101 protein-coding genes and 2 pseudogenes (2 of these 103 only partly in view) are annotated in these 113,589 nt (G+C 64.8%); 53 read left to right on the plus strand and 50 right to left on the minus strand.

All coding sequences use genetic code 11. From position 1 onward, the window contains the following. Positions 1 to 829, plus strand: partial view of a GNAT family N-acetyltransferase gene (locus ACFQO4_RS09975; protein WP_500260767.1) — the 3' portion only. 416 nt of this gene lie to the left of the window's left edge; only the last 829 of its 1,245 coding nucleotides appear in the window; its start codon lies off the left edge, out of view; its stop codon occupies positions 827 to 829. Between the two features lie 34 nt (positions 830 to 863). On the opposite strand, the gene pheT is transcribed toward ACFQO4_RS09975, so the two are convergent. The 5 genes from pheT to ACFQO4_RS10000 all read right to left on the minus strand — a co-directional run bounded on the left by pheT (position 864) and on the right by ACFQO4_RS10000 (position 6,679). Further along, positions 864 to 2,630, minus strand: coding sequence for a phenylalanine--tRNA ligase subunit beta (pheT, locus tag ACFQO4_RS09980; protein WP_500260768.1), 1,767 nt, complete (start codon positions 2,628 to 2,630; stop codon positions 864 to 866). Further along, positions 2,630 to 4,177, minus strand: coding sequence for a phenylalanine--tRNA ligase subunit alpha (gene pheS, locus ACFQO4_RS09985; protein WP_500260769.1), 1,548 nt, complete (start codon positions 4,175 to 4,177; stop codon positions 2,630 to 2,632). Before pheS ends, pheT begins: the two co-directional genes overlap by 1 nt. Before the next feature lie 258 nt (positions 4,178 to 4,435). Beyond that, the gene (locus ACFQO4_RS09990) at positions 4,436 to 5,908 is read right to left on the minus strand and encodes a ribonuclease FAU-1 family protein (protein ID WP_500260770.1); all 1,473 of its coding nucleotides are present in this window, start codon (positions 5,906 to 5,908) and stop codon (positions 4,436 to 4,438) included. After that, positions 5,905 to 6,282 (minus strand): DUF7532 family protein, encoded by a 378-nt coding sequence (locus tag ACFQO4_RS09995; protein ID WP_500260771.1) that lies wholly within the window; start codon positions 6,280 to 6,282, stop codon positions 5,905 to 5,907. Before ACFQO4_RS09995 ends, ACFQO4_RS09990 begins: the two co-directional genes overlap by 4 nt. Before the next feature lie 151 nt (positions 6,283 to 6,433). After that, entirely contained in the window at positions 6,434 to 6,679 is a 246-nt protein-coding gene (locus tag ACFQO4_RS10000; RefSeq protein WP_500260772.1) for a hypothetical protein, read from the minus strand. A gap of 120 nt (positions 6,680 to 6,799) precedes the next feature. On the opposite strand from ACFQO4_RS10000, the gene ACFQO4_RS10005 reads away from it, so the two are divergent. Continuing rightward, positions 6,800 to 7,810, plus strand: coding sequence for a PrsW family intramembrane metalloprotease (locus ACFQO4_RS10005; RefSeq protein ID WP_500260773.1), 1,011 nt, complete (start codon positions 6,800 to 6,802; stop codon positions 7,808 to 7,810). A 24-nt stretch (positions 7,811 to 7,834) separates the two neighbouring features. Here the strand turns inward: ACFQO4_RS10005 and ACFQO4_RS10010 are convergent, their stop codons facing one another. After that, the gene (locus tag ACFQO4_RS10010) at positions 7,835 to 8,461 is read right to left on the minus strand and encodes a riboflavin synthase (protein ID WP_500260774.1); all 627 of its coding nucleotides are present in this window, start codon (positions 8,459 to 8,461) and stop codon (positions 7,835 to 7,837) included. A gap of 119 nt (positions 8,462 to 8,580) precedes the next feature. On the opposite strand from ACFQO4_RS10010, the gene ACFQO4_RS10015 reads away from it, so the two are divergent. After that, entirely contained in the window at positions 8,581 to 8,823 is a 243-nt protein-coding gene (locus ACFQO4_RS10015) for a DUF7533 family protein (protein ID WP_500260775.1), read from the plus strand. Positions 8,824 to 8,911: 88 nt separating this feature from the next. Here the strand turns inward: ACFQO4_RS10015 and dnaG are convergent, their stop codons facing one another. Continuing rightward, positions 8,912 to 10,279, minus strand: a complete 1,368-nt coding sequence (gene dnaG, locus ACFQO4_RS10020) for a DNA primase DnaG (protein WP_500260776.1) — start codon at positions 10,277 to 10,279, stop codon at positions 8,912 to 8,914. Positions 10,280 to 10,481: 202 nt separating this feature from the next. Here dnaG and ACFQO4_RS10025 point away from each other — a divergent pair, with 202 nt between their 5' ends. After that, positions 10,482 to 11,417 (plus strand): class I SAM-dependent methyltransferase, encoded by a 936-nt coding sequence (locus ACFQO4_RS10025; protein ID WP_500260777.1) that lies wholly within the window; start codon positions 10,482 to 10,484, stop codon positions 11,415 to 11,417. 56 nt (positions 11,418 to 11,473) lie between these two features. On the opposite strand, the gene ddfA is transcribed toward ACFQO4_RS10025, so the two are convergent. After that, positions 11,474 to 11,815, minus strand: a complete 342-nt coding sequence (ddfA, locus tag ACFQO4_RS10030; RefSeq protein WP_500260778.1) for a DdfA family disk-determining factor — start codon at positions 11,813 to 11,815, stop codon at positions 11,474 to 11,476. A 266-nt stretch (positions 11,816 to 12,081) separates the two neighbouring features. Here ddfA and ACFQO4_RS10035 point away from each other — a divergent pair, with 266 nt between their 5' ends. Continuing rightward, positions 12,082 to 12,255 carry a hypothetical protein gene (locus ACFQO4_RS10035; RefSeq protein WP_500260779.1) on the plus strand — a complete coding sequence of 58 codons (174 nt, stop codon included), beginning with the start codon at positions 12,082 to 12,084 and terminating at the stop codon, positions 12,253 to 12,255. Positions 12,256 to 12,284: 29 nt separating this feature from the next. Here ACFQO4_RS10035 and glmM read toward each other — a convergent pair whose 3' ends face one another. From glmM to ACFQO4_RS10050, 3 genes are all read right to left on the minus strand, one after another. Then, positions 12,285 to 13,601, minus strand: a complete 1,317-nt coding sequence (glmM, locus tag ACFQO4_RS10040) for a phosphoglucosamine mutase (RefSeq protein ID WP_500260780.1) — start codon at positions 13,599 to 13,601, stop codon at positions 12,285 to 12,287. 154 nt (positions 13,602 to 13,755) lie between these two features. After that, complete coding sequence (locus ACFQO4_RS10045; protein WP_500260781.1) at positions 13,756 to 14,730, minus strand: hypothetical protein; 975 nt, start codon at positions 14,728 to 14,730, stop codon at positions 13,756 to 13,758. 241 nt (positions 14,731 to 14,971) lie between these two features. Further along, the gene (locus ACFQO4_RS10050) at positions 14,972 to 15,712 is read right to left on the minus strand and encodes an SDR family NAD(P)-dependent oxidoreductase (protein ID WP_500260782.1); all 741 of its coding nucleotides are present in this window, start codon (positions 15,710 to 15,712) and stop codon (positions 14,972 to 14,974) included. 115 nt (positions 15,713 to 15,827) lie between these two features. Here ACFQO4_RS10050 and ACFQO4_RS10055 point away from each other — a divergent pair, with 115 nt between their 5' ends. The 3 genes from ACFQO4_RS10055 (at position 15,828) to ACFQO4_RS10065 (ending at position 20,655) form a co-directional block, all read left to right on the plus strand. Beyond that, on the plus strand, positions 15,828 to 16,283 hold the full coding sequence (locus ACFQO4_RS10055; RefSeq protein ID WP_500260783.1) for a universal stress protein: 456 nt from the start codon (positions 15,828 to 15,830) through the stop codon (positions 16,281 to 16,283). A gap of 152 nt (positions 16,284 to 16,435) precedes the next feature. Further along, the gene (locus tag ACFQO4_RS10060; protein WP_500260784.1) at positions 16,436 to 18,451 is read left to right on the plus strand and encodes an AMP-dependent synthetase/ligase; all 2,016 of its coding nucleotides are present in this window, start codon (positions 16,436 to 16,438) and stop codon (positions 18,449 to 18,451) included. 233 nt (positions 18,452 to 18,684) lie between these two features. After that, a complete protein-coding gene (locus ACFQO4_RS10065; protein WP_500260785.1) occupies positions 18,685 to 20,655 on the plus strand; it encodes an AMP-dependent synthetase/ligase in 1,971 nt (656 codons plus the stop codon). A gap of 12 nt (positions 20,656 to 20,667) precedes the next feature. Here the strand turns inward: ACFQO4_RS10065 and ACFQO4_RS10070 are convergent, their stop codons facing one another. Beyond that, positions 20,668 to 20,946: a hypothetical protein gene (locus tag ACFQO4_RS10070; RefSeq protein ID WP_500260786.1), complete on the minus strand. Its 279-nt coding sequence runs from the start codon at positions 20,944 to 20,946 to the stop codon at positions 20,668 to 20,670. Between the two features lie 137 nt (positions 20,947 to 21,083). Continuing rightward, on the minus strand, positions 21,084 to 21,290 hold the full coding sequence (locus ACFQO4_RS10075; RefSeq protein WP_500260787.1) for a hypothetical protein: 207 nt from the start codon (positions 21,288 to 21,290) through the stop codon (positions 21,084 to 21,086). 6 nt (positions 21,291 to 21,296) lie between these two features. Here ACFQO4_RS10075 and ACFQO4_RS10080 point away from each other — a divergent pair, with 6 nt between their 5' ends. After that, positions 21,297 to 23,156 (plus strand): asparagine synthase-related protein, encoded by a 1,860-nt coding sequence (locus tag ACFQO4_RS10080; protein ID WP_500260788.1) that lies wholly within the window; start codon positions 21,297 to 21,299, stop codon positions 23,154 to 23,156. A gap of 26 nt (positions 23,157 to 23,182) precedes the next feature. Here the strand turns inward: ACFQO4_RS10080 and ACFQO4_RS10085 are convergent, their stop codons facing one another. From ACFQO4_RS10085 to ACFQO4_RS10095, 3 genes are all read right to left on the minus strand, one after another. After that, positions 23,183 to 24,211 (minus strand): A24 family peptidase C-terminal domain-containing protein, encoded by a 1,029-nt coding sequence (locus ACFQO4_RS10085; protein WP_500260789.1) that lies wholly within the window; start codon positions 24,209 to 24,211, stop codon positions 23,183 to 23,185. A gap of 72 nt (positions 24,212 to 24,283) precedes the next feature. After that, positions 24,284 to 24,949 carry an LUD domain-containing protein gene (locus ACFQO4_RS10090; protein ID WP_500260790.1) on the minus strand — a complete coding sequence of 222 codons (666 nt, stop codon included), beginning with the start codon at positions 24,947 to 24,949 and terminating at the stop codon, positions 24,284 to 24,286. 101 nt (positions 24,950 to 25,050) lie between these two features. Continuing rightward, positions 25,051 to 25,281, minus strand: a complete 231-nt coding sequence (locus ACFQO4_RS10095; protein WP_500260791.1) for a hypothetical protein — start codon at positions 25,279 to 25,281, stop codon at positions 25,051 to 25,053. Positions 25,282 to 25,506: 225 nt separating this feature from the next. On the opposite strand from ACFQO4_RS10095, the gene ACFQO4_RS10100 reads away from it, so the two are divergent. Next, positions 25,507 to 26,601, plus strand: a complete 1,095-nt coding sequence (locus ACFQO4_RS10100; RefSeq protein ID WP_500260792.1) for an SDR family oxidoreductase — start codon at positions 25,507 to 25,509, stop codon at positions 26,599 to 26,601. Between the two features lie 118 nt (positions 26,602 to 26,719). Here the strand turns inward: ACFQO4_RS10100 and fer are convergent, their stop codons facing one another. Then, positions 26,720 to 27,109: a ferredoxin Fer gene (fer, locus tag ACFQO4_RS10105; RefSeq protein ID WP_312910167.1), complete on the minus strand. Its 390-nt coding sequence runs from the start codon at positions 27,107 to 27,109 to the stop codon at positions 26,720 to 26,722. Positions 27,110 to 27,202: 93 nt separating this feature from the next. Then, on the minus strand, positions 27,203 to 28,384 hold the full coding sequence (locus tag ACFQO4_RS10110) for an inorganic phosphate transporter (RefSeq protein ID WP_254158476.1): 1,182 nt from the start codon (positions 28,382 to 28,384) through the stop codon (positions 27,203 to 27,205). A 190-nt stretch (positions 28,385 to 28,574) separates the two neighbouring features. Here ACFQO4_RS10110 and hisA point away from each other — a divergent pair, with 190 nt between their 5' ends. Continuing rightward, positions 28,575 to 29,324 carry a 1-(5-phosphoribosyl)-5-[(5-phosphoribosylamino)methylideneamino]imidazole-4-carboxamide isomerase gene (gene hisA, locus ACFQO4_RS10115; RefSeq protein ID WP_500260793.1) on the plus strand — a complete coding sequence of 250 codons (750 nt, stop codon included), beginning with the start codon at positions 28,575 to 28,577 and terminating at the stop codon, positions 29,322 to 29,324. Between the two features lie 210 nt (positions 29,325 to 29,534). On the opposite strand, the gene ACFQO4_RS10120 is transcribed toward hisA, so the two are convergent. Next, positions 29,535 to 29,804 carry a DUF8028 family protein gene (locus tag ACFQO4_RS10120; protein WP_500260794.1) on the minus strand — a complete coding sequence of 90 codons (270 nt, stop codon included), beginning with the start codon at positions 29,802 to 29,804 and terminating at the stop codon, positions 29,535 to 29,537. A gap of 269 nt (positions 29,805 to 30,073) precedes the next feature. Between ACFQO4_RS10120 and hisB the strand changes: the two genes are divergently transcribed. After that, positions 30,074 to 30,661 (plus strand): imidazoleglycerol-phosphate dehydratase HisB, encoded by a 588-nt coding sequence (gene hisB / locus ACFQO4_RS10125; RefSeq protein ID WP_500260795.1) that lies wholly within the window; start codon positions 30,074 to 30,076, stop codon positions 30,659 to 30,661. A gap of 21 nt (positions 30,662 to 30,682) precedes the next feature. On the opposite strand, the gene ACFQO4_RS10130 is transcribed toward hisB, so the two are convergent. After that, the gene (locus ACFQO4_RS10130) at positions 30,683 to 31,312 is read right to left on the minus strand and encodes a DUF8528 domain-containing protein (protein ID WP_500260796.1); all 630 of its coding nucleotides are present in this window, start codon (positions 31,310 to 31,312) and stop codon (positions 30,683 to 30,685) included. 294 nt (positions 31,313 to 31,606) lie between these two features. Next, positions 31,607 to 32,767 (minus strand): HD domain-containing protein, encoded by a 1,161-nt coding sequence (locus tag ACFQO4_RS10135; protein ID WP_500260797.1) that lies wholly within the window; start codon positions 32,765 to 32,767, stop codon positions 31,607 to 31,609. A 148-nt stretch (positions 32,768 to 32,915) separates the two neighbouring features. Here ACFQO4_RS10135 and ACFQO4_RS10140 point away from each other — a divergent pair, with 148 nt between their 5' ends. The 3 genes and pseudogenes from ACFQO4_RS10140 (at position 32,916) to ACFQO4_RS10150 (ending at position 36,120) form a co-directional block, all read left to right on the plus strand. Beyond that, positions 32,916 to 33,776, plus strand: coding sequence for an alpha/beta fold hydrolase (locus ACFQO4_RS10140; RefSeq protein WP_500260798.1), 861 nt, complete (start codon positions 32,916 to 32,918; stop codon positions 33,774 to 33,776). 319 nt (positions 33,777 to 34,095) lie between these two features. Continuing rightward, on the plus strand, positions 34,096 to 34,830 hold the full coding sequence (locus tag ACFQO4_RS10145; RefSeq protein WP_500260799.1) for a type 1 glutamine amidotransferase: 735 nt from the start codon (positions 34,096 to 34,098) through the stop codon (positions 34,828 to 34,830). An 89-nt stretch (positions 34,831 to 34,919) separates the two neighbouring features. Further along, positions 34,920 to 36,120, plus strand: a pseudogene (locus tag ACFQO4_RS10150) (multicopper oxidase domain-containing protein). A gap of 30 nt (positions 36,121 to 36,150) precedes the next feature. On the opposite strand, the gene ACFQO4_RS10155 reads toward ACFQO4_RS10150, so the two are convergent. Next, the gene (locus ACFQO4_RS10155) at positions 36,151 to 38,298 is read right to left on the minus strand and encodes a heterodisulfide reductase-related iron-sulfur binding cluster (protein WP_500260800.1); all 2,148 of its coding nucleotides are present in this window, start codon (positions 38,296 to 38,298) and stop codon (positions 36,151 to 36,153) included. A 177-nt stretch (positions 38,299 to 38,475) separates the two neighbouring features. Between ACFQO4_RS10155 and ACFQO4_RS10160 the strand changes: the two genes are divergently transcribed. Together ACFQO4_RS10160 and ACFQO4_RS10165 are read left to right on the plus strand one after the other, a co-directional pair. Beyond that, positions 38,476 to 39,066, plus strand: coding sequence for a conditioned medium-induced protein 4 (locus ACFQO4_RS10160; protein ID WP_500260801.1), 591 nt, complete (start codon positions 38,476 to 38,478; stop codon positions 39,064 to 39,066). Between the two features lie 137 nt (positions 39,067 to 39,203). Further along, entirely contained in the window at positions 39,204 to 39,950 is a 747-nt protein-coding gene (locus tag ACFQO4_RS10165; protein ID WP_500260802.1) for a hypothetical protein, read from the plus strand. Between the two features lie 30 nt (positions 39,951 to 39,980). On the opposite strand, the gene ACFQO4_RS10170 is transcribed toward ACFQO4_RS10165, so the two are convergent. From ACFQO4_RS10170 to ACFQO4_RS10180, 3 genes are all read right to left on the minus strand, one after another. Then, positions 39,981 to 40,565: an L-threonylcarbamoyladenylate synthase gene (locus ACFQO4_RS10170; protein ID WP_500260803.1), complete on the minus strand. Its 585-nt coding sequence runs from the start codon at positions 40,563 to 40,565 to the stop codon at positions 39,981 to 39,983. A gap of 93 nt (positions 40,566 to 40,658) precedes the next feature. After that, a complete protein-coding gene (locus ACFQO4_RS10175; protein ID WP_500260804.1) occupies positions 40,659 to 42,209 on the minus strand; it encodes an FAD-dependent oxidoreductase in 1,551 nt (516 codons plus the stop codon). A gap of 76 nt (positions 42,210 to 42,285) precedes the next feature. After that, entirely contained in the window at positions 42,286 to 43,158 is an 873-nt protein-coding gene (locus ACFQO4_RS10180; protein WP_500260805.1) for a TIGR01548 family HAD-type hydrolase, read from the minus strand. Between the two features lie 167 nt (positions 43,159 to 43,325). On the opposite strand from ACFQO4_RS10180, the gene ACFQO4_RS10185 reads away from it, so the two are divergent. Next, the gene (locus ACFQO4_RS10185; RefSeq protein ID WP_500260806.1) at positions 43,326 to 45,719 is read left to right on the plus strand and encodes an ATP-dependent DNA helicase; all 2,394 of its coding nucleotides are present in this window, start codon (positions 43,326 to 43,328) and stop codon (positions 45,717 to 45,719) included. Beyond that, a complete protein-coding gene (gene cgi121, locus ACFQO4_RS10190; RefSeq protein WP_500260807.1) occupies positions 45,719 to 46,270 on the plus strand; it encodes a KEOPS complex subunit Cgi121 in 552 nt (183 codons plus the stop codon). Before ACFQO4_RS10185 ends, cgi121 begins: the two co-directional genes overlap by 1 nt. A gap of 44 nt (positions 46,271 to 46,314) precedes the next feature. Here the strand turns inward: cgi121 and ACFQO4_RS10195 are convergent, their stop codons facing one another. Further along, a complete protein-coding gene (locus ACFQO4_RS10195) occupies positions 46,315 to 47,628 on the minus strand; it encodes a DUF92 domain-containing protein (RefSeq protein ID WP_500260808.1) in 1,314 nt (437 codons plus the stop codon). Between the two features lie 259 nt (positions 47,629 to 47,887). On the opposite strand from ACFQO4_RS10195, the gene ACFQO4_RS10200 reads away from it, so the two are divergent. The 6 genes from ACFQO4_RS10200 to ACFQO4_RS10225 all read left to right on the plus strand — a co-directional run bounded on the left by ACFQO4_RS10200 (position 47,888) and on the right by ACFQO4_RS10225 (position 55,367). Then, a complete protein-coding gene (locus ACFQO4_RS10200) occupies positions 47,888 to 48,493 on the plus strand; it encodes an undecaprenyl diphosphate synthase family protein (RefSeq protein ID WP_500260809.1) in 606 nt (201 codons plus the stop codon). Between the two features lie 525 nt (positions 48,494 to 49,018). Next, entirely contained in the window at positions 49,019 to 50,347 is a 1,329-nt protein-coding gene (locus ACFQO4_RS10205; protein WP_500260810.1) for a helix-turn-helix transcriptional regulator, read from the plus strand. A gap of 178 nt (positions 50,348 to 50,525) precedes the next feature. Continuing rightward, the gene (locus ACFQO4_RS10210) at positions 50,526 to 51,113 is read left to right on the plus strand and encodes a response regulator transcription factor (protein ID WP_500260811.1); all 588 of its coding nucleotides are present in this window, start codon (positions 50,526 to 50,528) and stop codon (positions 51,111 to 51,113) included. Between the two features lie 112 nt (positions 51,114 to 51,225). Then, the gene (locus tag ACFQO4_RS10215; RefSeq protein WP_500260812.1) at positions 51,226 to 52,716 is read left to right on the plus strand and encodes an ATPase domain-containing protein; all 1,491 of its coding nucleotides are present in this window, start codon (positions 51,226 to 51,228) and stop codon (positions 52,714 to 52,716) included. A gap of 26 nt (positions 52,717 to 52,742) precedes the next feature. Then, on the plus strand, positions 52,743 to 54,146 hold the full coding sequence (locus ACFQO4_RS10220) for an ATP-binding protein (RefSeq protein WP_500260813.1): 1,404 nt from the start codon (positions 52,743 to 52,745) through the stop codon (positions 54,144 to 54,146). A gap of 576 nt (positions 54,147 to 54,722) precedes the next feature. After that, entirely contained in the window at positions 54,723 to 55,367 is a 645-nt protein-coding gene (locus ACFQO4_RS10225) for a DUF7344 domain-containing protein (protein ID WP_500260814.1), read from the plus strand. Between the two features lie 119 nt (positions 55,368 to 55,486). Here the strand turns inward: ACFQO4_RS10225 and uppS are convergent, their stop codons facing one another. After that, positions 55,487 to 56,452 (minus strand): polyprenyl diphosphate synthase, encoded by a 966-nt coding sequence (gene uppS, locus ACFQO4_RS10230; RefSeq protein ID WP_500260815.1) that lies wholly within the window; start codon positions 56,450 to 56,452, stop codon positions 55,487 to 55,489. 171 nt (positions 56,453 to 56,623) lie between these two features. Here uppS and ACFQO4_RS10235 point away from each other — a divergent pair, with 171 nt between their 5' ends. From ACFQO4_RS10235 to ACFQO4_RS10270, 8 genes are all read left to right on the plus strand, one after another. After that, positions 56,624 to 57,025, plus strand: coding sequence for a DUF5778 family protein (locus ACFQO4_RS10235; protein ID WP_500260816.1), 402 nt, complete (start codon positions 56,624 to 56,626; stop codon positions 57,023 to 57,025). 223 nt (positions 57,026 to 57,248) lie between these two features. Beyond that, on the plus strand, positions 57,249 to 58,367 hold the full coding sequence (ahbB, locus tag ACFQO4_RS10240) for a siroheme decarboxylase subunit beta (protein WP_500260817.1): 1,119 nt from the start codon (positions 57,249 to 57,251) through the stop codon (positions 58,365 to 58,367). Between the two features lie 19 nt (positions 58,368 to 58,386). Beyond that, positions 58,387 to 59,040, plus strand: coding sequence for a precorrin-2 dehydrogenase/sirohydrochlorin ferrochelatase family protein (locus ACFQO4_RS10245; protein ID WP_500260818.1), 654 nt, complete (start codon positions 58,387 to 58,389; stop codon positions 59,038 to 59,040). After that, a complete protein-coding gene (gene hemA / locus ACFQO4_RS10250) occupies positions 59,037 to 60,377 on the plus strand; it encodes a glutamyl-tRNA reductase (RefSeq protein WP_500260819.1) in 1,341 nt (446 codons plus the stop codon). Before ACFQO4_RS10245 ends, hemA begins: the two co-directional genes overlap by 4 nt. Before the next feature lie 49 nt (positions 60,378 to 60,426). Further along, on the plus strand, positions 60,427 to 60,708 hold the full coding sequence (locus tag ACFQO4_RS10255) for a 4a-hydroxytetrahydrobiopterin dehydratase (RefSeq protein ID WP_500260820.1): 282 nt from the start codon (positions 60,427 to 60,429) through the stop codon (positions 60,706 to 60,708). 25 nt (positions 60,709 to 60,733) lie between these two features. Further along, positions 60,734 to 61,150, plus strand: a complete 417-nt coding sequence (gene lwrS, locus ACFQO4_RS10260) for an LWR-salt protein (protein ID WP_500260821.1) — start codon at positions 60,734 to 60,736, stop codon at positions 61,148 to 61,150. A 192-nt stretch (positions 61,151 to 61,342) separates the two neighbouring features. Continuing rightward, entirely contained in the window at positions 61,343 to 62,629 is a 1,287-nt protein-coding gene (locus ACFQO4_RS10265) for a M48 family metallopeptidase (RefSeq protein WP_500260822.1), read from the plus strand. Between the two features lie 57 nt (positions 62,630 to 62,686). After that, positions 62,687 to 63,214, plus strand: a complete 528-nt coding sequence (locus tag ACFQO4_RS10270) for a PadR family transcriptional regulator (RefSeq protein ID WP_500260823.1) — start codon at positions 62,687 to 62,689, stop codon at positions 63,212 to 63,214. 31 nt (positions 63,215 to 63,245) lie between these two features. Here ACFQO4_RS10270 and ACFQO4_RS10275 read toward each other — a convergent pair whose 3' ends face one another. The 3 genes from ACFQO4_RS10275 to purH form a co-directional block, all read right to left on the minus strand. Beyond that, positions 63,246 to 64,949, minus strand: a complete 1,704-nt coding sequence (locus ACFQO4_RS10275; RefSeq protein ID WP_500260824.1) for a histidine kinase N-terminal 7TM domain-containing protein — start codon at positions 64,947 to 64,949, stop codon at positions 63,246 to 63,248. A gap of 379 nt (positions 64,950 to 65,328) precedes the next feature. Beyond that, the gene (locus ACFQO4_RS10280) at positions 65,329 to 66,465 is read right to left on the minus strand and encodes a sensor histidine kinase (RefSeq protein WP_500260825.1); all 1,137 of its coding nucleotides are present in this window, start codon (positions 66,463 to 66,465) and stop codon (positions 65,329 to 65,331) included. A 475-nt stretch (positions 66,466 to 66,940) separates the two neighbouring features. Next, complete coding sequence (purH, locus tag ACFQO4_RS10285) at positions 66,941 to 68,566, minus strand: bifunctional phosphoribosylaminoimidazolecarboxamide formyltransferase/IMP cyclohydrolase (protein ID WP_500260826.1); 1,626 nt, start codon at positions 68,564 to 68,566, stop codon at positions 66,941 to 66,943. A gap of 167 nt (positions 68,567 to 68,733) precedes the next feature. On the opposite strand from purH, the gene purB reads away from it, so the two are divergent. Further along, the gene (gene purB / locus ACFQO4_RS10290; protein WP_500260827.1) at positions 68,734 to 70,122 is read left to right on the plus strand and encodes an adenylosuccinate lyase; all 1,389 of its coding nucleotides are present in this window, start codon (positions 68,734 to 68,736) and stop codon (positions 70,120 to 70,122) included. Between the two features lie 474 nt (positions 70,123 to 70,596). On the opposite strand, the gene ACFQO4_RS10295 is transcribed toward purB, so the two are convergent. The 8 genes from ACFQO4_RS10295 to ACFQO4_RS10330 form a co-directional block, all read right to left on the minus strand. Continuing rightward, a complete protein-coding gene (locus ACFQO4_RS10295; protein ID WP_500260828.1) occupies positions 70,597 to 70,863 on the minus strand; it encodes a hypothetical protein in 267 nt (88 codons plus the stop codon). Positions 70,864 to 70,956: 93 nt separating this feature from the next. Next, complete coding sequence (locus ACFQO4_RS10300; protein WP_500260829.1) at positions 70,957 to 73,209, minus strand: NADP-dependent malic enzyme; 2,253 nt, start codon at positions 73,207 to 73,209, stop codon at positions 70,957 to 70,959. 190 nt (positions 73,210 to 73,399) lie between these two features. Beyond that, positions 73,400 to 74,830 (minus strand): aldehyde dehydrogenase family protein, encoded by a 1,431-nt coding sequence (locus tag ACFQO4_RS10305; protein ID WP_500260830.1) that lies wholly within the window; start codon positions 74,828 to 74,830, stop codon positions 73,400 to 73,402. A 224-nt stretch (positions 74,831 to 75,054) separates the two neighbouring features. After that, positions 75,055 to 76,143, minus strand: coding sequence for an alpha/beta hydrolase family protein (locus tag ACFQO4_RS10310; protein ID WP_500260831.1), 1,089 nt, complete (start codon positions 76,141 to 76,143; stop codon positions 75,055 to 75,057). A gap of 60 nt (positions 76,144 to 76,203) precedes the next feature. Beyond that, positions 76,204 to 77,508: an MFS transporter gene (locus ACFQO4_RS10315; RefSeq protein ID WP_500260832.1), complete on the minus strand. Its 1,305-nt coding sequence runs from the start codon at positions 77,506 to 77,508 to the stop codon at positions 76,204 to 76,206. Between the two features lie 96 nt (positions 77,509 to 77,604). Beyond that, on the minus strand, positions 77,605 to 79,317 hold the full coding sequence (locus ACFQO4_RS10320; protein ID WP_500260833.1) for an ABC transporter substrate-binding protein: 1,713 nt from the start codon (positions 79,315 to 79,317) through the stop codon (positions 77,605 to 77,607). Between the two features lie 109 nt (positions 79,318 to 79,426). Continuing rightward, positions 79,427 to 80,338: an ABC transporter permease gene (locus ACFQO4_RS10325; protein WP_500260834.1), complete on the minus strand. Its 912-nt coding sequence runs from the start codon at positions 80,336 to 80,338 to the stop codon at positions 79,427 to 79,429. 14 nt (positions 80,339 to 80,352) lie between these two features. Further along, positions 80,353 to 81,366 carry an ABC transporter permease gene (locus ACFQO4_RS10330; protein WP_500260835.1) on the minus strand — a complete coding sequence of 338 codons (1,014 nt, stop codon included), beginning with the start codon at positions 81,364 to 81,366 and terminating at the stop codon, positions 80,353 to 80,355. A gap of 330 nt (positions 81,367 to 81,696) precedes the next feature. On the opposite strand from ACFQO4_RS10330, the gene ACFQO4_RS10335 reads away from it, so the two are divergent. The 3 genes from ACFQO4_RS10335 to ACFQO4_RS10345 all read left to right on the plus strand — a co-directional run bounded on the left by ACFQO4_RS10335 (position 81,697) and on the right by ACFQO4_RS10345 (position 84,871). Then, positions 81,697 to 82,989, plus strand: a complete 1,293-nt coding sequence (locus ACFQO4_RS10335; RefSeq protein ID WP_500260836.1) for an ABC transporter ATP-binding protein — start codon at positions 81,697 to 81,699, stop codon at positions 82,987 to 82,989. After that, complete coding sequence (locus ACFQO4_RS10340; protein WP_500260837.1) at positions 82,979 to 84,340, plus strand: ABC transporter ATP-binding protein; 1,362 nt, start codon at positions 82,979 to 82,981, stop codon at positions 84,338 to 84,340. The genes ACFQO4_RS10335 and ACFQO4_RS10340 overlap by 11 nt, the downstream gene beginning before the upstream one ends. A gap of 75 nt (positions 84,341 to 84,415) precedes the next feature. Then, entirely contained in the window at positions 84,416 to 84,871 is a 456-nt protein-coding gene (locus ACFQO4_RS10345; RefSeq protein ID WP_500260838.1) for a universal stress protein, read from the plus strand. Between the two features lie 11 nt (positions 84,872 to 84,882). Here the strand turns inward: ACFQO4_RS10345 and ACFQO4_RS10350 are convergent, their stop codons facing one another. Continuing rightward, on the minus strand, positions 84,883 to 86,115 hold the full coding sequence (locus ACFQO4_RS10350) for a M24 family metallopeptidase (RefSeq protein WP_500260839.1): 1,233 nt from the start codon (positions 86,113 to 86,115) through the stop codon (positions 84,883 to 84,885). Positions 86,116 to 86,254: 139 nt separating this feature from the next. Here ACFQO4_RS10350 and ACFQO4_RS10355 point away from each other — a divergent pair, with 139 nt between their 5' ends. The 3 genes from ACFQO4_RS10355 to gcvH are packed head-to-tail and all read left to right on the plus strand — an operon-like array spanning position 86,255 to position 88,493. Then, entirely contained in the window at positions 86,255 to 87,064 is an 810-nt protein-coding gene (locus ACFQO4_RS10355; protein WP_500260840.1) for an aldo/keto reductase, read from the plus strand. Further along, positions 87,061 to 88,056 (plus strand): NADPH:quinone reductase, encoded by a 996-nt coding sequence (locus ACFQO4_RS10360; RefSeq protein ID WP_500260841.1) that lies wholly within the window; start codon positions 87,061 to 87,063, stop codon positions 88,054 to 88,056. The genes ACFQO4_RS10355 and ACFQO4_RS10360 overlap by 4 nt, the downstream gene beginning before the upstream one ends. A 53-nt stretch (positions 88,057 to 88,109) precedes the next feature. Continuing rightward, a complete protein-coding gene (gene gcvH, locus ACFQO4_RS10365) occupies positions 88,110 to 88,493 on the plus strand; it encodes a glycine cleavage system protein GcvH (RefSeq protein ID WP_500260842.1) in 384 nt (127 codons plus the stop codon). A gap of 59 nt (positions 88,494 to 88,552) precedes the next feature. On the opposite strand, the gene ACFQO4_RS10370 is transcribed toward gcvH, so the two are convergent. After that, positions 88,553 to 89,614 (minus strand): zinc-dependent alcohol dehydrogenase, encoded by a 1,062-nt coding sequence (locus tag ACFQO4_RS10370; protein ID WP_500260843.1) that lies wholly within the window; start codon positions 89,612 to 89,614, stop codon positions 88,553 to 88,555. 84 nt (positions 89,615 to 89,698) lie between these two features. Further along, the gene (locus tag ACFQO4_RS10375; RefSeq protein ID WP_500260844.1) at positions 89,699 to 90,475 is read right to left on the minus strand and encodes an SDR family NAD(P)-dependent oxidoreductase; all 777 of its coding nucleotides are present in this window, start codon (positions 90,473 to 90,475) and stop codon (positions 89,699 to 89,701) included. Between the two features lie 93 nt (positions 90,476 to 90,568). On the opposite strand from ACFQO4_RS10375, the gene ACFQO4_RS10380 reads away from it, so the two are divergent. Both ACFQO4_RS10380 and ACFQO4_RS10385 read left to right on the plus strand, forming a co-directional pair. Then, complete coding sequence (locus ACFQO4_RS10380; RefSeq protein WP_500260845.1) at positions 90,569 to 91,648, plus strand: zinc-dependent alcohol dehydrogenase; 1,080 nt, start codon at positions 90,569 to 90,571, stop codon at positions 91,646 to 91,648. A 46-nt stretch (positions 91,649 to 91,694) separates the two neighbouring features. Further along, positions 91,695 to 92,093 (plus strand): cupin domain-containing protein, encoded by a 399-nt coding sequence (locus ACFQO4_RS10385; RefSeq protein WP_500260846.1) that lies wholly within the window; start codon positions 91,695 to 91,697, stop codon positions 92,091 to 92,093. 5 nt (positions 92,094 to 92,098) lie between these two features. Here the strand turns inward: ACFQO4_RS10385 and ACFQO4_RS10390 are convergent, their stop codons facing one another. Next, entirely contained in the window at positions 92,099 to 93,676 is a 1,578-nt protein-coding gene (locus ACFQO4_RS10390; protein ID WP_500260847.1) for a phytoene desaturase family protein, read from the minus strand. A 120-nt stretch (positions 93,677 to 93,796) separates the two neighbouring features. Between ACFQO4_RS10390 and ACFQO4_RS10395 the strand changes: the two genes are divergently transcribed. The 6 genes from ACFQO4_RS10395 (at position 93,797) to ACFQO4_RS10420 (ending at position 99,237) form a co-directional block, all read left to right on the plus strand. Beyond that, positions 93,797 to 94,771, plus strand: coding sequence for a thiamine pyrophosphate-dependent dehydrogenase E1 component subunit alpha (locus tag ACFQO4_RS10395; RefSeq protein ID WP_500260848.1), 975 nt, complete (start codon positions 93,797 to 93,799; stop codon positions 94,769 to 94,771). A 1-nt stretch (position 94,772) separates the two neighbouring features. Then, the gene (locus ACFQO4_RS10400; RefSeq protein ID WP_500260849.1) at positions 94,773 to 95,777 is read left to right on the plus strand and encodes an alpha-ketoacid dehydrogenase subunit beta; all 1,005 of its coding nucleotides are present in this window, start codon (positions 94,773 to 94,775) and stop codon (positions 95,775 to 95,777) included. 3 nt (positions 95,778 to 95,780) lie between these two features. Then, on the plus strand, positions 95,781 to 96,764 hold the full coding sequence (locus ACFQO4_RS10405; RefSeq protein ID WP_500260850.1) for an amidohydrolase family protein: 984 nt from the start codon (positions 95,781 to 95,783) through the stop codon (positions 96,762 to 96,764). A 257-nt stretch (positions 96,765 to 97,021) separates the two neighbouring features. Next, a complete protein-coding gene (locus ACFQO4_RS10410; RefSeq protein WP_500260851.1) occupies positions 97,022 to 97,906 on the plus strand; it encodes a DMT family transporter in 885 nt (294 codons plus the stop codon). A gap of 66 nt (positions 97,907 to 97,972) precedes the next feature. Then, positions 97,973 to 98,590, plus strand: a complete 618-nt coding sequence (locus ACFQO4_RS10415) for a VOC family protein (RefSeq protein WP_500260852.1) — start codon at positions 97,973 to 97,975, stop codon at positions 98,588 to 98,590. Between the two features lie 113 nt (positions 98,591 to 98,703). Then, positions 98,704 to 99,237 (plus strand): OsmC family protein, encoded by a 534-nt coding sequence (locus ACFQO4_RS10420; protein WP_500260853.1) that lies wholly within the window; start codon positions 98,704 to 98,706, stop codon positions 99,235 to 99,237. Positions 99,238 to 99,289: 52 nt separating this feature from the next. Here the strand turns inward: ACFQO4_RS10420 and ACFQO4_RS10425 are convergent, their stop codons facing one another. Together ACFQO4_RS10425 and ACFQO4_RS10430 are read right to left on the minus strand one after the other, a co-directional pair. Further along, on the minus strand, positions 99,290 to 100,072 hold the full coding sequence (locus tag ACFQO4_RS10425; RefSeq protein WP_500260854.1) for a cyclase family protein: 783 nt from the start codon (positions 100,070 to 100,072) through the stop codon (positions 99,290 to 99,292). A gap of 109 nt (positions 100,073 to 100,181) precedes the next feature. Continuing rightward, the gene (locus tag ACFQO4_RS10430) at positions 100,182 to 101,291 is read right to left on the minus strand and encodes a zinc-dependent alcohol dehydrogenase (RefSeq protein ID WP_500260855.1); all 1,110 of its coding nucleotides are present in this window, start codon (positions 101,289 to 101,291) and stop codon (positions 100,182 to 100,184) included. 181 nt (positions 101,292 to 101,472) lie between these two features. Here ACFQO4_RS10430 and ACFQO4_RS10435 point away from each other — a divergent pair, with 181 nt between their 5' ends. Both ACFQO4_RS10435 and ACFQO4_RS10440 read left to right on the plus strand, forming a co-directional pair. Continuing rightward, the gene (locus ACFQO4_RS10435) at positions 101,473 to 101,727 is read left to right on the plus strand and encodes a HalOD1 output domain-containing protein (protein WP_500260856.1); all 255 of its coding nucleotides are present in this window, start codon (positions 101,473 to 101,475) and stop codon (positions 101,725 to 101,727) included. 129 nt (positions 101,728 to 101,856) lie between these two features. Beyond that, complete coding sequence (locus ACFQO4_RS10440; RefSeq protein WP_500260857.1) at positions 101,857 to 103,320, plus strand: aldehyde dehydrogenase family protein; 1,464 nt, start codon at positions 101,857 to 101,859, stop codon at positions 103,318 to 103,320. 24 nt (positions 103,321 to 103,344) lie between these two features. Here the strand turns inward: ACFQO4_RS10440 and ACFQO4_RS10445 are convergent, their stop codons facing one another. Together ACFQO4_RS10445 and ACFQO4_RS10450 are read right to left on the minus strand one after the other, a co-directional pair. Next, positions 103,345 to 103,827: a cupin domain-containing protein gene (locus tag ACFQO4_RS10445; RefSeq protein ID WP_500260858.1), complete on the minus strand. Its 483-nt coding sequence runs from the start codon at positions 103,825 to 103,827 to the stop codon at positions 103,345 to 103,347. Between the two features lie 64 nt (positions 103,828 to 103,891). After that, positions 103,892 to 105,604, minus strand: coding sequence for a 2-oxo acid dehydrogenase subunit E2 (locus ACFQO4_RS10450; protein WP_500260859.1), 1,713 nt, complete (start codon positions 105,602 to 105,604; stop codon positions 103,892 to 103,894). A gap of 156 nt (positions 105,605 to 105,760) precedes the next feature. On the opposite strand from ACFQO4_RS10450, the gene ACFQO4_RS10455 reads away from it, so the two are divergent. Next, positions 105,761 to 106,843, plus strand: a complete 1,083-nt coding sequence (locus ACFQO4_RS10455) for a zinc-dependent alcohol dehydrogenase (protein ID WP_500260860.1) — start codon at positions 105,761 to 105,763, stop codon at positions 106,841 to 106,843. Positions 106,844 to 107,150: 307 nt separating this feature from the next. Further along, positions 107,151 to 107,627 carry an Lrp/AsnC family transcriptional regulator gene (locus tag ACFQO4_RS10460; protein WP_500260861.1) on the plus strand — a complete coding sequence of 159 codons (477 nt, stop codon included), beginning with the start codon at positions 107,151 to 107,153 and terminating at the stop codon, positions 107,625 to 107,627. Positions 107,628 to 107,646: 19 nt separating this feature from the next. Here ACFQO4_RS10460 and ACFQO4_RS10465 read toward each other — a convergent pair whose 3' ends face one another. The 3 genes and pseudogenes from ACFQO4_RS10465 to ACFQO4_RS10475 all read right to left on the minus strand — a co-directional run bounded on the left by ACFQO4_RS10465 (position 107,647) and on the right by ACFQO4_RS10475 (position 111,562). Beyond that, positions 107,647 to 109,434: an archaea-specific SMC-related protein gene (locus tag ACFQO4_RS10465; RefSeq protein ID WP_500260862.1), complete on the minus strand. Its 1,788-nt coding sequence runs from the start codon at positions 109,432 to 109,434 to the stop codon at positions 107,647 to 107,649. Positions 109,435 to 109,556: 122 nt separating this feature from the next. Further along, positions 109,557 to 110,201 (minus strand): rod-determining factor RdfA, encoded by a 645-nt coding sequence (gene rdfA, locus ACFQO4_RS10470; protein WP_500260863.1) that lies wholly within the window; start codon positions 110,199 to 110,201, stop codon positions 109,557 to 109,559. Between the two features lie 75 nt (positions 110,202 to 110,276). Then, positions 110,277 to 111,562 (minus strand): annotated as a pseudogene (locus tag ACFQO4_RS10475) (dihydrolipoyl dehydrogenase family protein). A 205-nt stretch (positions 111,563 to 111,767) separates the two neighbouring features. Between ACFQO4_RS10475 and ACFQO4_RS10480 the strand changes: the two are divergent. Continuing rightward, positions 111,768 to 112,955 (plus strand): MFS transporter, encoded by a 1,188-nt coding sequence (locus ACFQO4_RS10480; RefSeq protein WP_500260864.1) that lies wholly within the window; start codon positions 111,768 to 111,770, stop codon positions 112,953 to 112,955. Positions 112,956 to 113,378: 423 nt separating this feature from the next. On the opposite strand, the gene ACFQO4_RS10485 is transcribed toward ACFQO4_RS10480, so the two are convergent. Further along, a protein-coding gene (locus ACFQO4_RS10485) for a desampylase (RefSeq protein ID WP_500260865.1) crosses the window boundary here: on the minus strand, positions 113,379 to 113,589 show its final stretch. The gene runs 323 nt beyond the window's last position; the window shows 211 of its 534 coding nt (coding positions 324-534); its start codon lies beyond the right edge, outside the window; the stop codon is at positions 113,379 to 113,381.

Below are 113,589 nucleotides of genomic sequence, written 5' to 3' on the forward strand. Positions count from 1 at the left end.
ACTCGGCTGGCGTCCGGTCGGAACCGTCCCGATGTACTATCGGGTCCAGAACCCCGTGGCGGTCCTCGCTCGATGGCTCCGGGCGGTCGATTCGACGGACGACTTCCGCGTACCGATAACCGACGATTCAGCCGGTACAACCGATTCGAACGCCGACCTCGAGTCGGCCGCGCAGTCGGCTACGAGGGAATCGACGGAGTCGCCAGGTGTGTTCGCCCGTGGCCTCACGAGGGCCGTGACGACGGGTCACCGACTCGGTGATCGACTGCTCGCACAGTGGTCACTGCTCGACGCAGACGTCGACGTGACCGTCGAGCGCTACGACCAGGCACCAGTTGGAACGCTCGAGACGCTCGCGCGCAGGTCACGGTCGGACGGCGTTCGCGTCCGCCGGTCGTCGACGTTCTACCGATGGCGACTGGACAATCCCCTGCACGAGTACGTGACCGTTCTCGCGAGACGAGCAGACACCGGACTCCCGGTCACCGCAATTATCGTCTCACCACAGGACGACCACGTCCGGCTGGTCGACACCCTTCCGCGCGGCGTCGGCGCGAACGACCCCGCCGTGCCGGTGCTCGAGCAGTTGCTCCTGGCGGTACTCGAGGACTATCGAGAGAAACCGTTTCTCACGGCGTTCGGCGACGTCCTTCCCGACCCTCTCCGGTATCGATTCCTCCCGGACACCCGGGCGCCCCTGCGACCGGTCCTGCGGCCGACCACGCGAACGCTGTACGCCCGCGGACTCGACGACGAAGTGAGTCGGCGACTCGACTCGAGTACGATCGACGACTGGCATCTGTCGCGGCTGGATCTAGATACAACCTGAGCCGGGTTCTACAGGCGGAGCAGGTCGAGGCGATTCACTCCGCCAGCACCTCGAGGTCGAACTCGAAGCCGGCGACGGGGACCTCGAGGTCGTGCTCGACGAGGACCTCCGGATGCAGTTCCCCGATGACGCCGACTTCCTCGCCGTCGATCACGACGGCCGCCGTCCGACCGGGGATGTACGACGGATGCTCCGTCGGTGGCGTCTCGAGGTCGCCGCCGAAGCTCCGGACGAGCGCTTGCAGCCTGGATTTAGCGTCCTCGTAGGCGGCGTCGTGGCGAGCGAGGACGGCACCGACGTACCACCCCTCGCCGACGCCCGTGTTCTCGGCGTCGTCGACCCGCGCGGCGAAGCCGATTTCGGCCAGGTCCTGGGGATACCGGCGGTGAGTGTTGTTCTCGAGGACCATCAGCAGCGAGGGCGTGACCCACGTGCGGAGCATCGTGTAGTCCTCGCTGTAGGGGCCCTTGATCGTCGCCGACTCGCCAGCGCCGTAAGCGTCGTCGTCGGGTGCGAGCCCCATCCGGTCGAAGTTCTCGACCTCGCTGATCATGTGGAAGTTCAGCAGGTCCTGGAAGCCGAGGCCGACCAGTCGGGTCCGGGCGGCATTCTCGAGGCGGGAGCGCTCGTGGCGGCCGCCGATGGTCCCCACGTCGGGGTATCGGGGCTCGAGGTCGTTGAAGCCGTAGGCACGCCCGAGATCGTCGATGACGTCGAGTGGGTGGAGGACGTCGACGCGGTAAGGCGGGATGGTGACCTCGTAGGTGAGAGGGTCCTCGCCGTCTTCGTCGCCGCCGTCGTTGCCGTCGAGTACTGCTCCGGCAGTCTCGGACCGGTCGGGTCGCTCCGCCTCGAGCCCCGACCGTTCAGCCAGGTCGATCACCTGCTCGGGCTCGAGGTCGATCCCGAGGATGGACTCGATGCGGGCGTGGGGGACGGTCTTCGTCTTGGTCGAGAAGTCGGGCCGGACGACTCGCTGGTCTGGATACTCGACCGCCACCTCCTCCACCGTCGCGCCGCGGGCCGACAGCGCGTAGCAGACGATGTTGAGCATCCGATCGATCGTCCATTGGTCGGTGCCCGTCATCTCGACGAAGAGGTCTCGAGAGTCCGTCGAGACCTCCGTCCGGCGGCCGTTGATCACCGGCGGGAACGAAAACAGGCCCAGATCGTCGTAGATCGCCGGGTAGCGCTCGTACTCGCTCACGAGGTCGGCGTACGTCTTGCCGGTCTGGTGTTCTTCGAGCACGTCGGCGGGCGTCAATTCTCGATCCGAATCGAGAGGCACGAAGCGGTCCTCGTCAGGTTCGACGCCGACGTACTCGATGGTCGGGTTGCCCTCGGTCGCCGCGCTCCCTTTGAGCATCGTCATGTCGTGAATCCCGATGGCTCCCTTCGCCCGCTTGCGGCCCATCGTCGCGTGCAGTTTCTCCTGGAGCTGGATCAGCGACTCCAGCGCCGCCTCGTCCAGGTCGACGTCCCGGATCACCGCGCCCGTGACGTACGGGCGCTCGTCGGGCACGGAGTCGTCGACGACGATAGTCCAGTCGTGAGCGTTCGTCGTCGGGACGTACACGCCGCGGGCGTCGCCGTACTGGTAACGAAGCGAACGGGCGACGCCCTCGACCGACAGCCGGTCGAGGCGGTCCGGGGCGAACTCGAGTTCGAACTCCCCCTCGTCCGTCCGGCCCTCGTACTCGAGACCGAGGCCGAACAGGTCCGATTTGAGGTCGTCGTCGCCTTTCTCCTCGTGGCCGGTCAGTTCGCGCAGTTCGTCGGGATCGATTTCGACCGTGGGCATCAGTAAGTCACCTCCGTCTCGCGCAGCAGTTCCAGGTCACACAGCGTCCCGTGAATGTCCCGGATGTCCTCGAAGCCGTACATCAACATGAGCAGGCGCTCGAGGGCGAGCCCCCAGGCCATCACGTCACACTCGACGCCCAGCGGTTCTAGCATCTCTTCGCGGAAGATGCCCGAGTTGCCGATTTCCACCATCTCGCCCGTCGTCGGATGCGTGCCGAACAGCTCGAACGACGGTTCGGTGTAGGGGTTGTAGTGGGGTTTGAACTCGATGTCCGTGATCCCGAACTGGGCGTAGAACTCCTCGAAGGTGCCCATCAGGTCCCGCACCGACAGATTCTCGGCCATCACCCAGCCCTCGATCTGGAAGAACTCCAGCAGGTGGGTCGGGTCCAGCGTGTCGTTCCGGTAGACCTTCTCTACGCTAAAGTACCGCTGTGGCGGCTCGAGGTCGCCGATCTGGTGGCCCGACAGGTATCGCGCCGAGAGCGACGTCGTGTGTCCGCGAAGCGCGATGGCGCGCGCGAAGTCCTCGTCCCACGGCGAGTTGTAGCCCTCGCCGTCCTCGCCGACGCCCTCGCGGTGGGCGCGCTCGACGCGCTCGACGAGGTCCTCGGGGAGGTGGTCGATGTGGGTCGGGTGCTCGAGGGCGAACCGGTCCCAGTGCGTTCGCGCCGGGTGGTCCTGGGGCATGAACAGGCAGTCGTTGATCCAGAAGTCCGCGTCTGCGTGGGGACCGTCCATCTCCTGGAAGCCCATGCCGACGAGGGTGTCCTTGACCCGCTCGGCGGTCTGGCGCAGGATGTGGACGCTGCCGCCGTCGACGGGCGCCGCGTCGGCCTCGACGTTGTACGCGGAGAACTCGGCGTCCCGCCAGTCGCCGCTTGTCAGGAGGTCGGGCGTGACCTGGCCGACCGTCTCGGCCGTCTCGATGCCCGCCATCAATTCCGTGACACCCATTTCGGTGAGCGCCGCCTCGCGGACGGTCGACTCGCTGCGCTCGAGCAGGCCCCGCCGCTCGAGGTGCTCGAGGGTGTCGTCGCCGATCTCGAGGGCGTCGGTTGCCGTTTTGGCGTCGCCGTCGCTTTCGCTGTCGCCCTCAGCCAGCGCCTCGAGCGCGTTCGCCTCGGCGTCCGATTCTGGATCAGCGTCGGGATCGGCCGTGATCTCGCCGCCGTCGATCGCGCCGTAGCCCTTGCGCGCGTAGTTCGACAGCGCGATGTTGACCTGTGGGCCCTCGAGCCCGGACTGGCCGATGACGCGGCCCATCTCGACGGCCTCGTCGTCGGCCCCGGCCGCGAGCGCGGCCTCGTAGAGGCGCACCTCGGGGAGGCCGTCGGCGGCGTACTCGCGACCCTCGTCGGTGAGGGCGATCGTTTCGTCGACCCGCTCGCTGACGTCGACCAGCCCCACCTCCTCGAGTTCGAAGACCGCGCCGGTGACGGTCTCGGGGGGCAGGTCAGTCGCGTCGGCGAGGGCGTCGACGCTCCGTGCCTCGTCTGCGCTCGCGGCCTGGACGACCGCGGCCTGTGGTGTGGGTAACTGCATTCGCTTGCTCGTATGACTGGGTGTCGGTCAGTTAGCGGTTCCGAAGTCGCGGCCCCGGCCACGTGAGTCGAGGCGTCGTCCGGTCGGTTTCGACTCGAGAGCGAGATCAGCGTCCCCCTCGAGGTCCACCGGCCGGTCACCGGGTAAAAAAGCCGAATCCCGTGCGGCGGCTAGTCGGCTGAACGTCGGTGCGGGCACGTGGTCGGGATTCGGGTGCCATACCCGCTACTGCGGCGAGTTGGGGCAAAAGCGTTGTGGTCAGGAGAGCGCCCGCTCGACCGCGGTGGCGACGCTGCGGGCCTTCTCGGCGAGTTCCGGCGAAATCTGGCCGGCGTCGACGGCCGCCTCGAGTTCGTCCTCGTCGACGACCGACACCGAACCATCGGCCCGCCGGATCACGTCGACGTGGAGGTCGACGTACCGGGCGCTGTCGGGAAACAGCTCGACGGGGGTACAGACGTTCACGTAGGTCCCCTTCGTCGTCCCGTCGGCGGCCTTGTAGGTCGTCGGGTACCACCAGCGTCCCTCCTTGAGCTTCGTGATCGCCACGTCGCCGTCCTCGATGGGTACCTCGAGGGCGTCGTAGGTCCCGCCTCCGCGCATGCTTCGCTCGAGAGTCAGGCTCCCGTCCTCGTTCCAATCGGTCACCTCGCCGGTTCCGAGGGTGATGAGTCGGCCGTCGGGCTTGCCGTGGCCGAGCGCGAGGCGGTCGCCCCCCGTCGGCCCGAACTGACGGGAGACCGCGCCGAAGGGAAAGGCCTCCTCGCCGGTGGGGTCGGCGACGGCCTCGGCGAAGTCGACGGCCGCGCTCGCCGACCGGTCGCCGGTCTTGATCCGGTGGTGTCCGACCATCGTGGTCTCGGCGGTTCGTCGCACCTCGTCGAGGGTGAACCGCGACTCGCGGCCAAACCAGAGCCAGGCGGTCGCCTGCGGGTCGGCGAGTAGCGCGGGGTCGCCGGGTTCCTCGGACACGTCCTCGAGCTGGGCCTCGAGCGTCCGGGCACGAGAAACCGCGTCCTCGAGAGCTTCGGTCATCGCCTCCAGGTCAGCGTCGACGGCGCTGCGATGCCACCGGAGGCCCCAGCCCTTCTGAATCGAGGTCGAGAGCAGGTCCGTCATCCCGACGAGTTCCTCAGCCCGCGCCCCGTCGAAATTGGCACCGACCCCGCTTCGATTCCGGAGGAGGGTACAGAGGCCGCCCTCGACGGCGAGTCCGGGTTCCAGGCGAGGAGCGTCGTCGTCCCACGGCGGCGTCGGTTCACGGACCTGCAGGCGAAATCGGTCGCCGGCGTCGACGTAGCCGTCGGCATCGTCGTACTTGAGGTAGCCTCGTCGTCCCTCGGCGAGGGAGACGGGAGCGCCGCGGCCGCCGTCGGCCTCGCGGACCGCGCCGTCGAACACCGCTCCTCGAGGGACGGGATCCGCCCAGCGGAACGTGTCGACCGCCAGCGACTCGAGGTGCTCGAGCACGCGATCGACGCACTCGGGGTCGCCCGACACCTCGAGTCCCTGGCGGTCGCGGGTCGTCTCGATCCGTACGTCTGCGGGCGCCGTCGGGAAGTCGGTCTCGAACCGCGCGCGGATGGGTTCGGAGGCCTGGACGACCGTGTGGCCGGCCTCCAGTAGCCGCTGGGTCACGGCCGTGGTGTAGATGCCGCGGACGCGAGCGCGAACGTCGACGGCAGTACCTGGATCGACCGACCCGTCGGTACCGCTACCCTCCTCGGTCATCGGAGCGTCTCCCGGTCGGCCGCGAATCGGACCCGGTCGTTGACCGAGGGGCCGAGCGTCAGTTCGACGTACTCCTCGTCGAGCACCCGGCCGTCCTCGACGTAGACACCCCAGGTGTCGAACCGGAGCCAGCCGCGCATCTCGGCGGCGTGGGTGGTCAGGTCGAGCCCCTCCACGGCGTGTTCGGGGTACTCGGCGCTCGAGTGAGCCATGTCGAGATCCGAGTAGACGGTATCGTGGCGCTCGAAGAACGACTCGAGGGCCGCGGCGTCTGCGGCCACGGCCTCGACGACGAGTTCCGAGGCTTGCTGGAGGTCGTCGGTCTCGAGGCCGACCTCCCGGAGGGCCCGTTGGGTTCGCTGATCGAAGTGCATGGACGACGGTTCGCACCGGGAGCGTTTGTGGATTGTGGGTTCGCGGCGAACGGTGACTCGAGTTTGTGAGTTCAGTGGTACGGACCCAACAGAAACAGCGGACACGGCGGCGGCTCGAGACGGCAGTGACGGCAACGACTCGTCGTCGGAATCAGTCGTCGGCGTGAGCGCCAGTCAGCGAAGAATAGGTGGTGCCGGACGACAGGGACGTCGTCGGCGTCGGGTCGGCGTCGGGTTCGATGCGTTCGGTTTCGGGTTCAGGTTCAGGTTCGTCCTCGAGTCGTTTGGCCTCTTTCTCGAGTGTGCCGGCGATCGCCGGCGGAAGGTTTCGTACGTGTGTTGTGTCCTCCGGGGAGGGCGGCGACGTGAGGAGGACCCCACGGGTGGGTCGAGTCATGGTCGAGGGTGAGCATTCATTCCGCATAAAGCCGATCCTTAAACACCTATTGTCATATAATCTCATATAAGGTGTTCGCGTCCACGAACGTATTTGATCGCTGGCTAGTGTATGGTGGATATGGCCAGCAAGCGCGACCCGATCGAACGAGCGGCCGGCTCCTCGGCCGACCTCTACGACGTCTCGACCTGGGAACCTCGCTCGCGACTCGACCGTTTCGCCGCCTGGCTGTACGCCGCGATCAGTTACGGACTCCACGCGATCGTGCTCGCCGTCGCCCTGTTGATCACGATCTCGCTCCTGGCTTCACCTACGGTTCTCGTCCTCGACGAACCGCTCATCGGCGCGTTCTTCGCGCTCTCGGTCGTCCCCGCTGCGCTCCTCGCCGCGTACATCTGGTACGCCGACATCACCACGAGCGAACCGCTCTCGCTGCTGGTCAGCACGTTTGTCCTGGCCGTCCTCTTCGCCACGTTCGCCGCCGTCACGAATACGTTCGCTGGCTCCTTCCTGCGGCCGGTCCCCATCGTCGGAACGATCCTCTTTTTCTACCTGATCGTCGGCCCCGTCGAGGAGGCGGTCAAACTCCTCGCCGTGCGCGTCTTCGCCTTCCGGAGCGACTCATTCGACGCCGTCATCGACGGCGCCGTCTACGGGGCCGTCGCGGGGCTCGGCTTCGCCGCCATCGAGAACGCCCTCTACATCACCCAATCCGTCGGCACCGTCGGGGCCGAGACCAGCCTGTTCGCCGCCGCGGGCGGGATCACGACGACCCGCGCGCTCGCCGGCCCCGGCCACGTCATCTACTCCGCCGTCGCCGGCTACTACCTCGGCCTCGCGAAGTTCAACCCGACGAACGCCGGTCCCATCGTCGTCAAAGGGCTCCTCGTCGCCGCGTTCATCCACGCGACGTACAACGTCACCGTCCAGATCGTCCCGCCGGTGATCGCCGCGCTCTGGGGACTGGGGCCCGCGCTCGCAGTGATCGTCTACGTCGTCGTCTACGACGGACTGGCCGCCTTCTACCTCTACCGGAAACTCAGCCGCTACCGGCGAACCTACCGCGCCGTCCGGGACGACGGCGACGACCACGGCGCGGAGATGACGGAGTTCGAACCGGGTCAGCGCTGAGTAGGCGGATTCGACGCCATACTTCTACTGCGGGGCCGCGAGGCGGTCGCGCTCGAGGTGCCCTTCGAGCAACCGTTCGACGTACTTCGCGAGGACATCGACCTCGAGGTGGACGAGGTCGCCGGGCGATTTTTCCGAGAGCGTCGTCAGGTCGTAAGTCGTCGGGATGATCGCCACCGTCACCCGGCCGTCGTCGGTCAGGTTGGCGACGGTGAGGCTGATGCCGTCGAGGGTGATCGACCCCTTCTCGACGACGTAGCGGTCGTAGCTCTCGGGGAGGTCGAACTCGAAGAACCAGTCGTCGCCGACGGACTCGATTCCGGAAACGGTCGCCACCGCGTCGACGTGCCCCTGCACGACGTGGCCGTCGAAGCGACCGTCGGCAGGCATCGCCCGCTCGAGGTTGACTGCGTCGCCGACCTCGAGCGAGCCGAGGTAGGTCCGCTCGACGGTTTCGCTGGCGAGGAAGACCTCGAACCAGTTGCCGGGATCGAACGCCTCGACGGTCAGGCAGGCGCCGCTAACGCTGATCGACTGGCCGTGTGCGAGGTCCGTGGCGACCTCGTCGGCACCGATCCGGAGTCTCAGTCCCTCGTCCGTCTCGGTTCGGTCGACGATTTCGCCCGTCTCCTCGACGATGCCGGTGAACATGCTCGAGACTCGCGCGTTCGCGACCAAATACGTTCCGGATCTGTAATGCATTCCACATTCGTTACGGTGCTCGAGCGTAGTCGTCGTGTTTTTGCCGCTCCTCGACGAATAGCCCCGCAATGGGTGGCCTCATCGACACGATCAAACTCGCCGGTATCCTCGTCTTCGCGATTCCTGCCGGACTCGCTGGTCTCGAACTGGCGTTGCGGGGGAACACGCTCGTCGGCGGCGCACTCGTTGGACTGGCGATCATGCTGGTAATCATCGACCACTATCTGACGACGCCTGGCGACATTCCGGGGATGGTCGCGAGTCGAGTGGCCGGAAAGGCGGTTCGGGACCCCGAGGAGTCCGAGGAGTGACGGGCAGAGTCCGGGCAAACGCCTCGGCTGAAGGCCCCGGTCGACGTCGACATCGGCATCGTCACTGAACACCGACCGAACGGGAGCGTCAGGGAGCAGACTCCGCGATGTCGTCGATTGCGTACACGCGAACGCTCGTCGGCCGCTTCGTAAACTGCCCGAGCAACCGTCCGACGAGGCGGTCGACCCCCGCGTCCGCCGCGACGTCGAGCAGTTGCTGACTCACGAGACCGTCGAAGAGCACCGTCGAAACCGAATCGGGGTCGGCCGCCTCGAGCATTGCCTGGGCCTCGCTCGCCTCGCCTTCCTCGAGAATCTCACCGTCGACGTCGAGGAAGCGAACGCGCTCGGTCCCGTTTCGGATCACCTCGGTGGCGTGGTCGTAGACGGTTCGCGGTCGTGGCTCCCTGGAATCGGTGGACGTCGCCCCGGATTTAGGAGCGGACTCGGTGCCTGAATCCACCGTAGAGCCGTCGTCGACACCTCCCTCGAGCGACGGTGAATTGGAATCGGAGTCGGAATCAGAGTCGGCCTCGGGACCCAGACTCGAGTCGGGCTGAACCGGGCCGTCGGCTGGTGACTCGGTGCTCGCCGGCGGCGCGGGCGTCTGGCTGCCGTCGGTCGCGGCGATGGCGTCTCGCGGTTCGTTCGCTCCGGAGACGGTTTCGAAGGGGACCTTGTTCCGTAGCGCGGTGAATAGCTGGGTGTGATCGAGGTCCTCGACCGAGGTCCCCGCCGGGGCGAAGGTGACGTAGTCGATGTCGCCGACCTGGGAGAGTTCCTCGAAGATCAGATCGCCGCCGCGATCGCCGTCGAGGAACACCGTCACCGTACGGTGGTGGGTGAGTTCTGCGACCGCGTCGGGGACGTTCGTCCCCTCGACGGCGATGGCGTTCTTGACGCCGTACTTGAGCATGGTGAGAACGTCCGAGCGTCCCTCGACGACGATGATGGCGTCGCTGTCGCCGACCCGTGGCCCGGCCGGCAGGCCCTCGAACTCGGTGATGTCCGCGACGCGGACGTACTCGCGCACCTCCTCGAGGATCTCGTCGGAGGACATAACGGAGTCGTCGAAGCCCGTCCGGAGGAGTTCCTTCGCGCGCTCGACGACGTCTTTGCGTTTCGCCGCGCGAACGTCTTCGATGTCGCCGACCTCGAGGTTCGCTCGGCAAGGGCCGACCCGGGTGATCGTCTCGAGGGAGGCTGCGAGCGTGGCGGTCTCGACCTTGTCGAGGCTGGTTGCGATCGTCAGGTGCCCCTGCGACGTTCCGCGAGTGCTGGTGATTTCGACGTCGATGTGCCCGACCTTGCCCGACTGGCGGAGTTCGCGGAGGTCGAGTTCGTCGCCGAGGAGGCCCTCGGTCTGGCCGAAGATGGCGCCGACGACGTCGCTGCGCTCGACCACCCCGTCGGCCGTGACGTTCGCCCGGATGAGATATTTTGACGTGTCTTCCATGGGAGATCCGGCCCGCGTGGGACCTGCGGCGCGAACATCGCGCCCGTAGACCGTTTACTCGTATATAGGTGCTCGACGGCAAATACCTGTTGACCGGCAGGTTCGCCTCGAGGGGCGGTCGATCCGGCCGTAACGTCGTCTCCCGAGTGACACAGTGACACACCCCCAGTGCCTTGATAGGCACGTCGACTCGAGAGGACGTATGAGCGAGGAGACACAGGACGCCGGTTCGAGTGCCGAACGGTACGAGCGAAGCGAACGCAGCGAGCGTTCGGACCGCGACGACGACCACACTCGAGCGCAGGACCTGTCGTCGCTCGAGCCCGAAACCTACTACGACGAGTACGGCCATGAGGAGTGGGACCGCCTCGAGGCCACCCTGGGCGGTCACCTCGAGTTCGAGGGCACTACGGCCTATCTCGAGCGCTACCTGCCGAACTCGGGTCGCGTCCTCGACGCGGGTGGCGGCGCGGGACGGTACGCCGTCTGGCTCGCCGAGCGTGGCTATACGGTGACGCTCGCGGACCGCAGCGCTCGCCAATGCGAACTCGCCCGAGAGAAGGCCCGCGAACACGGCGTCGACGACCGCGTGACAGTCGAACGCGCCGACCTGCGCGCGCTGCCGTTCGCCGATGACCGATTCGACGCCGTCTGCTGTACCGGCGGGCCGCTCTCCCATCTCACCGACGAGGCCGGCCGGGAGCGGGCACTCGCGGAACTCCGCCGCGTCGCCCGGCCCGAGAGCCCCGTCTTCGTCTCCGTCATGGGTCGACTCGCGGTCCTCCAGAACCTCGTCCGCTCCGTGGAGTACGCCCCCGGCGTCCCGGCGATGGTCGAGAGCGGCACCTACGACGCCGACTTCGCCCGCGAACACCTCGCCCACCTCGAGGAACCAGGCTTCACGGCGTGTCACTTCTTCCGTGCTGCCGAACTCGAGGCCGTCCTCGAGTCGGCCGGATTCGAGGTCGAGGCGTTGGTGGGGCTCGAGGGAATCGCGGCGAACGGCGGCGAGCGGCAGGACCTGGCTGATCTCGAGTCGGATGTGGTCGAGGCCGTCACCGAGGCCGTTCGCGGCCTGCGGACGGACCCCGCCGTCGTCGATTGGTCGAATCACATCCTGGCGGTCGCTCGAGCCTGAGCGCTCGCTATTGTTGTTAAACTATTTTACTATAGAATCAATAGCATTGGCGCCGCTTACTCGAGCGGCTCCGTCACCTTCGCGGGATTGGTGGGTTCGGTGAGGCGGACGCGGCCGTCCCCGTGGACGCTAACGTGGTACCCTTCGTACGTGAACTCGAAGACCCTGTCTTCGAGGGCGGCGCCGCTGTTTCGAGGACGGAACAGCGCGTTGAGCGCGTCCGGATCGATAACCTCGTAGATCGGCGGCATCTCGACCAGCGACCGCCCGGAGGCCGCGGCGACCAGGTCGACGATCGTCTCGACCGGCCCCTCTGTCGGATCGAACGACTCGGTGTGTGTGCGCTTCGTTCGATCGACAGTCGCGGAGGGAGGGAGCGAATCGTCAGCGGAATCCATACACGCATCCACTCGAGTCGCCCCTATGTCTCTAGTGCTGATTATATTGATCCTTTAAGTACGACCTTTCGCGACAACGTCACGATACCGCGTTCTCGAGGAGAGCGCGTGACGACACGAGGAGGGGAGCGCATAACGGATGAAGAATTGAGCACCTCATTCACCAGGCGAGGCTCACTCGGCGCGTCGGACGAGTTCCCTCGGATCAACCATGAAGCAGAAGACGGACGCAACGTTCAATAGTCGCTCCCTCAAAATTTCGAGGGATGAGTTCACTCCTTCGCCTCGCCGGACTTGGCCTGCTCGCGCTCGTGGTCTTCTGGGTCGTACTCGAGGTCGTCGTCGGCATCATCTCGGCGGTCGTCAGCCTCGTGATCAGCCTCGTGGTCCTCGCCGTGGTGGTCGCGCTCGTGTACCTGGCGTACAGCGCGCTCGCGTAGACGCCGGAGGGCAGAAACCAGTCCCAGTCTCAGTTTTTCGCCGACTCGAGCAACTCGATCGCCTCGGCCCGGAGTTCGTCCGCTCGGTCGGCAGACCGCGCCTCGGCGGTGACCCGAATCAGCGGCTGCGTGCCGCTCGCCCGGAGCAGGAACCAGCCGTCGCCGCGGCCGACGCGCACACCGTCGAGGGTGTCGACGTCGTCGTAGCGCTCGAGAACTGACTCGGTGACCGCATCCATCACGGCGCTCTTCTGGTCGACCTCGAGGGAATCGCGCCGGATGGGATAGGTGTCGACGCTGTCGACGAGTGTCGAGAGCGGACCGGATTCGGCGACCAGTTCGACGAGTTTCGCGGCCGCGAGCGGGCCGTCCGGACAGAGCGTTTCTGCGGGCCAGATCCAGGCGCCGCTGGGTTCACCGCCGAAGACGACGTCCGGGTCGGTCGCCCGCTCGGCCACGTAGACGTCGCCGACCGGCGTCTTCGTGAGCGACGCGCCGACGTCGGCTAGCGCGTCGTCGACGGTCAGACTGGTGTCCACCGGTGCAGCCACCCGGTCGCCCTCACCTGCAGCCTCGCGGGCGAACAACGCCAACAGGACGTCCTTCGGGACGAACCTCCCCGTCTCGTCGACCGCAACCATTCGGTCGGCGTCCCCGTCGTGGGCGATGCCGAGGTCGGCGTCCGTCGCGGCGACCGTCTCGAGCAGCGTCTCGAGGGTCTCCTCGTTCGGTTCACTCGGTCGGCCAGGGAACGAGCCGTCCGGCTGGCCGTTGAGCGTCGTAACCGAACAGCCGAGGTCGGCGAGCACGTCCGCAGTGACCCGCCCCGCGCCGTTCCCGAGGTCGAGCACGATCGAGAGCGCGGTCTCGAGCGAGACGGCCTCTCGAATGGCGTCAGCGTGATCCCCGGCGGCGTCCTGGTACGCACGAACGGTGCCGTGGCCGTCCCAGTCCGTGAGGTCGTAGTCGCCCCGCTCGATGCGGGCCGAAATCGCGTCACGCTGATCGGGCCCGAACGCCTTCCCGGAGGGCGTCCAGAGCTTGATTCCGTTGTCAGTCGCCGGGTTGTGCGAGGCCGTGATGACGACGCCCGCGTCTGCCTCGAGCGTACCGACAGCGCGGGCGACGGTGGGCGTAGCTGCGAGTCCGAGGTCGACGATGTCCGCGCCGCACTCGCGGAGGCCGGCCTCGAGCGCCCGCCCGAGGACCCTGCCGCTCTCCCTGGCGTCGCGGCCGAGGACGACCCGGTCGTAGCCCTCGGAGGCGACCGCTCGGCCGACCGAGAGCGCGAGTTCGGCCGTGACTTCCTCACCCACGGCACCGCGAATACCGCTCGTTCCGAACATAGCGAGGAGTGTGACGTACGGTTACGTTATACTGTCGATTGAACCGGTCGAGAGCGGCGGCTACTGCCGACACTCGAGGATACGTTCCGGGAGGCGTTCGTCGCTACGATCGAAGAAAGTGGAAGAGACGATACGGTTTCGAGCGAAGCGAGCGTCAGTCGCTGGTTTCGTTTTCCGTGGCTTCGTCTGTTTCGTTGGTGTCGTCTGTTTCGTTAGTGTCGTCTGTTTCGTTAGTGTCGTTGGTGCCGTCAGACTCGGAGGTATCGTTCGATTCGTCTGTTTCGTTGGTGTCGTTGGTGCCGTCAGCGTCACCGTCAGTGCCGTCGGTCTCGTCACTCTCGTTGGAATCGTCGGTCTCGTCCTCTGACTCGTCCGTCTCCTCACTCGAGTCATCCTCACTCGAGTCATCCTCACTCGAGTCCGACTCGACGTCCGGGTTGAAGTGGATGTTTTTGGAGACCGCACCGTAGATGTCGTCGTACTGTTTGTCTTTATCCATCAGGAAGACTTCGACGGTCAGGCGCTCGTATTCGCCGAACTCCTCGAGACCGCCCGGACGGACCTCGATGTGGAACGTCCCGTTTTCGGTCATCTCGACCTGACCGGTGCGCTCGACGATCTTCCGGTTGCCTTCCCCTTCGTTGATCTTGACGAAGAAGTACGGCTCGCCGACGACGTCACCGTACTCCGGCGGGTCGACGTCCTCCATGCTCGTGTTGGCGACGACTTCGATGTTGAAGTTCGAGTAGCCCTCGCCGTTTTCCGCCTCGACTTTGTCGACGAACTCGACGCTCTTGATCCGGGTCGAACTCTCGTCTTTCCATTCGAGCGGCATGTTCGGCTGCTGTGGCGGTGACCAGCTGGACTGGGTCGATTCGTCGTCTTCCCGGTCGTCGGTGGAACCGTCGTCAGTGGAACCGTCACCGTCCGAATCATCGTCGGCCTCCTGAGTCTCGTTCGGCGAATCGTTCTCGTCGGTATCGTTCTCTGAGGTGTTCTCCGACGGATCCTCCCCGTCGGGCTGTGTCTCCTCCGGCGAGTCGCCCGCTCCGAACCCCCCGAGGGACGTACACCCCGAGAGGGCGACGAGCAAGACGACGCTGATCACAGCGAGTGTTCTAAACTGCATCGTAGGCGTCGCTATCGGTTCCTGTCACATCATTATAGCCCTGATAAGTCACATTGGCCGCCGTATAACAACTCCATAGTCGAGTTCATCGACGGGAAAAACCGTGTTCGAGGGACCGACCACGAGTGTTCGCCGAGGCTCGAGCGACGGTCCGTGAACGGGTCGAATCGAGTGTCGCGTCGCTCGAGTCGCCGGTCATTAAGCCGTCAGCCGCTAGACCGTCTCCGGAAGCCGTCAGCCGCTAGACCGTCTCCGGGAGCCAGCCACCGTCGACTTCGAGGTTCTGACCGCTCACGTAGTCGCTCTCCGGGTCGACGAAGAAAAGCAGCGGACGGACGAGGTCGTCGAAACTCGCCGGTCGCCCCCGGGGAACCTCCTCGGGGAACGCCTCCGAGTTCTCGACGACGTACGGCGAGATGGCGTTGACGGTGACGGCGTCGTCCTGGGTGTCGGCGGCGAGCATCCGCGTGAACATGATCACGCCCGCTTTAGCGACGAAGTACGGGAAGTTTACCGGGTTGACGAGCCCTTTCTCGCTCGAGGCGTTGCCCAGGTTGACGATGCGACCGAATCCGTTCTCGCGCATGCCGGGGAGGGCGCGCTTCGAGCAGAGGTAGGTGCCGTTGAGGTTCGTCTCGAGGACACGGTTCCAGGTCTCGAACTCGAGGTCGGCCCAGTGGGTGGGCGCGAAGTCGCCGACGTTGTTCACCAGTACGTCGACGGTCCCCAGGTCGTCCTCGACGCTCGAGAACAGTTCGTCGACGCTTCCGGGGTCGGTCACGTCACCGCGAACCGTCGTAACGGCCTCGGCGCCGCGGTCTCGAGCCTCGTCGGCGACCGACCTGGCGGCCGCGTCGCTGGTATGATAGTGGACGGCTGTCTTTGCGCCCCGTTCGGCCAGCGCCAGCAAGAATGCCCGACCGATGCCACGAGCGCTGCCGGTGACCAGTACGGTTCGACCGGTAAGGTCTGGATCGTCCATATCCCACCCTCGCTCAGGAGCACGAAAAGTCGCCGGGGTCGGTAGGTGAGAATTTTTACTCAGGATCGAGTAAGAGTATGAACGCTTAAGGTAGTGGAGGGTATACGTACTGGATATGACGCTCGAAACAATCCTGCTCGCGGTTGGTCCGGGCGATGCCGAACGGACGGACGCACTCGCCGAGGCAGTCATCGAGGTCGCAGCGCCTGCAGAGTCGACGGTCGTGCTCGCTCACGTCTTCACCGACGACGAGTACGAGAAGGTCTTAGACCAGCTCTCCTTCGACCCCGAGGTCGAGGAAGCCGACCCGAACGAGGTCGCCGGACGTCACGCCACGATCCGCGACCTCCGGAATCCGCTCGCCGACGCGGGCGTGAACTACGAGGTTCGCGGTTCGGTGGGCGACCACGGTAAAGCGATCGTCGACCTGGCGACCGACGTGGGCGCCGATCGCGTCGTCGTCGGCGGGCGAAAACGCTCCCCAACCGGGAAGGCCGTCTTCGGCTCGACCGCCCAGGAAGTGTTGCTCTCGGCCCCCTGTCCTGTGACGTTCGTCCGCAGTTCCGACTAATCGAGGTTCGGTTTCGGACCTCGAGAGACTGACCAAGATGGCGATCGATTCCGTCGTTCTCGTCCCAGTCGCTCTAGACGCCGAATAAACCGCTCGTCGCGTGAAAGCCGTTCCCTCACGTTTTATCGCCCGGGAGTCCCTGCCACGAGGATATGAACTGGCGGGACGCAGAACGCGAGTACGACGACGCGGTCATCGACGCGACCAGCCTGGGTCGGCTGTTCGAGGACGCCACCGAGCGACACCCCAATCGCCCGGCACAGCGCTACAAGGGCGGGGTCTACGACCGTTCACTCACCGGCGGGGTGCTGCGGGCCGCCGCCGACGGCGAGTTCCGCGCGATCTCGTACGCCGAAATGCGCGACGTCGTCCGGAAACTCGCGGCCGGCTTTCGCGACCTCGGCGTCGAGTTCGGCGACCGGATCGGCATCTTCGCCGACACCCGTTTGGAGTGGGCCCAGACCGACTTCGCGCTGCTCTCGGCCGGCGCCGTGGTCACCACCGTCTACCGCAACTCGTCACCAGACCAGGTCCGCTACTTGCTCGACGACCCTGGGGCGACCGGCGTCGTCGTCGAGAACGAAGCACTGCTCGAGCGCGTCCTCGAGGTCGAAGACGACCTCGATCTCGAGTTCGCCGTTTCGATGGATACGCTTTCGAGCGCCTACGACGACCGCGACGACGTCCACACCCTCGCGGACGTCTACGCGCGCGGGGAGGAAACCTTCGACCTCGAGGCCTACCAGCACTGGGTCGACGAACCCGAGACGGACGATCTGGCGAGTCTGATCTACACCAGCGGGACGACCGGCCAGCCGAAGGGCGTGCAGTTGACCCACGGTAACTTTCGAGCGAACGTCAATCAGATTCGCAAGCGCTACGGGCCGCGACCGGACAAGTCCCCCGACTTACCGGTGATCGACGAGTCGGTGCAAACGGTCTCGTTCCTGCCGCTGGCCCACGTCTTCGAGCGCACCGCGGGACATTTCCTGATGTTCGCCAGCGGTGCCTGCGTCGCCTATGCCGAGAGCCCCGACACCCTACAAGAAGACTTCAGCGCGGTTCGACCGAACTCGGCGACGAGCGTGCCGCGGGTCTACGAGAAGATCTACGACGCCATCCGCGAACAGGCGAGCGAATCCGCGATCAAGGAGCGGATCTTCGAGTGGGCGACCGACGTCGGCGTCGCCTACGCCGAAGCGAACGCGCCGGGGCCGGCCCTGCGTGCGAAACACGCCCTCGCGGACCGACTCGTCTTCTCACAGGTCAAGGAGGCCCTCGGTGGCAACGTCGAACTCCTCATCAGCGGCGGAGGGAGCCTCTCGAAGGAACTCTGCACGCTCTATCACGGGATGGGGCTGCCCATCTACGAGGGCTACGGCCTGACCGAGACCGCCCCCGTCGTGACGGTCAATCCGCCCGAAGAGCCCAAGATCGGGACGATTGGCCCCGCGCTGCTCGAGGTCACGCTTCGCATCGACGAGTCGGTCGCCGATCAGGACGTCTTCGACGACCCAGGCCAGGTCGGGGAGTTGCTCGTCCGGGGACCGAACGTGACCGAGGGGTACTGGAACAAGCCGAGCGCTACCGACCGGGCGTTTTTCGAGGCCGAGGCTGAAGGCGAGAGCGAGAGTGATGACGAGGACGAGGACGAAGACGACTACGGAGACGACGAAGCCCGCTGGTTCCGCACCGGCGACATCGTCCACCTGCGGCCGGACGGCTACGTCGAGTTCCGCGAGCGAGTCAAGCAAATCCTCGTGCTCTCGACGGGCAAGAACGTCGCTCCCGCCCCCATCGAGGACGCCTTCGCCGCCAGCGAGGTCGTCGAACAGTGCATGGTCGTCGGCGACGGCGAGAAGTTCGTCGGCGCACTCCTCGTCCCGAACCTCGAGCACGTCCGCGAGTGGGCCGACCGGGAGGGAATCGACCTCCCCGAGGACGCCGAGGCCATCTGTGCGGACGAGCGCGTTCGATCCTACGTCGACGAGGAGGTCGACAGGGTAAACGAGAACTTCGAGAAACACGAGACGATCAAGCAGTTCCGTCTCGTCCCCGTCGAGTTCACCGAGGACAACGAGATGCTGACACCGACGATGAAGAAGAAGCGCCGGGTCATCCTCGAGCGCTTCGACGACCGAGTCGACGAACTCTACGCCGACGCCTGACGGGGGTTTCGACGTTCCCGTCTCGCTTCGACTCGTTTGCACGCACTCTCGCCCGCCTCGACTCGTTCTGCCGTCCGCTGCCCTCGAGCGCCGTCCGAGTGCTGTTCGCTGCCCTCGAATGCGGTCTGCTCCCGCTCAGGCGCCGTCCGCTGCTATCAGACGCTGCTACCGCCCGAACCACTCAAAACAGCCGAATAGTTCAAGAGGCGGCATGTGCATTGAGGAACCATACCATGGGATGGAGGGAATCCGAACGACAGTTCGACGACGACGTACTCGAGATGGACACGCTGGGACAGCTGTTCGCGAAGACGGTCGAGCGCAACAGGGACGCTCCGGCCCAGCGCTACAAGGGCGGGATTTACGACCGCTCGCTCGCAGGTTCGGTGGTCGATCCCGCACCCGACGGCGACTACGCGGTGCTCAGCTACGCCGAGATGGGGGCGATCGTCGAGCGACTCGCGACCGGTTTTCGCGACCTCGGCGTCGACGCCGGTGATCGCGTCGCCATATTCGCCGGGACACGCATGGAGTGGGCCCAGACCGACTTCGCCTTGCTATCGGCGGGCGCGGTGGTCACCACCGTCTACCGCAACTCGTCGCCCGATAAGGTCCGCTACTTGCTCGACGACCCGGGTGCGACGAGCGTCGTCGTCGAGAACGAAGCACTGCTCGAGCGCGTCCTCGAGGTCGAAGAGGATCTGGATCTCGAGTTCGTCGTCTCCATGGACGACCTCTCCGACACGTACGACGACCGCAAGGACGTCTACACGCTCGCGGACGTCTACGAGCGCGGCGACGAGGCCTACGACGAGGAGACCTACCAGGGCTGGCTCGCCGAGCGCACGCCGGACGACCTGGCGAGTCTGATCTACACCAGCGGGACGACCGGCCAGCCGAAGGGCGTGCAGCTGACCCACCGGAACTTCCGGGCGAACGTCAACCAGACCTACCGGCGGTTCGGGCCGCGTCCGGGGAAACCGGCGGGGACGCCCTCGATCAACAGCAACACACAAAGCGTATCGTTCCTCCCACTGGCACACGTCTTCGAGCGCACCGCGGGACACTTCCTGATGTTCGCCAGCGGAGCCTGCGTCGCCTACGCCGAGAGTTCGGACACGCTCAAAGAGGACTTTCAACTCGTCTCGCCGACGACGGCGACGAGCGTGCCCCGCGTCTACGAGAAAATCTACGACGCCATCCGCGAGCAGGCGAGCGAATCGCCGATCAAGGAGCGCATCTTCGAGTGGGCGACTGACGTCAGCCGGGCGTACTACCGCGCTGACAGTCCCGGAACCGGCCTGAAGCTGAAGATGACGGTCGCCGACAGGCTGGTCTTCTCGCAGGTCAAGGAGGCTCTCGGCGGCAACGTCGACATGCTCGTCAGCGGCGGCGGCACCCTCTCGGCCGAGCTCTGCACACTCTATCACGGGATGGGCCTACCCATCTACGAGGGGTACGGCCTGACCGAGACTGCCCCCGTGGTCACGACCAATCCGCCCGAAGAGCCCAAGATCGGGACGATCGGCCCCGCCCTCGTCGACACCGATCTGAAGGTCGACGAGACCGTCGTCCCCGAGGAGAGCACCGACACCGCGATCGGCGAAACCGGCGAGTTGCTCGTCAAGGGGCCACAGGTCGCGGAAGGGTACTGGAACAAGCCCGAGAAGACCGCGGAGGCGTTCCTCGAGGGCGACGACGGCCGCTGGTTCCGCACCGGCGACATCGTCACCATCCGGCCCGACGGCTACCTCGTCTTCCACGAGCGGTCGAAACAGATGCTCGTGCTCTCGACGGGCAAGAACGTCGCCCCCGCCCCCATCGAGGACAGCTTCGCCCAGAGCCAGGTCGTCGAACAGTGCATGGTCGTCGGCGACGGCGAGAAGTTCGTCGGCGCGCTCGTCGTCCCCAACTTCCAGTACCTCCGGGACGAACTCGAGCTCGAGGACGACGCGCGGATCGTCGACAGCGAGGCAGCCCACGACCTCGTTCAGGCGGAGATCGACGCGGTGAACGAGAACTTCGAGAAACACGAGCAGATCAAGCGTTTCCAGCTCGTTCCCGAAGAGTTCACCGAGGAAAACGAGATGCTGACGCCGACGATGAAGAAGAAGCGTCGCGTGATCCTCGAGAAATTCGACGAGGAGGTGGCGGACATCTATCCCGAGCGCGCGTCCGATCGACCGGCCGAGGCGGCCGACTGAGCGGGAACGCGACTACCCCAGTCCACCCCCTCTCGCCTTGTCGCCCTCGAGTTCGGATTCGCGGGTTCGGGTCCGTTCTTCTTCCGCCTCCGGGTCGGGTTCGCGATCGTGGGGATAGACGCCCTCCGAATCCGAGCGCGTGTTCCGGGTCAGTGCCAGCCACAGGAGCACACCGGAGAGAACGAGAAACGCCCAGGCGAATTCGCTCACACCTGCGATCACCGACGCGAATACGGCGATCAGACAGCCGAGGACGGCGTATCCGTACCGGTTCAATCGCTGGAGGACCATGGTACACCTCGCTCTTGCTGCCACAAGTGTTTTTTCACGGATACGTCGACCACATCCGATCGGCGGTCCACTCGCTGATCCGGCGTATCCACATTCCAGATGGGAGTACCACGGTTACTCGAGCTACGAACGTGGCGCTACGGGCCGACCAGTGGATCCGGCGTGGTGACGTCGTCGCTCGCGACCGTGCGTTCGACGGCGGGCCGGTCCTTGAGACGCCGGCCGTCACTGCGGTCATCGCTGAACGGTCCGCACGAGCACTCGAGCGCGTTCCCTTCGATCGAGCGGAATCCGGCAGCGATCAGTCGAGAGCTATAACTGGGTGGTTTCGGTAGTGAATACATCGACGAATGAACGTTCGACTACAGGACGAGAGGTGGGTGCGCCGCCGCGGCGTCGCCGTCCAGGGCCAGGCATTCGACGGGGCGGACCTCCTCGAGGCGCCGGCCATCGCCGAGCGGTTCGCACGGGCGCTCGAGGACAGGGCCGGCCGGAATCAAGACGGGGACGCTCACCTCGAGGCCGTCGCCGCCTGCGCCGACTCCCTCGAGGGCTTCTTCGCGGCCGTCGTCGGCCTCGACGCAGACTCGACGTACCTCGTCGCCGACGGCGCTCGCTCGATTCCCCTCTGGTACGACGCCGCCGGGTCGGTCGTCAGCGATCGCGGGTGGATCGCCAGAGACGCCGTCGACGCGCCTCGAGACCCGGTCGCCGAGCGCGAGTTCCTCCTGACGCGGTACGTAACCGGTCCCGACACCATCTGGCGGGACGTCTTCGCCGTGCAACCGGGGGAAATGGTTCGACTCGAGTCGAGCGACGTCGACGGTATTGGCACCACCGGCGACGGCTATCGAACCGTCACTCGCCACACCTACCGCGAGTACTGGCCCGCCGCCGAAACGCCGACTGCCGAGGACGAGTGCGCCGGCGACATGCTCGAGGCACCCCTCACGCGCCTCGAGGTCGGCCTCCAGACTGCGCTCGACCGACTCGAGGCCGTCGCGGGCGACCGTCCCGTCGTCCTCCCGCTCTCGGGCGGGTACGACTCCAGGCTGCTCGCCGCAGCCCTCGTCGAGCGCGGACGGGAGGTGATCGGTTTCACCTTCGGCCGCTCGGGCCACCCGGACGTCGAGGTCAGCCGGGAGGTCGCGGCCGCACTCGGGATCCGCTGGGAGTTCTACCCCTACTCGCGAGAGCTATGGCGCGAGTGGTACCACGGCGAGACCGGCCGCCGCTACCGGGAGTGGGCCTTCGGCGGGGACGCCCTCCCGTTCCTGGCCGAGTGGCCCGCCGTCCGCGGGTTGCTCGAGGACGGCCGACTTCCCGACGACGCACTCTACTGTCCGGGTCACACCGTGGCAACCCCCAGTGAACGACTGCCGCGGTTCGCGGGCGAGCCCCGGTTCGACATCGACCGGGCGACCGTCGGCTGCGGACCCGCGGTCGACGCCGACGAGCGAGGAGCCGTCGACGACGCACTCGAGACGATCGACCCCACGCTCGAGGCGCTGGTCGAGTACGTCCTCGAGACGCACTACGTGCTCTGGGATCTGGACGACGCCGTGAATGGAGTCGAGACCGACGCAATCGACGTCCGAGCGGCGATCCGCGACCGCATTCGACGCGGCCTCCTCGGAGACCGAAATCCTGAGACGATCTCGGACCCCGCGACGGCCGCCGCGGCCTACGAGCGCTGGGAGTGGCGCGGACGCATGTCGACGTTCACAAACGGCGACTGCCGCGTCTACGAGGACGCCGGCCTCGAGTGGTGGCTCCCGCTGTGGGACCCCGCTTACGTCCGTGTCTGGGAAGCGATTCCCCTCGCCTTCCGCCGCGGGAAGGGACTCCACGCCGACCTCGCCACGGCCATCTACTGGCGGGTCGCCGGTATCGCCCACGACCGGGCCGCGGTGACGGATCGAACGCTCGAGCCCGTCGATCGCCTGCTCTCGCTCGTCCGTCACACCCCCGCTCGACAGTACCTCGAGCGAGGTGGCGACTGGATGCCGCCGTTTCTGGCCCCGCGCGAACGCTGGCGCGAACCCGGCTCCCACCCGCTCGCCTGGCATGGAATCGTCGACGACGCGATTCTCGAGGCCGCCCCCTCGAGCCGAAACCTCTACGCGCTGCGGACGCTGGCGCGGTTCGAGGGCGTCGACCTCGGGGATCCGTCGTGGCTCGCCGACGTAAGTGAGGAGTGGTTCGAGTAATCGTCGCTCTCGAGTAACTCAGGGGGTTAGAACAGAAGGGTAAACAGGAGGTCCCCGTAGACGAGCGCGACGACCAGCCCCGCGAAGATCGGCACCAGAAACGGCGTTCCCGGTGAGATCCAGATGACGTCGCGTTCGGCGAGGACCTCGAGGCCGTCCCGAAGCGTCTCGGGATCGGTGCCGTAGGCCGTACCGTCGATGTCCTCGAGGAAGGCTTCGGCGCCCCAGGGGTCCTCGAGATCCTCGACGTCGGTCGGCGCGTCGGTATCGCGATCGAGGCTCTCCTGGACGCGACTCGACCCGCCGTCGCTCCGAATCTCGGCCCCGACGGCCTCGACGGCGCCGTCGGTCGGCGGATTCGGCTCGTCGGAGAGGCTCGCCGGGTCGCGATACGTTTCCGGGTCCGCCCGGAGTTCCTCGAGGCTGAGCCCCCGCCAACGAAGGTACATTCGGAGGGCGTCCAGGTCGAGGCCGCTCAGGGACCGCCCCGAAGGAGCGTCCAGGAGTCGTCCGTGGGTGCTCGAGACGGCCGTCCACTCGATCGGCCAGCCGACGAACATCACGGGGGCGATCCGTCCGGCAGCGGCGTTTCGAATCGCGAGGGCGACTGGGACGAGGACGCCGAGGAGGACGGCGTTGGTCAGGATGGCGAGCGAGAACGCGCTGGCGATCTCCGGAGTGACGACGGGGAGCGTCCACGAGCCCAGGGCGTACGTCGGGTACGTCGGAAACAACAGCGCGAGCACCAGCAAGGCCTTCGCGTCGGCACCGCCGAAACCACCGAACCACCAGAAGAGGTACGCGAGCGGGACGACGACCCCGAGACTCAGCGCCGCAGGAACGAGAAACTCGTGACTCCAGACGACCCCACCGGCCCGATAGGCGACCCAGCCGTCCCAGACGAACAGGACCACGGCGAGCGCCGACAGCGGGATCCAGACCGAACTCGAGATCCGGCGGGTCTTCACATCGCGGACGGCCGCCCAGGCGAAGACGGGGACGGCGACCAGCCGGAGGAGGTCGGGCGTCGAGGCGATCGGGACGACGTCGTACACGTTCGCTACGGCGTCCCGATGGATGGTAGGTGTTACGGCTGCGGCTCGGTAACAACGTCAAACGCTGGGTGCTTAGAACCCGTGTCGATCCTCGAGCAACACGAGTTGCGTCCGGTCCTCGACCCGTTCTCGCTCGAGCGAGACCAGTTTCCCGACGGTACTCCCCTGTCCGTAGACCTCCTCCGCGCGGGCGTCCTCGAGCGGCAGGGCGAACTCCCGAACACGCTCGACGGCGCCAGCCCAGCTGGGTTCGATTTTGTTCGCACTCCCGACGAGTACGAGGCGTCCCGCGGCAAACGGCCAAGCACTCACGGCGTTGCCGAGCGCGTTGGCGCCGAGGAGCTCGCCGCTCCGGGCGATGGCGTTGACGCTATCGAAGAAGACGTCGGCCGTGGCGGCCTCCCGGCGCGCGTCCGCCCGCTCCTCGTCGTCGTCGATGTCGGCGATCCGGTTGCCGAGGTACTCGAAGCCGTCGGCCGCTTCGAGGACGTCCGTGAAGCCGATCTCCTCCAGCGTCGTGGAGTGGCCGTCCATCACCGTCGCCCTCTCCGGGATCTGGTCGACGAGGTGGTCGCGGGCCGCCTCGGCCGATTCGAATCGGTGGACGTCGACGTTTCCGTCCTCGACGTTCGAGATCGTCTCCTCGATCACCTCCTCGTCGGGTACCTGATCGAAGCGGTCCTCCTCGAGATCCAGTTCGTCGTCGAAGTCGTCTTTCGTGTAGTAGTCGTCCGTCATGGGATGTGTTTGGCGGTCGCGTACGTGGTTTCGGTCCCGGTTACGTGTGTGGACACGTTTCGCTCTCGTTCACGTTTTCTTCTTCTTCCCCCCTCGAGCAGCTACGATTCGTCAAACCCGGCCGCAAACTCCTCTACGATTGCCGCACAGAACGCCTCGAGGTCGTCGTTGACCGTCTGGCCCGCCTCGCGGCCGATGCCGAGCACCTCGACCGCGGCGCCGGCGTCGTTGACGGCATGTTTCGGGTCGATGAACTCGACTTCCTCAGTTCCGGCCGGTGCGAGAAAGATGCCGACCGTCACGTCCTCGAGTTGGTGTTCGGTTTCGCTCATCACCGGTCGTTCGATACAGGCGGCGAAAACGGCCAGCCCTGTCTGTGAAAGGTCGCGTCAGCCCATCGTCGGGGTCTCGAAGGAGATTCTTCGACGCACTCGACGAGGGCTGGGCGCCTCGAGAAGCCATGCGTATACAGGGACCGGGCACAAGCGCACGGTGGGTGTGATGAGCGGTAGACGGTATTGCGTCGTCGAACACCCTCCGTCGAATACGTTTCAACGATGGATCCAGCACTCAAACCCCTCGAGGAACAGGTGATCGTCATTACCGGCGCGTCGTCGGGAATCGGCTTGACGACGGCGCGGATGGCCGCGGACCGCGGTGCGCGGCTCGTGCTCGCCGCTCGAAGCGAAGACGCGCTGGCGGAACTGGTCGAAGAGATCAGAAACGACGGCGGCGAGGCGGAGTACGTCGTCGCCGACGTCCGAAACCGAGACGACGTCCGCGAGATCTCGGCGGTGGCCCGCGACGCCTACGGTGGCTTCGACACCTGGGTCAACGGCGCCGGAATCTCCATCTACGGGAAACTCGAGGAGGTTCCGATCGAGGACATGCGCGCGCAGTTCGATACCAACGTCTGGGGTCTGCTCTACGGCTCGCTCGAGGCGGCGGACCACCTGCGGGATCGCGGCGGAGCGATCATCAACGTCGGCAGCGTCGTCTCCGAGCGCGCCATGATCCTCCAGGGAAGCTACTCGGCGTCCAAACACGCGGTTAAGGGCTTCACCGACGCGCTGCGAATGGAACTGAGCGAGGACGACGCGCCGATCTCGGTGACGCTCGTCAAACCGAGCGCGACCGACACGCCGTATCCGGAGCACGCCAAGAATTACATGGACGACGCGGCGACGCTTCCGCCGCCAATCTACGCACCGGAGACGGCAGCGCGAGCGATTCTCCACGCCGCGGAGCACCCCCAGCGGGAGGTGACGGTCGGCGCCGGCGGGAAGCAACTGACCGTTCTCGGCCGTTTCGCTCCAAAGCTCATGGATACGCTGATGGAAAGGGTGTTCTCGACGCAGGAGCGCACGGACGAACCGCCGCGGCCGCGAGAGCACCACGGTCTCGACAGTCCCTCGGGCGACCTCGAAGAGCGAGGCGACTACGACGGCCACGTCGCGGAGACGAGCTGGTATACCCAGCTCTTCCAGCGACGGCGAACGGCCGGAGCGGCGGTCGCCGCGATCGGGCTCGCGGTTGCATCGTATCTCGGATACAGGGTGATCCGGAACGCGGACGCGACGAGTGAGGACGATCGCCGGATTCCGAAACGACCCGTTCGACTGGCGTCTGCACTCGCTCGAGACCGTTCGTAGCGACTAGCCTGTAGCTTCCGGCCCGTAGCTCTCGAGACGCTCCGCTCTCAATTCGACTCGATCGGATACAAATGCGTTTACCCGTGATACTAGAAAAGGTTGGAAAGCGCGTTTCGGACTAGATGACGCGGTTCTGCAGGTAGTCGAGGTGTTTCGCGTTGTAGACGATCTTGACCTCCTCGGACTCGGCAGTGCCGATGCAGGTCAGGCGGACGTTCTTGTCCTCGACTTCCTCGTCGCTGAGGATCTGCTGCATGTCCATCTGGATTTCGCCCTCCTTGATGATGGCCGCGCAGTTTGCACAGGCGCCGGCACGGCACGAGAAGGGCCAGTCGTAGCCCTGGGCCTCGGCGGACTCGAGGATGTACTCGCCCTCGTTGACCTCGAGGGTGCCGTAGTCCTCGGCGTCGAAGTCGGCGTCGGCGGCTTTTTCGAAGACATCGTCGTCGTCGACACTCCATCCCTGGTCGTCCAGTACTTCGTAGTTGAGGTATTCTACCGTGGGCATCAGGTGGCGCTTCGAGGCCCGTACTGGTATAGCTTGCTGTTCATTTGCAACGGTTTATCAGCTTGATAGTCCTCCGCTGTGAGGAATCGGGGCTCAAAAGCCAAACAGCGGGACGAACCGGAAGGTGAGAAACGCCGCGACCGTCGAGATGAGCGGAACGACGTTTTGCATCAGGATGACGCGAGCGGTCGTCGACGGGTCGAACAGGTCGGCCGCTTTCGGGATGTCCTCGGCGCTCTCCTCGCCAATTTCGGGCGGTCGTTCGCCCTCTTCGTCCGCCGTGAGCGCGCCGATCGAGACCGCCGTTTCCTCGCCGCGGGCGGCGTCAGATAGCGTCGTCGTCCGGGTCGCGCGTCCCCAGCCCAGCCCGACGATGCACATGGTCGCGACGACGACGAAGCTAGCGGGGATCCCGATGAGCGAGAGGAAGATGACGATCGCCGAGGCCACGACCGCGACGACGATCGCTGCCGTCAGCGGCAGGTTCGTGATGTCGTTGCCGAGCGTATCGAGGGTTCGGCGGGCGATGGTGAACGCCCCGACGGCGACGGCGATCGAACCGATGACGATGAGCGGGCCCAGGTCGAGGCCGCCGGCGCCGTAGATCGGGGCGATGGCGTTGGCGATGTTGCTCGTTCCGGAACTGAAGGCCATCAAACACCCGATCACGACGACGACTATCGCACCGGTTCGCTGTCGACGGCCCGAACCGGCGCGGTAGGCGACCCGCGGGACCAGCCCGGAGCGGTCGAGCGAGAGCATCGGCTCGCCGCCACGTTTGGACTCGATGGCGACCCAGGCGTTGATCTGCGGGTAGAAGTACCGGCCGATGACGCCGGACACCCAGAAACCGATGACGGGCGCGACGACCCACCAGATGGCGATCTCGAGGACGACGCCGACGTTCAACTCGCCGGTCGCGAACCCGAGGGCAGCGATGGCGCCAACCGCGGTCATCGAGGTCGATGCCGGAACGCCCGCGTAGTTCCCGATGAAGAGCGCGCCGCCGATGAAAAAGAGGACGGCGACGTTGGCCTCGAGCGTGAAGATGTCGCTGTCGGTAATGAGGTCGTTGCCGAGCGTGTCGACGACGGCAGGGCCGATGGTCCAGGCGCCGACGAAGAAGAAGATAGACATCAGTCCCGCGGCGGCGACCTTCGTGATGACGTTCGCGCCGACGGCGGGACCGAACGCAGGCCCCGTGGTCGCGCCGCCGATGTTGTAGCCGACGAAAATCGCGACGAGAACACCTGCGTATAACAGTATCTCCGACACGGACGAACGTATGGGGCAGGGGCCTAAAAACGCGCCTATTTGGCTCGAGGTCGGACAGTCAGACGCTTCAGAGGGCGACGATTCCGGGAGTCGGTACGAGCGTCAACAGGAGTGGTAAAACGACGACCGTGGGACCGCACCGTAACCGAAAACCGGGGCCTTTACTCGGGTCGCCCTCTGCGTACTCCGCATGAGCCAGCAGTTCGCGGAGTTCGAGGTGATTCCGGCAGTCGACGTCCAGGACGGCGAGGTCGTCCAGCTCGTCCAGGGCGAGCGCGGCACCGAGAAACGCTACGGGGACCCCGTGGCGGCCGCGAAGCGGTGGATCGACGCCGGCGCGCGCAGTCTCCACCTGGTCGATCTCGACGGCGCGTTCGAGGGCGAACGAGCGAACGCCGACGCCATCGACGCCGTCCTCGAGGCCGTTGACGTGCCGACCCAGCTCGGCGGCGGCATTCGAACGGCCAGCGACGCGTTCGACCTTCTCGAGCGCGGCCTCGACCGGGTCATCTTGGGGACGACAGCCGTCGAAAATCCCGACGTCGTGGCCGAGATCAGCGCCGAGTACCCGGACTCCGTCGTCGTCAGCCTCGACGCGAAAGACGGCGAAGTTGTCGTCGAGGGGTGGACCGAAGGCGCCGGCATCACGCCCGTCGACGCCGCGAGGCGGTACGACGACCTCGGCGCCGCGGCGATCCTCTTCACGAACGTCGACGTCGAGGGGCAACTCGAGGGCGTCCGGACCGGCCCGGTCCGCGACCTCGTCGCGGCGACCGACGTTCCGATCGTCGCGAGCGGCGGGGTGGCGTCGCTCGAGGACGTCGTGGCGCTTCGCGAGGCCGGGGCCGCGGCGGTCGTCGTCGGGAGCGCGCTCTACGAGGGGACGTTCACGCTCGAGGCCGCCCAGAAGGCGGCCCGGCGAGTGGCCGACGACGAGTGATTCGGCGGACGATGTGACGGTCGTTTGCCGACGATGGGCGAACGTATCGCCGCTCGAGATGTCCGATGACGTGAAAAGTGGAGTGGATTGTGGTACGTGAGTCGAGGGTGGAGAGTCGGGGTTGGAAGAGTGGAAGTCGGGGGTTGGAGGGTGGAGGGCGGAGGACAGGGGTGGAGTTGGAGGGATGGAGGGCCCCAGCAGTGTCGACCGTCAGTGCTGATTGTAGCCGTGACCGGCGTACAGGGCGAAGACGTTGACGACCAGCAGCGTCACGAACGTCAGGGCGATCGTCGGATCGTTCAGGCCGTTCGCGAGGAGGGGCAGGTACGCGAACGGCAGCGCGATGGCGATCCAGAAACTCAAGAACTGTGCTGAGGGCCTGACGACGCCGAGCGTCTGGCGAAGTCGGGAACTGTACTGGCTGACCGCTTCGGGGGACGGCGTGAGTGAGTCAGTCGAGGGCGGGGACGGATTTGGCATGGTCATCGAACACCTCTGGGTAGTAGAGACATTCACTGCACCCATCATATAAGGGGACGAACATTGGGGTCGTTTCGGTCCGTTTCACCGATTATGGACCGGGGTATCGGATGCCTGAAACGCGCTTAGAACGCTCCTAAAATTTTAAAACCGTATTAAAACCAGTATCTCTCGTCGTCGAGTATAGCCCCAAGTGAGGCCCCAACTCGAGCCGATCTGACGCCGACTCGAGCGCAATCGCCTTGTATCGGCCGCCGTATACCTCGAGCATGAGCCAGCGAACGGCGACCGTCTCCCGCGAAACGGGCGAGACGACCATCGAGTGCACCCTCGCCGTCGACGGGTCGGGAACCGCCGAGGTCGACACCGGGATCGGCTTTTTCGATCACATGTGTACCGCCTTCGCCAAGCACGGCCTGTTCGACCTCGAACTCGAGTGCGACGGTGATCTCCACGTTGATGACCACCACACCGTCGAAGACGTCGCCATCGTCGTCGGGACCGCATTCGACGAGGCGCTGGACGATCGCGCGGGAATCGTCCGGTACGCCGACCGGCGCGTCCCGCTCGACGAGGCGGTCGCCGACGCGATCGTCGACGTGAGCGGGCGCTCCCGGTTTTACTTCGACGGCACGTTCTCACAGGATCGGGTCGGGGAATTTACGAGCGACATGGCGCGTCACTTCGCCGAGTCACTGGCGATGCACGCCGGACTCACCCTCCATCTGGCCGTCGACGGCAAGAACGCCCACCACGAGGTCGAGGCATTGTTCAAGGCCCTCGCGCGAACGCTCGACGACGCGACGCGAATCGACGAGCGGCGCGAGGGGACGCCGAGCACGAAGGGAACGCTCTAGCGAAGGCGACGACGGCACCCGCTACGGCCGTCGCAACTGGTCGCCGTCCTCGACGAGTTTCCGCTCCGCGAGGGCGTGGTCGATGATCGCGTCGACCTCGTGGCTCTCGAGGTCGTAGGCACCGGCAGCGAGTCCCTCGAGGTCGGCGCGGTCCATCGGGAGTTCGCGGTTACGGAGGAGTCGAAGGACCTTGCCGTAGGCGGCTGGCGACTTCGAGTCGTCGCCTGACGCGGATTCAGTATTCCGATCGTCGGGTTTAGCGCCGTCTTCAGCTGACTCTCGTTCGACGTCGGCGTTCGGTTCTGTCGTGACGCCCTGTCCGCTTCCTCGAGCGGCGGTCTCGACGCCGTCGCTTCCGCTCCCGTCGGCGGTACGGGTTTCGTCGTTTCCGCCGATCGACACGGCGACGTCATCGGTTTCGGGAGGCGTGTCGTCGCGCGAGGAACGTCCGTTTCCGTCGCGCCCGCTCTCGCTCCCGCCCTCGAGTCGGGCGAGTAACGGCTCGAGAAGCGTCTCCAGGCGGTCGTGGCAGGCGTCACAGAGAACGGCACGGCATTGCTCGCGCTCGCTCGGCTCGAGCACCGACGGGACGATTTCGAACGTGCCGGCGGCCGGTTCTCCACAGAAGTCACAGGTCTGGATTGCGCGCATAGCCGTTCGTCCGAACCGGACCACCAAAAACGTGAGTCAGACGCGATGGGGTCAGCGGATCGAGCAAACGTCACATCGTCACAAATCGGACCGCCGTACTCGTATCTCACTGGCCGACAACGAGCGACAGAGTCATGTTCATTGAGAACATACCACACAGAGCCTGTCCTGGGTAGGGGTACCTGCGACGGGCCACGAATCCTACAGTGGCGACGTCACACGCGTCGTCCATCCCCCGTATTCTGCGACACGTCGGCCGTAGGCAATCTCCCCTCTACGACACACCGACCGCGATCACTCGAGTGCCAGTACCGATGAAGCCGCTCGTTCGACGGCCTCGAGATCGGCCTCCGGGGCGTAGACACCGAGTCGCCACTGGGCGCGCTGGGCGGCCTGCAACCCCTGGACGAGCGGCGACTGTTCGTGGAGTCGGCGGACGGAGCCGCCGACGACGACGCGCGTCTCGGTCTCAGGCATGCTCGGCCGGCCGGGACAGTCGACGACGACCGACCGCGAATCGACGTCGGCCCGATCGGCGACGTCGGTCTCGAGTTCTCGGATCTCATCGTGGTCGGCCTCGAGCAGCCACTCCGGCACCGCCTCGAGTTCGGCCCAGGCCGCTCGCTTGTAGAGGCGCCGTTCTGCGAGTCGCGCCGCGAAATCGGTAGTGTGCTGGCACTCGCGCAGTGCCGACAGGAGATCTGCGTCGGTCATCCTGGCGAATCGCTCGGCCGTCAGGTCGGTCTCCTCGAGCAGGGTTTCGGAGGCGCGCTCGAGCATCGACCCCGCGATGCGGGAGACGTGGTGGCGGTAGACGGTCGCGTTCATCAGCGCGCGGGCGACGAGCAAACTCTCGGCGGTGGCGACGTTGCCCTCCTCGAGGACGAGCGCGTCGTCGACGAACCGGAGGACTCGAACGAGCCGCCCCGGATCGACCGTGCCGTAGGGGACGCCCGTGTGGTGGGCGTCGCGCACGAGGTAGTCCATCCGGTCGACGTCGAGGTCCCCCGAGACGAGTTGGCCGAGTTTGCCATCGCCGGCGATCAAGTTCGCGACCACTTCCGGGGCGAGGCCGTGGGACTCGAGGACGGCCGCCAGTTCCGAGTCCTCGAAGAGGTGGTGAACGTCGTCGTGGTGGCGCCCGAGGCGGCGTTCGATGATCCGTTCGGTCTGGTGGCCGTAGGGACCGTGGCCGACGTCGTGGAGCAGAGCCGCCGCACGGACGGCTTCCGCGCGGGCCCCCTCGACGCCGAGGTGGGTGAGCGCCTGGCGCGCGAGGTGATAGACCCCGAGGCTGTGCTCGAACCGGGTGTGGCTGGCCGAGGGGTAGACCAGTCGGACGGTCGAGAGCTGTTTGACGTACCGGAGTCGCTGCATCGCCGTCGTGTCCAGCAGATCCTGTGCGACGCCGTCGACCTCGACGTAGTCGTGGACGGCGTCTTTGATCGCGTTCATGGGCGTACTCGCGGCGGGAGTGTCAAAACGAAATCGGACTGGGCCGACCGAGTTTTCGTTCACGTTCTCGTTCACGGACTCGGTTTCGTCCTCGAGTCGACACGCATGAACCGAAACGCCCCTGTGTTCCCGGCCCTTCGAATACCGCATGCCGACCGTACGGAACCGCGGCGCATCGCTGTTCTACAGTGCCGAAGGCGGGAACGGCGACGAGGGCCCGCCGGTCGTCTTCGTCAACGAGGCCGGCCTCGGTGGCTGGCTCTGGGGCTGGCAACACGCCTCCCTGGCCGGCCCCTTCGAGACCGTCGTCTGGGATCTCCGGGCCACCGGTCGCTCCGAGGGAACGGCCGGGCCGTACGACCTCGAGACGCTCGCGAGCGACTTCGAGGCCGTCTGCCGCGAGATCGGTAGTCGGAGCGTCCACGCCGTCGGCCTGGGACTCGGCGGCGCCATCGCTCTCGAGGCCGCCCGCTCGAGCGGGCGCGTCGAGACGCTAACGCTCCTGGGAACCGCCGCACACGGGTCGGTATTCGACCTCGAGGCGTTGTTCGAATCGCCGGTCGACGAGGAAGTGACGGTCTACGGCAACGACGATAGCGCTGACTCTGATAGCGACGACGACCGACGCAACGCGATTCGCACCACCCTCGAGCCCGCCCTCTCCGCGGACTTTCGGGGCCGCCAGCCGGACGTCGTCGACGGCATCGTCGACTGGCGCCTCGAGGGCGACGCCGATCCCGTCGGCCGACGCGCACAACTCGCCGCTCTCGCCGAGTTCGACGCTCGAGACTGGCTCGTCGAGGTCACCCAGCCGACGCTAGTCCTTCACGGCAGGGCCGACGGGCTCGTTCCGCCCGACGCCGGACGCGACCTCGCCGATGGGCTTCCAAGGGGGACGTTCGTTCCGCTCGAAGGCGCTGGCCACCTCGCGAACGTCGAACGCTCGCGGACGGTGAACGATCGCTTGTTCGGGTTCCTCGAGGATCACACCGACGGCCTCGAGCGGTGAGTGCCTCGAGCGAAGAGTGCTTAGAGCGAAAGCCTTGAACAGCGCCTCGAGCGGCGAGCACCTCAGCGGTGCCAGCCGCAGACGAAGGGGCTGACACCAAAAATCGGATGGGGAACTCACGGTATCCGGTGGATTCATGCTCGCTCAGTCCGGAGTAGAACCTGCACGGGGGTGGGCGGAATCAGTCTGTCGACTCGATCGTCAACGTTCCACCCACATCACCTATCAACCACCACATCCCCCGTGTTTTTCCCGAGAGCAATCGTTCGAGCCGACCGAGGGCACAAGGTCTTACTGTCCAGAGTACGTGGCTAGACCAATGACACAGGTGCGGCTCGCGCTGCTCAACGCCGCCTACGAGGGGGAGAGCACGCGGCGGAACTTTCGACGTGAACTCGACGCCTCGCTCGCCGAGTTCGACATCACTGACGGCGAACTCCCGGAGACGTACGACTACGACGGCGTCGTCGTGACCGGGTCCCGAGCGTCGGTCTACTGGGACGAACCGTGGATCGGTCCCACCAGAGAGTGGGTCGCCGAGGCAATCGACCGCGACATCCCTCACCTGGGGGTCTGCTGGGGGCACCAGCTGCTCGCGGACGTGCTGGGGGGTACGGTCGACGACATGGGCGACTACGAAGTCGGGTACAGCGAGATCGAACGCCTCGAGGACAGCCGGCTGTTCGAGGGCCTCGACGAGCGCTTCACTGCCTACACCAGCCACTCCGATGCTGTCGTCGAACTCCCGCCCGATGCCACGCCGCTGGCCGAAAACGAGTACTCGAACCACGGCTACGCCTGCGGCCGGGTCTTCGGAGTGCAGTTCCACCCCGAATTCGACCAGCCGACGATGCGAAAACTGCTCGAGAACAAGGACCTCGAGCCGGCCTACCGTGAACACTTGCTCGAGCAGGTCACAGACGAAAATCACGCCAGAACACGCCCTGCGAGTCTGGTCTTCGAGAACTTTACCGACTACGTCCGCGAGTTGCAAGCGAGTGCCGACAGGGAGCACGAATCGACGGGACTGGACACCACCGATATTTCAGCCTGACCAGGGCCGCCACCAGCGGCGACCGGAATTCTCAGTCTACAGGAATCAGCGAGTTAGATAGATGTGCCTGCTCCGTACCGGTAGCTACGATGAGATCGTTTCACTCGAGTAGCAAACGAACGGTATCGCGACGACGGGTGCTCTCGACCGCCGGTGTCGCCGGGCTCGCAACGCTTGCCGGCTGTACATCGCCGACGAGTAGCCGAGAGCCGGGGGAGGATCGAACTGGGTCGGACGGCAGTTCCAGCGGGGCATCCAGTTCGACCGACAACTGGAGTGGCGCGGACGCAACGGACGTCGAAACCGACCACCCATACACTTCGGCCCCCGAAATCGTCGACCTCGACGAAAACGACGGCGCAGTGACGCTGACGACCGAGGCCGCTCGCCACCAGTTGCTGGGAGACGACGCCAGCGGCGGACCGTGGGAACTCCCCGAGGTGTGGGCCTGGAAGATGGCCGACGGTGACCCGAGCGTGCCGGGCCCGCTACTCCGGGTGACCGAGGGAACGGAGATGGAAATTACCTACGACAACACCGAACACAACCGTCCACACACCTTCCACGTTCACGCCCTGAGCAAGAACTGGATGGACGATGGGGCCCCGACGACGACTGGCCGGCAGGTCGACGCCGGGGAGACGGGGACCTACGAAATCACGGCCAACGTGCCCGGCACCCACCTCTATCACTGCCACTTCCAGACGCAGAATCACCTCGACATGGGAATGTACGGCATTCTCCGCGTCGATCCCCTCGATTACGACTCGCCGGACAAGGAGTTCTTCCTCACGATCAAAGACTGGGACAGCCGACTCTCGGCCTCGATGGCAGGCGGTGACGTCAACTTCAGCCATCGCGACCGGAACCCCGACGTGTTCACCGTCAACGGGCGGGTCGCAGTACAGCCTCCACCCGGAAGAGGGGTCACCCATGATCGTCGAGCAAGGCGACCGGGTCCGCATCCACATCACCAACAACGGCTACCAGCCCCACTCGATGCACACCCACAACCACCGTTTCGAGGTCGTCGAAAAAGACGGGAGCGTCGTCCCCGAGGCGGCCCGATACAGGGAGGACGTGGTCCCGCTCTCTCCCGCCGAGCGAAAGACCATCGAGTTCACCGCCGACGCCGACCCCGGCATCTACGCGATGCACTGTCACAGAGTCAACCACGTGATGAACGGCGAGCGCTATCCCGGCGGCATGCTCACCGGGATCGTCTACGAAGACGCCCTCGAGACCGAGCAGTTCGCGGCGTTGATGAAGGGCGCAGGGTACGAGGGCTGACCTCGCACACGACGACGGGGCCGGTCAGTCTCACTCGAGCCCAGCTGTCTCTCGCTCGCCGATCGCCTCGACGAGCAGTTCCGCGACGTCGACGATCTCGATGTCCTCTTCGAAGCCGCCGGTCTTGCGCCCGTCCTCGTACATCGTCATGCACATCGGGCAGGCGACGACGAACTTCTCGACGCCAGGGCCGGCGTCGGTGTCCTCGAGCGCCTCGCGAAGCCGCTCCTCGCTCGGTTTCGGCTCCTCGTCGAAGTCCATCCAGAGGCCGCCGCCACCGCCACCACAACAGAACGAGTCGGCGCGGTTTCGGGGCATCTCCTGGAGGTCACAGCCGGTCGCCCGGATGAGTTCGCGCGGGGCCTCGTACTCGTCGTTGTACCGCCCGAGGTGACAGGGATCGTGGTAGGTGACGGTGTAGTCGAGTTCGGTACCCGACAGGGCCAGCTTCCCGTCGGTGACCAGCTCCTCGACGGCTTGCGTCCAGTGAAGTACCTCGACGTCGCCGTCCTGGTTCCAGTACTCGTCGTACTCGAACGGCATCATCGGATCGTCGGCAAACTCCTCGAAGTCGACCTCGGGGTACTCGTTCTCGAACGTGTTGTAGCTGTGCGGGTCAGTGCAGATCAGCTTCTCGAAGTCACAGGCCTCGAAGGACTCGACGTGGTGGCCCGCCAGCTCGAGGTAGAGGAACTCCTCGCCGATGCGGCGGATGTCGTTGCCGTCGTACTTCTCGTCCTCGAAGAGGATGCCGAAGCTGACGTCGGCGGCCTCCAGAATAGTTGCCAGCGAGCGGGCGACTCGCTTGTTGCGCTGGTCGTAGCTCGGGTAGTCGCCGACGTACCAGAGGTACTCGACTTCCTGCTCGCGAGCGTCCGCGAGGTCGAACTCGAGTTCGTCGGCCCAGTTGGCGCGGTTCCGCGGCGAGTCGCCGAAGGTGTTGCCGTTCTGCATGACGTTCTGGAAGACGTCCTGCATGTTCGAGTCGACGTCACCCTGGTCGACCAGCTGGCGGTTGAGTCGCGTAAAGGACTGGAGGTGCTCGATCTCGACGGGGCAGGCGTCCATGCAGGCCATGCAGGCCATACACGATTCCATCGTCTCCGCGTCGATGACGCTCGTGCCGCCGTCGGCGATGATCGGCCGTTCCTCGCCGCCAGCGTCGAGGCTCTCGCGGTAGGACTTCAGGTCGAGGATGACGTTTCGCGGGTCGAGCGGCCGGTCGGACGCCTTCGCGGGGCAGACCGCCGAACAGCGCCCGCACTTGGTACAGGCGTCCTGGTCGAGGATCTCCTTCCAGGTGAAGTCGTCGATGGACTCGGCGTTCGTCGCGTCTAGGTCGGCGGGCACCCCGGGCAGGCGCTTCCCGGCCTTCTCGTCGCGGGTGACGACGTTGGCGAACGAGGAAAGCATGTGGAATGGCTTCGCGTAGGGGATCCACGCGATGAAGAAGAATGCGAGCACCGAGTGCGACCACCAGGCCCACCAGTGCATCGACGTCGCGAGCGACTCGGTCATACCCATCGACTCGAGCGCTCCGAGGCCCATCGCCAGGCCGTAGCCGACGAAGCTCACCACCTCGAACTCGGGCATGCCAGTCGCGTAGATCCGGATCCCCTCGAGAACGAACCCACCGAGGCCCAGGAGAAAGAGAATCCAGACGAACGCGGTGTCCTCGAGGGAGGTGTGTCGCCCCCACAGGCGTTCGTTCTGTACCCAGTACCGGCGGTACATCGCCATTCCGAGGCCGACGACGAACAGCAGACCCATCGCGTCGACCATGAACTGGTAGGCCAGGTAGAAGTCGCCGTGCCAGAAGGAGGCGTCGAGGACGAGGCCGTAGGCGTACTCGTCGAAGGCGAGAATCGAGGTCGCGATGAACAGCGAGAGAAAGCCCCAGAAGATGAAGGCGTGCATCAACCCGCCGTAGAGGTCGCGATTGAACTGCTTCTCGTTCGTCAGGACGATTTTCGCCGCGACCACGACGCGACTCGTGAGGTCGTCGACGCGAGGGAAGGGGTCGTCGTCTCCCTCGGCGTAGCGCGCGAACCGTGCGTAGACGCCGAACAGGAAGACGAGGATGGCGACGGCGGCGAGGAAGTAAAACAGCACCTTCTCCACGGAGGAGATGCCGTAGTACGTTTCCCTGGTCACCTCCGTCTGTGCGACAACGTTCATGTACTATGACGCGGAGAGAACGTACTTAACTCTTGTCACACCGTCCACGGGGTGTCCCGGAGCCGTCGCCCGAGAATCGATACACCGTTGAGAGTTTATTGAGTACAATTCACTCACCGGTCGGCCAACGCTATACGGCAACAGGCTTAAATATCCACCCGTCTCCAGTGTGCATCCATGAACGAGAAAACCGAAGAACTCCGAGACATCTTCACGAGCGTCACCGACGGCGAAGAGACCGTCACCGAATCCCAGGAAGACACCCGGGGCTCACTCGAGAAGGACGAGCGAACCGTCGAAGAGCGCCTCGAGAACGTGATCGCACAGATGCGCGAACGCTACGGCTTCGAGACGCCGTTATCGGAGGCGGAGCTCCAGACCGTCGCGAGACGCTACTACGAACGCGACGGTGACGACGAGATCGCCGCCGACCTCGAGGTCGACCCGCAGGACGTCTTCGAGGCCCGGTGTGCGCTTCACCTCGTGGACGAAGGCGATGCCGACGAGATCGACCTGGTGGCGATTCGCGAACGGGACGAAGCCGACGCGGCCCTCGCCGAGGAGTACGACGTCGACCCGGAGACGATCCGACGCTATCGCCTGGTAGCGGCCGCAAAAGCGGAATCACGAGCGGCGAACGACCGCTACCGCGACGAGTTCGACAGCCTGCTGACCGATTCGGAACTCGCCTCCAGAATGGCGAGCGACGTCCGAGAGGACGGCCTCGAGGACGCGACCGAGGGCATGGAAACGGACGTCTCCTTCTGATCGGCCACTTCGTAGAGCTGTTTGCCTCTGATTGGCCAACCGGAACGCCATTTCCTTCTGACCGCACTACCTCCGTGCGGCTCAGCCCTTCCTCACCGAGCCGACGGTTTATATACCAGCGCGCGGCCAGACCGCCCATGACGCACGTCACGTTCAGCGACCTCCGGACGGCCGCCTACTGTCCGCGAAAGCTCTACTACGCCCGACACGCCGACGACCGCGAACCGCCACCCGGAGTCGCCGCCGTCCGCGACCTCGCGACCCGGTACGACTCGCTCCTCGCGGCGACCGACGAGGCACTCGCCGACGAGCCAATCGAACTCGAGCCGTCCGTCTATCGCGCCAGACTCTGTCGAACGCGCGATCGATTGACGAACGCCGCCGAGGAGACGCGGTTCCAGCCGCCGCCGGATCGCGACCACGAAGCGACGGCGGTAGACGGGAATCGGTGGAAGGCAACCTGTGACCCTTCTACCGTGGACGCCCTCGTCACCGGTCGGGAGTGTCGCGGTATCGTGCACAAGGTGTTGACCGACCCGCTCGAACCGGCGCTCGTCTCCGCCGGCAACCCCCCCCCCCCCCCCGATCGGGGCGTCTGGAAACCCCAGCGCGTCCACGCCGTCGCCGCCGCAAAGGCTCTCGCCTGGACACACGAACAGCGGGTCGGCGGCGCCTGGCTCGAGTATCCAGCCTACGGGGAGATTCGATACGTTCCGATGACGACGCGCCGAAAGGCCGAGTATCGACGAGCGCTCCGAACCGTTCGCGAACTCGACGGACCGCCGCCGCGACTCAGCAACCGCGAGAAGTGTACTGCCTGTGAGTACGCCGACACCTGCGGCGTCCGAACGCGGAGCCTCCGATCGCTGCTGGGGTTCGGGTGATTCGAACCAGCGGTGAGAACGCAGGCGTCGTCAGTGGGCGGCGAGCCAGGCCTCGATCTCGTCGGCGAGTGCCCCTCGCCGGTGGATCGTCCCTGAAGCGACGTCGACGACGGTGCTCTCGGTACCGGCCGTCTCCCCGGCCTCGAGGACGACGGCGACGGCCTCTCGCACCTCGGGATCGAGATCGGCGGGACGGCGAACGCTCCCACGGCCGCTGACGTTGGCGCTCGTCGCCGTAATCGGCGTTTCGGCACGTTCACAGAGACGGAGTGCGAGGTCGTGATCCGGAACGCGAACGCCCACGCGCTCGTCGCCGGCGGTGAGCACGTCGGGGACGGCCTCGCGGCGACGACAGAGCACCGTCACCGGACCGGGGAGAAATCGCGCCATGAACTGGCGTTCGCGATCGCTCGCCCGGACGTGCTCGAGAGTTGCCGGAACCGACGGAACGGCGAGCGAGATCGGTTTCGATCGATCGCGGCGCTTGACCTCGAAGACGCGCTCGACAGCTGTGGGGTCGAGGGCGTTCGCTGCGAGGCCGTACACCGTCTCGGTCGGGTAGACGACGAGGCTCCCGTTCCGAATGGCCGTCGCCGCTCGTTCGAGGTCGGACATGTGCGTGTGCGAGCGTCGGGTCGTCGGGAGCAAAAACGTACCGTCCCACGGCCGTCGACTCGGTTCACTCGCCGATCGGCGAGCGCGGCGACGTCACTCGAGATCCCGTTCTGCGGGTTCGAGGTCCTCAGTTGCCGGCCCTTCGAGCAGGGTTCCGTCGGGCGAAAATCGTGACCCGTGGCAGGGACAGTCCCAGGTGCACTCGGCGTCGTTCCAGTCGACGACGCAGTAGGTGTGGGTGCAGACGGCCGACACCGCGTGGAGGTCGCCCTCGTCGTCGCGGGCGGCCGCGATCGGTTTCGGTCCCCGCCGCAGGACGCGGCCCTCGCCCGATTCGATCGACGCGACGGCCGGTGAGAGGAGCGTCCGCGCCCAGTCGGTGACGAACTGGCTCGCAGCGTCGGCATTCTCAGTGAGCGTCTTCGGGAGCGAGGGCTTCGGCGTGAATCGGAGCGGGTCGAACGTCTCGAGGGCCTGTGGTGTCGCCGCGTCATCGGCGATCGTTTCAGCTAGCAACTGACCGGCGGCTGTGCCATTGGTCATTCCCCAGCCGCCGAACCCGGTCGCGACGAGGACGTGTTTCGCCCCCGGACCCGCGGGACCGACGAACGGCAGGCCGTCGACGGAGACGTAGTCCTGCGTCGACCAGCGGTACTCGATCGACGCCACGGAAAAGTGCTCGCGCGCCCAGCGGGCCAGTCGGCGGTAGCGGTCGCCCGTCGAGCCGCCCTGTCCGGTTTTGTGATTCTCGCCGCCGACCAGCAATAGCGCCTCGCCGTCGCCACGGTACGTTCGGACCGACCGGTACGGGTCGTCGTCCCGGTAGTACATTCCCTCGGGTGGCTCGTCCTCGAGGCGGACGCCGAGGACGTACGACCGCTTCGGGTACAGTCGGGTGAAGAACCCGACCCGATCGAGGAGGGGGAAGCCGGTGGCGAGGACGACCCGGTTTGCTCGCACGGTTCCCCCGTCGGTCTCGACGCGTGGCTGGTTCCCTGGTGCGACGTCGGTCACGCGCGTTTGTTCGTGGATGCGGACCCCGTCCTCTCCCTCGAGCGCGCTGGCGAGGCCGAGCAGGTACTTCCGCGGGTGAAACCACGCCTGGTCGTCGAACTTGACGGCTGCGGCGGCGCGCTCGAACGGCGGCACCGATTTGACGAAGGACGCGGGGAGTCCAACCTGCCGAGCAGCGTCTGCCTCTCGCCGGAATTCGTCGGGGTCGTCGCCGTAGCAATAGGACGGCTGGCGTTCGAACCCGCAGTCGATCTCGAGGGCATCCACCCTTGACTCGACGGTGTCGATAGCGGCCTCGTTGACCCGGGCGTACGTCCGCGCCGTCTCCCGCCCGAACTCCCGACGCAAGTGATCGTACCGCAGGCCGTGCTGGCTCGTGACTTTCGCCGTCGATTTGCCCGTCACCCCCGACGCGATCCGGTCGCGCTCGAGGACGATTACCGACAAACCGCGCTCCCTGAGTTCGTACGCCGTCGAGAGGCCGGTGATTCCGGCGCCGACGATACAGACGTCGGCCGTCGCGTCACCCTCGAGCGCCGGGTAGGTCGCATCGGGGGTCGTCGCGAGCCACGGGGAGGTCGGTTCGCCGGGGAGGGTCTCGTCGTCGTGGAAGGATGGAGGCTCGACCATCGTCTCGTCTCGATACTCGTCGTCGAGGGAGAAAAAACGGGTGTGCGTCGTGGTGAGATGACCTGATTGGGGACGATTACTCGAGCAGATCCGGCAACTCGTCGACCGACTCGAGGACCGCGGCGGCCCCCTCGGCGTCGTACTTCCGGCGGCCTTCCTCGCCAGTCAGTCCACCGGTGAGAACGCCGACGCCGTAGTAATCGCGGTCGGGGTCGGCCTCGTCGGCGTTCGTCGCGGTTCGGACGTCGTCGAGCGTATCGCCCACGAAGACGACCTCGTTGGCGTCGAAGCGTTCGGCGAGTGTCGTCAGGGCCCGCGGGTGAGGCTTGCCCTCCTCCCAGTCGTCCATCGTGAAGCGGTGTTCGACCGGGACGTCGAGTCCCGCGCGCTCGAGGGCGATCTCGGCTTCGGCGGCCGGTCTCCCGGTGACGATACCCACGTCGTAGCGCCCGGTGAGGTGCTCGCGGGTCTCGTCGGCGAGCAACAGCGGTTCGTCGTGGATGAACCCGTGGGTCTCGAGGTCCGGGTCCGGTTCGCCGCCCTCGAGTCCGCGGTAGAGGTCGGCGCCGAGGTAGAGCTGTTGAAAGACGTCACGAAGGCGCTCGCGGTCCCACCGCTGTTTGATTCGCTCGGTGGCTCGAGCGCCGCACTCCTCGCGGACGACTGATTCGGCGGCCTTGAGGCCGCCACCGTTTTCGGCGATGGTGTCGGTGAAGTCCTCGATCGACCGCTGGAAACCCTCGCCGGTGGCCAGCAGGTAGAGCGCCGCGGCGTCGGTGAGTTCCCAGTCGTTGTTGAACCCGCCCGCGTCCTTGAACAGCTGAATGTCGGCTTTCTCGATGGTCCGGCCGTAGACGTGGTCGATGGACTCGACGATGGCCCGCCGGTAGGAGTCAGCGACGTCGACGATCACTCCATCGATGTCGAGGACGACGGCGTCTGCGTGCATGGCTGACGTCTGGAGGGCCTGCCGTATGGACGTATCGACTTTCGGCGTCGCGTGGCGGCGACAGTCGGCGTCGTGCGCTGCCGGTAATCGAGCACGCAAGCGTTCGCTGTCGTTTCCATCGGTCCAGAGACGACACTTTAAACCCAAGCACGACCGAACGGAGGGCAATGAACGTCGAGGACCTCTCGGGGCTGCCCCCCGGTGCCCGCGAGCACTTCCGCGAGGAGGGGATCGAGGAACTGTACCCGCCCCAGGCCGAGGCCATCGAGGCGGGCATCCTCGAGGGCGACAGCCTCGTCGCCGCGGTGCCGACCGCGAGCGGGAAGACGATGATCGCCGCCCTCTCGATGCTATCGGCGATCGAACGCGGCGGGAAGGCACTCTACATCGTCCCGCTCCGGGCGCTCGCCAGCGAGAAGAAGGCCGAGTTCGACGCGTTCGAACGGTTCGGCGTAACGACGGGCGTCACCACGGGCAACTACGAGTCGACGAGCGACTGGCTCGCCACGAAAGACCTGATCGTCGCCACGAGCGAAAAGGTCGACTCGCTCGTGCGCAACGGCGCCGACTGGCTCTCGGAGCTGACCTGCGTCGTGAGCGACGAGGTCCACCTGATCGACGACCGCAACCGGGGACCGACGCTCGAGGTGACCCTGGCCAAACTCCGGCAACTCAACCCAGCCCTGCAGGTGGTCGCGCTCTCGGCGACGGTCGGCAACGCCGACGAGATAGCCGGCTGGCTCGACGCCGAACTGGTCGACAGCGACTGGCGGCCGATCGACCTCCAGACGGGCGTCCACTACGGCAACGCGCTGCACTTCGACGACGGAACGACCCGCGAGGTACCCGTCGAGGGCTCGGAGAAGCAAGAGGAAGCCCTGGTCAGGGACATCCTCGAAGAGGGTGGTTCCTCGCTGGTGTTCGTCAACTCGCGGCGGAACGCGGAGGCGGCGGCCCGCCGGTTAGCGCGGACCAGCGGTCCCCAGCTCACGCCCGACGAACGAGCGCGACTCGCCGACCTTGCGACCGAGATTCGGGACGTGAGCGACACCGAGACGAGCGAGGACCTTGCGACCTGCGTCGAACAAGGGTCGGCGTTTCACCACGCCGGCCTGGCGAGCGAGCACCGGACACTGGTCGAGGACGCCTTTCGCGACCGCCTGTTGAAAGTGATTTCGGCGACCCCGACCCTCGCCGCCGGCGTCAACACCCCCGCGCGCCGCGTCGTCGTTCGCGACTGGCGGCGCTTCGACGCGACTGCGGGCGGGATGGCCCCCCTGAACGTCCTCGAGGTCCACCAGATGATGGGACGGGCCGGTCGTCCAGGACTCGATCCCTACGGCGAGGCCGTCCTGCTCGCGAAGAACCACGACGAGATGGATGACCTCTTCGAGCGCTACGTCTGGGCCGAGCCCGAGGACGTCCGCTCGAAGCTCGCCGCCGAGCCCGCCCTCCGGACGCACGTGTTGGCCACGGTCGCGTCCGGGTTCGCCACTACGCGCGAGGGCCTGCTCTCGTTTCTCTCGGATACGCTCTACGCCAGCCAGTCGGGCGAGGCCGGTCGCCTCGAGACCGTCACCGACGACGTGCTGGGGTACCTCGAGCGGAACGACTTCATCGAGCGCGAGGGTGGTGAGAGCGAGAGCGGGAGCGTGACCGACGACTCGGCCGTCGACGAGGGCGCGTTCGTCTCCGCGGCCGACCTCGCCAAGTCGGACTCGAGCGACGAGGAGGTGACGCTTCGAGCGACGAGCCTCGGCCACACCGTCTCGCGGCTCTACCTCGATCCGATGAGTGCCGCCGAAATCGTCCACGGGCTCGAATCTGCAGACGAACGACCCACGCCTCTCGGCCTGTACCAGTTGATCGCCCGCACGCCGGACATGTACGAACTCTACCTCCGGTCGGGCGAGGACGAGAAGTTCGGCGAGCTGTTCTACGAGCGCGAGGCCGAGTTGCTCGGCGACGCCCCGAGCGAGTACGAGGACGCCCGCTTCGAGGACTGGCTCGCCGCCCTCAAGACCGGGAAACTACTCGAAGACTGGGCCGAGGAGGACGACGAGGATCGGCTCACCGATCGCTACAAGATCGGGCCGGGCGACCTGCGCGGAAAGGTCGACACGGCCGAGTGGCTCCTGGGCGCAGCGGAGTCGCTGGCCGGCGAGATCGGCAGCGAGTGGACGGTCGCGGTGCGGGAGGCCCGCGCCCGCGTCGAACACGGCGTCCGCGAGGACCTGCTCGAGCTGGTCGGGATCCGCGGCGTCGGTCGCAAACGGGCGCGACAGCTGTACGCCGCGGGGCTCGAGACGCCCGCGGATCTTCGGGCGACGGACAAGGGCATCGTTCTCGGCGCGCTCAGGGGAGAGAAGACCGCGGAGACGATCCTCGAGAATGCGGGTCGCGAGGACCCGTCGATGGACGGCGTCGAACCGCGGGCGCCTGACGGGTCGTCCCGAAGTGGTGGCGGCGGTGGCGCCAGCGAGAGTGAGGGCGTCGAATCCGCCGGCGGCAATGCAGAAGACGATGACGACGAAACGCAGGCCTCGCTGGGTGATTTCTGATGGAGCTACTCGCGGGCCGACTCCACGTGGACGACCTCGATTCGTTCGTCGCGGACCTCGGCGAGATTGGCGATACACACGACGTGTCGGTCCAGGCGTTCGACGCCCGGTACGTCGCGGGTCGGCGCCACCTCGAGCGAGCCGTCACCCTCGCGGATCGGGCCATCGAGCGCGGCGAGAACGTCGCCCGCGACCGGGCCGTCGAGATTCTGTGCTACGCCGCCGGACGACGCCAGATCGATCGCGCCCTCGAGATGGGCGTCGACGAGGGGGAATCCGACGTAATCGTGTTGGTCGACGGACCAGGCGACGAACTCGCCGCTCGGGCCCACCTCGAGGATAGATTTGGTTTCGAGTCCGTGTCGGCGCTCGAGACGGTGGAGGAGGACGTAGACGTGGACGCAGATGTAGACGGAGACGTAAACGTAGAACCGGACCTGAACACCGTCCGTTCGTTCTTCGAAATCAGCGACGCCGAGCGAACGGCGACGACGGCAAGCCTCGAGGACCTCGTCTGCGAGCGGGTGGCGTTGCTCGAGGTCGAGAAGTAGCTCTGACGAGGGCGGTAAACGAATCAGACGACGGCGTCGATGGATCAGGCGACGGCGTACAGCACCGCACCCGCGAGCGCACCCGAGACCGTCGCGAGGAAGTTCACGCTCTGGTTGCCGAGGAGGTCGCCCTCGAGGGTCGCCCCCAGAATACTGTCGGCGGTCATCCCCAGGAAGCCGGCGACGGCGATGACGAGCGCTCCCGTGAGCCCGACGCCGGGATACGCCACGTAGCTCACGCCCGCAACCGCCGCCGCGCCGACGACGCCGGCGAACTCGCCCTGCCACGTGACGCCGCCATCGGTTCCCGGTTCGACGGGCTCGAGCGTCGTGATCAGCCGGGGGGAATCGAAGACGCTCCCAATTTCGCTCGAGAGCGTGTCGCTGAGCGCGGTTGCAATCGAGCCGGCGAACGCGAACAGAAAGAGGTCGGGGTCGACGGCGAGCAGGTTGGCCTCGCTGGCGGCGAATCCGACGACGGCGACGAGCGCGGCCGCGGTGTTGCCGATGACGTTCGAACTCCCGCGCGCGCCGTCGTTTTCCTCGGCAACGCCGCGGTCGGTCTTTTGGTCGTACCGGAACCGCGTCGAGAGGCTTCCAACGCCGAAGAACGTGATGAGGACGGCGAACCAGCCGTAGTCGCCGAGGACGATGGTCAAGAGCGCGAGCAAGATACCGGTGAGCATTCCGGCGATAGAGGCCGCACCCAGTGCGTACGAGACGTAGCCGATCGCGATCGTGATCGCGATTGCGATGACGATCCCGGCGACGTCGACGCTCGGCTCGAGTTCGTACAGGAGCCACAGTGAGAGACCGACGGTGAGCAGGACGATCGGATCGTCGTAACTGATCAGGACGTCGCGGAGCAACGCCGCGAGGAACGTGCCGCTCACAGCCAGAAACACGACCACCGGAAACGCGCTCTCGAGCGGGGCATCGGTGGCCAGTCGAGCGCCGAGCTGTCCGGCGATGGCGGCGACCGAGCCGACTGCTCCGAACGCGATCGTCTGGAGAATGTCGGCGTCGGTTCGAGTTCGAGCGAGGGTCTCCGCCAGACTGCCGTATCCCACGAGGAAGACGACGCCGACGAAGATCGAGAGCGGGAGCGACCAGTTGACGGCGAGCAGACCGAGCGTCGTCACGGCGAGGACGAACGTGAGGAGCCCGAACAGGCGTCCTTCGGCGTAGTCGTCCGGAAACGCGAAGAGATCGAAGACGGGACCGTCGGTGACGGCGACGGCCACCAGCGCGAGGACGAGAGCGATCGGGGCCGACAGCTCCGGGCCGAGAATCGGAACGGCCAGCGAGAGCGTACAGAGTGCGGCGAAGGCTCCTGCCCGTCGAACCGGTGTCGTCACGGTGTCGATTCCTTTCTGTGGGGGGTACTTGAAGGTTCGTCAACGGCCCCGGGCATGCCGAGGCGACGCATTCGGTCGCTCGAGTGCTCAGGCGGGTCAAATGGGTGGTCTGGTCGATTCGAATATCGCCCTACTATTGCCCACCATCAGCTCACTCTCGTTCTACTATCGCTCCACTACTAGCCCTCCTACTACCAGCCCGCACGACAAACGGGTCCACACCGTAATCGGTATCTGCCGGCCGAGAATACGAGATGCCGTGGGCCTGTACGAACGGTATCTCGCCGCACGAATTCGCCATCACGAGGGGGAGCCACCCGCTCACGTCGCGCTCGTGATCACCGAGCGTGACCTCCTCGAGCGCGGCGCCTACGAGACCCTCGCGGAGTTCTTCCGCTGGGCCTTCGAGTACGCCGAACGCGTCACCGTCTACGTGAGCGTGCTCGATGCGGCGGCCGTACCGACGTTGCGACGCGAACTCGAGGAAATCGACGCCCCTCGGGCGATGGCCGTCCGGGGACCGGACGACCGACAATCGGCGGATACGCCCATCCAGATCGGAATCGGGCTCGGTGGAAAACACGAATTTACGAGTGCAGTCCGGACGCTCGCCGAACACGTCGAATCGGGCGACCTCGAGCCGTCGATGATCGACGACGACGACGTCGAAGCACACTTGATCTTTCCGGACGAACCCGACCTCGTGATCAAGACCGGTGCCGAGCGGCTCTCGGACTTCATGATCTGGCAGTCGGTCTACTCCGAACTGTACTTCACCGACGTCAACTGGCGAAACGTTCGAAAGCGGGACTTCCTCCGGGCGGTCCGGGAGTTCTGCAATCGCTCGAGGCGGTTCGGGCGGTGATCGGCCGGCGCGGTTCGATCCGTGTCCGCGACGGGGACGGGCGGTGTCACTCTCGATCATACCGAAGTATTTTGGGGTAAGGACAAAGCCCCCTCAGTTCCCAGAATTGGAACAGAGATAGCAAGTCTATCGGAAGGGTCCCCTCACGGATATCGAGCACCCCATACGACGCCGTGAGTGGGCCGGGGAAGTGTGTATCCGGACCAGGTTGGCGGTGCAACCAATCCTCGACGATCAGAGAACGGCTACACGAGCACAATCACGACAAGACGCGTGCTGTCTGGACAAATGGTAAGAAAACGTAACGGTAGCGCGGTTCAGTCGAGTCGTCCACCGAACGATGGACGACGTACTCCAGCGACGACCAGATACCGTGAGAGGGAACGACGGTACGGCCGCGGTCGATTGCGACGACCATCGATGGAACCGACGGGTGATGTTCGGTCAGAGGCAACGACAAGGGGCACACGGCACCTGGTCCCGATCCCGATGGTAAACAAATGACAAACGGTACCTAATACGCGCATGAAATTAGAGGAATTCAAACGAGAGCACATTCAGGAGGGGACGAACGTTCTCGTTCTCTCGCCGCTCACGCCCCATGGGACGAAAGCGTTCACAGAGCTGCTTTCGACGACCAACCCATCCAGGACGAACATGGCCGTCGTGACGTACACGCAGCCACCGAGCATGTGGCTGACCGACTGGGAATCCGCCAACAACGGCCCACCGAACGAAATTACCTTCATCCACAACGGCTCGGAACCTGGCGAGGAGATTAGTACCGACCAGCAACGGCCGGGAACGGTAAACACGGTCCGTGCGAGCCCACAGGACCCCATCGACGTCGTCACCCACCTCGGCGACGAACTGAAACGCTGGCAAGACGAGGGCAGGCAGTCGGTCATCTCCGTTCAGACGTTGACGATCCTGCTCGAGTATATCGATTTCGACACCGCATTTCGATATCTGCACATTCTCATCCACCGCGTACAGGCTGCTGGAGCGATCGGGTACTACCAGATGGATCCCACGATCCACGACGAAGAAACGATCAACACGCTCTCGGTGCTCTTCGACGTCGTCGCCGAGGTCAGCCAGACCGAAACCGGTCAAGACGACTGGACGCTCGTCGGGAGCAAGTCGCGTGCGGACGCCCCCCACGAACACGAACACGAGTACGAGCACGGTCACGATCGCGACTCGGTAGAGTCGGGATCGGAGACAGAGATAACGGAGACGGAGCCGAAGCTGGACCACTCGAATCGCGAACGTGCGCCCGACGCCGAACACCACCACGAACCGCGACGAGACAGCGACGGAGACGCACACTCGCCGCTCACCGAGTTCAAGACCTGGGTTAGCTCGCTCTGGTCCGGCGACGGCGATGGCAGCACCAGCGCTCGGAAGCACCCACACGACCGGACGCTCGACGGAAGCGAAACCGACCCCGCGACTAACGGATCGGTCGAGACGGAGACGGACCAGCCACCCCGGGATGTCGCCACCGAATCGCCAGAACCGCCCCAGAGCGGATCGAACGGGACGAGCGAATCCGCCGAACCGTCGGCGTCGCCCGAGTCGGACGATCCGCTGCTCACGGACCAGGAACAGATTCAGCAGTTGATCTCCCAGTCCGGCGGCCGAATGCGACAGTCGGACCTCGTCGAGGAGACCAAATGGTCGAGTTCCTCCGTCAGCCGCAAGCTCTCGAGTATGGAAGAAGAAGGATTGATCACGCGCGTGCAGGTTGGCCGTGGAAATCTCGTTTTCCTCGCCGGCTACGAGCCCGACGCGGCCGTCTCTCCATCCGGTACGCCGAGCGAACGAACGACGCCGCTGAGAGGCGAATAGGTCGTTTGCTGTCGGTCTGATAGTTGCACGGCCGCGCTCGAGATTGGCTGTACGCGCCGGAAACGCTCGATGGGACGGAACGGGATTGGTTGGGATGGCCGAAATTACTAAGGTACGGAAGCAGATACCAAAGAGCGTCAATATACGACACGAGCGACACCATCTTTCCTGTATATACATGGCGACATCAACAAACACATCGGACGACTCGAATGGGGGGACGGTGCTCATTGTCGACGATGAGCCCGCAATTACCAGTGCATACGCACGGTGGCTCGAAGGGAGTTACGAAGTCAGAGCCGCGAACAACGGCCCGGACGCGCTCGAAAACCTCGACGAGGGGGTCGACGTCGTCCTGCTCGACAGACGCATGCCGGACGTCTCCGGCGACGAACTCCTGGAGACAATTCGGGAGCGCGACCTAGATTGTCGGGTTGCGATCGTCTCGGCCGTCGAGCCGGACTTCGACATCATCGACATGGGATTCGATATGTATCTGGAGAAGCCAGTTTCGGAGCCGAACGAACTCCGGGAGACGGTCTCGAAACTGTTGGGCCGGTCGACGTACGACGAACAGATGCAACAGTTCCTCTCGCTCGCCTCGAAGAAGGCGTCCCTCGAGGCGAAAAAGAGCGAAGACGACCTCTCTTCGAACGAAGAGTACCAGAAACTCGCCGATCAGGTCGATTCTCTGCGGGAAGACCTCTCGGCCACAGCGACAGAGTTGGACGACGAAGATCTGCGTGCGGAGTTTCACAACCACTGATTCGTCCGTCGGCCATCGGACGCCGAACGCATCGAGTCCCGTGAGACCGCTCGAGGATTGATCGACACAGAGACGAATACCCACACACCACACCGACGAAACGAGCGTATCCATGCCACCAGTAGATCGAATCTCGACCGGAATAGCCGGTCTCGACACGATTATCGACGGCGGATTGATCCCGAACAGAAGTTACCTGATACGAGGAAGCCCCGGAACGGGGAAGACGATGATTGGCCTGCACTTCCTGCTCGCAGGAACCGAAAACGGCGATACAGAGGACGTCCTCTGTATCAATCTCGAGGAGTCCACGGCGGACATCGAACGAAACGCCGAATCCGTCGGCCTCGATCTGTCCCCTGTCGAGTTTCTGGACATGAGCCCGAGTTCAGATCTGTTCCGCGAGTCACAGAACTACAGCATCTTCTCCCCCGACGAGGTAGACCAGGAGTCGTTCGCCGACGAAGTGACCGCCCGGATCGAGGAGCTCGAGCCCAGTCGCGTGTTCATCGATCCGATCACGCGACTTCGTCACCTCGTCCCCGACGAGTATCAGTTCCGCCAACAGGTCATCTCCTTCATGCGGTTTTTACAGAACATGGACACCACCGTGATGTTCACCTCCCAGCACATGGAGGGAGCTTCCGACGACGACCTCCAGTTCCTGAGCGACGGGACGTTTCACCTCGAAAACACTGAACACGGGCGGACGATTTCCGTCCCGAAACTCCGCGGTTCGAACGCCAGACGGGGCCCACACTCGCTTCGAATTCGAGACGACGGTGTCGACGTGTTTCCCCGCCTCACAATTCCAGAGCAGACCGGCGATTCGGGGTTGGGAACGGTCCAGTCCGGCGTCCCGGCGTTCGACGAACTGCTGATTGGCGGTATCGACCGGGGGACGATCACCGTCATCAGCGGGCCGACCGGCGTCGGCAAGACGACGACCGGTGCCCAGTTCATGAAAGAGGCCGCCGGACGCGGTGAGCGGTCGGTCATCTACATGTTCGAAGAGACCAAGAAGACGTTCTTCACGCGAGCCGAGAACGTCAACATCCCGGTCACGAACATGGTCGAACACGGGACGCTCGCCGTCGAGGAAGTCGAACCGCTCAACCGCTCCGCCGAGGAGTTTGCACACGAGGTACGACGCGAGGTCGAGGAAAACGACACGAAAATCGTGATGATCGACGGCATCAACGGGTACCGACTGTCGCTGCGTGGCGAGCGTGAACAGCTGATTCGGAAGCTTCATTCGCTGGGCCGATACCTGAAGTCCCAGGGGGTAACCGTGATTCTCGTCGAGGAGGTCGGGACGGTGACGAGTCAGTTCGAAGCGACCGACGTCGACATCAGCTACCTCTCCGATAACATCATCTTCCTTCGGTACATCGAAGTCGATGGTGAGATGAAGAAGGTCATCGGCGTGTTGAAAAAGCGGACGAGCGACTTCGAGCGGACGATGCGCGAGTTCGAAATCTCGAGTCACGGCATCAAGGTCGGCGAACCGCTCAGGAACCTCCAGGGCATTCTCAGCGGGATTCCGACGCGAACCGACGAACGATCCATCCACTCCGATTCGACCCTCCATCCAGGCGAATGACTCCATCGTCGACCGGTGAAAGACGAGTGGCGAGCGACGACGAGTCGGCCGTCACGCCCCGAACGCGAGTCCTGCTACTCGTCGATCACGACCGGAACCGGCAGTTGCTCGTCGACTGGTTGACGCCGAGGTACGACGTCGTCGTCCCCGACGTCGTGGAGACGGTCGACGTCGCGTTCGACCTCTGTATCGTCGACGAAGGGGCGTTTAAACGGCTCGAGGAGTGGTGTACGTCCCGGAAGGAAGCCGTTCGGCCGACGTTCTTGCCGTACCTACTGGTCACGAATCGATCCCACACGCCGTCCGCGCTGGACCGTCACTGTATCGACGCGGTCGTGACGGTCCCGGTCAGGAAAGCCGAGTTGCGCGAACAGATCGACGATCTCCTCGCCAAACGGCGAGAGTCGGTCGCGCTCACCGAGCAAAAGCGGCAAAGTCGCGAGCGATTCCAGACGCTCTTTCACACGGCACCGGACCCGGCGTTCGTCTTTCGAGCCGACGGCCTCGTCAGGGAGGTCAATCAGGCGTTTTGTGCGAAGACGGGCCTCGAGCCCACCCAGGTCGTCGGCGAGCGGTTGCAGGACCTGGACGCGTTTTCGGACGACGTCCTCGAACAGCTCCGTCCGGTGGACGAGACAGGGGACGAAGAACGCGAAGTTGCGTACCGAACCGTCGACGGTCGCCGTCGAATCGCGGAGGTCAACACCTCCCGAATCGATACTGGTGACGAACTCGAGGAGATCACCGGAACCTTTCGCGACGTGACCGAACAGCGCCGACAGAAACGCGAACTCGAACGCCAGAACGAGCGCCTCGACGAGTTCGCGAGCATTCTCGCTCACGAGCTTCGAAACCCGCTCGGCATCGCCCAGATGTACCTCTCCATCGCACGAGAGAGCCACGAACCGGAGGATTTCGAGCAGATCGACGACTCGCTCGAGCGGATGAGTGAGATGATCGACGAACTGCTCTCGCTCGCCAGAGAGGGCGAGACGCTCGACGTCACCGAACGGGTCTCGCTCGACGCCGTCGTCGACGACGCCTGGTCACAGGTGGCCGCACCCGAGGCAACGCTCCGAACGGAGTCGCTGTCGGGAACCGTCGAGGCGGACGTCGATCGACTCGAGCGAGTGTTCGAGAACCTGTTTCGAAACGCCATCGAGCACGCAGGGGACGACGTGACCGTTCGGGTCGGGGTGCTCGAGGACGGACGATCGGGCGTGTTCGTCGAAGACGACGGTCCCGGCATCGACCCTGACGACCGCGAGACGATTTTCGACCGGGGGTTCACGACCGGAGGCAACGGGACCGGCCTCGGCCTCCCGATCGTCAAGCAAATCGTCGAGGCACACGGGTGGGAGATCGAAGCGGTCGACAGCGAGCGCGAAACCGGCGCGCGATTCGAGATCGGCGGACTGCATCTCTCCTGAGAAAGAGTATCGGCTTCGACGGCAGACTCTTACGAGCGAGTACCCTGGCACGGCACGATAGGTTTGAGAACGCGTCTCTCGAATCTCGAGTGGCGTCGTCTCGAGAGAGTTTGTACTGTACAGCGCCGATCCATCGTCGCAGTGCAACGTTGTGTGAGTTGCAACCCGAGAGCGTGAAGAGACGAATTCGACACTCCTCGAGGGCGGGCGTGGCTCCGCCGTGGGACGCCTGCCGCGACACGTAGAGACGACGGGCCGAACGCGCGCCTCACACAGGAACACTGACGAATAGCGCCCGATCCGAATTACACTGATAAATCTTTTGGCCATCCCGGGCGATTGCACGGCAAGCTCGTGAAAGGGCGTGAAATGGCGCGAAAAACGCAAATTGCAAGCAACGTTTACACCTCGGTAAGCACCGTTTACGATTTCCAGGTATTGCCGCCACTGCTGTGGGTTTTGGATTCTGCAACAGTTTTCGAAAGGCGGAAACGATTGTAGAGGTCACTGCAACTGTTCGAAATCTACCGGACGGGGTTTATCGCTTTATTACCCTCTCCGCTATCGTACCTGATGATGAGTCAGTCACGAACCGCATCCACGACGCACGACACACCGGCCGTCGACGAATCCCCCATCAGCGGATCCGCGCCCGAAGACGCGGACGCGGAGGAAGAACCCACCCTTTCGAAGGACGAAATCTTCCACCTGCTGCAAAACGAGCGTCGTCGCTTCGTCCTGCAATACTTGCAAGGAAAAGACGATTCCGTGCGCATGCCCGACATCGCAGAACAGGTAGCCGCCTGGGAGAACGACACGACGGTCGAGCAACTGTCCTCTCAGGAGCGCCAGCGCGTGTACATCCCGCTCTACCAGTCCCACCTGCCCAAGCTGGACAAGGCCGGGATCATCGACTACAACCAGAGTCGCGGCATCGTCGAGCGGAAACCCCTCGCCGACGAGATGGACCGGTACATCGACGCCGAACGAGACGGCGACGGGCAGGGGCCCGACGCCAGCGCACGTCCCGACTTCGCGTCGGGTCGCTTCGTGGGCTTCACCGGCGTCTCCGCGATGGTGTTCCTCGGTGCCATCCTCGAGGTCACGGCCTTCTCGCCGCTCTCGATGGCCATCCTGTTCGCCGTCGCGCTCCTGGGCTACACCCTGATGACGGCGGAGAAGTTCAACGACGGCGTATTCGGCCGAACCGACCAGTCGTAAGTATCTTTTATCGTCGCTCGTCGCGGTGACGCTACGGCTACTCGAGTTGCAACCGTACTGAGATTCCAGACTGTACGTCGACTCTCCGTCACGCGGATAGGTTCCTGCCAGAGCGTCGATCAGTCCGCCACACGCCCGTTCGAGTCGACCGTTTCGACCCGTCCGTCGGCATCGGCGCTCAGGTTCTCGAGTTCGTCGACTGCCGACTGTTCGGCCGTCGGCAAGGAATCTCGAAACCGCGAGAGGATCGCCCGCGCGTCGGCGAGTTCGGGTTCGCTCACGGCACCCAGCAGCGCCAGCGCCCGTCGAGCGCGCGTCCGTCGCCAGGACGCCTCGCGGTGTTCGTAGGTCCTGATTCCGCGCAGGAAGTCGGCTTTGGAGAACTCCGGCCAGTACGGCGCACAGAAGTAGACCGCGGCCTCGTTGCCGTTGGCGTGCCAGGGCAGGAAGTTCGAGGTCCGCTCGTCGCCGCCGGTTCGGATGATCAGATCCACGTCGCGAACTGACTGGCCGTACAGGCGCTCGTCGATCGTCTCGACGTCGATGTCCGCCGGCGAGAGCGTCCCCGCCTCGACGTCTCGAGCGACGCTCCGGGCAGCCTCGAGCAGGTGGGTCCGACCGCCGTAGGCCAGCGCGATGTTGAGGACGAACCGGTCGTAGTCGGCCGTCCGCGACTCCGCGTAGTCGATCGTCTCGCGAACCCGGGGCGGTAGGCGCTCGATGTCACCGATGGCGCGGATGCAGACGCCGTTTTCGTGGACGCGGTCGGCGTCGGCGAACTCCCGGAGTTTCTCACAGAGCAGGTCGAACAGCGCCTCCCGTTCGTGTTCGGGCCGGGAGAAGTTCTCCGTCGAGAACGCGTAGAGGGTGAGTTCTTCGACGCCGATTTCCTGGCACCACTCGAGGACCCGCTCGGTCGTGTCGGCGCCGGCGCGATGCCCGTCGGGGGCGTCGTTGCCGCGTTTCCGGGCATAGCGGCGGTTCCCGTCCTGGATCACGGCGACGTGCGTCGGCGCGCCGGAGACCTCGCTCGAAAGCAGCCGCTCGTAGCCCCAGTTGATCCGCCGGCGAAGCCAACTCCTCATCGTCGATACCAAGAATAGCTAACGTTATGGTTCTTGTGTGTGTTTCGTCCGCAAACAGCTCGTTCGAGTGGCGAGGTCCTGTTCTGTCTCGCAGTCGCACGAGATCGGGGGAGGAGAAAAGTATCGACGAGAACCGTGACGGCTATCCGTCGCCACACGAACCCTCGAGACATGGCAAACGCGATCGACGAGGACCTCTACCAGCGGACGAAGGCGTTACTCGAGCCCGGGGACATCCAGCTCAACGGAGCGGTCGTCCACACCGAGTACGGCTCCGACGAGGACGTCCAGATGATGCAAGCGACGATCGACGTCGGCGACGTCATCGCCGAGCACGCGGGTCACGACCCGAAAGACTGCTTCGTCTACTCGGGCAACGACGACCCGAACTTCTCCTCGAACCAGCACCAGGGGCTGACCCTCGAAGACGAGGAGTTCGTCTGGGAGTGCCAGCAGCTGCTGCGCCGGGGGACGTTCGATATCGTGATTTACTACGAGGCGAGCGCCGACCACGAGGCGATCCTCGAGGATATCGAGGAGTTGGGCTACGACGTGACTGGCGTCGAAGGCTAGTTCGTAACGGTGTCCCCGTTTCAGCGTGTTTCATCGAGCCGCAACCGTTCTGGCTCTCGTCGATATAGCTATAGAATGTATAGTATCTTTCAGTACCCGATCGCCCGTCCACTTTCGACATCGAAAACGGCCGAAGTATTCGAGTGTACGTTCGTCGCCATCGGCTATCCGGTCGAGCGGCGGTCCCGAGGCGCTTATGTCCCGTCCGTCCCGACACCCGTGTATGAACACGGACGTCGACCTCACCGAGCGCGAACGGGCGGTCGTCAACGCCTTCCAGGGCGGCTTTCCGGTCGTCGAATCGCCCTTCGAGCCGGCGGCGGCCGCCATGCGCGAGGCGGGGGTCGAGATCACCGCGAGCGAACTCCTCGAGACCGTGGCCGACCTCGACGAGCGCGGCGTGCTCTCCCGGTTCGGTCCCCTCGTGAACGCCCAGGAGATCGGTGGCGCGGCGACTCTGGTCGCAATGCCCGCCCCCGAAGACCGGTTCGACGAGGTCGTCGAGGCGGTCAACGGCCACCGCGAGGTGGCACACAACTACGAGCGCGAGCATCCGCACCTGAACGTATGGTTCGTCGTTTCAGTAGCGGATGAGGCCGAGGTCGAGCGAGTGCTCGAAGAGATCGAAGCCGAGACCGGCCAGGAGACGTACAACCTGCCCAAACTACAGGAGTTCCGCGTCGAGGCGAAGTTCTACGTCGACGGTCCCTTCCAGGACGGCGGCCTCGACCTCACTCACCAGGGCCCCGTCGTCGAGCCGACCGACCGCGACTCGCTCACCCCCGCCGAGCGTGACCTCGTGCTCGAGGTCCAGGACGGGATCCCGATCACCGAGACGCCCTACGCCGACGTCGCCGACGCCATCGGGCAGGACCTCGAGTGGACGCTCGAGACGCTCGCCCGGTTCGACCGGGAGGGGAAGATCCGCCGGATCGGCGTGATCCCGAACCACTACGCGCTCGGGTACACGGAAAACGGGATGACGGTCTGGAACGTCCCCGACGACCTCGTGTCGACGGTCGGTCCCGAGGTGGCCGCCCTGCCGTTCGTCACCCACTGCTACGAGCGCCCGCGCCACGAGGGCGTCTGGCCGTACAACGTCTTCGCGATGACCCACGGCCGGAGCGAGGCCGAGAGCGACCGACGCGTCGAACAGGTTCGCGAGACGATGGCCGAGTACTGGGACGTCACGGACGACGACTGGGACACCCTGTTCTCGACGCAGATTCTGAAGAAGACCGGGATCAGGCTCGCGGAGCGGGCGGACGCGAACACCGAGGTGGAGACGGGAACAGAGACGGACACGGACACGCAGACGCAACCCGAGGCGACGTCGCGATAACCCCCTCGAGAGGCTACCGATGATCCCACTGTTTCACGACTTCACGGACGCGACCGTCCTCGTCTTCGGCGGCGGCCCCGTCGGCGCCCGAAAGGCCCGGCGATTTGCCCGCGAGGCGCAGGTATACGTCGTCAGTCCAGACTTCGCCGTGGCCGACTTCGGCGACGCCGAGCGGATTCGAGCGGCTCCCGACCCCGCGGACGTGGCGGGCTGGCTCGAGCGCCACGACCCCGCGCTCGTCGTTGCCGCGACCGACGACGAGGCAATCAACGACGCCGTCGTCGCTGCCGCCCGCGACCGCAGCGTGCTGGTCAACCGGGCCGACAGGGCCGGATCTCGCGACCCGGGGAGCGTCGTCGTGCCCGCGACTGTCGAGGACCCGCCCGTGACCGTCGCCGTCGGAACCGGGGGAACCGCGCCCGCGCTGAGCAAGTACCTCAGGCAGGAACTCGAGGACGCGCTGGCAGGCGCCGGCGAGATGGCGACGTTGCTCGCGGAACTGCGAGCGGAACTCAAGGCCCGCGAGGTCGAGCCCGAGCGACGGCGGCAGGTCGTCACAGACGTCGTCAATACGTCGTCGGTTTGGACAGCTTTACGTACGGGTACCACCAACCACCGCCAAGTGATCGACGACGTGCTAGCTGAGGAACGACTGGGTGGTGAGTCACGGTGATCCGCGCGGGCGTGGTCTCCGGGATGCGGGTGACCCACGAGAGCGGCGGCGTCGACGACATCGCCGCAGCAAGCCCCGAGAGCCAGCGACTGGCCGTGCACACCCTGGTGTCCGCGCCGGACGTCGAAGAGGCGTACGTCCTCTCGACGTGTAACCGGGTCGAAGCCTACGTCGTCACCGCCGACCCGGCCGACGGGCGGGCAGCCCTCGAGGCGTTCTTCGAGGGCGTCGACGCGGATGCGCTACTCGCGAGCGACCACAAATCGAGTCTCAGACACCTCCTCCGGGTCGCCGCCGGCCTCGAGTCGGTCGTCGTCGGCGAGGACCAGATTATCGGGCAGGTTCGGACCGCCTACGAGGACGCCCGTACCGGCGGCGGCATCGGCGAATTGCTCGAACGAGCCGTCACCAAAGCGATCCGGGTCGGGGAACGCGCACGCACCGAAACGGCGATCAACGAGGGCGTCGTCTCCCTGGGCTCGGCCGCGACCCGACTCGCCGCCACAGACCTCGACCTCGAGGGCGAAACCGCCCTCGTCGTCGGGGCCGGCGAGATGGGGCGCCTCGCCGCCCGCAGTCTCGCCGATTCGGGCGTCAGTGAAGTCGTCGTCGCCAACCGAACCGTTCCCCACGCCGAACACCTGGTCGACGACCTCTCGGTCGGGGGAGCGGCCGTTTCCCTCGAGGCGCTCGAGTCGGTCACGGCCGACGCGGGAGTCGTCGTCGCAGCGACCGGCAGCGCTGACCCGGTCCTGGAGCCGACTCACCTCGGCGCGCGTGAACAGGTCGTCGTCGACCTCGGTCAGCCCCGCGACGTCCGCCCTGCCGCCGGGTCCCTCGAGACCGTGACGCTCTACGACCTGGACGACCTCGAGGAACTCACCGCGGAAACCCGCGAGCAGCGCCTGGACGCCGCTCGCGACGTGGAAGCCATCGTCGACGCGGAGTTCGACCACCTCTGTGCGCAGTACAAGCGCGCCCGCGCCGACGAGGTGATCGCGGCGATGTACGAGTCCGCCGAGCGACTGAAACGACGCGAGCTCGAGACGGCGCTCTCGCGACTCGAGGCGACCGACGAGGGACTCACCGACGACCAGCGCGAGGTCCTCGAGGCGATGGCCGACGCGCTGGTCGGCCAGTTGCTCGCCCCGCCGACGAAGAGCCTGCGGGAGGCCGCCGCCGAAGACGACTGGGCGACGATCAACACGGCCCTGCAGTTGTTCGATCCGGACTTCGGCGACGACGGGGTCGGTAAGGCCGGTGTAAGGACGGCGGCGGCCACGAGTGAGGCACCTACCGACCGGGACGCTTCGATCGGCGCACTCGACGACGATTGAGGCGGTCGTCGGCACAATCGTTATTTCACTGGCTTGCGTTCGAGGGATTATGGCTGACGTACTCTCCGACGACGAGATCTCGGACCGACTCCCGGAAGCGTGGGACCGCGAAGGCGACGAAATCGTTCGCGTCTACGAGTTCGACGACTACCTGCGCGGCGTGAACTTCGCCCAGATGGTCGGCGAAATCGCCGAATCACAGTTCCACCACCCCGAGATAACGATCCGCTACGAGGAAGTCGAGATTCGACTCACGACCCACGACGCGGGTGGAATCACGGAGAACGACCTCGAGATGGCGGAGTTGATCGAGTCCGAACACGGCGCCTGAATCGGCTCTGTACCAGAACGAAACGATGGAGGCACACTACGCGTTCCTGGTCGAAGCCAGACTCACGCCCGTCGACCCCGGGCTGACAATCGATTCGCCGGTCGTCGAACGGCGCTGTCTGCTCGAGGCGGCCGAACCCGGCAACCAGGGGTGGCGGCTGTTTCGCGACCTCCTCTGGCGCGGCGAACTCGGCGACGAGCGCCACGCTCGAGCGCTGATTGCCGAGAAACTCGGGCAACCAGTCGAAGCCGTCGAGTTCCGGGCGTTCTACGCGGACGAACCCTACCTCGAGGCGCTGAAATCGGCGATCGGGGACGACCTCGAGTCGTTCAAGGCCGACGACGTCACCGAGGTCCTCTCGAAGTACTTCGGGTCGTCGCTCGAGGTTGGCGTCGATCCGATGGGCGGGCCAGATGGGTCCGGTAGGTCCGACGCGGACTGACGCCGTCGAGTCGATCCCAAACCGGTGGCCGATGCTCCCGATCTCTCGACCGATCGATCGGTTAGCTGCGCCGTCGAACCGGCGGTTAGTCGCACCGTCGAACCACACTCGAGGTCGAGTGTGATCGTTGCCACCAGTTTCGAACCCGACCTCACCAACAGCGTTAACCCACCTGCGTGACAGAAGTCGGGTATGCTCGGCTATCACCTCGCGTTTCTCGTCCTGGTCGTCGGGACGACCGCGTTCTTCAGCGCGCTCTCGTTCCTGAACGTCCGCTACGGCGAACGGGCGCTCGAGCGCGAGCGGGAGTGGGTCACCTCGCGTCTGGACTTCGACGACCTCGACCGCGTGGCTGCCTACCAGCAGGCGACAACCCGGCTCTCACAGGTTCAGACCTGGGTCACCCTCGCGCTCGTCCTCGCCGCGCTCTACTCTGGGGCGCTCGCCGCCGTCGTGGACGCACTCGAGGGACTGGGCTACGGCCCGGTCGTCACGGGCATCGGCTTCTTCGCCGGTGTCGTCGTCGCCCTCCAGCTGGTCTCGCTCCCCTTCGACACCTACGACACGTTCGTGATCGAGGAGCGGTTCGACTTCAACGAACAGACGCCGGCTCTGTTCGTCAAGGACCTCGTCCTCGGGACGCTCGTCGGCGTCGTCATCACCGCCGCGCTCGCCGCCGGCGTCCTCTGGTTTATCGCTACCGTCCCGACGTACTGGCCCCTCACCGCCGTCGCCCTCTACGTCGCCTTCTCGCTCACGATGCTCGTCGTCTATCCGCGCGTGATCGCCCCGCTGTTCAACGACTTCGAGCCGATCAAGACCGGCGACCTCCGGGAAGCCGTCGAGCGCGTCTTCGACCGCGCGGGCTTCTCCTGTGACGGCATCTACCTCATGGACGCGAGCAAGCGCTCCTCGCACTCGAACGCCTACTTCGTCGGCTTCGGACGGACGAAACGAGTCGTCCTCTTCGACACGCTGGTCGACCAGATGACCCTCGAGCAGGTCGAGGCCGTCCTGGCTCACGAACTCGCCCACTGGAAGCGCGCGCACATCTGGAAGCAGTTCGGCGTCGGTACCCTCCGCGTGGGTGCAATGTTCGTCGCGCTCTGGACGCTCCTCCAGACCTCGTGGCTGTACGCGATGTTCGGCCTCCCGGAGACGGCCTACGTCGGCCTCGCGGTCGGCACGCTCTGGATTCAGCCGCTGGCGAAGCTCACTCGGCCACTCGAGAACAAACTGTCCCTGGCCCACGAGCGAGAGGCCGACGCGTTCGCGACCGAGGTCATGGGAAGCGGCCAGCCGCTGATCGACGGGCTCTGTCGGTTGACCAGCGAGAACCTCTCGAACCCGTTCCCACACCCGTGGTACGCGACGTTTCACTACACCCACCCGCCGATTCCCGACCGGATTCGCTACATTCAGGGCCTCGACGGTAGACCGCCGGAATCGGCGGATACGGTGGTCGCAGACGGTGCCTGAACGTCACCTTCCGGCGACCGAAACCATTTATGCCCGCCGGTTTAAATCAGGGGCATAATGCGGAAAAGTGGGCCGCCGAAAGGCATCATCGCGTACCTCGTCCTCGAGTTGCTCGAGGAGAAACCCCGATACGGCTACGAAATTCTCAAGGAAATCCGCGAGATCAGCGGTGGCCACTGGGAGCCGTCCTACGGGTCGGTGTACCCGATCCTCTACAAGTTCGAGGAGAAGGGGTGGGCCGAGCGCATCGAACGCGAGGACGAACCCGATCGGAAGTACTTCGAACTCACCGACGATGGCCGGACCGAACTCGAGAACCGACGGGATGACAGCGCGGAGAAGGCGCGCGATTTCGCGGACGTGATCCTGGGCTTCTTTCACGTCTACGCCGCCTTCTCGACGGACGAACGGTTCGAAATCCCGGAGCTCGAGGGCCGGTGGCGATTCGACGAGACGTTCAGCGCGTGGGTCGTCGAGCAGGTGGTACGTCACCACGAGCACTACTTCGATGCGACGTTCGAGCGAATCGACGACACGCCCGAGGAGTTCTACGAGCGACAGGGAATCGACGAGTCCGACTCCTGAACGTCGGACTCGAGTTCGAGCCCCCGGCAGATCACGACCCGCATGCCTGTTCAGACGGTAGTCCCATAATTTCGAAGCGTGCACCCTCAGTCGATCCGTCATCGAGCGAGAGCGTCCATCCGTGGGCGTCGACGATCGTTCGAACGAGTTCGAGGCCGTACCCCGTACCGTCGGCCGAGGTCGTGTATCCTGGATCGAAGATCGCCTCGCGCTCGGTTTCAGGGATACCGGTGCCGGTGTCTTCGACGAAGATTCCACCGTCGACGTCACCGACGGTTATTTCGACGTCCGGGCCGCCGTGCTCGATAGCGTTCCGAAGGAGGTTCTCGAACACGTGCTGGATCGTCGTCGGATCGGCGTGGATCGTCCGGTCGGTCTCGACGACGAGGGTCGCCTGTTTCGTGTCGACGGTGCTCCAGGCAGTGTCCAGCACGCTCCTTAGGGAAAGGTCCTCTCGCTCACCGACTCGGTCGCCTCGCCGGGCCAATGCGAGGATGTCGGTCACGATGCTCTCCATTCGCGAGTGTGCAATCGCGACGTTCTCGAGTGCCTCGCTGTCTGCGTCTTCGCGAGCGAGTTCGAGGTAGCCCTGGGCAACTGCCAGCGGGTTCCGGAGGTCGTGGGAAACGGTCGCCGCGAACGCGTCCATCTGCTCGTACTGCGCCTCGAGTCGGCGCCTGGAACGTTGACTCTCGGTGACGTCGCGCAAGACGACGACCCAGCCGACCTGTCGGTTTCCGCGTTCGAGCGGTTCGGCGAGCGGTCTGACGTATCGGACCTCGCCGTCGACGTCGATCGGAATCGGATCGTCCTCACCCGTGAGCGTTTCGAGATCGAACGAGGGGAGCACCGACGCGAGCGGCGACCCGAAGTCGCCATCGAGGTGCTCGAGCAGCGTTCGTCCCCGCTCGTTCACGTGCACGATCCGACCGTCGGCGTCGAGGACGAACGTGCCGTCGGGCGAGTATTTGATGACCGTCGCGTAGGCGAGTGGCGGGAGCGAAAAGAGGCGGTAGCGAAAGATGGCGACCGCGAACGCGGTAGCGGCGATCGCGCCCGATACCGGGACCAGGTTTATCGTCTCGAATCCGAACGGTGGCACGCCAAATCTCGACAGAATCACGAACACGAGTGGACTCGTGGCGCCGACGGTGAGCAGGCCCGCTTGCTGGTAATACGACGGTCCGACGCGCCTCGCCTCGAGGCCGATGACGACGATCGCGGCGACCGTCAACGCGAGGTTGTACAGGCTGAACACGTAGAATACAGGCCCATCCTCGACGCGAACCAGGGTCAAGTCCCCTTCGATGACGTTTACGCCAGCGATGATGGCGTCGTCGGGTCCGACGAAGAGCAACACGACGAACAGCGTCGGAATAGCCATAACGCCAGCGACGACGTCCCATCGAAGCCACCGATGGCGGTCAGTGTAGGCGAGGGCGAACAGGAACAGCAGTGGCGAGACGAGCGCCACGCCGACGTGGAGGAGCTGGTAGAACAGCAGTTTCACGTCCGGATCGGTGTGAAGCAGTTTGAGGGCCGAAAATCCCGTCCACAGGAACGCACCGAACGAGAGGCCGAAGAAGAGGACGACCGACGGGTCCGCTCCCCGGGTTCGCACGCGAAACAGCGTGTAAACAACGATTATAAACGTAACTATCGTTGCAAAGAGAATTGGGAGTACGACTGGCGTGTATTGCCAACTCACAGGATAGAGAGGGGAAGCATACCACATGAGTGTACTGGCAGATTTCGGGGCGTTCAGCGACGACGTGGCAGGGAAGAATCACCACGGTGGGTTCCCTCGAGGTGGCCGATTGAGTCGTTTCGTTTCCCCATCAGCTGTGGCTCGTGCAGGTTCTGCGAGCAAGACCTCTGTGACGACTCGAATCCAACGCTAAGATGGCACGTGAGGAGAGAGGCCACTTCCCCTCCCCCTACCCTGCGGGCCGCTTCGGATTCTCACACGTGCTCGGCGAGGTCGACGGCGGCCAGGCGGAGTAGTTGCGCGCACTCTACGTCGACGTCGGCTCAGTCACAATCGAATCGGACCTCGAGGGACGCTCGGGCGCCAAAAGACGTCTCGAGGCGTTCGCACGGTCAGGGGATGTCGCTTACGCCGCGATCGGTTCAGGTACCGCCCCGTCGTCCGACGATTGCGCGAAAGGGAGTTCGATCGTGAACTGGCTTCCGTCAGGTCCCGTCTCCGTAACCTCGACGGTGCCGCCGTAGGTACTGACTAGTTCGTCGACAAGGTACAACCCCAGCCCGTGAGTGGTCCCCCGTCCCTTCTCGCGCTCGAAAAGCGAGTCGATCGCGTCCGGCCGAATCCCCGGCCCGTTGTCTTCGATCTGAACGCGGACGGTGTCGTCCATCCGTTCAGCACTGACGCTCACGGTTGGGGTGTTGGTGTCGTTGTGCGTGACCGCGTTCGAGAGCACGTTCCCAAAGATGCGAGGCAACAATTCGTCGGCCTGGACGGCGAGTTCGTCCGGGACGTCCGTCCGAACCTCGACATCGCCGTATCGGTTCGTGAGCTTGGTCACTTCGTCGGCCAAAACCCGAGTGAGGTCCACCGGGTACAGCTCGTGCGTCCCGGAGGCCGCTTCCAGGAGGACGCGAACGTCGGCGATGACCGTGCTCATCTCGTTTGCCTCCTGGTGAATGATGGTGGCGTACTGCCTGTGCGCTGGATCCAGTTCCGACTCCGCTTCCAGGATCTGTGTCGCGTATCCGTCGATGATGTTTGCAGAGTTGAGTACCTCGTGTCTGAGCACGCTGTTCAGGTAGTCGAGCATCGTCCGTTGCTCCTCGAGCTGCTCGGATCGGACCGTCGCTCGCTCGGCGGCGATCGCCTGATCGATGGCCCGTCCTTCGAGGATGCCGAGCAACACGCCAACGCCGGCGCCGAAGGCGACCGCCCACCGCGTCCAGCCCACCACGATGCCCCACGATTCGGTCGGCATGACGGCCATGAATCCGACGTTGAGCAAGGTGAACGTGACGAATCCGCCGATCCACCACCAGGCGACGCGGGGGTACCTGCGGGTCGACACCCGGGCCCCTTCCAGCCAGTACCCGCCGTAGATGCTCCCGATGGCGGCGATAGCGGTCGAGGCCGCACCCATCACGAACGCGCCGTTTACGAGGACGTTCGCCCCGAGAACCCAGTGTGTCAACACCTCCCCGGCCAGGACGGCGAGTAGCAGGGCGCCGAACCAGCGCAAAAGCCGAGGAAGTTTGTCGTGCATACCTGTATCGATTGCAGAATTGGCGGCGATGTTATTAAGGGATGTGGCCAACACATCAGCGTTCAGAGTGATTTGTGATAGCGTGATAGAGAATATACGTCCGTTTCGTGTCGTTCTCGAGTTCACCCGCAGGAAGTAATGTTACCATCCATACACATACTACGTCGAATCTACTCGAGGCCATTTCGAGCGTCGACATGATCGAACGACGATTGCGAGCGAGCGTGAATCGTCGACAGACTCCTGTGCGCCGACCCAATTGCTCGCGGCTCAGTCGTGGCGAAACCAACGAAGGACATCGCTTCACTCGCCCTTCGAGATTTCGACATGCCTTCGTTTCACTCAGTCGTGCCGAAACGACCCCTGCCCCGTAAACACCACCCTGCATCCACCTTTTTCTCGACGGGTTCTCTTCGATCACCCGTCTCCAAAAATCTTGACCAAAAACCGCTCGTTCGCTGTGCTCACTCGCGGCTCAGTCGTGCCGAAACGACCGCTGCCCCGTAAACACCATGCTCATGCCGAGTTCGTTCGCCGCCTCGATCACGTCCTCGTCGTTGACCGAACCGCCGGGCTGAACCACCGCCTCGATTCCCGCCTTCGCCGCCTCCTCGAGCCCGTCCGCGAACGGGAAGAAGGCGTCCGAGGCCATCACCGCGCCCTCGGCGGACTTGCCCTCGGCGTGTTCCTCGGCTTTCATCGCCGCGAGCCGAACCGCGTCGACGCGAGAGACCTGACCCATCCCTACGCCGACCGTCTCTGTGCCCTTCGCGAAGAGGATACCGTTCGACTTCACGTGCTTGAGCGTCTGCCAGGCGAAGACCATCGTCTCGAGTTGCTCGTCGGTCGGTTCGCGGTCGGTGACGACCTCGAGATCCATCGTCGAGAGTCGCTGGTCGTCGCGTTCCTGGACGAGTCGGCCGCCGACGAGGGGTTTCTCGGTGAACCGTTCGCTGGCGCCGTCCAGGTCGCCGACGTCGAGCACGCGCAGGTTCTGCTTCTCACACAGGATCTCGAGGGCATCCTCGGCGTAGCCGGGGGCGACGACGACCTCCTTGAACGAGTCGGTGATCGCCGCAGCGGTGTCGGCGTTACACTCGCGATTGAGGGCGACGATGCCGCCGAAGGCGCTCATGGGATCCGTCGAGAGCGCGCGGTCGTACGCCTCGGCGACGGTGTCGGCGGTGGCACAGCCGGCCGGGTTCGTGTGCTTGATGACCGCGGCTGCCGGCTCGTCGAACTCCGTGATCAGGTTCAGGGCGCCGTCGGCGTCGTTGTAGTTGTTGTAGCTGAGCGCCTTCGCTCCCTCGTTCAACTGCTCGGCGTGGACGACCGAGGCCTCCTCGCAGGTGTAATCGGCGTAGACGGCCGCGTTCTGGTGGGGATTCTCGCCGTATCGCAGGGTGTCGAGGCGGTCGCTCGAGGTGAGTCGGCGAGCCGGGAGGCCGCCCTCGTCGTCGGCTGCGTCGACGTCGACGGTAGCCTCTTCAGCGTCCAGATCCACGTCAACGGCACCCTCAGCGAACCACTTCACCACCCGCGGGTACGCCCGGAACTCGCCCTCGTAGAGGACGCGCTCCTTGAGCGTCTCACGGGTGTCTCCCTCGTAGACCGGCACCGGTTCCTGGGTGACGATCGGACCCATGTCGACCTCGCTCTCGACGACCTCGCCGTCGTCGTCGGTGGCGTCGGTGACGACGTGGACCGTACAGCCCGTGACGGCGACGCCAGCCTCGAGGGCGTCGCCCCACGCGTCCATGCCAGGAAACGCCGGGAGCAGGGAGGGGTGGACGTTGAGCGTCGTCGGCTGGGCCTCGAGGAAGGTATCCGAGAGGATGCGCATGTAGCCGTCGAGACAGACCAGGTCGTAGTCGTAGCCTTCGAGCGCGGCATTGACGGCCGCCTCGTGATCGCGTCGGCTCATCCCGTCCTCGAGCGGGACGACCTCCGTTGGTATGCCGCGTTCGGCGGCGGCCTCGAGCACCGGCGCGTCGGCGTCGTTCGTCAGGACGATGGCGAGTTCGGCGCCGCCTGGCGCGCGATCGGCGACGTTCAGCAGGTTCCGCCCGCGGTTCCCGGCGAGTCCAGCGAGTCGTGTCATACGTGATGGGGCGCCCGCGAACGGCAAAGTGGTTGCGGTCTCGAGACGCGAAGTATGCACGAACGTGCCATGAAGTTAGCCGGAAAGCGCGTGATAGCCCATACGATATGCACGGCCGTGGGACTCGTTCCGACACGCTTTTGCACGCCGCTCGTGGAGCCACGCACATGACCGACACTCACGCACTCTACGCCGTCTCGCCGCTCGACGGCCGCTACGGCTCCCGGACGAGACCCCTGGCGCCGTACGCGAGCGAGGCCGCGCTCATGCGCGCCCGCGTCCGCGTCGAAGTCGAGTACCTGCTCGCGCTGGCCGACCTCGAGGCGACGCCACTCGAACTCGCGTCCGACGAGCGAGCCCACCTCCGCGGGCTCTACGAGAACTTCGACGAGGAAGACGCCGAGTTAATCAAGACGCTCGAGACCGACGGCTACGCCGGGTTCGACGCGACCAATCACGACGTCAAAGCCGTCGAGTACTTCGTCCGCCACCACCTGCCAGACGACAGCGAGGCGTCGCCGTGGATCCACTTCGGACTGACCAGCGAGGACGTGAACAACCTGGCGCACCGTCTGCTGGTTCGCGGCGCCGTCGAAGACGTCCTCCTGCCGGCGCTGTACGACCTCCGGGATACGCTGACCGGGATGGCCCAGGAGCACCGCGACGTCCCGATGCTCGCCCGAACGCACGGCCAGCCCGCGACGCCGACGACGTTCGGGAAGGAACTCGCGGTGTACGCCGCCCGCCTCGGTCGCGCGACGGCCCGCGTGAGCACGGCGACCGACGCCCTCTCCGGAAAACTCGGCGGGGCCTCCGGAACCTACGCGGCCCACGTCGCCGCCTACCCCGACGTCGACTGGCGGGCGTTCGCTCGCGAGTTCGTCGCCGGACTGGGCCTCGAGTTCACGCCCCTCTCCACGCAGGTGAATCCGTGTGACGACCTCGCCGCCGTCTTCGACGCGTTCCGCGGGGTCAACAACGTCCTGCTCGACCTCGACCTCGACGTCTGGCTGTACGTCTCCGACCGCTACCTCGGCCAGGAGGCCGTCGAGGGCGAAACCGGCTCGTCGACGATGCCCCACAAGGTCAACCCCATCGACTTCGAGAATAGCGAGGGGAACCTCTCGAAGGCCAATTCCGACCTCACGTTCCTCGCTGACTACGTCACCACCTCCCGCCTCCAGCGGGACCTCTCGGACTCGACGGTCAAACGGAACGTCGGGGCGGCGTTCGCCCACTGCCTGATCGGGTACGGCAAGACGCAGGCCGGCCTCGAGAAGGTCGTCCCCAACGAAACGGTCATGCGCGAGGCTCTCCGGGACACCCCCGCGATCATCGGCGAGGCCGTCCAGACGATTCTCCGACGCGAGGGCCGGGACGACGCCTACGAGCAGGTGAAAGCGCTCACCCGCGGTCGAGAGGTCTCCCTCGAGGACTTCCACGACCTGTTCGCCGACCTCGAGGTGAGCGACGAGGTTCGCGAAGAACTGCTCACACTGCGCCCAGAGACGTACGTAGGCGTCGCGAACGACCTGGTCGACAACCTCGAGGAGTAACGGAGCACGCGACAGCCTCGCGACGACTATTCGTCGAGAGGGACACGTCCCATCGCGTTCGGCGGACCGCGCCTCGGCCACGGTCTCGAGCGTGGCTCGACGAAAATCCAGAACGATCGATGAGCGAACCCCGTAGCCGGGGCGTTGTCTCGAAAGCGGCTGGCTTGGCTGGAAGCGACGACCGGCTTCCCTCGCATTCACCGACCCCATATATCAGTTCTCGTTCTATTACTAGGAACAGTTATTTATATTTCCAATATTGATCAACGGCTTCGATCTTTTTAGTATAGATTTTATAGTATTTCCGATATTCGATCTATATCCAGAATATACCCCAATTTCTCCGCTTTTTTGTGCTACTAGTAAATATATCGAAACCATCAAAACAGTTAAATATCGTCGCAGTAGCCAAATATAGATGACCTATCTCATTACTCCTCTTTTATCTTATATCTTCGATCGGTCTCGAGCCAGTCATTCTCGACTCCGTCGATAGCCCGCGACGAGCAGTCCCGGACCGAGACACGCGACGACGACGAGTCCGACGGTCTCGAGGCCGAACGAGCCGTTCGTGGCGACCCCGACCAAGCCGGCGACGGTCACCGGGAGCAATAGGGCCCCGATGACCATCATCACCAGCGTTCGATTGACGAGCGCGAGCCGTTCTCCGCAGTGTGGACACTCGCTCGCGGTCGCTCGGACCCGCACGTCACACGATTCACAGCGTATCTGCTCGGGCATATCCGCCATTGCAGGCGAGGTACCTTATCTCTCTCGCCGGGCGAACAGTACTGCACGCGGAGCTGGAGTTTGGGCCCGCTCGAGCGACGTCTCTCAGCCTTGCTGGGCGTCGACGACCGCGACACCGGCCATGTTGACGATGTCTTTGACTTCGTCGTCCCGCTGGAGGACGTGGACCGGTTTGTCCATCCCGACGAGCATCGGGCCGATGGCCTCCGCCCCGCCGAGGCGCTGGAGGAGTTTGTAGCTGATGTTGCCCGACTCGAGGTTCGGGAAGACGAGCACGTTCGCCGGCGCATCCAGGTCGGAGAACTCGTAGGTGCCCTGGAGCAAGTCCTCGACGACGGCCGTATCAGCCTGCATCTCGCCATCGACGGGAAAGTCTACGGCTGGATCGGCCTTGAGCAGTTCGACCGCGTGCCGCGGCTTTCGCGTCCCCTCGTTCGTCACCGAGCCGAAGTTCGAGTACGAGAGCAAGGCGGCGCGAGGTTCGACGTTGAAACGACGCGCCAGGTTAGCCGTGTGTCGGGTAACTTCCGCGAGGATTTCGGCGTCCGGGTCCTGGTTGACCGTCGCATCGGCCACGAAGAGTATCCGGTTTTTGAACGTGAGGAGGTAGACGCCGGCGGCGTACTCGGCGTCCTCGGCCGTACCGATGATCTGAAGCGGCGGCCGCAAGGCCGAGGGATAGTGGTGGGTGAGCCCGGTGAGCATCGCATCCGCGTCACCCGACTCGACCATCACGGACGCGAAGTAGTTGCTGTCGCGAATCAGTTCCTCGGCTTCGCTGCGCGTGATACCCTTGCGTCGACGGCGTTCGTAGAGGCGTTCGACATACGCCTCATCGGTCCCGCCGGTCGGGTCCACGACCTCCGGGGCGAACTCGAGACCGAGGTTCGCCGCCGTACGAGCGATCTCGTCCTCGTCGCCGATCAGCACCGGTTCGGCGATCTCTTGCTCGACGAGCTGATAGGCCGCTCGGATGATCTTCTCGTCGCCTCCTTCGGCGAGCGCAACGCGCTTCGGGTCGCTCTTGGCCTTGTTGAGGACGACGCGCATCATCTCCCGGGACTTACCCAGACGAGCCTCGAGTCGATCTCGGTAGGCCTCGAGATCGATCTCGATGCGGGCGGCCCCACTGTCCATCGCCGCTCGCGCGACCGCGGGCGCGACTTCGAAGAGGACGCGCGGGTCGAGGGGTTTCGGGATGATGTACTCCGATCCGAACTGGAGGGGTTGGTCGCCGTAGGCCTTGACGACCGCGTCGGGGACGTCCTGGCGGGCGAGGTCTGCGAGCGCCTCGGCTGCCGCGACTTTCATTGCCTCATTGATCCCGCTCGCGCGAACGTCGAGGGCGCCGCGGAAGAGGAACGGGAACCCGAGGACGTTGTTGACCTGGTTGGGGTAGTCCGAGCGCCCGGTGGCCACGATGACCGTATCGTCACGGGCGTTTTTCGCCCGTTCGTACGGGATTTCGGGATCCGGATTCGCCATCGCGAAGACGACGGGATCTCGTGCCATCGACTGAATCATCGACTCGTCGACGATCCCGCCCACCGACAGGCCGACGAACACGTCCGCACCCTCCATCAAGTCCGCGAGGTCGCCCTCGGGCACGTCTCGAGCGAACTCTTCTTTGTACTCGTTGATCTCGCCGCGTTCGACGCGGTTGGTTGTCACGATTCCGGTCGAATCGCACATGAGGATGTTGTCCTTCCGGACGCCGAGAGAGGCGTAGAACCGGGCTGTCGAGAGCGCACTCGCACCGGCGCCAGAGAAGACGACTCGCAGGTCCTCGAGGGCTTTTCCGGTGATCTCCGCCGTGTTCAGCAGCGCCGCGCCGCTGATGATGGCCGTCCCGTGCTGGTCGTCGTGGAAGACAGGGACGTCCATCTCCTCGCGGAGGCGCTTCTCGATGACGAAGCAATCCGGGGAGGTGATGTCTTCTAAGTTGACGCCGCCGAAGGTCGGCTCCATGGCGACGACGGCGTCCGCGAACTCGTGGGGGTCGTCGTAATCGAGTTCGATGTCGAAGACGTCGATGTCGGCGAAGCGCTTGAACAGGACGCCCTTCCCCTCCATGACGGGTTTCGACGCCTGGGCGCCGATATTTCCGAGTCCCAGTACCGCCGACCCGTTCGAGACGACGCCCACGAGGTTCCCCTTCGCGGTGTAGGTGTAGGCGTCCTCGGAGTCGTCGCGAATCTCGCGACAGGGGGCGGCGACCCCCGGCGAGTATGCGAGGCTCAGGTCTCGCTGGGTGTTCGTCGACTTGGTCGTCGAAATCTCGATCTTGCCCGGGGGATCCGATCGGTGGTACTCGAGCGAATCCTCGTCTAGTCCCATGCCCTGATGCTTTCGCCGACGTCGATATAAAGGTGGCTGGACGTCGTTCGTCTCTCGAACGATGCGCTGCTCGCGGTCGATCGCAGTGGCGGCGTCGAAGCAGAGGGAGATTCGATCGTGCCCACGGCCGAATCGAGAATCGGGAATCGAAGACCAGGTAAATCAGTAGTCCTGCGGCGGGACGAGTGTGTCAGAGGAACAGATCCTCGTTCGGTCGGAACGCGATCACGCGCTCCTCGGTCATCTCGTGGACGGCGTACTTCGGCCCCTCGCGGCCGATGCCGCTCGCCTTGCTACCCCCGTAGGGCTGGTGATCGGCCCGGAACGTCGAGATGTCGTTGATCATGACGCCGCCGCAGTCGATGTTCGTCGCCGCCTTCAAACCGACACGGTGGTCGAACGTGAAGATGCCCGCCTGCAGGCCGTAGTCGGTGTCGTTGGCCAGCCGGATCGCGTCGTCGACGTCGTCGTATGTCTGGATCGCGAGCACGGGGGCGAACGCCTCGCGGCAGACGACGTCCATCTCCTGGGTCGCGCCGTCGACGATGGTCGGCTCGAGGACGGCCCCGTCACGTTCCCCGCCGACGACGAGTTCGGCGCCCTGTTCGGTCGCGTTCGCGATCCACTCTTCGATCCTCTCGGCGTCGCCCTCGTCGATCATCGGCCCGACGTCGGTCGCTTTCTCGAGCGGATCGCCGACGGCCAGGTCCTCGACGCGGGCGACGAGCGCGTCAACGAGGTCGTCGTGGACCGCCTCGTGAACGAGGACGCGCTGGACGCTGATGCACATCTGGCCCGCGTAGGAGAACCCGCCGTCGCTGATCCGATCCGCGGCGTCCTCGACGTCGGCGTCCTCGTGGACGATCACCGGCGAGTTGTTGCCGAGTTCGAGCGAGACCGACGCCAGACCGGCACTTTCGGTGACCCGCTTGCCGACGGCGCGACTGCCGGTGAACGTGTAGTGGTCGACGTCCTCGCTGTCGAGCAGGGCCTGTCCGACCGTCGATCCGCTCCCGATGACGAGGTTGAGCGCGTCACGCGGCAGTCCGGCGTCGAACAGCGTCTCCGTGAGTTTGATTGCCGTTAACGGCGTCGTCGTCGCTGGCTTCAGGACGACGGTGTTGCCGCCGGCAAACGCCGGTCCGAGCTTGTGGGCGACGAGGTTGAGTGGGAAGTTGAACGGCGAAATCGCCCCGATCACCCCTTTCGGAAAGCGTTTGGTGAACGCGATACGGTTGCCGTTCCCCGGTTGCGCGTCGAGCGGGATCTCCTCGCCGCCGAGTCGCTTCGCCTCCTCCGCTGAAAAGGTGAACGTGCTCACGGCGCGGCCGACCTCGCCGCGGGCCGTCCCGATCGGCTTCCCCGCCTCGGCAGCCATGACCTCGGCGAACTCGTCGGTTCGCTCCTCGATCAGCCGTGCCGTCTCCTCGAGGATGTCGGCGCGTTCGTGAGCCGGCATCTTTCTCATCGTCTCGGTCGCCTCTCTGGCGGCGGTGATGGCGTCCGCCACGTCCGTCGGCGTCGCCTTGCTCACTTCCTCGAGAACGGTTCCGTCGTACTTGTTCCTGACCGGGATCGTCTCGTCGGTTTCGATCCAGTCGGATTCGATGTGTAGTGACATTCGATGGACCCTCGCTTGGTGGCTCGTGTCGTACGATCGCTGCGTATGTGGCGTGCCCACATACCGCCTGCTCTAACGAGGGTCGCCTCGAGTAATAAATGCTCCCATCGACCAGTTTGCCTGGAGTCGACGATAGCACGAAATATAGGCTTAGGGTGTTTCAGAATCTCGTAGACGAACGCGCGGCGCGGGGTGGCGGATCTGCCACGCCCGAGGGAGCGCCGCTACTCGAGGTGAGCGCGCAACCAGTCGGCCGTCCGCGGTCGGTACTTGTGCGGGATGTTGTTACAGACGTGATTGCCCTCGTCGTAAAACAGGAACTCGCCGTTGGGCGCCCGCCTGGCGATTCGTTCCGACTGGCGTGGGTGGATAATGACGTCGTTCGCGCCGGTCGCGACGAGCGTCGGCACGGTGAGGTTCTCGATGTCTCGACTGAGCGTGAGTCGCTCGGTGATCTCGTCGACGTCGATGAGCGAGTCGGTCTTGCAAGCCCACTCGAACTGCTCGGCCAGGAGGCCGCCACCTCTCGTACTGACGGGACCGACAGTGAACGGGCCGGAGATGCCAACACAGGCGTCGATCCGATCTTCGTTGGCCGCAACATATGGAGCGTAGAACCCACCGAGGGAAACGCCGTAGATGCCGATTCGAGACGTGTCGACGCCGGCGGGGTCTCGGCGCTCGAGTTCGTCGAGCACGCTCCCGATGAGCGCGGGATACTCAGGAGTCATGCCCTGTTCGTGCCAGGTCTCGCCCTGACCGGCGCCGTCGACGGCGAGCGTCGCGAGTCCGCGCTCGTGGAACTCCCTGGCGTACGTCGAAAGCTCCTCTTTGATCGAGTCCAGGCCGGGGATCAACACGACGAGTGGCGCGTCTTCGCTTCCCGCCGGCGTTCGGAGGTTGGCCGGGACGTCGAACCCGCCAGCGTCGTACGGCGCCTCGATGCGTTCGAACGTCGGCTCGAGCAGTTCGGCGCCGCGCCTGAATACGTCGACGGCGTCCGCGTGGACGTCGCGACTCCAGTCGTCGTCCTCGTGCCAGACGTGCGAGCCGAAGTGGTAGTACATCGCCGCCCGGGTGTAGTGATTCCCGGCACTCTCCTCGTCCCCGCGGTCGCGCGCCTCGTCGCCGAGGGCCTCGTATTCCTGGCCGACGCGCTGGAAGGCGCCGAGCCACTCGCTCCAGTCGTCGATTGCCGTCTCGAGTCGCGCCAGGTCGTTGTAGTCGATGCCGTTCGCGACGAATCGGGGCGTCCAGTTGGTCAGCGATTCCGTGACGAACGAGTCGCCTCGCTCGAGTGTCTCCTCGGACATACCCTACCCACTGACGTGCACCGGCAAAGTTCTATGGACGGTCACGGCCTCGGCGGCCGCCTAATCAGCCTCGACCGGGGATTCCCGCTCGAACCCGGTGCCGTAGCGTTGCAGGATAGCCAGCGTCAACGCGATGCAGACCGCTCCGACGCCGCCGATAACGAGAAACGCCGTCGAAAAACTGGTGTAATCGATGATGACGCCGAACACCGGCGGTGCGACACTTCCCGCGAGCGTGATGCCGACGGTGATGACGGCGAAGTTCGTTCCGAGGTCGGCCTGTGCGGACAGTTTGTCCGTCAGTTTCGAGCGGGCGGGGCCACCAAATCCGATGCTCCCGCCCGCGAGGATCACCGCGACGCCCGCCAGCAGGGGCGGCAGGAGGAACGACCCGACCACGAGCGCGGCGACGAGCAACCCGCCGTAACTGGTGAGCAAGATCGACTCCGCCGAAATCCGATCGGCGAGGTCACCCCCGACGAGAATGATGATCGCCGTCACGACGAACATCGCGGTGTACAACACGTTCGCGAGGCCGAGGTCGAGTCCGTAACCGTCGGTGAGCAACACGACGGCGTACGAGCGGATACCCCAGTTCGCGATGCCGGTCACGAGCGCGAGTACCGCCAGGGCGACGATAGCGGGAGAGGTGGCAAGCGACTCGAGGGACTTACGGACACGTTCTCGAGCCGAAGCGTGACGTGTTTCGGTGGCGAGGGGAGCGTCAGCCGAGTCACCGCTATCGGTCCCCTCCCTGCGCGTAATCGTCGACCCGACGTACCGGCCGAAGACGAGCAAACAGAGCAGTCCGTATCCGGCGCCGAGGACGGCGGCAAAGACGAAGACGGCCCGCCAGGTGACCCCGTCGAGGCGGGTGAGCGCGACGATGAGTGTCGGGGCCGCGGCGTAGCCGATATTTCCCGAAAAACTGTGGATACTGAACACGCGCCCGCGGTTCTCGCTGCTGGTCGCGGCCGAGAGCATCGGGAAGTGCGCCGGATGGTGGGCCGCGATGCCGATGCCGAGTATCGCCTGGCCGACGAACACCCACTCGATCGTCGGCGCGGATGCGGTCACCAGGACGCCGACCGACGCCAGCCCGAGCCCCGAACACAGCGCCAGCAGTCGGCTGTGATTGTCCGACACGTAGCCGAAGGGAAGCTGGAACACCATGTTGAACGCGCCCTGCGTGCCGACGGCGAGGCCGAGCGTCGCGAGCCCCACGTCGAACTCGCCAGCGAGGATGCCGAAAATTGGCGGCAACAAGACCAGATACAGGTGATTGATCGCGTGTGACCCGCTCACGAGCGCGACCGTGAGTTCGACCTCTCGAGGGACGGACGGACGGAGCTGGCGAACGCGCATCTACGGTGTCACTCTCTGCGGGTAGAAATGAAAGTAACGCATTCCGGGGGTGGTCGGAACGGCGCTGATCGTTCCTCCGGCGATAGCTCGATTCAATCAGCAGCCGTCGGCGGTCCAGTGCTTCATCTGCCAGCGCATCCACGGCGCGTTCCAGGCGGGCTCGACGCAGGCGTTGTGCATGACCATCCCCTCCTCCTGGGTGATCCCGATGACGGCCGGATCCTCGAAGACCTGTTGTTGAAGCTCGCTGTAAATTTCCTCTCGTGCTTCCGGGTCGGGGTCGTTCGCCGCCGCGTCGATGTTCTCCATGATCGCCGAGTCGACGTGATTGTACGCTCGACTACGGGACCCGACCGATCCGTTCTCGGCGTACAGCGGCCGATAGTACGCGTCGGGGTCAGGCCCCTGCGGCAGGAAGCCGTGGAATTCCAGCGGGAACTGGAACTGCTCGGCACTGTGACGCTCGACCATCTGAGACTCCGTAATCGACTCGACGCGGAGCGTGAAGTTGTCGTTGAGCGACTCGAGGTTGTCCTTGAGCAAGAGGTTCCCTTCCGAGAACTCGGGGATCTGCTCGTCGTAGGACGTGATCGTGAAGCCGCGGTCCCAGTAACCGGCCTCGCGGAAGAGTTCCTCCGCGCGTTCGGGATCGTACTCGAAGTTCGGGGCGTCCTCGTCGTAGCCAATCATCCCCTCGAAGTGGTACTGGTTCATCCGGGTCGCGTGGCCGTTCCAGATCTGTTCGATGTACGTGTCGTAATCGAACGCGAACCCGAACGCCTGACGGACGCGTGGATCCTGGAAGAAGTCCGGATCGACATCGTCGTCGTCCGGCATGTTATCGAGGTCGTACGGAATCTCGAAGTTGAACGTGATGTGAGCCGGGTCGAACGTCGCGTTGAAGAAGAACTCCGCGTTCGGCGTCCCCTCAACGTTGGTGAGTTCCGCCGCCGGAGCTTCCGCCATGTGGGCGTCCCCTCGCTCGATCATCGAAGCGCGCGTTCCAATTTCCGGAACCGCCTGCTGGACGATCCGATCGATGTTCGGGTACTGATCGTCCCAGTAGTCCCCGAAGGCGACCCACTCGATCCGTTCTCCCTGTGACCAGTCACCTGCCTGGTATGGACCGGTTCCCGCTGTGTTCTGGACCATCCACTCGTTCGGCTCGCCTTCAGAGACGCCGCCGTTCTCCTCGACTGCCTCCTGACTCACGATCCCGGCAACCGGTCGGGTTAGTGCGGTAGTCAGGAACGGGGCATATGCCTCGTCGAGCGTGATCTCGACCGTGTAATCGTCGAGCGCTTCGATCGATTCGATCCGCTCGAGCTGGCCGACGTCCGGGCTCAGATTCATCGTCAGGGCCCGTTCGATGGAGAAGACGACGTCGTCCGCGGTCAACTCGCCACCAGTGTGGAACTGAACGCCCTCTCGAATGGGAAATTCGAACGTTCGTCCGTCTTCGGAGATCAACCCGGCGTCTCGTGTCGGAACCTCCGTGGCGAGCCACGGCTCGAGGTCGTCGCCATCCGGTGGGTACCCGATGAGCGTCTCGTAAGCGTTACCTGGAAAACACAGGAACGATACGTCGCTGGTCGAATCGACCGCGTGCGGATCGAGGTTGTCTGGATCACTCGCGTCGGCGAACGTTATCGTACCGCCACCGCCGCCGTTACCACCATTGCCGTTGCCGCCGTTACCCCCGTTTCCACCGTTACCGTCGCCGTTCCCACCCCCGACGCAACCTGCGAGTGCGATACCACTGCCTGTGCCCACTGCTGTGAGTAACTGCCGTCGTGTCCTCTGGGACATGTTCACATATGCATATTAAATCATAATAAACGTTGCGGCGATTCGTACAGCGATAATAATTATGATTAATTGAAACGGTGTCAGAAACGGGCGATCGGGCGGCCAGGTCCTATTCAGAGAGCGCGCGCGGGTCGAGGACGTCGCGGAGTCCGTCTCCAATCATGTTCCAGCCAAATGCCCACAGGAAGATCGCGATGCCCGGGAAGACCGAGGTCCACCAGCGGCCGGCGACGAGGTCACTCTGGCCGTTCGAGATCATGACCCCCCACTCGGTAATGCCCGGTTGTGCCAGGCCGATGAAGGCGAGACTGGCCGCGATCAGGACGACACGACCGAAGTAGAGCGTCGACTGGACGAAGATCGGTGGAATCGCGTTCGGCAAGACGTCGCGGACGAATAGTGAGAGCTCGCTCACGCCAGCGACGCGAGCCGCGTCGACGTACTCGTTGTTCTTGACGTGGATGACCTCGCCGCGGATGATACGCGCGTACGAGCCCCACATCATCGCCATCAACGCGATCGCGATATTCTGGTAGGCCGGCCCTACGGCGACGACGAACGCCAGCGCGAAGATCAACGGTGGAATAGCGATGAGAGCGTCGACGACCCGCATGAGCAAGTCGTCTACCCAACCGCCGACGAACCCGGCGACGCCGCCGACGATCGTTCCGATGAACGCCGTCACCGTTACGACGGCAATCGACAATCCGATCGACAGCCGTGATCCCCAGGCGATGCCGTAGAGAACGTCTCCCCCGGTCTGGGTGGTCCCCAGCAGATGACCCTCGCTCAGCGGTGGTTCCTCCGCGTTCTGCCAGTCTCGAGGCATCTGATAGGCGTCCTGCCCCTGTGCGGGGAACAAAAGCGGCGTGAACAGCGCCAGGAGGATGAAACTGACGACCACGATGACCCCGATCAGGGTCAGTGGATTCTCGATCATCTCCTCGAAGACGGAGCGCACCCGCCCCATTCGCATCTCGATACTACGTCGATCCGGCGTCCAGTTTTGTACGATTGACATGATTTCCCCCATCGTTATTCACCCAGTTCGACCCGCGGGTCGAGATACGCGTACGTGACGTCCACACCGAGGTTGACGAGTATTGTCGACACCCCGACGAGTAAGATGAAGCCCATGATGGCCGGTGCGTCGCCAGCAACCGCGGCGTTGGCGACCCACCTCCCCAGTCCCGGCCAGGCGAAGACCAGCTCGACGACGACGATTCCACGCAGCAGGAACGCGAAACTCAGTCCCGCGACCGTGACGGTCGGAATCAACGCGTTTCGACGAATGTGTTTCGCGAACACGATTCCCTCTTTGACGCCGCGAGCGCGAGCCGCGTCGGCGTACTCCTCGCGTTTCTTCTCGACGATTTCGGAGCGAAGATGGCGGGTGATCACGGCCGACTCGGCGTAACCGATCGTCAGTGCCGGGAGGAACAGGTGCCAGACGGCGTCCCAGAACGCGGCCAGGTTCGCGTTCAACAGGGCGTCGAGCGTGTAGAAGCCGGTCGGGTGCGAGATCGTCGCGTAAATCGCGGGATCGGAGCGTCCGAGCGGGAACCATCCCAGGTAGACGTAGCCGACCAGAATCAACATGAGGCCGGCCCAGAACTGCGGGGTCGACATGCCGCCGATCGCGAGCGCGCGCGAGAAGTGATCGATCCAGGTATCCTGATACTTTCCAGCCAGGGTTCCTAGGGTTATACTGATAATACCGGCCATAATGATGCCGGCGATTGCCAGTTCGAACGAGGCCGGTGCCTTCTGGATGAGAGCCTGCGTGACCGGAGCGGCCGCCTCGGTCGACCATCCCCAGTCACCCGTGAGTATTCCTCGCATCCAGATGAGATACTGTTTCCACAGTGGTTCGTCTAACCCGTACAGTTCGCGAGCGGCTTCGACCTGTTCTTGCCCCGATGCAGCGGATACGTACGCACCGATGGGGACCCCCGAAATACGCGTTAGCCCGAACGTTATCAGCGTGACGAGAAAGATCGTCGGGATGAGGTATAGGACACGTCTGATTACGTAGTCTCGAACTTCCATATGACAGTGGATACCATTCACACCACTATAAATTTGTGGTGATTCGTTCGCGAGCGACGACGAGAATGGAGCGGTCGGAGGCCGGCAACGCGACTGTCTCCACCGGCCTACCCGGTACTGGTGTCGCTCGCTCATTTCGATATAGGCTAAGTGTGTTTCAATCAATGAGTGTGAACGAGTAACCGGTGTTCGTGGAGAAAATCGAGATAACATTAATAACAATTGCTCCCATCGACACCAACAGAGACCGATGACAATGATAATGTCTAGCGTTCGTCCGAGAACCAGTGATCCAGGCGCAGGCAGGGTCGTACGGTTCACCGTCCACCAATGAGCACCGAAGAACGCGTTACCGGGACGGCCACGACCGACCCCCCTAGCGAGTCGAGACCGCTGATCGGCCGCGTCGAGGATCTGCACCTGCACTTCGACACGAATCGCGGTGTCGTCAAGGCGCTCGACGGCGTGTCGTTCGACGTCTACGAGGGGGAGACGCTCGCCCTGGTCGGCGAGACCGGCTGCGGAAAAACGATCACCGCGCGAAGTTTCATGCAACTCGTCCCGACGCCCCCGGGACGGTACGTCTCGGGGCGAGTTCTCTTTCGGACCACCGAAGACTGCGCCGGCTGTGGAGGCGCCGGCTGCGAGGAGTGTTTCGGGGAGGGGAAGGCGTTCGAAGACCTCCTCGAGCGGTCTCCAGGGGAGATGCAACAGCTTCGCGGGAAGCGCATCTCCATGGTGTTCCAGGATCCCGACACCGCGCTCAACCCGTCCCTGCGGATTTTCGATCAGATCGCCGAGAGCATCCTCTCTCACCACGGCGAAGAGGTGATGCGTGCAGCGGGCGTCGCCTCGGAGAACGTAAACGCCGCGATGTACTACGTCCTCGAGAACCAGTGTTCGAACGAGCGGTCGGTCGTCAAATCGCTGCTGAGCGAAATCCCGCCACTACGAAAACACAAGAAAGCGATCCGGGCCGAGCTTCGCGACCGCGTCGTCGAGATTCTGAACGACACCAACATTCCGAATCCTCCAGAAGTCATCAAGAAGTATCCACACGAACTCTCCGGCGGGATGAAACAGCGCGTGATGATCGCGATGGGACTCGTTTCTAAGCCGGACCTGCTGATCTGTGACGAGCCGACGACTGCGCTCGACGTAACGATCCAGTCGCGCGTGCTGGACCTGATGAACGACCTCAAGGAGAAGTACAACACCAGTCTCATCTACATCACGCACGACCTGACGCTCGTCGAAGACATCGCCGATCGAGTGGCCGTGATGTACGCCGGTTCGATCGCCGAGATCGGAACGGTCGATCAGGTGTACAACAACGCGATGCACCCCTACACGTGGGGGCTTCTCAACTCGATCCCGAACGAGGCGAACCTCGGCCAGGAGCTCCGGGGAATCGGCGGTTCCATCCCCGATCTGACGCAGCCGCCGACCGGGTGCCGATTCTGCACCCGCTGCCCCGAGGAGATGGATCACTGCTCGACCACGGTGCCGCCAATCGTCGAGCAGGAACCGGGACACCGGGCGAGCTGTCACCTGTATCCCGAAGAGCAACACCGGGTCGTCAGGGAGGCGTACGATCCAATGGAGGAGACCGATGAGCACTAGCGATCTGCAGATGGACGAACGAACCGATAGCACGGAGTCGAACGTGATGGTCCTCGGGTTCGGCCTCAAGAAATACTACCCTATCCGGGCGGGAATCCTGAACCGCCACGTCGGTGACGTGCAGGCGGTCGACGGGGTCGACCTTCGAATCGAGAGCGGGCAAACGGTCGGACTCGTCGGCGAAAGCGGGTGTGGCAAGTCGACGCTGGCCCGACTGCTGGTCAGGCTCGACGAGCCGACCGACGGGCACATCTACTTCGACGTCCCCAGCGACGTCGCCGACGAAATCACCGACCTCGAGACCGTCGACCACCGCTCCGATGCCGAGCAGGACCGCCTCGAGACGCTTCGCAAGGAGTACGAGATAAATTCCCTGCGAGACGACAGACAGGCGGATTTCCGTCGCAACGCGCAGTTCGTCTTCCAGAATCCGACGTCGTCCCTGAACCCGCGCCAGTTGATCAAGGACATCGTCGCCCGGCCGCTCAAACTCCACACCGAGCTGTCGATCGACGAGCGGGAGGCCCGCGTGGTCGGCCTGCTCGAGGAGGTCGGTCTGGGCGAGGACTTCATGTACCGGTACCCGCACATGCTCTCGGGCGGCCAGAAACAGCGCGTCGCGATCGCGCGGTCGCTCGCTCCGAACCCGTCGCTCGTGGTACTCGACGAGCCGACGAGCGCGCTGGACGTGAGCGTCCAGGCGCAGATCCTCAACCTGCTCGAGGACCTGCAGGAGAAACACGGGTTGACGTTCCTCTGTATCACGCACGACCTCGGCGTCATCCGGCACATGGCGGACGAAATTTCCGTGATGTACCTCGGACAGATCGTGGAGCGGACGTCGGCTGACCGGCTCTTTTCGGCCCCAAAACATCCCTACACCGAGGCGTTGATCTCCTCGAGTCCGGCGATCGAGACGAACGAGGTCATCCACCTCGAGGGAGACGTTCCGGAACCGGAGAACCCGCCGACCGGGTGCCGGTTCCACACGCGATGTCACAAGGTGGAGTCGTTCTGTGGCTGGAGCGGACGGGACCTGTACGACCTGCTCGACCGCCACGCCGGCGAGGAGGGCGAGTTGAGGCGGCTCTACGACGGGATCGACTCGACGTCATTCGACGGCTACGAAGCCGCGTTCGACTTCGACGACGACGTCGACGTCGACCGTGCATACCGCGTGTTGACCGGGGAATCCGACCACCTCCGTGCACACAAGCCGATGCTGTTCGACGCGATCAGGTCGGCCGACGCATCGGACCGGCAGGTAACGATCCAGTTCCAGCAGGTCGATCAGCCCGCGTTGCGTCTGGATGAGGAGAATCACGCGGTCGCGTGTTACCTCTACGAGTGACGCGTCGTCGGTCCGTCGACCGTTCCGTTCGGGACGGTCGATATCACTAAATATCTTCGGTCGGCATCGATACGTATGCACCGAGCACTACTCGTCGTCGACCCGATTGACCCGACCAAGCAGTTCGTCAAAGAGGCGGGTGAAATCGTAGACGCGGTAGGAGCCGAGTTCCTCCTCCTCCACGTCACGAGCGAATCGGAGTACAACGAGACCCAGAAAGCGCTGAACGACCTCAATACCAGCGAAGGTGGCTCGTACGGCGTTTCCCAGGCCGAAGCTGGGGCGAAGCAACTCGCCGAGGAGGTCGGTCGGGACGTGTTCGGCGCCGACGGCCCGTCCTTCGAGTCCGTCGGGCGCGTCGGTGACACGTCGTCGCAGGTGCTCAAGGTGGCGGAAGACCGCGAGTGCGACCACATCTTCATCGCCGGTCGCAAACGCTCACCGAGTGGGAAGGCGATTTTCGGCGACGCGGCACAGCGCGTCATTCTGAACTCGAGCGTGCCCGTCACGGTGACGACATACGAAGACTGAGCACCTCCGTTTCAGACCCGGACGAACTCGTCCGGGTACGTCTGGAGATTTTCCGGCCCGTCCTCGCGAATGACGACGGTCGTTCCGAACTGCAGGCCGACCCGTTCGTCCGGCGTGGCGACGTTTGGCTGAGCGACGATGACCTGTCCGGGTTCGAAGGTCCACGTTTCCGTGAGTGAATCGTCGATACCGGGCCAGTAGTTCGATTCCTCGACGCCGATGAAGGGGTGGCGATAGCCGCTCCCGTAGCCGTGAACCAGCACGTCGTAGTTCTTGTAGGGCGAGTGCTCGAGCGGCGCCATCGCGTCGGCGACGTCCCTGGCAGTGTTCCCCGGCTGGAGGGCGTCGAGGATACCGTCGTACGTCTCTCGAGCGACGGCGAACGCGTCGGCGTACTCGCGAGACGGTTCCGAATCGACGACGTAGGGTCGATGAATCTGCGTCTTGTAGCCCCTGAAACCGGCCGAAATCTCCGTGGTGACGACGTCGCCCGCCTCGACCGTCCGAGCGGACGGTTGCTTCCACGGGAGCGGTTCGCCCGGTCCGGCGCCCTCCTGCGGAGCCGAGGAAATAAACGTCGCACCGAGGGTCCCGCCCGCTTTCACGCAGGTGTCGGCGAGGACGCCGGCCAGTTCTCGCTCCGTGACGCCGGGCTCGAGCGCCGTCTCGAAGGCGGTCATCGCTTCGTCCAGGAGGGTCGCCGACCGGTCCAGCACCTCTCGTTCGGCCGAACCGGTGACGCTGATGAGCCGGGTGACGTCCGCAGTGACGTCGACGAGTTCGCCGTCGAGATCGGCCTCGAACTGCATCGCGTGATCGTGCGGGACAGAGAGACCGTATCGGGGATCGCCGGTCGAGAGGCCGATCCGGTTGCCGTCCACGCCCGCCTCGTGAAGCCGATCGACGACCGTCCCGGCCGGGTCGGGGAGCATCGTATCGACGTCCTCGGCGACGCTGGACTCGCGAACGTACTGGACGTGGTTGCTGATGCCAACGAGGACGGTCGTCGGCTCGTCGGGGTCCGCGAAGACGAGCAGGTACGTCGCGAACGGCGGTCGGTAATCGAGCAGGTAGCCGATCGTGTCGGCGTGGAACCCGCCGTCGCCGTAGACGACGAGCGCCTCGAGGTCGCGCTCCTCGAGGAGGTCTCGAACGGCGGCGTACCGACGGTCGAACTCCGCGTCGTCGAAGCGCTCGTAGTACGCCTGACGGTCGTTCTGCTGACCCAGTCTGTATCGTGCCATTGGATTCGCATTCGGTCGGTCGGGGTATCAAGATACCCCTCGAGCCGTCGTGAACTTCACGTGGTAGCCCATCGATCGACCGCAGCGGGGAACCTCGACCGGGGCAAACGACTTTGTCGACAGCGCGAGAGTATTCTCCATGGATCTGACAGCTGTCCCGTCGCCCGGTCTCGGGACGATGGGGTTCGAAACATCCGACGCCTGCATCGAGGGCGTTCGAACCGCAGTCGAACTCGGCTATCGACACGTCGACACCGCCCAGAAGTACGGCACCGAAGCCGCCGTGTGCGCGGGAATCGAGGCGGCGACCGTCCCCCGTGGAGACCTCACGATTGCGACGAAAATCGAGGAGACGAACCTCGCGTACGACGACGTCCTCGAGACCGCCCGGGAGAGTCTCGAGCGCCTCGGCCTCGAGTCGGTCGACCTGCTGTACGTCCACTGGCCCGGCGTCACCTACGACCCCGAGGAGACGCTCCCGGCGTTCGACCGCCTCGTCGACGACGGGGTCGCCGACGCCATCGGCGTCGCGAACTTCTCGCCGGACCTGCTCGCCGAAGCGCGGGACGTCCTCGAGGCACCGATCGTCGCCCACCAGGTCGAGATGCATCCCCTGCTCCAGCAGGAGCGGCTGCACGCGTACGCCCTCGAACACGACACAACGCTGGTGGCGTACTGTCCGCTGATCCGAGGGAAGGCGTTCGACACGCCGGAGCTCCTCGAGATCGCCGACGACACCGGACACTCCGTCGTCGAACTCTGTCTCGGGTGGCTCGCCTCGAAGGAAGGGGTGGTTCCGATTCCGAAAGCGACCGGGGAGCGCCACCTCAGAGAGAATTACGCGGCGGCGACGGAACCGCTCCCGCCGTCAGTCCTCGAGCGACTGGACGCGATCGACCGCGAGCACCGCGTGGTCGATCCCCCGGAGAAAGCGCCGTGGAACCGATGACTCGACCCATGCGAGCGATTCGAATCCGCGAGTTCGGTGACGAGAACGCCCTGCTACTCGAGGAAGTCGCGCGTCCGGACCCGGACCCGACCGAGGTCCTGATCGAGGTACGCGCCGCCGCCGTCAACCCGTTCGACGCCTACGTCCGCGAGGGACTCGTCGAACCCGACGACGGACTCCCGCACGTCCTCGGCGGAGACGCGTCGGGGGTCGTCGCCGCCGCCGGTGCGGACGTCTCGGCCTTCGAACCCGGCGGCCGGGTCTTCACCACCGGTCTCGGACTCGACCGTCCAGGCACGTACGCGGAGTACGTCGCAGTGCCCGACCACAGGGTCGCTCACCTTCCGGCGAGCGTCGGCTGGTTCGAAGGCGCGGCCGCCGCCGAAACCGTAACGACCGGCCTCCAGGCGCTCGCTCGAGGAGGCCTTCGGCTGGACGACGTCTGCCTGATACAGGGGGCGACCGGGGGCGTCGGCCACGCCGCCGCCCAGCTCGCACGCGAAGCCGGCGCGTTCGTCGTCGGGACGTGTCGGGCCGAAGCGACGGACGACGCTCGCCGGTTCGGCGTCGATTCGGCCGTCGACTACCGTGGCGACGACCTGGCCGAGCGGATCCTCGAGGCGAGCGACGGCCGACCAGTAGACGTGGTCGTGGAGACCCACGCCGCGGCGAACGTCGCGACGGACATCGATGTCCTGGCCGACGCCGGGACCGTCGTCGTCCTCGGAGAGGACGGCCCGATCACCATCGAGAAGCCCGTCGCCGGGTCTGCGAAGGCAAAGCAGGCCGACCTCGCCTTCGTCTCCCACATGCGGGCGACGGCCCACCACGGCGAGGGGCTCGAAACGGCGGCACGACTGCTGGGTCGGGGCGACGTCTCGGCCGAAGTCGCCGCGACGTACCCGCTCGAGGAGGCCGGCGAGGCCCAGCGCCGATGTCTCGACGGGGGGACGGTCGGCAAGGTCGTTCTCGACGTCTCGGCGGATCGCTGACGGGATCGCTCGAAGCAGAACGCTTTTTGTCACGCCCGGAGTCGGTCTCGACGATGAGCTTCGACGTACCGGAGGCGCTGTCGTATCTGGAGAGTCACGAGTGGGTTCGCACCGAAGAAAAGGTCGCGACCGTCGGCCTCACGGACTTCGCCCAGGACGAACTGGGCGACGTTGTCTTCGTCGAACTGCCCGAGGCGGGAACCGACCTCGAGCAGGAGGCTCCGTTCGGTACGGTCGAGAGCATCAAGGCCACCTCGGACCTGTACTCGCCGGTGACGGGGACGGTCGTCACCGCCAACGAGCGCCTCGAGACCGAGCCAGAACTTCTCAACCGGGCTCCCTACGGAGAGGGATGGCTGATCGAGGTGGACCTCGAGCGCGACCCGGAGGAGGGACCGCTCCTCTCGGCCGACGAGTACCGCGAGCGAACGGGGTGAAATGCGCTTAGCCTGTATCACGGAGCGCCGGCGTGCACCGCGCGACGACACCAGCTAGGTTAGAACCGCACGACGACTTTGATCGCGCCGTCCCGTCGGTTCTCGAAGGTGTCGATCGCCTCGAAGAAGTCCTCGAATTCGAATTCGTGGGTGAGGATCGGATCAGTCCAAAAGTCGCGCTTTGCGAGCAGTTGCGTCACGCGGTGAGCGCTGTTCATGCCCTGGGCTTTGACGCCGTGGAGGTCGATATCGGCGGCGACGAGTTTCGAGGTCGGAATCGGGCTGGTCCCCTCGCCCGGATTACCCAGGAGCGCGACGTTGCCGGCCGGAGCGGTCATTTCGACGGCCTCGGCGATGGTGTCGTGCCGAGCGGCGGTCTCGATCACCACGTCCGCACCCAGTCCGTCGGTCAGGGATGCGACGCGCTCGACGGGATCGACTTCGGTGACGTCGATCGTGTGATCGGCGCCCACCTCGCGGGCGACCTCGAGGCGCTCCTCGCGCGTCCCGGTCATCACCACCTCGCTCGCACCCCTGAAGTTGGCGCACTGGACGGCGGTGAGACCGATCGCGCCCGGCCCGATGACGACGACGAAGTCCCCGGCCTGCACGTCGGCTTTCTCGACGGCGTACTGCGAACAGCCTGCGGTCGTGATCAGCGTCCCCTCGCGAAAACTCAGTTCGTCGGGGAGGTGATGGAGATTCCGCTCGCCGATGGTGCAATAGTGGGTGTAGCCGCCGTCGACGGTGAACCCGTGGTGTTTGTGTCCCATCGACTCGTCCCCGTAGTTCAGACAGGCGGTGTAGCGACCAACCTTGCAGTTCTTGCAGAACCCGCAGGCGTCGTGGGTCTCGTCAGCCACCCGGTCGCCGACCGCGAACTTGTGCGTGTTCGGCCCGAGTTCGACGACCTCGCCGGTCCATTCGTGACCGAGGACGACCGGATACTCCGCGCCGGGCCACCCGTGGTCGCGCATCTTCAGATCAGTGCCACACACGCCGCAGGCACGGATCCGGACGAGGACTTCCCCGGACTCTGGTTCGGGCACCGGAACCTCCTCGATCGAGAGGTCGCCCGGTTCGTTCAGCACCGCCGCCGGCATCCTCCGCTGGCTGGCCATACTGACACCTTCGGCCGACCGGTCATAAACGTGTGGTGCGTGCTGACGTCCAGCGGACTACCGTGCGGCGACCGGCCATCTGACTCAGGGATAGAGCCCCGCCGTCGCCTTCACGCCGCCGTCGACCGTGAGATCCTCGCCCGTGACGTAGCTCGCGTGTTCCGACGCGAGAAAGCAACACGCCGAGGCGATGTCGGCCGGATCCGCCAGCCGCTGGAGGGGGATCCGGTCCAGATCGTAGATGTCCCCCTTCTCCTCAAGCAGTCGGTCGATCCGCTCCACGCGGGTCATGCCGGGGCTGACGGTGTTGACCGTGATCCCGCGTTCGCCGAGGGCGACCGCGAGGGAGCGCGAGAGGCCGATCAGCCCGGCTTTGGTCGCCCCGTAGAGGCTCATCGCCGGGACGCCGACGTGGGCGACCACGCTCGAGACGCCGATGATGCGTGCGTCGTCGACCGACTCGTCGTCGATCACGGCGCGGGCGAACCGCTGTGAGCCGGTAAACGCGGCCCGAAGGTTGACGTCGAGCATCGTCTGCGTCTCCTCGAGGGTCTGCTCGAGCGGGTCGTTCGCGAGGTTGGCCGCGGCGTTGTTCACGAGCACGTCGGGCGTCCCTAGTTCGGCTCGCGCGTGCTCGAAGAGCGCGTCGATCTGTGCTTCGTCGCCGAGATCGGTCGGTACGGCGACGGCCTCGACGCCTCGTCCGCGGGCCGCCTCGGCCGTGTCCTTGATCTCTGACTCAGTTCTTGCGGTCACCACGAGGTCCGCGCCCGCGTCGGCGAACGACAGTGCGATTTCCTCGCCGATGCCGCGTCCGGCGCCGGTCACGACCGCGGTTCGGTCGGTAAGATCGAATCCCATGGTCGAAGCATGGAAGGGATCGTAAAAGAGGTTCGCCTCGGTTGCTCTCGAGCGATGGAAAGACTTTCGTCATGTGCCAACGAGTGACAGGACATGGCTGCGAGGAACGGCGAGCCGATTCCACGACAAATGGAGGCAGTGGTGCTCCACGAGGTCGACGACTGGTCGCTCGAGACAGTCGAGGTACCCGGATTGACCGACGTCGAGAACGTCGTCTGTCGCGTTCGCGCGACGACGATCTGTGGCTCGGATCCGAAGATGTTCGCCGGGAAGCTCCCGTGGCCGCCCGAGTACCCGTTCATTCCGGGCCACGAGTGGGCCGGCGAGGTGGTCGCGGTCGGCGAGGACGTCCACCGCTTCGAACCCGGCGACCGCGTGTTCAGCGAGACCCACTCGGGTTGCGGATTCTGCACGCAGTGTCGCCGCGGCAACTACCAGCTCTGTGAGAGCTTCGGGAACAACGAGGTCGGCCACCGCCAGATCGGCCACACCCTCAACGGCTCGTTCGCGGAGTACGTGGCCGTCCCCGAGGACCTGCTCTATCACCTCGACGACTCGATCTCCTGGCCCGCCGCGGCCCTGATCGACACGAACGCCATCGCGCTCAACTGCACCGTCCGGGGCGAGATCGATCCCGGCGACACCGTCGCCGTCTTCGGCACCGGCATCATCGGTCTCTGCTGCGTCCAGCAGGCCCAGGCCCTCGGCGCGGATCGCGTTATCGCGACGGGAAACCCCCGGAACAACGAACTGGCGGCCTCGCTGGGTGCCGACCACACCGTTGCGTACGACGCCGACGTTGTTTCAGAAATCTACGACCTGACCGATGGCACCGGCGTCGACGTCGCCCTCGAGGCCGTCGGCGTCGAGGAGAGCGTTCGGCAGGCGATCGAGGTCACGCGCGAGGACGGGACGGTCAGCCTCGACGGGATGCCGACCGAGGACTACTTCAGACTCCCCGTGGCCGACATCGTCAAGCGCGAGATCGACGTCCGGGGCTGTCGCGCCCACTCGAACCTCGCCGAAGCGAGCGAACGAATGGTTCGAAGCGGTGCCGTCGAGCTCGGCTCGCTGATCACCCACGAGTTCCCCCTCGAGGCGTTCACCAAGGCCTACGAGACGTTCACCGGGGGCGACGACCTCGCCGTTCGGGTGGCGCTACGTAACGGCTGACGAGTACTCTTCGACCGACGATCCACGACCAACGAACCACGAACCCATGACCCGACAATTTCCCAAAATCGACCCGCAGGAACCGACCATCGTCCAGACAGACGTCGAACTTGCCATCGCCCGCGACGGTATCGACTGGGAGGCCGGCGACGTCCTCACCCTCCCCGAGGGCGTTCGAATGAAGATCGTCAACGAGAACGACGCCGAGGCCCGAACGGACTTCTTCGTCAAATTCCCACCTGGATACGTCGAACCCGAGCACACCCACGAGGGAGCCCACGCCTCGCTCGTCCTCGAGGGCCGGATGCTCGTGGACGGGCACGAACTCACACCGGGCGACTACTACTACGGGCAGAACGTGCCCCACGGCCCGATGGAGTATCCCGACGGCTGTACGATGTTCGCCTCGTTCGTCGGCGGCGACGTCGCACACGAGGAACAGTAGGCGACTTACTTTTTCGCGATACCAGCCTCGAGCCCCAGTCCCAGGTCCTCGAGTAGGACCGTCGCGCAGTTTCGCCCGGGCGCGCCGCTGACGCTCCCGCCCGGGTGGGTGCACGCGCCGGTGAGATAGAGTCCGTCGACGGGCCCGCGGTAGTCCGAGAAGCCAGCCACTGGACGGCGCTCGTCGTACTGGTCTGGCGTATAGTCCCCGCCGTGACAGGACCCGCGGTAGTTGTGCGGGTTGCGCCGCTCGAGGTCCAGCGGACTCTCGACGTAGGAGTCGATGACGACGTCTTCGGTGAAGTTCGGGGCGTACTCACGGAGATGCTCGAGCAGGGCGTCGGCGACGGCCTGCTTGCGCTCGTCCCAGGTCTCGGAGCCGTCGGCGTGATCGTACGGGAACACGCCCACGAGTTTGTACGTGTGCTTGCCCTCCGGGGCGCGTGTGTCGTCGGCCACGGACGGGCACAGCGAGAGGATGAACGGATCATCGAGGTGGACCTCGCCCTTCTCGAACGCGACCGTCGCGTCGAGGAGGTTCTCGACGCTGCCGACCGTCCCCATCGCGACGCTCTCGAGGTCGCCCTCCTCGGTCCGGTAGCGCGGCGGTTCCTCGGCCGCGTAGTGGGCCGCGAACATCGAGAGGCCGGCCTTCCAGTTTTTCACGCCGTCCGCGAACGCCTCGGGCAGGTCCGCCTCGGGGATCATGTCCACGAGGTCGGTCACGTGGACGGTCGAGACCACCGCTTCGGTCGCGCGGTAGGTGGCCCCGTCGGCCGTTTCGACGCCGACGGCAGTCCCGTCCTCGACGAGGAACTCGACGACCGGCTGGTCCGTGTAGACCGTCGCACCGTGGTCGAGCAGGCACGACTCGAGTGCCTCCGGCAGCGCGGCCGACCCGCCCCTCGGGAGTACCCAGGAGTTCTTCTGACGGCCGTAGGTCAGCGAAAAGGCCCGCAATCCGCCGCCAGGGCGGTCGATTGGCTTGATCGTCATGAACGCCATCCACGCCAGGAACGCACGCGTCTTGGGGTGCTCGAAGCGCCGCTCGAGGATGTCGAGCGGACTCTCGAGGCTCCGTCTGATCCACGCCTCACCGTTCGGCGCCTCGGCAAGCGTCTCCGGGATCGTGCCCTCCGACGGGGGTGAGTACCGCGCTCGCGTGTAGTAGGGAGCGATCTCGGCGTAGTCATCGAGGAGATCGAGGTACGCTTGCGCGTCGGCTTCCGAGAACTTTGCGAACTCCGCGGCCGTCCGTTCGCGGTCCCGCCACATCGTGAGGCTCGTCCCGTCGTCGAACGGAATCGTCACGACGGGGTCCGGTCTGATGTACTCGAGGCCGTAGGTATCGAACAGCTCGAGTTCGTCGTCCTTGATCGTCGGACTCGCCTGGATGAGGTTGTGGGCTGTCGAACACGAGTCGTGTCTGAATCCGGGCTGAGTCAATTCTTCGGTCGCCGTGTCGCCCCCGATGGTCTCCTGGGCTTCGACGACACCCACGTCGAACCCGCAACGAGCGGCGTAGGCGGCGGTGATGAGACTGTTGTGTCCGGCACCTGCCACTACTATGTCGTGCGTTGGCATACACCAGTAGTGATCCCTGTGGTCCCATAAATCTACACCTCTCACCAGTGACTGTAGCCTCGAGTCGAGAGAAACCGTCCCCGTCAACTATAATACGTCGGACTGGTTGGTATGAAGTGGATGGCAGAATCTACCACAGACGTGGATCAATCACTTCTCCTCGAACGAATGGAGTTGATCCGCCGATTCGAAACGCGCGTCGGCGAGTTGTTCGCCGACAACGAGATTCCGGGGTTCGTCCACCTCTACATCGGGTCGGAGGCCGTCGCCGTCGGCGCGTGCTCCACGCTCGAGGAGTCGGACTACATCACGAGCACCCACCGAGGGCACGGACACGCCCTCGCGAAGGGGCTGGATCCGAAGAAGATGATGGCCGAGTTGTACGGTCGGACGACCGGGTACTGTAACGGCAAGGGCGGGAGCATGCACATCGCGGACGTCGACGCCGGGATGCTCGGCGCCAACGGTATCGTCGCGGCCGGGACGCCGATCGGTGGCGGGGCGGCACTGGCCTCCCAGATCCGCGGCGACGACGACGTCGCCGTCTCCTTCCTCGGTGACGGTGCCACCTCCAACGGCCCGTACCACGAGGCGCTCCACCTGGCGGCGCTGTGGGACCTCCCCCAAATCTACGTCGTCGAGAATAACCACTACGGCGAGATGACCAGTGTCCACGACCAGCACCCGGTCAGCGACCTCGTCAAACAGGCCGACGCCTACGACGTACCCGGCGAGATCGTCAACGGCCAGGACGTCGAAGAGATGTACGAGGCCTCCCGGGAAGCCGTCGAGCGCGCCCGCAACGGCGGCGGGCCAACCGTCATCGAGGCCAAAACCTATCGGTACAAGGGCCACTACGAAGGCGACCCGCAGTGGTACAAGGAGAACGAGGACCTGCCCGACTGGCGAACGGCCGACCCCGTCGAGACCTACAGCGAGAAACTGATCGACGCGGGCGTCATCTCCGAGGACGAGTACGAGGAACTGGGCGAATCGATCGAGAAGGAACTGGACGAGGCAGTCGAGTTCGCGAAGGACTCGCCGCTGCCGGAACCCGACGCGGCGTACGAGGGACTGTACGCGGAGGAACTCTAACATGGCAACCACACCGACCGTCGACACTGACGGCGAGACCAAGGAGATCAGCGTCACGGAAGCGCTCCGCGAGGCGATGCACGAGGAGATGGCCCGCGACGAGGACGTCTTCTTGCAGGGAATCGACGTCGCCGACCGGGGCGGCAGTTTCAGCGTCTCTGAGGGATTACTCGACGAATTCGGCCCGACGCGTGTCCGCGACACCCCTATTAGCGAATCGGCCATCGTCGGCACCGGACTCGGAGCCGCCGCCGCTGGAATGCGCCCGGTCGTCGAGATCATGTACTCCGACTTCATGGGTGTGGCCTTCGACCAGATCATGAACCAGGTCGCGCTGATGCGCTACATGTTCGGCGGGAAACTCGACATTCCGCTAACAATCCGGACCGTCGACGGCGGCGGTTTTTCGGCGGCCGCCCAGCACTCGAAGACGCTCCACTCGCTGGCGATGCACCTCTCGGGCATCCGCGTCGTCGCCGTCTCGACGCCCTACGACGCCAAAGGCCTGCTCAAGAGCGCGATCCGCCACGACGACCCCGTCTTCTTCTTCGAGCACGCCAACGTCTTCAACAAGACAGGCGAGGTGCCCGTCGAGGAGTACACGATCCCGCTCGGTGAAGCCGCCGTGCTCGAGGAAGGCGAGGACGTGACCGTCGTCGCCACCCAGGCGATGCTGTACGAGGCGATGGACGCGATGGAGGAACTCGAGGGCGAAGTCGACATCGAACTCATCAGTCCTCGCACCCTGGATCCCCTCGACATCGACACCATCGCCGCGAGCGTCGACAAGACCGGGCGCGCAGTCGTCGTCGACGAGACGCCGCTCATGGCTGGCGCCCAGGGCGAGATCGCCGCCCAGATCAACGAGGAGGCGTTCTGGCGTCTGGACGCCCCCGTCGAGCGCGTCGGCGTGCCGAACGTCCCAATCCCGTTCAGCCCGCCGCTCGAGCAGGAAGTGATTCCGCACAGCGGCGACATCGTGACGGCGATCCGGAACACCCTCTGAGCAATGCGAGTAGACTGCCACACCCACTTCCTGCCGGCGCCCTTCCGGGACCGCCTGCGGGAGGCCGACGGCGAGGTTCGTATCGAGCGCCACGGCGACCAGGAGTTCGTCTGTCACACGACCGGATCGTTCCCCCTCTTTCCCGGCTTTCGGGATCCCGAGGCGCGCCTCGAGTGGATGGACGACCACGATGTCGACACCACGCTCGCGTCCGTCTCGACGCCGAACCCGAACGAGGGGCCGATTTCGATCGACGAATCCAGAACCCTGGTCCGGGCGATCAACGACGGATTCGCCGACCTCCAGGACGAGTATCCCGGTCGCATCGCCGGACTCGGGACGCTTCCGCTCCGCGAACCAGACGAGGCCGTCGCCGAACTGGACCGCGTCGCGGACCTCGGCCTCGCCGGCGTCGCGCTCCCGACGACCGTTCGCGGGATGAAACTGTCCCACCCGGACCTCGAGCCAGTATTCAACCGACTCGACGACCTCGACCTGACCGCGGTGATGCACCCTGGGCGAAACGAGGTGAGCCACACCTTCGAGGACGAGGAGTGGATCTTCAACCCGCTCGCCGTCTTCCCGACCGAGACGACGATCCAGGTCGCTCGGCTGATCTTCGACGGCTTCTTCGACCGCCACGACTTCGACCTCGTGGTCTATCACATGGGCGGCGCCCTGCCCTATCTCGTGGGGCGGCTCGAGCGCGGTCGCGACCAGTTCCGATCGGGTCCGGACCAGTACCCCAAACAGCCCGTCGTCGAGTACCTCCGGGAGTTCCACTACGACACCATCTCGTTTCACCCGCCGGCGATGGACCTGGCGGTGGAGACGGTCGGTGCCGAGCGCCTCTTATTCGGCACGGATTACCCATTTGGGATGGAGAAAGCCGACCAGACGCTCGAAGACCTCGAGGAACTCGAGCTAGAAGACGAAGTGCGGGCGGGCGTCATGGGCGAGACGGCGACGGCGCTCTTCGATCTCTGAACCGGCTCTCCCGGCACGAGTATCAGTCGACCGTCCACCGGTCGGAGCAAGTCGATACCGTTCATCGGCCGGAACGTGTCGGTACGAGTGTTCGCGCTCGCTGAAGCCCTGAGCGAAAGCACGGTCGAGACGTGACCAAAAAGACCTAAACTATTTTCTACGTTGGATCGGTAGGAGGTAGCAATGATGCGTCCGTCGAAGGTATCGATGTGTGATAGAGCGATGGCCACCTCGCTCGAGAGGCCAGTCACGGGGCCATGATCGACGTCTACGCCCTCGCCCTGCTGACCGCGTTGCTGTGGGGATTCACGCCGATTCTCGACAAGCGGGGGATGCTCGGCGGCGGCACCCCGCTCCAGGCGTCGATCATCGTCGTCATCGTCGACAGCTCCGTCTACTGGATCGCTATCGCCGCGCTCTCGGGATCACGGACGCCGTTCGACGGCGTTTCCCTCCGCATCGTCGGCCTGTTCGTCGTCGCCGGCTTCGTCGGTACGGCACTGGGGCGGCTTTCGTTGTTCTTCGGAATCGATCACCTCGGAGCCAGCATCAACAACGCCGTGTTGAGCACGCGCCCGCTGTTCGCGACGATCGTCGCGGTCGCGTTCCTCGGCGAAGCCGTCTCCCTCCAACAGGCCGTCGGCATCGTCGTCATCGTCGTTGGCCTCACGATTCTCACGACCGCACGCGGCGGCGACCTCGAGGGCTGGACCTCTTGGCACGTCGTCTTTCCGCTGGTGGGTGCCGCTGCGTTCGGTGTCTCGAACGTCATCCGTCGGTACGGACTGACGGAGTCCCCCGTCACGGCGCTCGAGGCCGTCGCGCTCAACGAGACGGCGGGATTCGTCGCACTCGCGGCGTACGCGATGGCGACCCAGGGACGGGACATCGTGGACCTGCCGCGCCGGTCGGCGGGCTACTACGCGGTTAGCGGCCTCTTCACCGCGGCGGCGTTCATGGCGCTGTTCGAGGCGCTCGACCGCGGCTCGGTGTCGATCGTCGATCCCCTGTACGGGACGGCGCCGCTGTTCACGACCGTGTTCGCGTACTTCCTGCTCCGGGACGTCGAGCGCGTGACCGTCGGCATCGTCGTCGGCGCCGCCACGATCGTCCTCGGCGCGGTGCTCGTGACGACGGCGTGAGCGTTCGAGCGATTCGACGATCAGGTGGTCGGAAAACGCTTTGAGGATCCGGCGTGACGCACCGCTATGGCGAACAGTGACTGCGGAAGTGACAACGGTAGTGATAACGGTAGTAGCAGTACCAGCGGCGGCATCCCGACCGCCAGGAACGTCGATCACGTCGGAATTACCGTCCCCGACCTCGAGGAAGCGATCGCGTTCTTCGAGGACGCCCTCGGCTGCGAGACCATCTACCAAGCGACGCCCCCGGTCGACGACTCGGTTCAGGACTGGATGCACCGAAACCTCGGCGTTCACCCTGAATCCACGATGCGACTCGCGCGACTCCGGTGTGGCCCTACGACGAACGTCGAACTGCTCGAGTACGACGACCCGACCCAGACCGACGAGCACCCGAAAAACAGCGATGCAGGCGCGGCCCACCTCGCGTTCTTCGTCGAGGACGTCGACGCGGCCGTCGCCTACCTCGAGGGTATCGACGGCGTCGAACTGCAGGGCGAACCGCGGTACAACGAGGAGGGCCCCGAGGAAGGGCAGGTCTTCGTCTACTTCAGAGCCCCGTGGGGACTGCAGTTAGAGCTCATATTCACGCCCGACGACGTGGGATACACGAAGTCGACCGACGCTCGAGCGTTCGGTCCCGCGCCGGAGTGGGATGCCGAGCCGTCGTGGTCGTCCGAGTGATCGAGAGTCGGCCGTTCCTCGAGGTCCGCCCAGGATCGAGCATCTGGTCGATCGTCCCCCCTCGAGGCGAGGACCATGCAAACCTATAACGTGGTAGCGAAGTAGACACGAATATGGCGAACTCCGAGTACCACCGGTATCCCTGGGACGGCCCCGAAGACGACGCGATCGCGGATTCGGACGACGACCTCGACGACGGACCGACCGCGACGATGGTCGCCTCGAACGATCGAACGAACTACGTCCGCGTCCAGAACCATGCGCTGTACATCGACGAACCCGAACACCTCTCGCACTCGTTCAAGAAAGGGGGTCGAGGGGAAGCCCCGAGCGCGCTCGGCTACCTGTTGACGGCCGCGATGGGCTGTCAGGTAAACTCCCTCGAGCAGATGCTCCACAAGGCTCGGCTGACCGAGTACGAGATCGACGCCGAGTGCACGGGCTACACGTTCCTCGAGGACGACGTCAAGCGCGTCCAGAAGATCGACCTCCGGATTACCTTGAGCGTTCCCGAGGCCGAGGAGTCGCGGGCGAACCGCTGTCTCGAGGTCTACGAGAAGGGGTGCGTCGTCGGGGAGACGCTGAAGCGAGGGATCGACCTCGAGGTCGCAAAACGTCTCGTCCTGGACGACGGCGTCGCCGAGTAGGCGACGGAAAACGAATTTTGTATGCCCTAAGGGTGTTTCAGAGAGCCGGGAACTAGAGATCTTTGAAGACGACCGTCCGGCAGAACGCCGCCTCGCCGTTGTCCCACTTCCAGGGGAACGAACCGATCGTTACGCGCTCGTTGAGCACGTCCGGGTGGTCGATGTCGCCACCGAGGTTCTCGACCATCATCAGGTTCTCCGAGAGCGCATTCTTGTGGACGTAGGTCCACTCGTCTTCGGGCAGCAGTTCCTCGAACGGTTCGCCCAGTTTCTCCTCCATTTCCCCGGGGAGGTCGAGGTCCTGGCGGTAGTCTCGAATCGCGGTGTTGAGCGGGTGCTCGATCGCCGGCGTGTCGTTACCGACCCACGGGAAGTCCATCTCGACCCACCAGTCGGTGAACTCCTTGTGCGGGCCAGGGTGCTTCGCGAAGTACGTCAGTTCGTTGGGGTTCTCGCCGGTCTGGAAGTACTCCTTCCACCCGGTGTAGAGGACGAGGATGTCTTCCTTCTTGATCTCGAGGCCGGCCTCCTCGGCCGCCTCCTGGCAGTGTTCGGGTTTGATGATGTCGTACTCGCCGACCTTGTCGGAGATGTCGAGTACGAGTCCAGTGCCGAACAGTCGGTCCATCGGAATCTCAGAGATGTCCCAGCCCTCCGGATCGAAGTGAAGCGGTGCGTCGATGTGGGTGCCGATGTGGATCGCGGTGTTGATCTTTAGCGAGTGATTGACGTCCTTGCTAAAGCGGTGTACGGCCTGCACTTCGGGATCGTCGAAGTACGGCCACGGCCACGTGTTCGCGCCCCACGGCTGATTGAGGTCGTATAATTCGACCATGTCTCTCGAATCGCAATCGCCCCTATTAAACCTTAGCACCGTCACAAAGTGAGGCACGCACGATGGGGCTCCCGTGGCGCTTTCTGGTGTCCAAAACGGATCTGTCCGGTCAGTTCGTCGTGCCCGCGAGTTCCTGCTGGATCGCCGTCCGGTCGACCTCGTCCGGATCGCGGCCGGGGTACAGCATGACGCGGAATGCACCGCCCTCGCGCTCGCGGAACGCCTCGATCGCGTCCTCGAACTCCGAGAGTGCGAACCGGTGGGTGATGAGGGGGTCCACGTCGATCTGGTCGCGGGCGATCATGTCGAACCCCTCGCGGCAGATCCACTTCGGGTTCGCGACGCTCCCGTAGATGTTCTTGTGACCGACGACGATTTCGCGCAGGTCGACGTTCAGTTTTCGGCCCGGACTCGTCGATCCAGCGAGGACGACCGAGCCCCCACGACGCGCCATCTCGACCGCCTGGGCGCTCGCGGCCTCCGAGCCGGCGAGTTCGACGACCAGATCCGGACCGCCACCGAGCAGGTCGGTCACGTGCTCGACGACGTCGTCGACCTCGTGAATATTGATCAGGTGGTCAGGCCCCATCTCCCTCGCTGGCTCGAGGCGCTCGTCCCTGGTCCCCGTGAGGATCACGTTGTCGGCGCCCTGGTGGCGCGCGATCTGCACTGCGGCGAGTCCGATCGCGCCGGGACCGATGACGACGACATCGTCGCCGCCGCTGATCCCGGCGCGTTCGATGGCGTGGAGCGCGACCCCGGCGGTCTCGCAGAACGCCCCCTGATCGTAGTCCATGTTTTCGGGGATCACGTGCAACGCCCGCGTGTCGACAGCGACGTACTCGGCCAGACCGCCGTCGGTCGTGAAGCCGATGTGGGCGTGACCGCGGTCGGTCTCCCCGTAGTGCTCACAGAGGTTGTAGAGTCCCTCCATACACCGCGGACACTCGCCACAGCCGACGTGCGGTTCAGCGGCGACGCGGTCGCCGACGTCGAGTCGGGCGACCCCCTCGCCCAGGTCGACGACCTCACCGGCCCACTCGTGACCGGGGATGTGCGGATACGTCGTCGCCGGGTACTCGCCGCGGAGGATTTTCAGGTCGCTGCCACAGATCGTCGTCGACTCGACCCGAACGAGCGCTTCTCCGCGCCCCGGTTCGGGCCGGTCCACGTCACGAACGTCGACTTCGTTCGGTTCCGGAAAGACTACTGCTTCCATGGGTGCCTATCACACCCTTCTCGAGTGACACAGTTAAACGATGTCATCGTTTCGTGATAGGACGGACTGGGCGGAAGAAGCGCTCCGGCCTGGGCGACCCTCCAGCTCGCTCCTGGCAGTTTGCGACCGGCTCGGACGACGGCAACGATTAAGCTATTCCGTATCACAGTGAAACTCGAGCATGGAACAGCGAGATCACCACCGATCGTCTACTACCCTCGTGGCCGACGTCGTCTCCTCGGCCGCCCAGCACGCCGGAATCGATCCCCTGGCGCTGCCGCCGCTTTACGAGTTCGTCGACGCGGATGCACTCGAACGACTCCTGACCACTCCGGCGAACGACGTTTCGGTGACGTTCACCTACGCTGGCGTTCGCCTCGAAGTCCGGAGCGACGGTGCTGTGCGCGCGCTCTCGAGCGCTGAAGCGAGCGAGTAACGTGATAGCCAGCAGCGACGGCTTAATCGGTCAGCGATCGCGCCGTCGTCGAACTGGTCGAGGCGCCGGTGTCGACTCTCCCCGCCGGATGAACAAACGTTATGATATAGCACGCGCTATCGACCAGGTATGAGCTTCGACCGAGCCTGGCAACTGTACGTCGACGGCGAGTTCGTCGAATCGGAATCCGAAGACCGAATGGACGTCGTGAACCCGGCTACGGGCGAGTCGTTCGCGACGGCGCCCGACGGAACGGCGGCGGACGCTCGAGCGGCCATCGACGCCGCCCGCGACGCATTCAAGGAGTGGCGCTGGAGCGACCCGACCGACCGCGCCGCGCTCCTGAATCGAATCGCGGACGAAATCGCGTCTCACCGCGACGAGTTGATCGAACTCGAGACCGCGGAGAACGGCAAACCCCTGTATCAGTCCAGGAACGACGTAGCCGCCGCCGAGAAGACGTTTCGGTACTACGCCGGCGGCGTCGACAAGTTCTACGGAGACACGATGACACACACCCCGGAGGAGGTGCGCCAGACCACGTACGAGCCTTACGGCGTCGTCGGCGCCATCATCCCCTGGAACTGGCCGCCGATGCACACGGCGGACTTCGTCTCCGTCGCGCTGGCGACCGGCAACACCGTCATCCTGAAGCCGGCCCCCGACACCCCATTGTCGTCGATCCGGATCGCGGAACTGGCCGCGGACATCCTGCCGGACGGCGTCTTCAACGTCGTTACCGGCGGGCTCGAGCCGGGCGTCGAGCTGACGAGCAACCCCGACGTGGACATGGTGACGTTCACCGGAAGCGACGCCAACGGCGAGAAGGTCCTCTCGGCGACGGCCGAGAACATCACGCCAACGATGATGGAACTGGGCGGGAAGAATCCCGCGCTCGTCTTCCCAGACGCCGACATCGAGCGCACGGTCAGCGGGATGATCCGGAGCGCGTTCTACAACAGCGGGCAGGCCTGTTCGGGGAGCGAACGCCTACTCGTCCACGAGGACGTCTACGACGAGTTCGTCGCGTCGATGGCCGACGCGGTGTCGAACCTCGTCGTTGGCGACGGTCGGGACGACGACACTCAGGTCGGGCCGATGGCCAATCCGGCCCAGGAGGAGAAAGTGCAGGACGCGCTCGAGTCCGCGCGCGAGGAGGGAGCCGAAGTGCTGGCACAGGCCGATCTCCCCGAGGACCCCGACCTCGAGAACGGCTACTGGGCGCCGCCGACGCTCCTCGGAAACGCCGACCGGTCGATGGACGTCTTCCAGGAGGAGATTTTCGGCCCGGTGGTCACCGCCGTTCCGTTCGCGTCCGAGGAGGAAGCGGTCGACCTCGCGAACGACGTCGACTACGGCCTCACCGGGTCGATCTGGACCGGCGACGTGAGCCGCGCTCACCGCGTAGCGGCCCAGCTCGAGATCGGGCTCGTCGCGGTCAACAACCCCAACCGCGGCGGCCTCGGCATCCCGTTCGGCGGCTACAAGCGGAGCGGAATCGGCCGCAAGAAGGACTTCACCGAGACGATGCGCGAGTTTACCCAACCGAAGGCGATCAGGATCGACCTCACCGACGATCACTTCGATCTATAGAGTCCGAACCGTCGAGGTGGACGCTCAGTCGGCGCTCTCCGGCTTCCACGTACACTCCTCGCCGAAGAACGTGGTGTCGTGGTCGCCGTTCGAGAAGTACTCGAAGACCGTCATTTGCTGGCCCTTCCGGGCGAACAACCGGTGTCTGTCCCCCTCGCCGATCCAGGCGACCGTCCCGGCCTCGATGTCGTGTTCCTCGCCCTCGACCTCGAGGACGCCGTCGCCCTCAAGGATGTAGAAGAAGTGGTCGGTCCCCTCGTGGTAGTGTTCCGGACAGGCGACCTCGGGCCCGTAGGTGACGACGTCGACGAGGAGGTCCCCGGCGTCCGGGATGAGCCCCTTGTTGATCAGGATGTGCTTCGATCGACCGTCGTGTTGGCTGTCCATCTCGCCGGTCGCCGACTCGTGGTAGATCCTCGTACCGTCCCCCGCTTCGCGGAGGTCTTCGGCGTCGATCGCCGAGTCGGACAGGTCGCTGTGCGCGATGGAGTTCTCAGAGTCTGCCATGCATGCTGTCCTTTCGCACGGGATCACAAAAGTGTTCACGTCGCGACGACCGGAGTACGGACGTTCAGGACTGCTTGACGGTGATCGTCACCGACTGTTCGAGGTCGTCGCTGACGATCCGGTTGACGTAACACGCTCGTTCGGCCGTCTGGACGATGCGCTCGACGTCGGACTCGTCGGCCGGGGAGGTGACGGTGATGTCGACCTCGAGTCGTTCGATGGCGTCGTGGTCCGGTTCCGCGTCGACCTCGACCTCGACCCGATCGATCTTGACGTCGCGTCGCTCCGCGATCGAGCCGATCATGAGCGTCAGGCAGGACGAAAGGCTGCCGAGGAACTGCTCGACCGGTGTTGGCGCCGTGTCGTCGCCGCCGTGATCCTCGGGTTCGTCCACGTCCCACTCGAAGCGTCGCGACTGGACGGTGGCGCGCATGCCCCCATCCGAGACCGTCCTCGCGCTACGACGCCCCTCGAGTTCGTCCGCAAGCTCCCGGAACGCGCCGGCTTGGTCCGGACTCTCGCTCGAGGATGCGCCCCCGAGCGAGAGGAGGCGCGTCGGGTGCTCGAGTTCGTCCGCCAGGGCCTCGAGGAACTTCGCCGCGTCGGCGCCGTCGACCGCGCGGTGATCGAACGTCAGCGAGAGGCCGAGATGTGGTTCCACATCGCCGTCGGCGGTCGGCTGCTGCGTGATCGTCCCGACACCGAGGATGGCGACCTCGGGGACGTTCAGAAGCGGATCGAACGTCTCGACGCCGAAGTGACCGAGGTTCGTGACCGTGAACGTGCCGTCCGACAGGTCCTCCATGGTAAACTCCCGACGCTGGACGCGGTCGACCAGTTCGCTGCGGGCCGCGTTGATGCCGACTAAGTCGAGTTCGTCCACGTTTTCGAGAACCGGCGTCACCAGTCCGTCGTCCACGTCGACAGCCACGCCGACATTGACGTTGGCCGCGAGTTTGTGGACGCCGCCCTCGTACACGGCGTTGAACTCGGGATGGTCCCGGAGCGTCCTGGCGACGGCCTTGAGCAAGAAGTCGGTGAGCGAGGCCTGCAGATCGCGATCCGCCGAGAGACCCTCCTTGAGGGCGAGGAGCGACCCGACGGACGCCGACCGGTTGAGCGTCACCTGTGGCGCCTGTTCGGCCGAAGTCGCCATCTGCCTGGCGACGGATCGACGGAGCTGTGATCCCTGGCGCTCCTCGTAGATTCCCCGACCGGCCGCAGTCGGTGTATCGGGGACGGCCGGTTCAACCGCTTCGCCGAGCGTCCCCGCCTCGACGGCGTCGATCACGTCCCGTTCGACGACGGCCCCGTCCGGGCCGCTTCCGTCCAGTGTGGCCAGCGCCGACTCGTCGACATCGACGTTGTCGCGCAGGTACGACCTGGCTCGAGGCGACACCTTCGCCTCGACTGCGAGCGCTGCGTCGCCGCCCGCGCTCTCCGTCGTCGTAGCTGGTTCCCCGTCTGCCGCCTCTCCGTCGTCGCTCCCGCCGTCGTCGCCCTCGAGTTCTACGAGGACGTCGTCGGGCACGCTCGCCCCTGGATCGCCCACGTACGCGATCGGTGCACCGGGCTCGACCGCTTCCTCGAGGTCGACGAATCGCTCGAGCAAGACGCCGCCCTCGCGGGCTTCGACGTCGTTCGCGGTCTTTTCGGATTCGATGACGGCGATGACGTCGCCGGATTCGAACTCCTCGTCGGCGTCGACGGACCACTCGACGACGACCCCTTCCTCCATCGTCATCCCTAGCTGGGGCATGCGGACTGTGTAACCCATGGTAGCACGTTAGATGCTACGGGGTAATATAAATGTCTGTAGACTCGACCGCCATCGCCGGTACGGACGGTGGCTCGAAAACGCGAGGAAGCGGAATGGACGTTTCCGATCGCTGCCAGCGAAACAATTATTATCATGTCTTCAGTAGCAGGGGGTATGGCAGTAGAAGTAGAGGATGCCGTACCTGATAGTATGAAGGCTATCGTCCTTCACGGGCCAGGCGACTGGTCGATGGAGACGATCAGTAGCCCGGAACTCGATGACGTCGAGAACGTCATCTGCAAAGTCAACGCCGCGTCCATCTGTGGCACCGATCCCAAAATCTTCGGCGGTCACGCCGAGGGCTGGCCACCGGAGTTCCCGTTCATCCCCGGCCACGAGTGGTCGGGCGAAATCGTCGACGTCCACGAGAATGTCTCCCGGTTCGAACCGGGCGACCGGGTCTTCGGTGAAACACACTCAGGGTGTGGCTTCTGCGAAATGTGTCGTCGCGGTCGGTACAATCTGTGTGACAACTACGGCGACTTCGACACCGGACACCGCCAGATCGGGCACACGATGGACGGCGCGTTCGCCGAGTACGTCTCGGTACCAGCGGACAGCCTGTATCGCTTCGACGAGAGCCTCTCCTGGCAGGAGGCGGCGTTGCTCGACGTGAACGCGATTGCGCTCCAGTGTTCGGTTCGCGGAAACGTCGACCCAGGCGATGACGTCGCCGTGATCGGGACGGGCACCGTCGGCCTGCTCTGTCTCCAGCACGCGGTCGCGATGGGTGCCGGCCAGGTCATCGCCATCGGCAGTCCGGCGCGAAACCCGCTCGCGGAGGAACTCGGGGCGGACCATACCATCTCCTACCGGGACGACAACGTGGTCAAACAGGTTCGCGACCTCACCGGCGGAACCGGCGTCGACGTGACGCTCGAGGCTGCCGGCAGCGAGGCGAGTTTCCAGCAGTCCGTCGAGATTACCCGGAAGGGCGGGACGGTGAGCCTCGACGGCATTCCCAAATCCGACTATCAGGAGGTGCAGGTCGGGGATATCGTCAAGCAGGAGATCGACTTCCGCGGCGCCCGCGCCCACGCGAACAAGGCCGAGGCCAGCGCCCGGCTGGTCGAAAACGGGCAGACTGACGTCGCGTCGCTGATCACTCACGAGTTCGACTTCGAGGACTTCGAGGACGCGTTCGAGACGTTCACCGAGCGCAAGGACGGGGCCATCAAGGTGGCGCTCAACTTCTGAAAGAGACCGACGACTAACACACCCAGGGCAGCGGTCGCCCACGCGAGGAGTTTGCGGATCGATCGGTGAGGCGACCCTCGCAGTGGCCCGTGTTCGACCCAAACCACGAACTCCGAACCACGAACCCGGAGCCAATCAAGGGGTCGTCGCGCGCGATGCACCACATTCAGGCGACGATCGCGGGTCATACGTCGACCGCCCATTTTGAGGAATCGATCGACTGAACCGTCACCGGGTTGGACGGTTTGTCACGAGTCCATGTGAAAATAACAGGACGTTTATATCCCTACTATTCGTACGAAGGGGTATGGAATCCACCACTCTCGACGAAATCGACGAAAAACTCCTGCGACGGTTGCACGAGAACGGGCGCATGCCCTACGACGCCCTCGCTGCGGAGGTCGGTCTCTCCGAATCAGAGGTCCGCGGACGCGTCGAGGCGCTGGAAGACGAGGGCGTCATCACGCGCTTTACGGCGCTGACCGATCCCACGAAGCTAGGTTACATCTCGGTCGCGTTCGGCATTACGACGGATCCCACCAAGACCGATAGCATCGCCCAGCAGCTCAAAGATCACGAGAACGTCTACAAGATCTGGATTCTTTCGGGACGTCACAACATCATCATCCACTCGAGCTTCCGAGACATCACGGACTTCCAGGCGTTCAGCCACGACATTCTCCACAACATCGACGGCATCGTTCGCTACGAGTCGTCGATCGTCACCCAGTCCGTCCTCTCGGAGGGAAGCGTCGTCCTGCCGACGAAAGAGGATCAGGAATAACGAGTACCGGCCCCGTCGTTCAGGCGGCGGTGAGGGGGTTCGAAACGACGGACCACTCCTGGGGATCGATCTCCCAGTCGCCGAACGACGTGTTTTCGGGGTAGGCGGTCAGTACCAGGAACGACGTCCGCTCCTCGAGGTAGTCGACGAGCGTTCGAAGGTTCTCGTCGGCGAGCCCGCCGAGGCCGTCGAGCAGCATGACCGGGACGAGTTCGTCGACATCGTAGGCCTCGTACCCGGCGAGCGCGGCGACGAGTCCAACGAGTTCGAGTTCGCCCTCGCTGAGCGCGTCGAGGCTCACCTCACGGCCGTCGCGGGCCACGACGAGGTCGAAGTTACCCGTCAGGTGCGCCGATTCGAAGCTCGTGTCGAACATCGAGGCGACCTCAGCGATCGACTCGTCGAACGCCGCCCTCGTCTCCGCCCGAATGCGATCCTTGCGGTTGCGAAGCGACTCGATCTCCGCCGTCAATTCGTTTCGTTCCGCCTCGAGCGCGTCTCGACGGTCCACCTCGGTTCGACACGTCTCGAGTTCCTCCCGGCGGTCCGCGAGTTCGCTCTCCTTGTACTTGATCTCGCTCTCGAGCGACGTGAGTCGGTCGTCGGATTCGTCGACGCGGGATTCAAGTTCCTCGATGCGCTCTGACAGGATTTCGCGGCGCTCTCGAGCGCTCTCGAGGCTGTCCTCGCGGTCGTTGAGGGTGTCCTCGAGTCGCTGGATCTCTTGCTGGAGGTCCCGTTCGCGCCGTCGCATCCGTTTTTGCTCGTCGCGTTTTTCCTGCAGCGTCTCGACGCGTTCGCGTCGTTCGGCAACGGTCGACGCGAGGGAGTCAATCTCGTCACGGATCGCTTCGAGCCGCGTTTCGATGGCCTCGGTGTTTGTCTCCTGGCCGCAAATCCAGCAAGCGTGTTCGTCGCTCATCAACCCGTGGTCGACGTCGCTCACGAGTTCGACGCGATCTTCCGTGAGAATGCGGCTGTTGACCGAGTAGAGGGATTCGAGCAATTCCTTATCCCGCTCGAGCTCCGAGAGCCCATCTCTCGCCTCCGCGATCTCGGTTTCGACGTCGGTCTCCTCGCTCGATTCGATCGACTCGAGCTGTTCGTATCGCTCGCTCAGCTTCTCGCGAGTGCGCTCGATCGCGTTCTCGGTCCGGTCGATGAGGTCGTCGACCTTCGCCTTTTCGCTCCGGCTCTCGCTGAGTTCCTGGCGTAACGAGTCGACGTCGTCGTTCCCACTGTCGCCCTCGGCGATGGCGTCGCGTTCCTCTCGAAGGGCGTCGAGTTCCGACTCGAGTTCCTCGATCTGTTCTTCGAGGGACGGAACGCGGTTCCCCGCTCTCGTCGCCCGCTCCAGTTCCGCCTCGACCTGCTCTCGTTCGTGTTTCAGGTCTCCGATCTGTTCGTCGATGTTCTCCAGGTCGAGCGGTTCCGTGAGGACGGCCTCCAGGTTCTCGTCGTTCCGGACCGCTCTCCGGACGGCGTTGTTCTCGTCGAGAAAGGCGTACAGTTCCGCACACCGCTGGGCGTAGGCGTCGGTCAGGTAGGGGGTTCCGTCGAGGCTGACCGATCGCCCCTGTCGACGGAGTTGCACGTCGACCGGTTCCTCCGCGGTCTGTAACTGAACCCGTCCACGGGATTCGCCCTCAGTGAGCGGCTGATCGGTACCCATCGCCGTCTTGATCGCCCGGATAAAACTAGATTTTCCCTGCCAGTTCGACGCGCGGACTGCGTTGACTCCCGGTTTGATATCAGCCTCCCCCGAGCGTATTCCCGCGATGTTTTCGATCTCCAGTGTCCATGTCATTAGTCCCTGTTTCTATCTACTCGTATTTAATGGCGATGGTGTGGCACAATGAACGGTGGTTGGCGAATGCCGGTATCAAAGACGTTTCGGTCGGCGAGTCGTCGGATTCCACGGCGTTCGTCTTATTCCGTCGGGGAATCGTCGGTCATGTGTTCTCGGCAGACATATCCCCGATCGATCGCTTCGGTCAGCGGAACGCGAATCGGACACTCTGGACACTCGAGTTCGATCGACACCGAGACGGTCGCGCGTTCGCCCTGTCGAATCTCCCCCTTCGAGGACAGCGATCGGAGCGCGTCATCGATCTTCGATTCCAGCTGTTCCCGAGCGATTTCGACGCTGTTTCGCTCCCAGTCGGTTCGCGCCCGCTGGCGCTCCTTCTCGGCCTCGAGGCAGTCGTTGAGGTGACGTTGCATCGTACTCCAGGAGACGAACGACTGCTGGAGTTCGTCGACGGCCACCCCGTCGCTTCGCAACGAATCCCGTACCTCCTCCGCGTACAGTTCGTCGTCCCCCGTGAGCGCGTCGTACTCCCGATCAAGGCGAGATCCCCCGGTCTCGAGGCCGTGATCGTCGTAGACGCGTTTCAGTATCCGCTTGTTGAACCACTCGGTGAGCGGCCGGTACCCCTGAGCGGTCCCGCGGTCGGTCCCGGTCCAGCGAGCGACGAGGAGGTCGTCGAACGTCTCGTGCTGGGTGGACGTAGCGTCAAGGTCGTATCTGTCCAGGGCGGCGCCGACCTTGCAACACGACGAATCCGTACTCATAGACGGCTTTTGGTGGCTCCCAGTCTCATATCTTTCGACTCGTCGCGAAAACAACACCTGCGTGGACTACTACCACTACCGGTTAAGCGCGTGGATTGCGTGCCCTAATCCGTTCTCCGCAGTCTCCATGACCGCCTCCGAGAGCGTCGGATGGGCGTGAATTGTTCGGCCGAGTTCCTCGAAGCTCGTTCCGGTCTCGATCGCCAGCCCGATCTCGGCGATCAGTTCCGAGGCCTCGGGACCGACCACCTGCCCGCCGAGGACGCGCCCAGTCTCCGCAGCTGCGACGAGTCTGACGAACCCGTCCAACCGCCCCGTCGTCAGCGCCCGGCCGCTGGCCCGGAAGGGGAACGTTCCGACTCGCGGTTCGAACCCGCTCTCTTCGGCCGCCTCTGCCGTCAGCCCGACCGTCCCGATTTCCGGGTCGGTGAACACCACGGCGGGAATCGCCCGGTGGTCGAGCTGCGAGGGCTCGCCCGCGATGACCTCGGCGGCGACCTGTCCCGCGGCGCTCGCCTCGTGTGCGAGCTAACGGTTCGCCCGCGACGTCCCCGACGGCGAAGACGTGCTCGAGGTCGGTTCGAGCGCGATCGTCGGTCTCGACGAACCCCCGGCCGGTCGTCTCCAGGCCGATTGCCTCGAGGTCGACCGTATCGGTGACCGGGGTTCGCCCGACGGCGACCAGCACCCTGTCCGCGGCGTACGTCGAGTCGCCCCCGTCCTCGGTTTCGGTTCGAACCTCGATTCCGTCACCCGTCTCGTGCCAGTCGCTGGCCGCCTCACCGAAGGCGAACGAGATACCCAGTTCCTTCGCGCGATTTTTGATCGGGCGCGAAAGATCCGATTCGAAGCCGGGGAGCACGTCGTCCAGCATCTCGACGACCTGGACGTCCGTTCCGAGTTTCGCGAAGACGGTCGCCAGTTCCATCCCGATGTAGCCGCCGCCGACGACGACCAGCGAGTCCGGACGTTCCGAGAGCGCGAGCGCGGTGCTCGTCCTCGAACCGGGCGAGACCGTCGACGAGCGAGACCTGATTGGCCTTACAGAGCTTCTCGGCGCCGCCGGTGAGTCGCTCGACGACGCCGCGCTTCCACGCCTGCGTTCGCTCGAGGTCGACGGTCAGGTCGGCGTCGATGCCCATCTCGGTCGCGTTTGCAGCCTCGTGTGCGGTTCCGCTGGCCTCGATCAGCGCCTTCGAGGGGATACAGCCGTAACTGAGGCAGGTCCCGCCATAGGCGTCTTTATCGACGAGCGTGACGTCGAGATCGAATTGACCGGCGCGAATTGCGGCGACGTACCCATCCGGGCCGGCGCCGACGATCAGTACCTCTGTCTCTGCGGGGATGCCTCTTGAACTCATGGCTGGCCTTCGGCTCCTACTCTCGACGAGCCGGGGATAAAGATACCTGTTACCACAGTACGTGTCAGATCCAGGATCCGATGTCGCTAGACGTCCCCTGCCGCCGACGCCGTCCGAACCCCGAGTCAGCCGACCGATAACCGGTTGCGCCGGCTACCCGTCAGAAACATTATCACCGTGACCCCCGAAGGAGAGATACACCCCAATGAGCGAGTCGTCACGAGAGCAGTCGGGACTCCGTAGTATCCCCTGGGCGTCGCCGACGTTCCAGGTGATTCTGGCGACTACGCTCGTCGGCGTCATGGGCGTGTCGCTGATCAGCCCGGTCTTGCCCGTTCTGCAGGCGCAATTCGACCTCACCGACGCCCAGGCCGGGCTCATTATCACGGTGTTCACACTCCCTGGCATCGTCCTCGCCCCCCTGTTCGGCGCCCTCGCCGACAGGGTCGGCCGCCGCGCGATCATCGTCCCCTGTCTCCTCGGGTTCGGCGTGACCGGTGGCTCGATCGCCTTCGTCGACGACTTCACCGCGTTGCTCGTACTCCGATTTCTTCAGGGTGCGACCTCGAGCGCCCTCATCGGCCTCGCCGTTACGCTAATCGGCGACCGCTACGACGGAACCCAACGCAACACGCTGATGGGAGTCAACCGGAGCGCGCTCTCTATCGGCGCGACGCTGTATCCGACGGTCGGCGGCGCGCTGGCGATCCTGGCCTGGTACGCGCCGTTTCTCGTCTACTTCGTCGGCGTCGGCGTCGGGTTCTTCGCTCTCTACGCACTCGAGACTCAAGAGATCGAACAGCGATCCACGGGGTTCTCCTACCTCAGGGAAGCGATTTCGGCGTTACCGATCCGGGAAGCCATGGTGCTGTACGTCGCGGTCTTCAGTTCGATCGTGTTGCTGTACGGAGCCCTACTCACGTCCCTGCCGCTCTTGCTGGGCGACGCCTTCGCCCTGCGTCCGTTCGAAATCGGCGTGCTCCTGGCCGCCGCGTCGATCACCAACGCGGCCATCGCGACCCAGAGCGGACGGCTGACGCTGTCGTTTTCGACCCGGACGCTGATCGTCACCGGCTTCTGTTGTTACGGCATTGCACTCGTCGGCATCGGACTCGCACCCACACCGATGTACGTGGGGGCCGCCATCCTCTTTTTCGGCGCCGGCGAGGGACTGGCGATGCCGCTGCTCGACACCGAGTTGAGCAAACTCTCCCCCGCAGGGTTCCGGGCCGGCGTGATGAACGTCAGAACCAGCGTGATCCGCCTCGGACAGACCATTGCGCCGGTCGTCTTCACGACGATTGCCGGGTTCGTCGGCTACTCGTCGTTGCTGTTCGCCGCAGGCGTGTTCACCCTCACCGTGACGGCTGCGGTCGTCGCGGTCACGAGGTGACCGGAAAGGGATGGACCGCGCCGGTCTCCATCCCCTCCCCCCCCCCCCTACAGAATAGATATTTAATCTGTTAATTTTCGACTCCTCTCCGAATTCAGATGAATACAGGCCCTCGATCAGCGTCGACGTGCCGAGCTGTGACGCGACCACGCGCCGTACGCTCTATCTCTCCACAGAACGTCGTTTCGAACGGAAACGTGAGAGAACGTCCCGTTCGTCCGTGGCTGATTCTCACCCTCGAGCCACGATCGTTCGTCTGGTTCCAGATTCGGCTACGTACCAGGATGCAGTGTAATACAGGCGAAATAGGCGCGATCATCGATCCCTCGACCGTTCGCTGTCACTCGAGCGGCACGATAGAACTAATAGTATTGTGCGAGCCATTTGTGGCAGTCACACACAATAGCATTCGATATGATATACTTAGGAGATGGTCGAGTACTCGAGTCGCTCGCGCTCGAACTGTCCGTCCTCGTCACTGGCGTCTCGCCATCGCCAAGACCTGACGAGCGCATCGTCGTCATCGCCACTACTGCCCTCGAGACTGATGATCACGTAGGATCGACCGGGCCAGGCGGCCCACTCGGCGTCGGTCGCGCTGGGTCCCGGCGGTCCGCGCGGATGAGAGTGGTAG

The organism is Saliphagus sp. GCM10025334 (assembly GCF_042663485.1).
Taxonomy (GTDB): Archaea; Halobacteriota; Halobacteria; order Halobacteriales; family Natrialbaceae; genus Natronosalvus.

Bases quoted from the DNA above. Each gene is read 5' to 3' on its own strand.
- pheT (WP_500260768.1), bottom strand. From the start codon at position 2,630: ATGCCCACGGTCGAAATCGATCCCGACGAACTGCGCGAACTGACCGGC.
- pheS (WP_500260769.1), bottom strand. From the start codon at position 4,177: ATGCAGTTACCCACACCACAGGCCGCGGTCGTCCAGGCCGCGAGCGCA.
- ACFQO4_RS09990 (WP_500260770.1), bottom strand. From the start codon at position 5,908: ATGACCGAGGAGGGTAGCGGTACCGACGGGTCGGTCGATCCAGGTACT.
- ACFQO4_RS09995 (WP_500260771.1), bottom strand. From the start codon at position 6,282: ATGCACTTCGATCAGCGAACCCAACGGGCCCTCCGGGAGGTCGGCCTC.
- ACFQO4_RS10000 (WP_500260772.1), bottom strand. From the start codon at position 6,679: ATGACTCGACCCACCCGTGGGGTCCTCCTCACGTCGCCGCCCTCCCCG.
- ACFQO4_RS10005 (WP_500260773.1), top strand. From the start codon at position 6,800: ATGGCCAGCAAGCGCGACCCGATCGAACGAGCGGCCGGCTCCTCGGCC.
- ACFQO4_RS10010 (WP_500260774.1), bottom strand. From the start codon at position 8,461: ATGTTCACCGGCATCGTCGAGGAGACGGGCGAAATCGTCGACCGAACC.
- ACFQO4_RS10015 (WP_500260775.1), top strand. From the start codon at position 8,581: ATGGGTGGCCTCATCGACACGATCAAACTCGCCGGTATCCTCGTCTTC.
- dnaG (WP_500260776.1), bottom strand. From the start codon at position 10,279: ATGGAAGACACGTCAAAATATCTCATCCGGGCGAACGTCACGGCCGAC.
- ACFQO4_RS10025 (WP_500260777.1), top strand. From the start codon at position 10,482: ATGAGCGAGGAGACACAGGACGCCGGTTCGAGTGCCGAACGGTACGAG.
- ddfA (WP_500260778.1), bottom strand. From the start codon at position 11,815: ATGGATTCCGCTGACGATTCGCTCCCTCCCTCCGCGACTGTCGATCGA.
- ACFQO4_RS10035 (WP_500260779.1), top strand. From the start codon at position 12,082: ATGAGTTCACTCCTTCGCCTCGCCGGACTTGGCCTGCTCGCGCTCGTG.
- glmM (WP_500260780.1), bottom strand. From the start codon at position 13,601: ATGTTCGGAACGAGCGGTATTCGCGGTGCCGTGGGTGAGGAAGTCACG.
- ACFQO4_RS10045 (WP_500260781.1), bottom strand. From the start codon at position 14,730: ATGCAGTTTAGAACACTCGCTGTGATCAGCGTCGTCTTGCTCGTCGCC.
- ACFQO4_RS10050 (WP_500260782.1), bottom strand. From the start codon at position 15,712: ATGGACGATCCAGACCTTACCGGTCGAACCGTACTGGTCACCGGCAGC.
- ACFQO4_RS10055 (WP_500260783.1), top strand. From the start codon at position 15,828: ATGACGCTCGAAACAATCCTGCTCGCGGTTGGTCCGGGCGATGCCGAA.
- ACFQO4_RS10060 (WP_500260784.1), top strand. From the start codon at position 16,436: ATGAACTGGCGGGACGCAGAACGCGAGTACGACGACGCGGTCATCGAC.
- ACFQO4_RS10065 (WP_500260785.1), top strand. From the start codon at position 18,685: ATGGGATGGAGGGAATCCGAACGACAGTTCGACGACGACGTACTCGAG.
- ACFQO4_RS10070 (WP_500260786.1), bottom strand. From the start codon at position 20,946: ATGGTCCTCCAGCGATTGAACCGGTACGGATACGCCGTCCTCGGCTGT.
- ACFQO4_RS10075 (WP_500260787.1), bottom strand. From the start codon at position 21,290: ATGTATTCACTACCGAAACCACCCAGTTATAGCTCTCGACTGATCGCT.
- ACFQO4_RS10080 (WP_500260788.1), top strand. From the start codon at position 21,297: ATGAACGTTCGACTACAGGACGAGAGGTGGGTGCGCCGCCGCGGCGTC.
- ACFQO4_RS10090 (WP_500260790.1), bottom strand. From the start codon at position 24,949: ATGACGGACGACTACTACACGAAAGACGACTTCGACGACGAACTGGAT.
- ACFQO4_RS10095 (WP_500260791.1), bottom strand. From the start codon at position 25,281: ATGAGCGAAACCGAACACCAACTCGAGGACGTGACGGTCGGCATCTTT.
- ACFQO4_RS10100 (WP_500260792.1), top strand. From the start codon at position 25,507: ATGGATCCAGCACTCAAACCCCTCGAGGAACAGGTGATCGTCATTACC.
- fer (WP_312910167.1), bottom strand. From the start codon at position 27,109: ATGCCCACGGTAGAATACCTCAACTACGAAGTACTGGACGACCAGGGA.
- hisA (WP_500260793.1), top strand. From the start codon at position 28,575: ATGAGCCAGCAGTTCGCGGAGTTCGAGGTGATTCCGGCAGTCGACGTC.
- ACFQO4_RS10120 (WP_500260794.1), bottom strand. From the start codon at position 29,804: ATGCCAAATCCGTCCCCGCCCTCGACTGACTCACTCACGCCGTCCCCC.
- hisB (WP_500260795.1), top strand. From the start codon at position 30,074: ATGAGCCAGCGAACGGCGACCGTCTCCCGCGAAACGGGCGAGACGACC.
- ACFQO4_RS10130 (WP_500260796.1), bottom strand. From the start codon at position 31,312: ATGCGCGCAATCCAGACCTGTGACTTCTGTGGAGAACCGGCCGCCGGC.
- ACFQO4_RS10135 (WP_500260797.1), bottom strand. From the start codon at position 32,767: ATGAACGCGATCAAAGACGCCGTCCACGACTACGTCGAGGTCGACGGC.
- ACFQO4_RS10140 (WP_500260798.1), top strand. From the start codon at position 32,916: ATGCCGACCGTACGGAACCGCGGCGCATCGCTGTTCTACAGTGCCGAA.
- ACFQO4_RS10145 (WP_500260799.1), top strand. From the start codon at position 34,096: ATGACACAGGTGCGGCTCGCGCTGCTCAACGCCGCCTACGAGGGGGAG.
- ACFQO4_RS10155 (WP_500260800.1), bottom strand. From the start codon at position 38,298: ATGAACGTTGTCGCACAGACGGAGGTGACCAGGGAAACGTACTACGGC.
- ACFQO4_RS10160 (WP_500260801.1), top strand. From the start codon at position 38,476: ATGAACGAGAAAACCGAAGAACTCCGAGACATCTTCACGAGCGTCACC.
- ACFQO4_RS10165 (WP_500260802.1), top strand. From the start codon at position 39,204: ATGACGCACGTCACGTTCAGCGACCTCCGGACGGCCGCCTACTGTCCG.
- ACFQO4_RS10170 (WP_500260803.1), bottom strand. From the start codon at position 40,565: ATGTCCGACCTCGAACGAGCGGCGACGGCCATTCGGAACGGGAGCCTC.
- ACFQO4_RS10175 (WP_500260804.1), bottom strand. From the start codon at position 42,209: ATGGTCGAGCCTCCATCCTTCCACGACGACGAGACCCTCCCCGGCGAA.
- ACFQO4_RS10180 (WP_500260805.1), bottom strand. From the start codon at position 43,158: ATGCACGCAGACGCCGTCGTCCTCGACATCGATGGAGTGATCGTCGAC.
- ACFQO4_RS10185 (WP_500260806.1), top strand. From the start codon at position 43,326: ATGAACGTCGAGGACCTCTCGGGGCTGCCCCCCGGTGCCCGCGAGCAC.
- cgi121 (WP_500260807.1), top strand. From the start codon at position 45,719: ATGGAGCTACTCGCGGGCCGACTCCACGTGGACGACCTCGATTCGTTC.
- ACFQO4_RS10205 (WP_500260810.1), top strand. From the start codon at position 49,019: ATGAAATTAGAGGAATTCAAACGAGAGCACATTCAGGAGGGGACGAAC.
- ACFQO4_RS10210 (WP_500260811.1), top strand. From the start codon at position 50,526: ATGGCGACATCAACAAACACATCGGACGACTCGAATGGGGGGACGGTG.
- ACFQO4_RS10215 (WP_500260812.1), top strand. From the start codon at position 51,226: ATGCCACCAGTAGATCGAATCTCGACCGGAATAGCCGGTCTCGACACG.
- ACFQO4_RS10225 (WP_500260814.1), top strand. From the start codon at position 54,723: ATGAGTCAGTCACGAACCGCATCCACGACGCACGACACACCGGCCGTC.
- uppS (WP_500260815.1), bottom strand. From the start codon at position 56,452: ATGAGGAGTTGGCTTCGCCGGCGGATCAACTGGGGCTACGAGCGGCTG.
- ACFQO4_RS10235 (WP_500260816.1), top strand. From the start codon at position 56,624: ATGGCAAACGCGATCGACGAGGACCTCTACCAGCGGACGAAGGCGTTA.
- ahbB (WP_500260817.1), top strand. From the start codon at position 57,249: ATGAACACGGACGTCGACCTCACCGAGCGCGAACGGGCGGTCGTCAAC.
- ACFQO4_RS10245 (WP_500260818.1), top strand. From the start codon at position 58,387: ATGATCCCACTGTTTCACGACTTCACGGACGCGACCGTCCTCGTCTTC.
- ACFQO4_RS10255 (WP_500260820.1), top strand. From the start codon at position 60,427: ATGGCTGACGTACTCTCCGACGACGAGATCTCGGACCGACTCCCGGAA.
- lwrS (WP_500260821.1), top strand. From the start codon at position 60,734: ATGGAGGCACACTACGCGTTCCTGGTCGAAGCCAGACTCACGCCCGTC.
- ACFQO4_RS10265 (WP_500260822.1), top strand. From the start codon at position 61,343: ATGCTCGGCTATCACCTCGCGTTTCTCGTCCTGGTCGTCGGGACGACC.
- ACFQO4_RS10270 (WP_500260823.1), top strand. From the start codon at position 62,687: ATGCGGAAAAGTGGGCCGCCGAAAGGCATCATCGCGTACCTCGTCCTC.
- ACFQO4_RS10275 (WP_500260824.1), bottom strand. From the start codon at position 64,949: ATGTGGTATGCTTCCCCTCTCTATCCTGTGAGTTGGCAATACACGCCA.
- ACFQO4_RS10280 (WP_500260825.1), bottom strand. From the start codon at position 66,465: ATGCACGACAAACTTCCTCGGCTTTTGCGCTGGTTCGGCGCCCTGCTA.
- purH (WP_500260826.1), bottom strand. From the start codon at position 68,566: ATGACACGACTCGCTGGACTCGCCGGGAACCGCGGGCGGAACCTGCTG.
- purB (WP_500260827.1), top strand. From the start codon at position 68,734: ATGACCGACACTCACGCACTCTACGCCGTCTCGCCGCTCGACGGCCGC.
- ACFQO4_RS10295 (WP_500260828.1), bottom strand. From the start codon at position 70,863: ATGCCCGAGCAGATACGCTGTGAATCGTGTGACGTGCGGGTCCGAGCG.
- ACFQO4_RS10300 (WP_500260829.1), bottom strand. From the start codon at position 73,209: ATGGGACTAGACGAGGATTCGCTCGAGTACCACCGATCGGATCCCCCG.
- ACFQO4_RS10305 (WP_500260830.1), bottom strand. From the start codon at position 74,830: ATGTCACTACACATCGAATCCGACTGGATCGAAACCGACGAGACGATC.
- ACFQO4_RS10310 (WP_500260831.1), bottom strand. From the start codon at position 76,143: ATGTCCGAGGAGACACTCGAGCGAGGCGACTCGTTCGTCACGGAATCG.
- ACFQO4_RS10315 (WP_500260832.1), bottom strand. From the start codon at position 77,508: ATGCGCGTTCGCCAGCTCCGTCCGTCCGTCCCTCGAGAGGTCGAACTC.
- ACFQO4_RS10320 (WP_500260833.1), bottom strand. From the start codon at position 79,317: ATGTCCCAGAGGACACGACGGCAGTTACTCACAGCAGTGGGCACAGGC.
- ACFQO4_RS10325 (WP_500260834.1), bottom strand. From the start codon at position 80,338: ATGTCAATCGTACAAAACTGGACGCCGGATCGACGTAGTATCGAGATG.
- ACFQO4_RS10330 (WP_500260835.1), bottom strand. From the start codon at position 81,366: ATGGAAGTTCGAGACTACGTAATCAGACGTGTCCTATACCTCATCCCG.
- ACFQO4_RS10335 (WP_500260836.1), top strand. From the start codon at position 81,697: ATGAGCACCGAAGAACGCGTTACCGGGACGGCCACGACCGACCCCCCT.
- ACFQO4_RS10340 (WP_500260837.1), top strand. From the start codon at position 82,979: ATGAGCACTAGCGATCTGCAGATGGACGAACGAACCGATAGCACGGAG.
- ACFQO4_RS10345 (WP_500260838.1), top strand. From the start codon at position 84,416: ATGCACCGAGCACTACTCGTCGTCGACCCGATTGACCCGACCAAGCAG.
- ACFQO4_RS10350 (WP_500260839.1), bottom strand. From the start codon at position 86,115: ATGGCACGATACAGACTGGGTCAGCAGAACGACCGTCAGGCGTACTAC.
- ACFQO4_RS10355 (WP_500260840.1), top strand. From the start codon at position 86,255: ATGGATCTGACAGCTGTCCCGTCGCCCGGTCTCGGGACGATGGGGTTC.
- ACFQO4_RS10360 (WP_500260841.1), top strand. From the start codon at position 87,061: ATGACTCGACCCATGCGAGCGATTCGAATCCGCGAGTTCGGTGACGAG.
- gcvH (WP_500260842.1), top strand. From the start codon at position 88,110: ATGAGCTTCGACGTACCGGAGGCGCTGTCGTATCTGGAGAGTCACGAG.
- ACFQO4_RS10370 (WP_500260843.1), bottom strand. From the start codon at position 89,614: ATGGCCAGCCAGCGGAGGATGCCGGCGGCGGTGCTGAACGAACCGGGC.
- ACFQO4_RS10375 (WP_500260844.1), bottom strand. From the start codon at position 90,475: ATGGGATTCGATCTTACCGACCGAACCGCGGTCGTGACCGGCGCCGGA.
- ACFQO4_RS10380 (WP_500260845.1), top strand. From the start codon at position 90,569: ATGGCTGCGAGGAACGGCGAGCCGATTCCACGACAAATGGAGGCAGTG.
- ACFQO4_RS10385 (WP_500260846.1), top strand. From the start codon at position 91,695: ATGACCCGACAATTTCCCAAAATCGACCCGCAGGAACCGACCATCGTC.
- ACFQO4_RS10390 (WP_500260847.1), bottom strand. From the start codon at position 93,676: ATGCCAACGCACGACATAGTAGTGGCAGGTGCCGGACACAACAGTCTC.
- ACFQO4_RS10395 (WP_500260848.1), top strand. From the start codon at position 93,797: ATGGCAGAATCTACCACAGACGTGGATCAATCACTTCTCCTCGAACGA.
- ACFQO4_RS10400 (WP_500260849.1), top strand. From the start codon at position 94,773: ATGGCAACCACACCGACCGTCGACACTGACGGCGAGACCAAGGAGATC.
- ACFQO4_RS10405 (WP_500260850.1), top strand. From the start codon at position 95,781: ATGCGAGTAGACTGCCACACCCACTTCCTGCCGGCGCCCTTCCGGGAC.
- ACFQO4_RS10410 (WP_500260851.1), top strand. From the start codon at position 97,022: ATGATCGACGTCTACGCCCTCGCCCTGCTGACCGCGTTGCTGTGGGGA.
- ACFQO4_RS10415 (WP_500260852.1), top strand. From the start codon at position 97,973: ATGGCGAACAGTGACTGCGGAAGTGACAACGGTAGTGATAACGGTAGT.
- ACFQO4_RS10420 (WP_500260853.1), top strand. From the start codon at position 98,704: ATGGCGAACTCCGAGTACCACCGGTATCCCTGGGACGGCCCCGAAGAC.
- ACFQO4_RS10425 (WP_500260854.1), bottom strand. From the start codon at position 100,072: ATGGTCGAATTATACGACCTCAATCAGCCGTGGGGCGCGAACACGTGG.
- ACFQO4_RS10430 (WP_500260855.1), bottom strand. From the start codon at position 101,291: ATGGAAGCAGTAGTCTTTCCGGAACCGAACGAAGTCGACGTTCGTGAC.
- ACFQO4_RS10435 (WP_500260856.1), top strand. From the start codon at position 101,473: ATGGAACAGCGAGATCACCACCGATCGTCTACTACCCTCGTGGCCGAC.
- ACFQO4_RS10440 (WP_500260857.1), top strand. From the start codon at position 101,857: ATGAGCTTCGACCGAGCCTGGCAACTGTACGTCGACGGCGAGTTCGTC.
- ACFQO4_RS10445 (WP_500260858.1), bottom strand. From the start codon at position 103,827: ATGGCAGACTCTGAGAACTCCATCGCGCACAGCGACCTGTCCGACTCG.
- ACFQO4_RS10450 (WP_500260859.1), bottom strand. From the start codon at position 105,604: ATGGGTTACACAGTCCGCATGCCCCAGCTAGGGATGACGATGGAGGAA.
- ACFQO4_RS10455 (WP_500260860.1), top strand. From the start codon at position 105,761: ATGGCAGTAGAAGTAGAGGATGCCGTACCTGATAGTATGAAGGCTATC.
- ACFQO4_RS10460 (WP_500260861.1), top strand. From the start codon at position 107,151: ATGGAATCCACCACTCTCGACGAAATCGACGAAAAACTCCTGCGACGG.
- ACFQO4_RS10465 (WP_500260862.1), bottom strand. From the start codon at position 109,434: ATGACATGGACACTGGAGATCGAAAACATCGCGGGAATACGCTCGGGG.
- rdfA (WP_500260863.1), bottom strand. From the start codon at position 110,201: ATGAGTACGGATTCGTCGTGTTGCAAGGTCGGCGCCGCCCTGGACAGA.
- ACFQO4_RS10480 (WP_500260864.1), top strand. From the start codon at position 111,768: ATGAGCGAGTCGTCACGAGAGCAGTCGGGACTCCGTAGTATCCCCTGG.